Source organism: Corallococcus sp. BB11-1, assembly GCF_026626625.1.
Classification (GTDB): domain Bacteria; phylum Myxococcota; class Myxococcia; order Myxococcales; family Myxococcaceae; genus Corallococcus; species Corallococcus soli.
Window position 1 is genome coordinate 1 of record NZ_JAPNJY010000017.1, and the last position, 104,916, is coordinate 104,916.

Below are 104,916 nucleotides of genomic sequence, written 5' to 3' on the forward strand. Positions count from 1 at the left end.
CATGTGCAGCGCGCTCACGCCCACCACCAGGACGACGAGCGAGCCCAGGTGCGCCGTCAGCGGGCCGCCAATCACGAGCGACGCGAAGTGCAGACCCAGCGTGGAGCCCACCAGGTTCGCCAGCGGGACGGGCAGCGCCAGGTGCCGGCTGAAGGAGGCCCGCCGGGGGCCGATGCGCACGCCCATGGCCGCCCTACCCTTCCCCGGCTTCGACGTGGAAGCGCTCGACGACGTGTTGCAGGTCGTGCGCCAGCGTGGACAGATCCGCGTTGGCCGCCACCATCTGCTTGGTTGCCGCGGCGTTCTGTTCGGTGACGCGCAGGATGTCGCCCATGGCCGCGGCCAGCTGGTCGGTGCCCGTCTGCTGTTGCAAGGTGGCCAGCGAGATGCTGCGCACCGCGTGCGACGTCTGCCGCGCCAGCTCCAGGATGAGGCCCAGGCTGTCGTCCACCTGCGCCGCCAGCAGCGTGCCCAGCTCCGTCGTCTTCAGGCCCGCCTCCGTGGCCATCACCGCCGCGTTCGTCGCGTCGCGGATCTCCCCGATGAGGCCCTCGATCTCCTTGGTGGAGCGGATGACGTTCTCCGCGAGCCTGCGCATCTCCGCGGCCACCAGCGAGAAGCCCCGGCCCACCTCGCCCGCCTTCGTGCCCTCCAGCTCCGCGTTGAGCGCCAGCAGGTCCGACTTGTCGGCGATCTCGTTGATGAACTCCACCACCTTGCCAATCTGCTGCACGCGCTTGTTGAGGCGCACCACCGCGTCCGCGATGGCCTCGTTGTCGTGCTTCATGCGCTGCATGGCGCCCAGGAAGGCGGTGGCGCCGCGCTGGCCGGCCTGCGCCGCGCCGAACGTCGTCTCCGCGATGGCGGACACGGACTCCGCGTTGTCGGCGATCTGCTGCGCGGACCGGGCCAGTTGCTCCGTGGTGGCGCTGGTCGCGTTGAGCGCCCCGGCCTGCTCGTCCGCGCCCACCTCCTGCTCCGTGCTGGTGGCCACCAACTGCTCCGTGGTGGCGGAGATCTGGATGCCCGCCTTGCGAAGCTGGGAGAGCGCCTGCACCAGCTGCACCTGCATCTGGGTGAAGGCCGCGGAGGTGGCCCACACCTCGTCCTCCGCGAGGATGACGCGCGGAGGGCGCACTTCGCCGCGCGCGATGCGGGTCGCGTCCTCGGTGATGGCGCGCAGGGGTTCGGAGAGCGCCGTGCCCCCGAGCGCCGCGGTGCCCAGGATGAGCACCGTGACGAGCCCCGCCAGCAACCCCAGCGGCGCGCCCTCGCCCTCGCGGGCCCGCACGAGGATGGCCTCGCGCTCCTGGGGCGTGGTGGCCTGCGCCCACGCGTCCACCACCGCCACCGTGCGCGTGAAGGCCACGTCCAGGATGAAGAGCGACGGGCTCAACACCGCGACGGCGGTGAACACCACCAGGCGACGGCGGATGTGCATGCGCCGGGGCGGCAGCGCGGCCAGCACCTCCAGCGGCGACAGCCCCTCCGCCACCAGCCGCTCCAGCGTGACGCGCGAGCGGCGCACCAGCATGAGGTAGACGAGCATGGAGCTGAGCGGGCCCAGGGACAGGCCCATCAGCACCACGCGCAGCCCTTCGGTCCACGGCACGTGCGCCAGCAGCGGGAAGGACACCGCCACCAGCACCGTCCCGCCCAGCCACCCCTGCAGCGCGAACCAGAAGCCCACGCCCGGCATGGCCGCGACCTCCTGGAGCGCGCGGCGCAGGTGCTCGGGCGTGGAGGGAAGCCGGCCCTCGCCCAGCGCGATCAACGTGCGCAGGGCGCGGCCGTCGCGCAGCCCGCCCAGGCCCAGGAACAGCGCGAGCGCGCACACCCCCAGGATGGACAGCGGAAGCCGGCCCTCCTTCGGCAACGTGTGGGACAGGTGGATGTGCACGAGCGCGAGCACCACGCCCACGCAGCTGCCCAGCACGCGGGGGCGCGTCGTCCAGCGGGCCAGGCCGCGCAGCTCCCGGGGCGGCGTCATGCGGCCTCCGGGCCCAGGCCGCGCAGGTAGCGCTCGAAGCCGTCCAGGTGCACCAGCGGCCACAGCACCCCGCGCGTCAGCACGAAGCCGCGCAGGCTTCCCCCGGAGGCGCCCGCCACCACCGGCGAGGGCGGCAGCACCGACAGCGCCTCCGCGTCGATCTCCAGCCCGTCCACGCCCACGGCCTCACCCGTGAGGGTGACGAGCACGCGCTGGGCGCCCGCGGACTCCCGGAAGGCCCGGCGGGCGGACACCCAGTCGTCGCCCGGCGCGGCGATGGAGGCCACCTCGTTCGCCTCGAACGCGAGGCGGTGGAGGCCCACGTGGCACAGGAGCGTCCCCTCGACCCGGGCAGCGCGGGGCATGGCGCTAGCCGCCCTGGCTGAGGTGGTCGAAGAGGCCTTCGGGGTCGATGACGGCCACGTCGCGCGCGCCGCTCTTGCCGGGGCCGCGCAGGTGGACGTGCACGCCCGTGGGGCCCAGGGGCTCCAGCGCGCCCGTCACGGGGGACACCCCGGCGACGCTGCTGGCGGTGAGGGCGAGCGTTCCGCGCGGCAGCCGCACCAGCACCGCGCGGCGGGAGCCGGCGGTCACCCCTCCCACCAGCAGGCTCATGTCCACGACCGGGATGACTTCACCCCGGTGCGCGAACACGCCCAGCAGGTGGGGCGGGGAACCCGGTACCCGCGTCAGCTCGGGGAAGGTGACCACCTCCGCCGCGGCTTCCGCGGGCACCGCGTACCAACTGCTTCCACAGGCGAAGACCAGGTAGGACTGACGCGTTTCCGACTCGAGGGCGGCCATGTCGCGCCAGAGCCTACCCCAGAACTAGCGCTGGAACTCCACGCGGCGGTTCTCCGCCCACGCTTCCTCGCTGGCGCCGTTGGCGACAGGGCGCGTCTCGCCGTAGCCCACCGTCGTCAGACGGTTGGACGGCACGCCCAGGTCGGTCAGGTAGCGCTTGACCGCCGCGGCGCGGCGGTTGGACAGCTGGAGGTTGTACTCCTCCGTGCCGCGCTCGTCCGCGTGGCCGCCCAGGGTGATCTTCCCCGTGGCCGCCTTGATGCAGGCCGCCAGGTCGCCCAGGCGGGACTGCGCGCTGGAGTCCAGGGTGGACTCGTTGAAGCCGAAGCGCACGGGCGCGTAGTCGCAGCGCGAGTCGGCGGAGGCCGTCACGCAGCGGCCGGCCTGGCAGTCCTGGCCCTCACCGCAGTCGGTGGCGGCGGTGCAGGTGTCCTTGGGGGCCTGGCAGCGGCCGCCCTCGCACTTGCCACCGTTGCACGCGGAGTCGTCCTTGCACTGGGCCTCGGCGCACTTGCCGGCCTCGCAGATGCGGCCGGAGCCGCAGGCCGCGTCCGTGGTGCACTCGGGAGGCTTGGGGACGCACTTGTTCGCCTGGCAGGTGAAGCCCTCACGGCAGTTGTCGTCCGTGGCGCACTCCTGACACTGACCCTGGACGCAGACTTCGCCCTTCTCCTTGCAGGTCTCGTCGTCGTTGCACTTGGGGTAGGTGGGCGGGCACCCGGTCAGCACGGCCACGGCGAGGGCCAACCCCGCCCAAAGCGAAATCCGATGCATCATTCCTCCGTACATCATTCACGGGAAAGGTGGCCCGCGAGCGCGCGGACCAAGCCTGTCGCGTGTAGTCGGACACCCAGGGGAGAGTCAAAAGGTTTGTCCCCTCCTGCTCCTTCAGGGCCGTACGAGTCGCTTGATGCCCCGATTATTTCCGTGAGAGTGTGACCGGTTTGCCCATGCCCGCCGCCGTCCTCATCGTCGATGACGAAAAGAACATCCTCCTCACCCTGAGCCAGTCGTTGCAGCTGGCCGGCTACCGCACGGAGCTGGCCAGCAGCGGACAGGTGGCGCTGGACGTGGTGAGCGCGCGTCCGGTGGACGCGGTGCTGATGGACGTGAAGATGCCGGACATGGACGGCCTCACGGTCCTGGCCCGGCTCACGGAGCTCAAGCCGGAGCTGCCCGTCATCATGATGTCGGGCCACGGCACCATCGACACGGCGGTGAAGGCGACGCAGCTGGGCGCGAGGGACTTCCTGGAGAAGCCGCTGGCGCGCGACAAGCTGCTGGTGGCGCTGCGCAACGTGCTCAAGCACCAGGCGGCGATGGAGGAGTTGCAGGAGCTGCGCGCACAGCTGGGCCGCTTCGACATGGTGGGCGGCGGGCCGGCCATGCAGCGCATCTTCTCCCTCATCCAGCGCGCGGCGCCCAGCGAGGGCCGCGTCCTCATCACCGGCGAGAACGGCACCGGCAAGGAGCTCATCGCGCGTGCGCTGCATCAGCACTCCAAGCGCAAGGGCGGCCCGTTCGTGAAGCTCAACTGCGCGGCGGTGCCGCACGACCTCATCGAGAGCGAGCTGTTCGGCCACGAGAAGGGCGCCTTCACCGGCGCGGTGAGCGTGCGGCGCGGCAAGTTCGAGCTGGCGCACGAGGGCACCCTCTTCCTGGATGAGATTGGCGACATGCCGGCCGCGATGCAGTCGAAGCTGCTGCGCGTGCTCCAGGAGGGAGAGCTGGAGCGCGTGGGCGGCGCGGAGACGCTCAAGGTGGACGTGCGCGTGCTCGCGGCGACGAACAAGAACCTGGAGAAGGAGATCGCCGCCGGGCGGTTCCGCGAGGACCTCTACTACCGCATCAACGTGGTGCAGATTCATTCCCCCCCGCTCCGCGAGCGGGCGGAGGACCTGCCGGACCTCATCAACACCTTCCTGAGCGAGGCGTGCGCGAAGAACGGCCGCAGGCCCCTGATGCTGTCGCCGGACGCGCTCGCGGTGATGAGCGCGTACGACTACCCGGGCAACGTGCGCGAATTGCGCAACCTGGTGGAGCGGCTGGCCATCCTGTGTGAAGGCCCGGTCGTGTCGCGCACGGACGCGCTGGAATTGCTGCCCCGGGGCCGGCAGCTGCCCCCGATGCCCGCGGCCACCGTGGGCGGAGACGCCCCTTTGGCCCCGGTGACGGCCGTGGCCACCGCGCCCGTGGCGGCGGGCCCCGTGGGCTGGCGGCCCCGCGTGGATCAGACGTTCCGCGAGCAGGTGGAGGACGCGGAGCGGGAGATCATCCAGCACGTTCTTGCCCACACGCATGACAACGTGACGGAGGCGGCGCGGATCCTCGACCTGGAGCGGGGCCACTTCTATAAAAAAATGAAGGCCCTGGGCCTGCGCCGGGGGCAGTCCGAGTCCTGAACCCGGGTTCGCGAGCCGCCGCCAAGGAGAAAACACGATGCATCGCCACGCTGCTCCAAGGCCGTCCCTCCCGCTGACCCTGGCCACCGTGCTGATGGCGCTCGGTGTCCTGCTCATCGCGCCGCCCGCCTGGGCGGACAAGCCGGCCAAGCCCACGACCCGACCCGCCGACCGGCACTTCATCCGCAAGGTCGATCAGTCCTCCGTCGCCAAGGACAAGAACACCGTCATCGAGTCCCGGGTCGATGTCGGCCGGGATGTGCGGGAGATCAACGATGGCAAGGCCAAGAAGGGCAGCGAGTCCGGAACCGTGACCTGGGCCATCAACGGGCGGACCTACGGTGCCCATACGAATGGTACGCTCTTCCCCATCCGAGGCTCCGGGTTGCACGAGCTGAACCGCTCGGCCTTCAAGGCGCTGGGTGTGTACAACAAGTTCAGCGACACCCCGCGCGCCAAGGAGATCCTGGACAAGATGGGCACCTCGTCAGGTGACAGGAATGCCGCGCTCAAGGCCCACAAAGCAGGTTGAGAGGGAAACCATGCCGTCCGAAAGACAGGTCCTCGGATTTCTCGTCCGTGGTGCCGTGAGCGATGAGCGCCTCATCGACAGCATCACCCGGGCGCTCGGCCTTCCTCCCGGCGAGGCGGCACGCTTCGACGCTGACGGGCCCGCCGAGGCGACCGTGCTCGTCGAGACCACGCTCCGGCCGTCTGGCTTCCGCACGGATGTGACCCTCTACGCCGATGCCTCCCGCACCCGCGGAGTCTCCGTGCTCACCTCGTTGGAGGTGGCCACCCGGGTCGCGGCCCTGCTTCGCGAAGAGGTCCTCATCTCGCCTCCTGCGGACGACCCTGCTGTCGCCGCCACATGGCTCCTCGTCACACCCGACGGCCAGCGCTTCCGGGCCAGCGAAGCCTCGCCAGGCGCCGACGAGGACTCCGTCGACATCGACCGCGCATCCCTCCGCCCCCTCTAGCATTGACGTCTCCGCGCGGCGTCTGGTTTATTGGTCCATGGGCGCCGAGGGGCGCCTGTGCCCGAAAAGACGACGTCACCCTCGCTTCACCCGCAGCCGACATGCTCCCGATGAAGTCCTTCCACGGTCCACCAGCGGGTGAGGGCCGCCACCGAAGGAATCGTCATGGGAACAGGCAGCACCTCCACGCTCACGCTTCATGAATGCAAGGTCCGGGCGTCGCTCCTGCTCAAGGACCTGGACTCCTCCGACGCCCCCCGCGCCACGCGCGCCGCCGAGCGCATGCGCGCCCTGCCCTTCTTCGCCGGCCTGTCGCTGGGCGAGGTGCTCGCGCGCCGCGACACCGTGAAACACAAGCACGGGCTCACGGTCATCGCGCGCGAAGCGGGCCATGCCACCTGGACGCAGCTGAAGCAGGCGCTGCAGGCCGTGCCCGCGCCGGGCCTGGACACGGGCGTGTTCTTCCAGAAGCAGCGGGGCTCCTTCCTCAACCGCTGGTTCGCCACCTACGAGGAGGCGGCGACGTCGCTCGCGGCGCAGGGCGGGTTCCTCTTCCCCTTCCGCCACCAGTACTTCGTCTGCGAGGCCGACTTCCTGCGGACGCTGGGCATCGACGCGACGGAGGCGGACTGGGCGCGGCTGGGCCACGACTGGGTGCGCCCGCGCGACCCCGCCGCGAAGGAGCGCCTGGAAGGGAAGCTCGTGGCGCTCGGGTACGGAGGCCGCCATGTCGCCGGTTGAGGACTCGCGCGCGTCCCGCGCCGAGCGCAAGCGCGCCTACAAGGAGGCCACCGTCCCCATGGGCATCTACGCCATCCGCAACCGCGTCAACGGCAAGGTGTTCGTGGGCCACAGCCTCAACCTGCCCGCGATGTTCAATCGCATCCGCTTCGAGTTCGCCCAGCGCATGCACCGCGTCCCCGAGCTCCAGGCGGACTGGGAACAGCATGGAGAGGCGGCCTTCTCCTTCGAGGTGTTGGATCAGCTCGAGCCCCTGGACGAGCCCGGCCCCACGCCGCCCGTGGAGGAGCTGAAGGTGCTGGAGCAGATGTGGCTGGAGCGCCTGAAGCCCTACGGCGACGCCGGCTACAACACGCCCCCCGGGCCCTGAGCGCGCGGCCCGCGGCGTGCGCCATCCGTCCCCGGGAAGGGGCTCCCCGGGGCGTTGACATCCCCGGGGAGGACGGGTGCCGCGACGCGCCGAGACGTGCGAGGATGGGCCACCTCATGAGCACGAGCGCCGCCCCCATCCTCGGCATCGACTTCGGGACCACCAACACCGCGGCGGCCTTCTTCGACAAGGCAGGAAAGCTGCGGGTGGTGCCCATCGCGGAGAAGAGCCTCACCCTGCCCTCCATCGCGTGGTTCCACGCGGGCGACAAGGCCATCGTCGGCCCGGCGGCCCGCCGGCAGATCATCGACGACCCGCGCCACACCATCTTCGGCGCCAAGCGCTTCCTGGGCCGCCGCTTCCAGTCCGAATACGTGGCGCGCCACCGGGGCCGCTTCGCCTTCGAGCTGGTGGAGGGCCCGGACGGCTACACCGCCGTGGAGGTGTACGGCAAGGTGACGCCGCTCATCGACGTGGCGCACCACATCCTCAAGCACATCAACACCCTGGCCACGCACGCGGCCGGGGCGCGCTTCGAGGAGTGCGTGCTCACGGTGCCGGCGCACGCCAACATCCGCCAGCGCGAGGCCATCCGTCACGCGGCGGAGAAGGCGGGCCTGCGCGTGCGCGCCATCGTCAACGAGCCCACCGCCGCGGCGCTCTACTACGCCAACCTGCGCAACCCCGAGCAGACGGTGATGGTGTTCGACCTGGGCGGCGGCACCTTCGACGTCACCCTCATGGCGGTGCGCAACCGCGTGGTGAAGGTGCTGGCCACCGGCGGCGACGCGTTCCTGGGCGGCGCCAACTTCGACGAGCAGATCGTCGAGGCACTGGTGGAGGACTTCCGCAAGAAGCACGGCATCGACCTGCGCGGCAACAAGGTCGTCATGCAGCGGCTGGTCTTCGCCGCCGAGTCCGCGAAGATGGCGCTCAGCAACGCCACGTCCGTTCCCCTGCGCGTGCCGTGCATCACCCAGAAGGACGGCGCCTTCGTGGACTTCAACTACACGCTCACCCGGGAGCAGGTGGAGGCCATCGTCTTCCAGCTCATCGAGCGCACCGCCGCCGCGTGCGACGACGTGCTGGAGAAGGCGGGGATGAAGGCGGAGGCCATCGACGAGCTGGTGATGGTGGGCGGCCAGACGCGCATGCCCGCCATCCGCAAGCGCCTGTCCCACTTCCGCAAGCTGTCGTCGGACAAGGAGGTGCACCCGGAGCTGGGCGTGGCCGTGGGCGCGGCCATCCTGGGCCGCAACCTGGCGCGCGGCATCAGCGGCCTGTCGGACGTGGTGCCCATGCCCATTGGCGCCATGGTGCCCGGCGGAGGCCAGCACGAAGTGCTCCCCGCCAACACGCCCGTGCCCGGCACCCGCTCCGTGGTGCTGGAGCTGCCGCAGTGGGCCGGCCCCGTGCCGGTGGCCCTCTTCGAGGCGTTGGACCGCACCACCGTGGAGCGCGAGCTGCTGGGCACCGTGCGCATCGAACCGGACTGGCGCCTGGCCCACCCCGGGCCCACCACGCTGGAGCTGCGCATGGGGCCGGACTTCTCCCTCACCGCCCAGCTCGTCGCGCCGGACGGCCAGCGTCAGCCGCTGACCATCACCGACCCGAACGCGCCCCAGCGGCTCTGACGGGCGGCCCCCGGGGCTTCAGCCCGTGGCCCGGGACGTGATGGAGCCCTTGAGCTGCTCCAGGAGCTGGCGGCACTCCTCCAGCGCCTCCTGGCAGTGGGCCACCAGCGGCGCCAGGCCCTCCAGCACCCGGGCGTCCGCGCGCTGCTCGATGTCCCAGCACAGCGACTCCAGGGTGGCCGCGCCGAAGTAGGCCGCGTTGGACTTGAGCGTGTGGGCCGCGCGGGCCAGGTTCTCCAGCTCGCCCAGGGCCAGCGCCGTCCGCGCGTCGTCCATCAGCCGGGGCATGCTGTCCAGCGCGGTGTCGATGAGCTCCGGGAGCATCCGCTCCACCTGCCCGTCCAGCGACTGCCACAGCCGCTCCAGCGCGGAGGTCTCCAGCCCCCGGATGCGCGGGGTGCCCACGCGGGGCAATTCCGTGGGGCGCGCGTGCGCGACGGGCAGGGCCTCGGGCCCGCGCGGCAGCCGCTCCCAGGCGCGGCGCAGCGCGGAGATGAGCTCCTCCACGCGGATGGGCTTGCTGAGGAAGTCGTCCATGCCCGCGTCCAGGCACTCGCGCCGGTCCGCCGTCATCGCGTTGGCCGTCATGGCGATGACCCAGGGCTGCTCGCTGGGCGGCACCTCCGTGCGCAGGTGGCGCGTGGTCTCCAGGCCGTCCATCTCCGGCATCTGCACGTCCATCAGCACGACGTCGTACTTCGTGCGCGCCAGGGCGTGCAGGCCCTCGCGGCCGTTGGAGGCCGTGTCCGCCGGGTAGCCCAGGCGATCCAACACCAGCAGCGCCAGCTTCTGGTTGGTGGGGTTGTCCTCCACCAGCAGGATGCGCAGCGGCATCTGGTCACCGGGCCGCGCGTTGAACACCGAGCGCTCGCGGGTGGCGAGCGCGGGCACCGGGACGGGCGGCTTCGCGGAGATGAGGTCCTGCGCCAGACACGTCATCAGCGCGTCATGCAGCTGCGACGCCTTCACCGGCCGGGGCAGCACCGCGGTGAACAACCCCGGGGGCTGCGCGTCGCGCTGGTCGAACGACGTGAGCAGCAGCAGCGGCAGCTCGCGCGCGTCGCGCTGCTGGCGGATGTGCCCCGCGAGCGTGGGGCCGTCCATCAGCGGCATGCGGTGGTCCAGGATGGCCAGGTCGAACCGGGCCCCGGACTCCAGGCGGGCGAGCGCCTCCGTCCCGGAGCCCACCTCCACCAGGTCCATGCCCCAGGCGGACAGCTGCCGGCCCAGCAGCTTGCGGTTGATGGCGTTGTCGTCCACCACCAGCACGCGCCGGCCCTGGAGCTTCAGCGGATCCGGGCGCGGGGCGTTGCCGCTGCGCGGGGCCTCGCGCGCCTGGAAGGTGAAGTGGAACGTGGCGCCCCTGCCGGGCACGCCCTCGCTCTCCATCCACAGCCGCCCGCCCATCGCCTCCACCAGCCGCTTGCTGATGGCGAGCCCCAGGCCCGTGCCGCCGTAGCGCCGGGACACCGACTCGTTCAGCTGGTTGAAGGGCTCGAACAGGCCGCCGCGCGCGGACTCGGCGATGCCCAGGCCGGTGTCCTGCACCGCGAAGTGCAGCTCGAACGCCCCGCCCGGGGCCAGGGGCTGGCGGGGCGCGTCCACGGAGATGGACACGCCGCCGCGCTCGGTGAACTTCACCGCGTTGCCCACCAGGTTGAGCAGCACCTGTCGCAGCCGCGCGCCGTCGCCCACCACGTTGACCGGCGTCTCGTCCGTGACGTGGTAGCCCAGGTCCAGGGACTTCTCGCTGGCGCGCATGGCCAGCAGGTCCAACACGGACTCCACGCACTGGCGCAGGTTGAAGGGCTTCTCCTCCAGCTCCACCCGGCCGGCTTCAATCTTGGAGAAGTCCAGCATGTCGTTGAGCAGCCCCAGCAGCCCGTCACCGCTCTGGCGGATGGTGGACGCGAAGTCGCGCTGCTCGGGCGTCAGGGCCGTGTCCATCAGCAGCCCCGCCATGCCGATGATGGCGTTCATCGGCGTGCGGATCTCATGGCTCACGGTGGCCAGGAACAGGCTCTTGGCCTGGTTGGCGTCCTCGGCGGCCTGGCGCGCCCGCTGGAGGTCGGTGACGTCGTGGTAGATGGCGATGAAGCCCAGCGACTGGCCCGCCACCATCACCGGCAGGGCGCGCAGCTCCACGTCCACCACCGTGCCGTCCTTGCGCACCCGCCGGGTGACGACGTGCACCCGGTCCATGCGCAGCGCCTCGCGCGACGTCTCCTCCGCCTCCGGGCGGATGTCGTCCACGTTGGCCACGAGCTTGAGGATGTTGCGCCCCAGCGCCTCCTCGAGCGTGTAGCCGAAGAGCCGCTCCGCGGCCGGGTTCCAGGTGAGCACCTCGAAGGCGCGGCTGATGGTCACGATGGCCACCGGACTGTGGTCCACCACCGCCTCGAAGAACTCCTTCTGCTGCCGGAGGATGGACTCCGCCTCCAGCGTGCCGTCCAGGCCCCGCAGCATCAGCACCCAGCCACCGTCGCCCGGCTGCGGCAGGGCCAGCACCCGCACCGCGTGCGCCGGGCCCAGCTGCCATTCCGTCTCCGGAGGCGTGCCTCCTCCCGGCGGGAGCGCGGGAGGCGTCCAGCCCGGCAGCACGCGCTCCACGGGCAGGCCCACCAGCACGTCGCGGGGGCCCAGGAGCCCCTCCGCGGCGCGGTTCACGGCCACGACCCGCAGGGTCGGGTCGAGCACGAGCGCACCGTCGCGCATGTGCTCGAACAAGGCCGGATACGCGCTGGGTGGCAGTTCGGGCAACCTTCCCCCTCCGTTCAAGAACTGTAGGTCAGTCGAGGCGCCAGTTCCACGCCAACCATGAAAACCGTGGAGGTGGGCAGGCGCCGGGATGCTTCCGTTCGCCGGGAGACGTGGGGCATCAGGGGGTTAGCGCGCCGGCCCCTCCCGTTGGATGGAGACGGATGACCGGTGGGCGTCATCTGGCGGTGGGGGCCACCCCCACCCGCGGTGCGGAAGGGTCGCCACGCGGCTGTTCACGGGCAGACGGCCAGCCGGGCCCCCGCCCCACCACCCGCCCCCCTTGCGGACTGCCCGGAATGATCAGCCCACCCTGGGCAGTGCGGCGCTCGGGCGACCTAGCTTCCAACTAACCCCACGGAAGAGAGAGTCGTGCCCGACGCGAACGCGACCCCCCTCATTCTCCTCATCGATGACGAGCCGGAGCTGGAAGTGCTGGCCCGCTACCTTGAACTCGAGGGCTATTCCGTCCTGACGGCGAGCAACGGCGAGGAAGGCCTGCTGGCGCTCGCGTCCTGTCGCAAGCCCTGCATCGTCCTGCTCGACCTGATGATGCCGGTGATGGACGGCTATGGCTTCCTGAAACGGCTGCACGAGGATGCGACCCTCTGCGGACTGCCGGTCTTCGTGCTCACCGCCAGCTTCAACACGGAGCTGATGGCGGGCGCGGTGGGCCTGCTCCAGAAACCCCTGCACATGGAGGTACTGCTGGAGGCCGTAGCACCGTATTGTCCGCCTCCTGATGAAGACAAGAATTCCCCTCCAAACTAGAGCCCTGGCGCTCCTCTGTATCCTCCCCTTGATACATGCGTGTTTCACGCCCCTGGAGGCGGGAGGGGAGTCTTCGGACGAAGGCCTCACCACCGCGAGCCAGGGGCTGGTGGCCCATGTGTATTCACGGCCACCCGTTCCCACGGCCTTCTACGAGCCCCCTTCCGCCAACGCCGTCTTCGTGGCGCCGGGGGGCAATGACAGCACCGGCACGGGCACGGAGGCGCAGCCGTACCAGACGCTGGGACGCGCGCTCCAGGTCGTCAACGCGAAGCCCGCGGACGCGACGACGTGGACGGTGGTGCTCAAGGCGGGCACCTACCGCGAGGGCGAGCTCACCGTGAGCCGGGCCCGCGTGACGGTGCAGCGCTACAAGGGCGACGTCGTGTCGCTCCGGGGCAGCGTGGCGGTGACGGGGTTCAGCGGCAGCGGGCCCTATACGAAGACGCTGTCGGGGTTCGACCCCACGCCGGTGGAGGTGGACTGCGCGGACGCGGTGCTGCTGGGCCAGGCGGGCCGGGACTACGGGGCGGAGACGCCCTTCGCCGTCACGCGCGCGGGCATCCCGCTCCGGCGGGTGGCGCCGGGCGCGCCGCTGTCCAGCGGGCAGTACCGCTATGACGCCGCGACGAACGTGCTGACCCTGGCGGACAGCCCCACCGAGGTGGAGGTGGCGCTGAAGCGCTGGGCGCTGAGGACGAACGCGCCGCTCGTGAAGTTCGCCGGGCTGGACGTGCAGAACTACGCGACGTGCACGGTGAACTGGAGCCGGACCGTCAACGGGCTCACCTACTACAAGGGCGCGGTGCTGCTGTACCGGGACACCGAGTCGGACTCCGGCGCGGTGCTGGAGAACTCCACCGTCGCCAACAACGCCGCCAACGGCGTGGCCGTGGCGCACGGCCGGGACATCCGCCTGTCGGGCAACGTGCTCGTCAACAACGGGTGGACGGGCGCGCAGGCGAGCAACGCGCAGCGGCTCATCGTCGAGGACAACGTCATGTCCTACAACAACGTGCGGCGGTGGGCGAACACGGTGGAGGCCGGGATGAAGGTGACGTTCATCCGCGACGGCGTCGTGTTCAACAACCTGTTTGAACACAACGCCGCGAACGGCTTCTGGTGCGACCAGGGCTGCGGCGCCACGAACCCGGGCAACCGCTGGTTCATCCTGGCGCGCAACGTGGCCCGCTACAACGACGACAAGGGCCTCTTCTACGAGGTGTCCCACCACGGCGTCCTCGCCTCCAACGTCGTGCATGACAACGGCAGGACGGGCATCGCCGTGTTCGGCTCGCGCAACGTGCAGCTGTGGAACAACACCGCCGTGGACAACGACGCGTCCAGCGACGGGTACTCCGCCAACGTCAGCATCGTGGACGACAAGCGGTGCTTCACGAACGACGTGCTGCCGGGCGGCAAGGCCTGCACCACCGCCAACGGGTGCGACCCGCAGGTGGCGGGCAACTACGACCACTGCGAGCCCTCGTCGGTGGGGCCGCTGGCGAACACCTGCAACGCGGAGGCGGTGGTGCTGATGAACAACGTGCTGTCCGGTTCGCTGTCGGCCCGGCCCCTGTTGAACGTGGACGACCCGAACCCGGCGACGGCCTACGGCGCCCCGGCCATCCTCCAGGCCCACGACTTCCAGGCCTACTACCGCGCCAGCACCAGCGCGCCCGCCACGTTGATCCGCTTCCAGCGCGCGGCCAACACCTCCGCCGCGTCCTACGCGAGCCTCGCCGCGTTCCGCGCCGCGAACCCGGGCCGCGAACCCCAGTCCGTGGAGCGCTCCGGCGGCACCCGGCACCCCTTCTTCGTCAACGCCGCGGTGAAGGACTTCACCCAGGACCCCGCCAGCGCGGACGTCTGGGGTCGGGGCCAGGCCCTGCCGTCGGAGGTGCTCAAGGCGGTGTACTGGCCCCAGGCGTCCCCCGCGCAGCCCCCTGCCCGCATCGGCGCCATCGAGTGGCGGGACAAGGCCGTGGCCGCGCCTTGTGACGTGAGCGCGCCGGTCCACCACCGCCGCAACCCCACGTCGGGCGACCACCTCTTCACGACGATGCTGTCGGAGGCGGAGAGCGCGGGCCGGGACTGGGGCTACACGGACGACCTGGGCATCGCGTTCCGGGCGTCCACCACCGCCGCGACGGGGCTGTCGCCGGTGTACCGGCTCTACAACCCGACCGTGTTGGAGCACTTCTGGACCATCGACGCGGCGGAGAAGCAGGGCGCGCAGTCCACCTACGGCTACACCACGGATGAGGGCATCGGGTTCTACGCGGCCACCGCGCCCGGGCCCTGCCGGGTGCCGGTGTACCGGCTGGTGCACGCGGCCGCGTCCCGGCACACCTTCACGACGTCGCAGGCGGAGCGGGCCTCGCTCGTCGCCAGCGGCTGGACGGACGAGGGCCTCCGGTTCTACGCGGGGGCACCACAATAGGGCGCCCCCCGCCACCGCCCGTGCCAGGATGCGCCGCGACGACGCATCCCTGGAAGGGCACGGTTCATGACGGGACGAAGCGCGGTGGGCTGGACGCTGGTGCGGGTGGTGTTCGGGTTGACGCTGGCCTTCGGGCACGGCCTGGGCAAGGTGACGGGGGACATGTCCGGCTTCGCCGAAGGGGTGGGGAAGATGGGCTTCCCCGCCCCCATGTTCTTCGCCTGGTGCGCGGCGCTCGCGGAGTTCCTGGGCGGCATCGCCGTGGCGCTGGGGCTGCTGACGCGGCCCGCGGCGCTGTTCTCCGGGTTCACCATGCTGGTGGCCCTCTTCCGGCACCGCGCGGATCCATTCGGAAGAATGGAGCTGTCGCTGCTCTACCTGACCGTGATGGTCGCGGTGCTCCTCATCGGCGGGGGCCCGTTCAGCCTGGACGCGCTGCTGCGCCGCAAGAAGTCCTGAGTCAGGCCGCCAGCCGGGCCACGCACTCCGGCCCGTCGTTGGCGGGCGAGTTCACCACGCGCGCCACCTCGTAGGCCTCCAGGGGCGCGTCCTGCGCGGGGACGAGCAGGGGCAGCAGGTCCGCCGCCTCCTGCGGCTCCGGGCGCAGCCACACGGCCTGCGCCTGCGGCGACAGGATGACGGGCATCCGGTCGTGGATGGGCGCCATCAGCGCGTTGGGCCCGGTGGTGATGATGGTGCAGGTGCGCAGCACCTCGCCCGTGTCCGGCGCCGTCCACTCCTCCCAGAGGCCCGCCAGCGCCAGCGGCTTCCCGTCGCGGTGGTGGAACAGGTAGGGCGTCTTGGGCTTCGTGGACTGCTTCCATTCGTACCAGCCGTCCACCACCACCAGGCACCGCCGGCGCTTCAGCGCGGCGCGGAAGCTGGGCTTCTCCGCCACCGTCTCGCCGCGTGCGTTGATGAGCTTGTTGCCAATGGACGCGTCCTTCGCCCACGAGGGGATGAGCCCCCAGCGGAACACGTCCAGCAGCCGCGCGCCGTCGTTGGGCACCACGGGCAGGAGCTGCGTGGGACAGAGGTTGAAGCGCTCGCGCTCAAGCGTCGCGCGCGCGCCCGCGAGCTCCAGCTCGGCGACGAGCTGGGCGGGAGAGGTCCGGACGGTGACTCGGCCACACATGGTGGCAAGCGTAGCGCCCGGAGGCCGGGCTCGCACGTTCCCGGCGACCGCCCGGGGAGCGACCGGCGAAAGCAGCCCTGACTACGTGGGCAGCTTGATGCCGGACAGGCGCTGGAAGAGTTCCACCGCGCGGCTGTCCGACAGGCCGGAGATGTAGTCCGTCACGCACAGCAGGCGCTGGTACGGGGTGAGGCGCAGGATGGCCTCGTCGCGCTTCGGGGGCCTCTCCTCGTCGGCGGCCGCGTACTCCGGGCGCTGGAAGCACTCCAGGGGCAGCAGCTGGCGCAGCTTCTTCTCCTCGCGGTTGGGCGTGTCCGTCACCACCGTCGTGGCGAACATGTCCAGCAGGCCGCCCAGCGTCTTGAAGCCCGCGCTCTCAATCTGGAGCACGCGCTCGCTGCGGTAGCCGAACTCGCTGGTGAAGTCGGTGATGGCCTCCAGCGCGGACTCCACGTCGGGCCGCAGGGACGTGAGGGACCTCTCCGCCGTCCCCTCCTCCAGCGCGGGCACCTGGTCCATGAACGCCTGGACGCACTGCGGGATGAGCCTGCCGATGGCACCCGCGCGCGCCTGGGCCATGCGCGTCTCCAGGTGCCGGGGCGGCTTGCGGCGCCCGGGCTCCGGCAGCACGGCCTCCAGCAGCTCACAGGCTCGCAGCATGGGGACGAGCCCCAGCTTCGCGGAGTCCTCCAGGTCGATGACCGCGTAGCAGATGTCGTCCGCCGCCTCGACGAGGAAGGCCAGCGGGTGGCGGGAGAAGACGCCCGGTTCGCGCTCCCGCAGGCCCGTGGCGCGGTAGGCCTCCAGCGCCAGGTCGTGGTCGTCCTGGAAGTAACCGAACTTCTTCTCCGACACGCGGCCCTTCACCTTCGGGCGCGCGCCCGGCAGCACGGACGGACGCGGGTACTTGCTCATCGCGCCCAGCGTGGCGGCCGTGTAGCGCAGCCCGCCCCGGCGCTCGCGGGACTGGAGGCGGTTGAGGATGCGGAAGCCCTGCGCGTTGCCCTCGAAGTCGCGCAGGTCCCTCCACTCCGCCTCCGTCGCGAAGGGGCTGCGAGCCCCCTCACCGGGCGGCGACAGCCGCTGCTCCACCCAGTGCTGGATGGCGTCCTCCCCCGAGTGCCCGAAGGGCGGATTGCCGATGTCGTGCGCCAGGCACGCCGCCGCCACGACGGTGCCCAGGTCCGAGGGCACCAGCTTCACGCCCTGCGCATGCAGCTCCAGTCCGGCCTGGTGCCCCAGCGAGCGCCCCACGCACGACGCCTCGATGCTGTGCGTGAGCCGCGTGCGCGTGTAGTCGCTCGTCGACAGCGGGAACACCTGCGTCTTGTCGTGCAGGCAGCGGAACTCGCTGGAGAAGACGATGCGATCGTAGTCCCGGTTGTAGTCGGTGCGTTCGTCCAACTGCCGGTGCGCCGCGTCCGCCGTCGCCGCCTCGTCGTTGGACCCGGCGCGGGGCGCCGAGCCGATGCGGGTGTCCGACAGGAACCGCCGCCAACGGGCTGTCCGTTCCTGACTGTCGCTGCTGCTGCTCACGGGGGGGCCTCACGGTGCGGAGGAAGCACCGCCATCGTGCTCCCCCGCCCCGCCCGCGCAAGTTCCCGGGTCTCCTACTGGAACAGGCGCCAGGGCATCGCCGGGCCCGGGGGGCGCAGCGCGAGCGGCAGGTCCCAGGTGATGTGGTACTCGGTGTCCAGCAGGCCCAGCTTGCGGCCCTGGATGCGCGGGTTCCTGGCGCCCACCATGGTGAGCACCTCGCGCAGCACGCCCTCATGGTAGGGCGCCGGCATGAAGTCGCGCCGCATGACGAACAGCGCCTCGGACTCCCCCTTCCACTCCACCGAGCGATCCCCGTAGCTCACCGCCATCTGGTAGCCGGAGGGCAGGTTGGACACGAGCTTGCGCGTGTCGCCCGCGGCCAGCAGCAGGAAGGTGCGCCCCACCGCGGACTCCAGGAAGCTGCGCGTGGCCTGCATGCCCATCTGCCGCAGCGCTTCGTCCGCCCCGCCCCACCGGGGCGCCAGCACGCGCGACGCCACCTGCGCCATCTTCAGGAAGCTGGACACGGGATAGTTGAAGAAGCCCACGAACCGGCGCTCGTCCGTGGCGCCGCGGCACGTCACCACCGCCTCGTCCCCCAGGCCGGTGCGGACCGTCTCCAGCACCCCCAGGAAGAACATCCCCCGGGCGGTGTCCTGCTCCGTGGCAGCCATGCGTCGAACCGCCCAGTCCGCATCCACGTGACCGGCCTCCCTCGACGGCTTCACCTGTGCCTGCATGCCACCTCCCTGACCACGTACGTGGAGCTGCCCGCCACACTGATTGAAGGGACCTTCCCGCCCGCTAGGGATGCAGGGGCACCGCGACACCCGGCACGCGCGCGTCGGGAAACAGGACGGTGAAACGGGAGCCGTGACCGAAGTCACTCTCCGCCTGGATGCGGGCGCCATGGCCCTGCACCAGGCTTTTCACGATGGCGAGCCCCAGGCCCGTGCCGCGCAGCTTCGTGGTGAACATGGGCTCGAAGATGCGCTCCAGCAGCGGCGCGGGGATGCCCGGCCCGTCGTCCGTCACCCGCAGGCTCCAGCCGCCCTCCCCGCACGCGTCGGCGTGGACGCACACCTCTCCCCCACGCTCCGGAGGGATGGCCTCCACCGCGTTCTGGATGAGGTTGACCAGCACCTGCCGGAACTGCTCGCGGTCCAGGTGCGGCACCGGCAGCCCGTCCGGCACCAGGTTCTTCACGCGCACGCCGTCGCGCACCGGCACCACGCTGATGGCCTCCTCCACCAGCGGCCCCAGCGGGCACGGCGTGAAGCGCGGCGGACGGCCCTTCGCGTAGTCCAGCAGGTCGGAGATGATGACCGAGCACGCCTGGAGCTCCCGGTCGATGATGTCCAGGAAGCGCGGGATGCGGGGATCCGTGGTGCCGTCCTCCGTCTTGCGCATGCGGCGCAGGACGAACGCGTGCGCGGTGCGCGCGGCGGCCAGGGGGTTGCGCAGCTCGTGGCTGACGCTGGCGGTGAGCTGCCCCAGCGACGCCAGCCGCTCCAGCCGGCAGGCGTGGTCGCGGAAGGCGAGCACCTCCCGCACGGCGGCGTCCAGCTGGCCCGCGCGCGACGCCAGCTCCAGCTCGCTCGTCTGTTCCGCCTGCGCCTGATGCGTGGCCTTCTCACGCAGCTCGCGCAGCGCGTCCCGGCACGCGACGAGGAGCACCGCGTCGATGACCGCCACCCAGAAGGCGTGCTCCAGGAAGCGCCACCACTCCGGGTGGGGCTGCCCGTAGATGGACTCCGGCCACAGCGCGCCCCGCAGGAAGTGGTCCACCACGATGGCGCCGCTGGCGGTGAGGAGCACCTTCGGGTCCCGGTAGAAGGACAGCACCGCCAGCGACCCGAAGATGTGGAAGTGCGTTTCAATGCGCCCCCCCGTCAGGTGGATGAGCAGCGCGGACCAGAGCATCTGGCTCACCGCCACCACGTGCCGCGTCACCGCTTCGCCCGGACGCAGGAGCGTGAGCAACACCGGGAACAGGCTCAGGGCCGCCCCCAGCAGCACCGCCGTCTGCACGTGCACGTGCAGCCCGCGCACCCTGCCGTCCCACGCGTAGGGCGAGAAGAACACCGCCACCAGCACGGCGGCGAACCACTGCCCCAACATCAGCCAGGTGAACAGGGCGTCCACCCGCCCGCGGGAGTCGCGCAGATGCAATGACAACAGCGCCGCGGCACGCCCTTCCAGGCCCTGCGAGGCATGCATCGGGACATGCGCGGAAAAGGCTGACATGGACGAAGACATCCCTTCACCCCAGCCCGGAGGCGGTGGCTGGAGGTGGTGGAAGCGATTAAACAGGTATAATTAGAACTACAAGTAATTCAATGATGCGACCATCCTGCTTGAGGGCACCTGGAGTGATCGCGCATGAACACTGTTGCCCCCCTGCCAGAGGTGAAGGGGGGCCTCGACCGGAGACCAATCCCTTTCACCCGCATGCGACTTTGGCACCGCCATTGGTCGCACGTCCACGCGTGAGGCGGCACCCCAGACCGGAGTACGAGGCTCACGGCTGCGGCAGGCGGTGGGCGGACTTCCGGGTCCCGGGGGCGGCCGCGCACACGTCGCGACGGCGCCCACCTCTCCCTGCAAGCCCTTCAGGGCAGGGCGTGACGTGGCTTCAGGACGCCGCGGCGCGCAGCGTGGGCGCCGCGAGCGTGGCGTCGGTGTCTCCCCGGGGCAGCTCACGGGTGGCGGGGATGAAACCCATGGCGCGCTCGGCGAGGGCGGTGATGGTGAGCGAGGGATTGACGCCAGGGTTGGCGGAGATGGCCGCGCCATCCACCACATACAGCCCGTCATAGCCATACAAGCGGTGGCGTGAGTCAATGGCGCCCGTGGCCGGCGAGTCGCCCATGCACGCGCCGCCCAGGATGTGCGCGGTCGTGGGGATGCCCATGAGCGTTTCGCTGACCATGGTCATGGGGTAGCCGTCCAGCTTGTCGGACACGCGCCTGGCCAGGTCGAACGCCTCCGGCATGTTGACGGTGGGGGCGGGGCCCTCCTGCAGGCCGGTGGTGAGGCCGGTGCGGAAGCCGGTGCCGGGCGCGCGGCCTCGCCGCATGCGCAGGTGGCCTTCCATGGTGCGCATGTAGAGCAGGATCATCGTGCGGCGCGCGAAGTCCCGGACGAACATCGCCTGGAGGAAGCGCACGGGGTGCCGGGCGAGCATCCCCACGAGGCGCGCCAGGCGCTTCACCAGGGTGGCCCCGGGGACGTGGGGCGCCATCAGCAGGCGGAAGAAGCCGGACCCCGCCGGGTAGCGCACCGGCTCCAGGTGGGAGTGCGCGTCGGTGTGCAGGATGGACCCGATGGCGATGCCCCGGGACAGGTCGTGGTCCTTCCTCCGGCTCACGATGCCGATGAGGGCCTCGGAGTTGGTGCGAACGCCGTCCCCCACGCGTGGGGAGAGCAGGGGCAGGCCGTCCGGCCGCTCCTTGAGCTTGAGCAACAGGTCCAGGGTGCCCAGCACCCCGCCCGCGAAGATGACGTGCTTCGCGGTGAAGCGGCGCGTCTTGCGCAAGAAGCCCGTGCCTTCCTTCGCGGTGACTTCGTAGCCGTCACCGTCAGGCAGGGGGCGCACCCAGGTGACCTCCGTGTCCGCGTGGAGCGTGAGGCCGCGCTTCTCCGCCAGGTAGAGGTAGTTCTTGTCGAGCGTGTTCTTCGCGTTGTTGCGGCAGCCCAGCATGCAGCCGCCGCACGCGTTGCAGCCGGTGCGCTCCGGGCCCTCGCCGTCGAAGTACGGGTCCTTCACGGTGACGCCGGGCTCGCCGAAGTAGACGGCCACGGTGGTGGGCTGGAAGTCGGGGCGGCCCAGGTCCTGGCCCACCTCCTTGAGCACCTGATCCGGAAAGGTGCTCAGCGGGTTGACGGTGGCGCCCAGCATGCGCCGGGCCGTCACGTAGTGCGGCGCGAGCTCCTCCTTCCACGGCGCCAGGTGGCCCCAGGAAGGGGCCTGGAAGAAGTCGTCCTTCGGCACGGGCAGCGTGTTGGCGTAGACGAGCGAGCCGCCCCCCACGCCGACGCCGGACAGCACGGTGACGTGGCGGAAGAAGGTCATCTTGAACAGGCCGCGCCACCCGAGCTGGGGCATCCACAGCCAGCGCTTCAGGTTCCAGTTGGACCTGGGGAAGTCCTGCCCCTGGAGGCGCTGTCCCTTCTCCAGCATCACGACGCGGTAGCCCTTCTCGACGAGCCGCAACGCGCTGACGCTGCCGCCAAACCCCGAGCCGATGATGAGCCAGTCGCAGTCCATGGGTCCTCCACCCGGAAGCGTGTCACCCGCCCCGGGGCTCCGCACTGTATGCCAACGGCGCGGGAGGACCGGGGCGCACGGCCCCGGGGAGCGGCGCTAGCGCTTCGAGGCCTGCTTCCTCGCCCGGCGCGCGGCGGGGGTGTTGGCGACGAACTGCCGGCCCGCGCGGGAGCCCGTGCGCTTGCGGCGCTCGGTGGCCTTCTTCTGCGCCGGGCTCAGGTGGGCCCAGGCGTCCTTCGGCAGGTAGCGCGCGGTGGTGCGGCCATGGCGGGCGCGGGTGCCGCCCTCCTGGGTCTGCCACTGCTCCCGCGTCCAGGAGGACAGGTGGCGCTGGGTGCTCGCGCGCGCGCCCGTGTAGCCGCCTCCGGCCTTCTTGTATTCGCTGGCGAGCAGCTGGGCCTTGCGGGCGCTCCACTGCCCGGCCCGGCCGCCCTTGGCGCCCTTCATGATGCGCTTCTTGAGGCGCTCGCGAAGCGCGGGGTCGGTGTAGCGACCGCTGACGGACGCGTGGCCCTTCTTCGCGGTGCGCTTCGCGGGGGACGCGGTGGCGTGCTTGCGGCGGGCGCCCCGGGCCGGGGCGGCGTTGGCCTTGCGACGGGTGGGCATGGAGCCTCCTCCTGGGCTTGGACAGAAGGTACGGATGCCACCGTCGCGGTGAGGTCCCCGCCCCGCCGCCTGCCCTGCGGACGGGCGCGCTCCGGGCTACGTCGCGGGCGCGAGGGGCCGGAACAGCGAGCACGCCCGCACCGGCTGGGGCGCGTACTTCTGGGGCAGGAGCGGACAGAGGATGAAGGTGGAGGTCCGCGTCTGGACGTACTTGGGGGGCGCGGCGCAGCGGTGACAGAGGCTGTCCGGAAAGGGCAGGGGCTCGGGGGGATTCATGGCGGTGGACAGCATGGCACGCGGGGTTGCGGAAAAACGGGTGCGGGTCGCGGCGTGCTTCCTAGATTGGAAGCCATGCACGTCGCTGAAGCCCACGTCGAGCCCTACCGCCTGCGCTTGTCCGGGCGTCACGCCGTCCTGGAGGTGTCCAGTCCGCTGCCCGGGGTGCTGCGGGTGCGGCACGCACCGGTGTCCTCGGAGGTCGGCTTCCTTCATCCCGAGCTGCCCGACAAGCGCTCCTGGGCGGTGGTCGCGGCCGGCTCCCCCCAGCGGCTGGACCTCCAGCGCACCCCGGAGCGCACGCGGGTGACGGCGGGAGGCGTGTCGCTGGACATCGACGTCACGTCGGGGCTGTGGAGCTTCCGGGACGCGGCGGGGCGGGAGCTGGCGCGCAGCGTGAGCGTGTCCGGGGAGGTGCGGGCCGCGTATCCGATGGGCCACCACCGCTCCCGGCTGACGCTGCGGGCCCCACCGGAGGAGCGCTACCTGGGCTTCGGCGAGAAGGTGGGCCCGTTGGACAAGCGGGGGATGCACTTCACGTTCTGGAACACGGACGTGATGCCACACCACCCGGACACGGATCCGCTCTACCAATCCATCCCCTTCTTCGTGGGCCTGCGCGAGGGCGTGGCGTGGGGGTTCTTCCTGGACGAGTCGTGGCGCTCGGAGGTGGACGTGGCGCTGACGGACGCGTCGCGGGTGGAGTGGGAGTCCTGGGGCCCGGAGCTGGACTGCTACCTGTTCGCCGGGCCGGCCATCCGGGACGTGGTGAGCGGGTACGCGAAGCTGACGGGGTGCCCTCCCCTGCCCCCGCTGTGGAGCCTGGGCGCGCAGCAGAGCCGCTGGGGTTACGAGACCGCGAACGACATCCGGGGCGTCATCCAGGGATACCGGCGGCGGCGCCTGCCCCTGGACGTCGTGTATCTCGATATTGATTACATGGATGGGTACAAGGTCTGGACCTGGGATGGGGCGCGCTACCCGGACCCGGCGGGGCTGGTGCGGGAGGCGGCGGCGGACGGCGTGCGGCTGGTGCCCATCGTGGATCCCGCGCTGAAGCAGGAGCCGGGCTGGGCGCCCTACGAGGAGGCCCGGGAGCGCGACTACCTGGTGCGCTACGACCGGGGCGGCGTGCTGGTGGGCGAGGTGTGGCCCCGGCCCGCGGTGTTCCCGGACCTGACGCGGCCGGAGGTGCAGCGCTGGTGGGGCGGCCTGCACCGAGACTTCGTCGAGTTGGGCATCGCGGGGTTCTGGAACGACATGAATGAACCGTCGTGCTTCGCGGTGCAGCCGGACCTGGGGATCCTCACGGTGACGAGCCAGCGCGCGGAGGGCGTGGGCAAGGTGGAAGGACAGACGCTGCCCTACGACGCCCGGCACGGGGACAAGCGGCACCTGGAGGTGCACAACGTCTACGCGCTGGGCATGGCGAAGGGGGCCTTCGAAGCGCTGCGCGAGCTGCGTCCGAAGGCACGACCGTTCCTGCTGACGCGGGCGGGGAGCGCGGGCATCCAGCGCTATGCGGCGGTGTGGACCGGGGACAACTCCAGCCACTGGACGCAGTTGGAGACGTCCATCCCGATGCTGGTGGGGTTGGGCCTGGCGGCGGTGGCCTTCACGGGGACGGACATCCCCGGCTTCGTGGGCCGGGCGAACGGTGAGCTGCTGGTGCGCTGGATGCAGACCGGCACGTTCTATCCGCTGATGCGCAACCACGCGGGCAAGGGGACGCCGCCGCAGGAGCCGTGGCGCTACGGAGAGCCCTACCTGTCGCTGGCCCGCGCGACGCTGGAGCGGCGATACCGGCTGCTGCCCACGCTGTACACGCTGATGCACGAGGCGTCACAGACGGGGCTCGCGCCCTTGAGGCCGCTGTTGATGGAGGCGCCCTGGGATGCGGAAGCCGCGGGCGCGTTCGATCAATTCCTGTTCGGGCAGGACCTGATGGTGGCGCCGGTGGTGCGGCCAGGACAGACGAAGCGGTTGGCATGGCTGCCGGCGGGGACGTGGTTGGAGTGGCCCGGCCTGGAGCGGGTGGGACAGGTGAGCGAGGGAGGCCAGTACGTCATCGCGGACGGTCCCCTGGACACGGTGCCGGTGTGGCTGCGGGCCGGGGGCGCGGTGGCGCTGACCCAGCCGGCGATGCACACCACGGACGCGAACTGGAAGCACCTGGAGTGGCACATGCACGCGGCGCCGGAGGTTCGAGGGCGCCTCTACGAGGACGCGGGGGACGGGTACGGCCCGTCACGGCTCACGGAGCTGCGGGGCGGGCTGGTGGACGGGGTGCTGCGGCTGGAGCGGAGCGAGACGGGGGCACTGGAGCGGGCACGCACGGAGGAGACGGTGCGGGTGTATGGATTGGGGTCCGTGCGGCAGGTGACGGGGGCCCTGGCGCACCGGTTCGAGGACGGGGTGCTGGAGCTTCGGGTGGAGGCGGGCTGGACGCGGTTGGTCGTCGAGCCGTGAAGCAGCGTCAGGTCACGGGCACTTCCTTGAACACGACCCCTTCCAGCCCGAGGTGGTTGACGGCTTCGACGAAGCGCTCGGTGGCGATGATGACGGTCGTGTAGTCCTTCAGCCGGAACAAGTCCTGGCCTGCGAGCAGCGTGCTCGCATCCAGGAGTGGCGCATCCGGGAGGCTGCCTCCCTGGCGACCACAGCGTCCACATGGGCGCTCACGGCCTCCCGGGAAACAGCTGTCGTGCAGACGGCCGTGGGGATGGATTTCGATCTCCAGCAGGTCCGGGACATCAATCCCTTCAAAGTGGATGTCCATTTCACTGGCAAGGAGTTTGATGCCTGTGCCGCGCAACTGGGCCAATGCATCACGCTTCATGACCAGCGTCCAAGGCGCTGGCAGATGCAACGCGCCCCACCAACCGGAAGCTTTCCCACTGAGCGGACCGAACCCGGCTCCAGGGAGCAACAGGGCGCCGGGGGGCGCATGTGGCCTCAAGCGATCACGCAACCGCTCATACTCTTCGAGAGGAACCTGCCTCGCCTCCCTGATTTCCCGGCGGAGAGACCAGCCGGAGAGGTCCACGGATGGATAGGCCTCACCGAGACCACCAGGGCTGGCCTGGCACACCGGACAAAGCCCACCCGGAAGCCCCCAACGATGCACACCATCCAGGAAGCCGGTGAAGCGCGGACCTTCCGCAGGATGTAGCTCGAAATACTTCACATGCCCTCCAGGGCTTCAGCGCAGTCGGAGGAGACGGTGCCGTCGGATGGTCTGGGTTCGGGTGGAGGCGGATTGGACGCGGTTGGTTGTCGAGCCGTGAAGCAGCGTCAACTCACGGGCACTTCCTTGAACACGACCCCTTCCAGCCCGAGGCGGTTGACGGCTTCGACGAAGCGCTCGGTGGCGATGATGATGGTCGTGAAGTCCGCCAACCGGAACAGGTCTTGTCCCACTGGCAGCGTGCTTCCATCCAGGATGGGAATATCGGGGAGGATGTCTCCCTGACGGCCGCATCGTTCACACGGGCGCTCACGTCCATCCAGGAAACAACTGTCGTCAAGCCTGCCATGGGGATGGATTTCGATCTCCAGCAGGTCCGGAGTATCTATCTCCTGGAAGCGCAGATCCATTCTACAGGCCCTGAGCTGGATGCCCATTGCTTCGCGCAGGCGCTCCACGGCGCCACGCTTCATCACCAGGGTCCACGGCTCAGGTAGATGCAAATCTCCCCACCAACCGAAAGCTTTTCCGACGGTGGGACCGAACTCTGCCTCCGGCAATAACAGGGCACCAGGGGGGGCCTGGGGCCTCAGCAAGAGGCGCAGTCGTTCGTATTCTTCGAGCGGCGCCTGCCTGGGCTCCTCCAACTCCCGCCGATGAGACCATCCCGCGAGATCCACGGAGGGGTACGCCTCACCGAGGCCTCCGGGACCTGATTGGCATACAGGGCATAGCGCGCCCGGAAGCCCCCACCGATGGATGCCTTCCAGAGTGCCTGTGAACCGCGGACCTTCCGCGGGATGAAGCCTGAAATATTTCACCTGCCCTCCTGTGTCTCAGCGAAGGAAATAGTAGGGAACAATGGGGCCCATGATATTGAATTCGACGATCATCCGGTTCAACTGCTCCTGAATCTGCTTCGGCGTCGCAGTCCTGTTTTTCGAGGCGAAGTCGTGCCACGCCTGATTCCAGGGACCTCCTCGCCCTCCTGCGCCATGCAATCGCAGGTGTTCGGCTCGTGGAATCACCATCGTGAAGTCATGCACGTTGATATTCGCCCGGCGTTTGAAAAACGTCGCGAGTCGTGGGTCCTGGGGATAGAGATGATGCCGGACCCAACCTGAACCTGAGGGCTTCCTTCCATCTGGCGGAGCAGGAGGCGCGGGGTGGTTGTGCCAACGGATGACGAAGATGGCTTCGCGGTCACCCGGTAGCGGCTGAGCCGTCCCCCAATTCCGCCGGGGCCCGAAGCCCGGCGCCGAAGCCGCCACGGGAGGCCGGACACCGCCGCCCCGCGCCAGCAACGTCCCCGCGTCCTCGCAACGATAGAGCCCGCACAAGTCGTCGGCGCAGACGAGCGCCACGCACTTGTCGTGCTCTTTGCACGAATCCTCTCCAGCGGGTTCCGCTGCGTCCCAGTCCTCAAGGGCGGGATGTGGCGTCGACGCGCCCCCCCCCCAGGACCGTCGTCAACAGCAGGAGCAGCGCGAAGGGACGTCTCATCACGTCCCCCATACCAGCGCGCAAAATCCTCGCGTCAGAACGTGCCCGGAGGGAACGGCAACACCGGCGCGTAGCCACCCGGTTCCATCGGGCCCAGGTGTTCGCGCACCGACTCGTAGCGCGCATCCCCTGGCTTGATGATGAACAGGGCCTCTCCAACGATTCCCCCCCGAGCCGAAGCGCCCATCCGGAGTTCCAGCACCCCATCCAGCCGCAGGTGCGCCGACCCCACGGGTTCGGGTTCAGGCTCCTCCGGCATCCCCGGAGGACGCGACGGCTTTTCCGGTACACGGCTCATGATTGAGGCTCCCGCTCACGCAATCCCAGACACACATCCATCACCACAGCGGCGCCATGTTCTCCACGTACTTGAACCCCGTGCCCGTGTTGAAGACGACCACGGACTCCTCCGGCGTCACGTCCCCGGCGGCATGCAGCTTCTTGAGCGCCGCCACGCACGCGCCGCCCTCTGGCGCCACGAACAGGCCCTCCGCGGAGGCGATGTCCTTCGTGCCCTGAACGATCTCCTCCTCCGTCACCGACACCGCCGTGCCGTGGCTGTCCTTCACCGCGCGCAGGATGAGGAAGTCCCCCAGCGCCTTGGGCACCCGCAGGCCGTGCGCGTGCGTCGTCGCCCCCTGCCACATCGGCGCGTCCGCCCTGCCCTCCGCGTGGGCCTTCACGATGGGCGCGCACCCCTGCGCCTGCACCGCCACCATCCGGGGCCGCTTCGCGCCAATGAGCCCCATCGCCTCCATCTCCTCGAAGGCCTTCCACATCCCGATGAGCCCCGTCCCACCACCGGTCGGGTACAGGATGACGTCCGGCAGCGTCCACCCGAGCTGCTCCGCCAGTTCGTAGCCCATCGTCTTCTTGCCCTCGACCCGGTAGGGCTCCTTCAGCGTCGCGCACTCGTACCAGCCATGCTCCTTCGCGAGCCCCGCGCACACCCGGCCCGCGTCGGAGATGAGCCCGTCCACCGTCTCCACGTGCGCGCCGTAGGCCCGCGTCTCCATCAGGAACAGCGACGCGATGTCCTTCGGCACGAAGACGTGCGCCTCCATCCCGCCCCGCGCCGCGTAGGCCGCCAGCGCGCTGCCCGCGTTGCCCGCTGACGGCAGGCACACCGCCTGCGCCCCCAGCGCCTTCGCCATCGACACCGCCGCGGACAGGCCTCGCGCCTTGAAGGACCCCGTGGGGTTGCCGCTCTCGTCCTTCACCAGCACGCGCTTCAATCCCAGCCATCCGGCCAGCCGGGGCGCGGGGAGCAGCGGCGTGAAGCCCTCGCCCAGGCTCAGCCGGTGCGCCGGGTCTTCCACCGGCAGCACCTCGTGGTAGCGCCACATGGAGCGCTCGCGCCCGGACAGCGCTTCGGGCCGCAGCGTGCGGGCCGCGCGCTCCAGGTCGTAGCGAGCGAACAGCGGCGCCTGACACGCCGTGCACAGGTTCCACACCGTGCCCGGCGCAAACGTCTGGTCACACTTCGTGCAATCCAATCGGAGGACGGACATGCCCCCGACTCTACTCAGTCCTTCAACTCCAGCCACACCGGCGCGTGGTCCGACGGCTGCTGTCCCTTGCGCTCCTCGCGGTCCACGTCACAGGCCACCAGCCGGGGCACCAGCGGCGCCGTGAGGAACAGGTGGTCGATGCGCACGCCCTTGTTCTTCGGGAACGCCAGCATCCGGTAGTCCCACCAGGAGAACTTCTGCTCCGTCGGGTGCAGGTGCCGGAACGCGTCCGTCAGCCCGAACGTGCGCACCTGCTGGAGCACGCCCCGCTCGCGCAGCGTGAACAGCGTCTGGCCTTCCCACTGCGCCGGGTCGTACACGTCGATGGGGTCCGGCGCGATGTTCCAGTCCCCGCCCAGCACCATGGGCTCGTCCGGCTTGTGGCGCGTGTCCAGGTAGCGCTTGAGCCGGTGGAACCACTCCAGCTTGTACACGTACGCGTCCGAGTCCACCTGCTGCCCGTTGGGCGCGTACGCGCTCACCACCCGCACGCCCCCCACCGTCGCCGCGATGAAGCGCGCGTGCGTGTCGTCCACGCCGTCCGACAGGCCCTTCACCACGTCCGTGGGCTCCTGCTTCGCCAGGATGGCCACGCCGTTGTACGTCTTCTGCCCGTGCACGGCGGCGAAGTAACCCGCCTCCCTCACCGCCTCGAAGGGGAAGTCCGTATCGGTGCACTTGAGTTCCTGAAGGCAGAGCGCGTCTGGCTGGTGCTTCTTCAACCAGTCAACCAGCCGCTGCTGCCGGGCCCTCACCGAGTTCACGTTCCAGGTCGCGATTCGCATCGCCGCCGACCGTCGCACGCGGCCCACGCCCCCTGCCACGCTTTTCCCCGCCCCGTGGCCCCAGGGACACACCTCCTCTATCCCCCTGAGGGAGGAGCCGTTGGCACACCGGTCGCAATAGACCGTGTCGGGCCGCCCCACCGCGGCCCCGGGACGTCACTCCAGGCGCCCCGTCGCAGGCCCAGAGCAGCCCCGAGGGGATTGCCATGAACCCGAAGACGCGCACCCGGACCCGCCGCCCCACCTCCTCCTCCCGGCGCTTCACCGTTCCGCCCGCGCTTCGCAAGGTGCTCGTGCCCGCCGCCCTCGCCGCCCTGGGCCTCGCCGCGTGGGAGGACGTCCCCCTGCCCCGCCTGCTCAAGCCCTGGCTCGCCCACGCCGTGGAGGCCCGCGCGCCCCAGGCCGCCGCCGCGCCCGCCCTGACGCTGGAGCCGTCCGCCGGGGAGCCTTCGCTCGCGACCGCGCCGCGCCCCCTTGACGCGCACCCGGAGGCCGCCCCGTCGGAAGCGGCGGCCCGAGCGAAGGGGGACGCCCTCGCGCTGCCCCACGAGCACGCCCGCCGCGTGGACCACGGGGCCCGCGCCCACGGCCTGCGCGAGCTGGGCGACCTGTCCGGCGCCGTGACGGAGCTGCGCCGCGCGCTCCATGACGCCCCGGGCGACACGGACACCCTGGCGCAGCTCGCGCGCACCGCCCGGCTCGCCGGGGACACGGCCATGGCCCTGGACGCCTACGCCCGGCTGGCCCAGGCGGGGCCCTCCGACGCGGGGGCCCTGGTGCAGCAGGCCCGCCTGCTGGTGGCGCAGGGGCGCTTCGCCGACGCCGTGCCGGTGGGCGAGGAGGCCCTCCTGCGCAACCCGGAGGACGCGGAGGTGTACCAGGTGCTCGGCCGCGCCCACCTGGGCGCCAACGAGCTTGGCTCCGCCATCCTGCGCTTCCAGCAGGCCGTGCACCTGGCGCCGGAGCACGGCCACGCGCTCAACAACCTGGGCTTCGCCTACCTGCGCGCCAGCGACAACGCCCGCGCCGTGGAGGTCCTCACCCAGGCCGCGGCCCTGCTGCCCCACGTGGCCTACGTGCAGAACAACCTGGGCGTCGCTTGCGAGCGCCTGGGACGCCTGGAGGAGGCCCGCGCCGCCTACGCCGCCGCCACCCGGCTGTCGCCCCGCTACGTGCAGGCCCGTGTCAACGCCGAGCGCGTGGCCCGGGCCGACCCCGCTCTGGCCCTGCCCCAGGCCCCTCCGCCCGCCGCGCCGTAGGGCGGGCGACCAGGAAGCCGACCCAGGAAGCCCTCTTCGACGGGAGGGGCGCCCGCGTGGGTTCACCCCGCCCGCCCCCCGGTCTAACGTGCACCCTTCTTCCCTCTTCCGAGCGTCATGACTCCGGCCCGACCGATGCCCCTTCCTCCCGAGCCCCTCCCCCCGGCCCCCACCGGGGAAACGCCGCCCCGAAGGCGCGGAGTCGGCGCCACGCTGTGGCGCTGGACGAAGCGGCTGCTGGTGCTGGGCGTCGTGGGGCTGGTGCTCCTCCTTGGCGCGGGCGTGGCCACGTACACCTACTTCAGCCGCGACCTGCCCTCCGTGGAGTCCCTGCGCGTCTACCTGCCACCGCAGGTGACGAAGGTGACGTGCGCGGACGGCACGCTCTGCGCCGAGTTCGCGCTGGAGCGCCGCACGCTCATCCGCATCGAGGACCTGCCCGTCCACGTGCGCAACGCCTTCCTGGCCGCCGAGGACGCGGACTTCTACAAGCACGAGGGCCTGGACCCCTTCGGCATCCTGCGCGCGGGCGTGAAGAACCTCATCCCCGGCAGCCGCAAGTCCGGCGCGTCCACGCTCACGCAGCAGGTCGTGAAGAACATGCTGCTCACGCCCGAGCGCAGCCTGGGCCGCAAGATTCGCGAGTGGATCCTCACCCCGCGCCTGGAGCAGGCCCTCACCAAGGATCAGATCCTCAGCCTCTACATCAACGGCGTGTACTTCGGGCAGCGCCGCTACGGGCTGGAGGAGGCGGCGCTCTTCTACTTCGGCAAGCACGCGAAGGACCTGTCCGTGGGCGAGGCCTCGGTGCTCGCGGGCACCGTGCAGCAGCCCCACCGCATCAACCCGGTGACGAACATCACCCGCGCCAAGCAGCGCCAGCTCTACGTGCTGGAGCAGATGGCCCGCCAGGGCTTCGTCGCCCGCGCGGTGGTGGACGCGGAGAAGGAGAAGCCCATCGTGCTCGCGCCGCGCAAGGCGCCCAGCGCGGGGGCGTACTACGCGGAGGAGATCCGCCGCACGCTCGTGGAGCGCTACGGCGAGAAGAAGGTCATGGAGGGCGGCCTGCGCGTGGACATCGCGCAGGTGCCCCGGCTCCAGGCCGTGGCGGAGAAGGCCGTGCGCGAGGGCCTGGAGGCGGTGGACCGGCGCCAGGGCTACCGGGGCGCCCCGGGCAGGCTGGAAGCGGACGCCTGGGCCCGCTACCGCGCGCTCATCACCCAGCGCATCGAGGAGGCCGGCCGTCGGCAGAAGGACCAGGGCTATGTCGCGGACCTGGCGCCGCTCGTCCAGGCCCCCGCCGCCCCCACGCCACCGACCAAGGCGACCGCGCCCGAGGCCGACGGCGCGGAGGAAGCCCCCCCGCCGGAGCTGGTCGCCGAAGCCGAGGAGGAGGAAGCCCCCCAGTCCCCGGAGCGCGAGCGGGCGGGCCGCGTCCTGCTCAAGCCCATGGAGGAGGGCCTGCGCCTGACGGGCTACGTCACGGAGGTGGACCCCAAGCGCGACGTGGCGCGCGTGGACCTGGTGGGCCGCACCGCGGAGGTGTCCTTCGCGTCCGTGGGGTGGGCGCGGCAGAAGGGCAAGAAGGCCCCCAAGGGCATCGCGGACGTGCTCACGCCCGGGGAACTGGTGTTCGTGCGCGTGCTCAAGGCGCCGCCCGCGCCGGCCTTCGTGGAGGCCACGTTGGATCAGGTGCCGCTGGTGCAGGGCGGGCTCGTGGTCATCAACCCGGCCAACCGCAACGTGGTGGCGATGGTGGGCGGCTACGACGCGGAGCGCTCGTCGTTCAACCGCGCCACGCAGGCGAAGCGCCAGCCGGGGTCCTCCTTCAAGCCCTTCATCTACGCCGCCGCGCTGGCGTCCGGCCGCTTCACGCCCCTGTCCACGGTGAACGACGCGCCGGAGACCATCCGCGACCCGTACACGGGCAAGGCGTGGAGGCCGAAGAACTTCGACGGACAGTTCGAAGGCCCCATGTCCATGCGCACGGCGCTCACCAAGTCGAAGAACACCGTGTCCGTGCGGCTCATCGAGGCCATCACCCCGGCGACCGCCATCGACTTCGCGCGGAGGGCGGGCATCCGCTCGCCGCTGCCGGAGAACCTCACGCTGGCGCTGGGCACCGGCGAGGTGACGATGCTGGAAGCCGTCAACGCGTACGCCACGCTCCAGGCCAACGGCCGCTACGCGGAGCCGCTGGCGCTGCTGCGCGTGCGCGACGCGCAGGGCACCGTCCTGGAGGAGCACCAGCCGGCCTTCGAGGAGACGCTGCCCCCGGCGGTGGCGTACCTGGCCACCTCGCTCATGCGCAGCGTGGTGGAGGAGGGCACGGCGCGGGCGGTGCGCGAGCTGAACCGGCCGGCCGCAGGCAAGACGGGCACCACCAACGAATCCAAGGACACGTGGTTCTCCGGCTACACGATGGACTGGGTGGCCAGCGCGTGGGTGGGCTTCGATGACAACTCGCCCCTGGGCAGCAGCGAGACGGGTGGCCGGGCCGCGCTGCCCATCTGGCTCAGCTTCATGCGCGTGGCGGAGGAGGGCCTGCCCGCGCGCGACTTCGAGGTGCCGCCGGGCGTCACGCAGGTGCGCATCGACCCGGCCACGGGGCTGCTCGCCGGAAGCGCCGTCCCGGGCCGGCTGGAGCCCTTCCTGGAGGGCACCCAGCCCACCGCCGAGGCGCCGCCGCCCGGACAGGTGACGCCGGACAACTTCTTCATCGAGGAAGGTGGCAAGAAGGGCCTGTGAGTCGCTCGCTCCTGCCCCTGTTCCTGACGCTCGCCTTCGCCCTGCCCTCCGGGGCCGTCGCGGCGGAGGGCGCGTCCCCCGCCACGACCCGGCTGGCCCAGGCCGTGGCGGAGGCGATCCGCGCCGCGCACGCGGAGGCGCCCGTCGCGGTGTCGCTGTCCGGAAGCTCCGCCGAGCTGCGCCGCGCCTTCGGGACGCTGCTGGCCTCGCGGCTCGCGGCCTGGCAGCTGGGGCCCGTGGTGCTGGAGGTCCCGCCCGAGCGCGCCGAGACCACCGCCCGCGAACAGGGGGCCCGCTCGCTGGCGCGGCTCACGCTGGACGTGGAGGGCGGAGAGCTGGTGGCGCGAGGGGACGTGCTGGGCACCTGGGTGAACTTCTGGTCCGGCCGCACGCCCACCCGTCCACCCAGGCCCGCCGCCGCCGTGGCCGAGGGCGTGGAGGCGGATGCCGCCGTGCTGGCCCTGGCCGCGATGGGGACACCCTCTTCCGGGACACCCGGACCCCAGCCCCGGCGTCCGCCGCGGCTGCTGGGCGCGGTGTTCGCGCGGGTGGAGACGCCGCTGGCCGCGCTGGCGGCTGGCGACCTGGACGGGGATGGTCGCGACGAGGTGGCCGCGCTCACCGCGCGAGAGGTGTTCGTGTTCGCGGCGGATGGACGGCTGCTGGCGCGCAGGGAGCTGGAGGGCGCGCCCGCGACGGCGACGACGCGTGAGCCCTTCGGGGCGCTGGCGGTGCTCGCGGGGCCCCCACGACTGGCCGCGTGGAGCACCCGGTACGCGCGGGGTGAGCTGCTCGTGCTGGACAAGGCGAAGGGGACGCTGCGCGCGGCGGGGACGCTGGAGGCCGCGCCGCTGGGGACGTCGGAGCGAGGAGCGTTCGTGCCCGGCCAGACGGTGTTCGCCCCGGAGGTCCGGCTGGCGGATGGGCGGTCGCTCACCGTGCCCGCGCCGTTCGGGGCCGCGAGCTTCGCCTCCCCGCGCATGCTGTTCGTCCACGCGGATGGCACGGCGTCGCTCTATGCGAGGCCCGCGTCCGCGCCCTCGCGGCTGTCGGGGCTGGGGGCGGGCAGCGCGCTCGCGGACCTCGACGGCGACGGGGCACCGGAGCTGCTCACCACGTCGCCGCAGCTCCAGCCGTCACCGGACACGCTGCGCGTGCTGTCGCTGGCGCCCGAGGCGCCCATGGCCCATGAGCCGCTGTGGCAGGGGGCCCTGCCCGCGGGCCGCGCGCTGTTCGTGGTGACGGCGGACCTGGATGGCGACAAGCGCCGGGAAGTCATCGTGGGTTCGTGGAAGCCGGATGGCACGAGCGAGCTGTTCCTCCTGCGCCAGGGTGCACCGTGATGATCCGTCCTGTTGTCGCGGGCCTCGTCCTCCTCGCGTCCGCCCCGACGCTCGCGGCCAGCCGTCCCCGTTATGGCGGCGAGCTGCGCGTGGCCCACGCCGGTCCGCCCGAGATTGGTGAACCCTCCCTCGCCGACACGCCGATGGAGGCCGCGCTCCTGGGGCTGCTGACGCGGCCCGTGTGCCGCGTGGATGCGGATGGACGCGTCCACCCGACGCTGGCGCGAGAGCTGTCGCGCCCGGTGCCGCAGGCCCTCCGCATCGCGCTGCCCTCCTCCGCCAGCGCCACCGCCGTGGCCCGGGCCTGGACGCGCCTGTCCTCGGCCGACGCTTCGTCGCCGTACCGGGCGCTGCTGTACCCGCTGAGGGGCGAGGGCCGGCAGGTGACGTCCACCGGCGCCGGGCTGGAGCTGGCGCTGGCCTTCCCCTGGCCCGACCTGGAGCGAGCGCTCTGCCATCCGGCGCTCGCGCCGCCGCCGTCCCCTGCGTCGGGTCCCTTCAGCGCCGCGGGCAGGGGCGTGCTGGAGGCGCAGCCCGCGTGGCCGGAGGGCCGGCCGTACCTGGACCGCCTGGCGCTCACCGCCACGGATGAACGCGGCCTGACGCGGCTGTGGTCCGCGCGGCAGGTGCAGGTGGAGCTGGGCACGCCCCCGGACAACGACACCCTCCCGGGCCCGGCGCTGTATGCGACGTACCTGGCGTATTCGCCCCGGAAGGTGCCCACCGACTTCCGCCAGGCCGTCGAGAGCGCCATCGACCGCGAGGACCTCACGCGGCTGTTCGTGAAGGGCCCCGCCGTGCCCATGGCGAACCTGCTGCCTCCCGCGCTCCTGCCCCAGGGTCCCAGGGCCCGGCCCGCGGCGCCGCCCACGGGGACGGCGCGCAAGGTGACGCTCGCGTACGACGCGGCGCTGACGGATCAACGAGCGGTGGCCGAGCGCATCCAGGTGAAGCTGCACGAGCTGGGCTACACCGTCGCGCTGGAGCCGCAGTCGCGCGCGGCCCTGCGCGCCCGTCAGGCGAAGGGCGACTTCGAGTTGATGCTGAGCGCCTTGCTGCTGCCGCCCATCCCTGGCCCCGCGCTGGCCGTGGTGTTGGAGGCGGGCGGACGCCGCGACCTGCTCGGGGTGGAGCTGCCGCCCATCGGCGCGCTGGCGGAGGCCGGAGCCCGGGATGCGCGCAGCCGGGAGCGGGCCCTGGCGCTGGCTGCCTCCGTGCCGCTCATCCCGCTGTACGCGCAAGGGCTGGGACTGCGCGCGGCCCCGGAGGTGTCGGGGCTCGCGCTGGATGCGCAGGGCCTGCCCGTGCTGGAGGGCGCGTGGCTGTCGCCTGTCGAAGCATCGGGTGGTGGGGGCCGACCGTGAGCCGCGCTGAAACGAAGGAAGACGCCGCATGCGCCTGAGGACCCGGCTCGCGCTCGCCTTCGCCCTGCTCGCGCTGGTGCCGTTGGCGGTGGTGGTTCCCCTGACGCTGACGCGCCTGCGCGACACACTGTCGCGTGAGCTGGACGCGCGCATGACGGCCGCCACCGCCTCCGCGCAGGAGTCCCTGGAGCGCTCCGCCTCCAATGCGCGCCGCGCCGTGGAGGAGCTGGTGGAGAGCCCCGCCATGGAGGACCTGGTGCGCGAGGCGCGCGACCGCCCCCTGCGCGCCATCCAGGCCGGCACCGCCGAAGGGCTGATGAAGAGCCGCGGCCTCACGGTGCTCACCCTGTTTGATCGCAACGGCACGGTGCTCTCCTCCGGCCACCTGCCCGCCCGGCGCGGCGACCCGGACGCCGTGCTGTTCGCCGTGACGAAGGAGAAGTCCCCCAAACCCGTGCCGGTGCGTGTGGACGTGCGAGGCAACGCGGGCCTCAGGCAGGTGCCCGCGCTCGTCACCGCGCGGCCCGTGGACTACGGCGACGTGCGCCTCTGGGCCGTGGGCGGCGTGGTGCTGGATGACGGCCTCGCGCAGCACCTGGCGCGGCTCACCCAGGCGGACGTGACGCTGCTGTCCGGCGCGGTGACGGTGGCGCACGCGGGCAGCGCGGCCCCGCCCACGGTGGAGCGCGTGCTGCTCCTGGGCGACACGGCCTCCGTGCGGTTGACCTTCAGCCGCGCCGCCGCCCGGGAGGCGGAAGAAGGCGTCATGCGCGCGTTCCTCCTGCTGGCGGGGCTGGGCCTCGCCTTCGCGGCGCTGCTGGGCCTGCTGGTCTCCCGGTGGATGACGCGGCCGGTGGAGGCCCTCACCTCCGGCGCCCGCCGCGTGGCGGAGGGCGCGCTGGACGTCCAGGTGGCCGCGCGGGCCTCGGGCGAGGTGGGCGAGCTGGTCCGGACGTTCAACCACATGACGTCCGAGCTGAAGGCCACCACCGAGCGGCTGATGGCCACCGAGCGCATCGCCGCATGGCAGGAGGTCGCGCGGCGGCTGGCGCACGAAATCAAGAACCCCCTCACCCCCATCCGCATGTCGCTGGAGACGCTGCTGGCCGCGCACGAGGCCCGCCACCCCAGCTTCCCCGCCCTCTTCAAGGAGAGCGCGGGCGTCATCCTGGAGGAGGTGGAGCGGCTGCGGCGCATCGTGGACGAGTTCAGCCGCTTCGCGCGCCTGCCCAAGCCCCAGCTCGCCCCGGTGGACCTGGGAGAGCTGGCCCAGGGCGTGCTGTCGCTCTACGCCGCGCCGCCCGAGGGCATCCACCTGCTGCCCGCGCTCCAGACGGGCGTGGTGGCCCGGGCGGACCGCGACCAGCTCACCCAGGTGCTCGTGAACCTGGTGAAGAACGCCGAGGAGGCGATGACGGGCAAGGGAGGCTCGCTGCGCGTGCGCGTGAAGGGCACGGACGCGGACGCCGTCATCGAGGTGGAGGACGACGGGCCCGGCATCCCCGCCGAACACCGCGCCCGCATCTTCGAGCCCTACTTCACGACCAAGGACGGCGGCACCGGCCTGGGGCTCGCCATCGCCGCGCGCATCCTCCAGGAGCACGGCGGCCGGCTGGAGGTGGGCGGAGAGCCGGGCCAGGGCGCCCGCTTCAGCGTCGTGCTTCCCCGCGCGAGCTGAAACCGGACGCGCCCCCGCCACCCACCGCCACCGCCCCCACGCGACGAAGCCCGGCCTCCGGGCGGCTCGGGGGTGCGGCATCCCGACAGGCCCTGGAGCCCCGCAGTGAGAAGGCCCGGCACCTCGCGAAGAGGTCCCGGGCCTTCGGGCACGACGCGGTGTCCGCCGGACGTCAGTCCTTGACGGGCGTTGCCTTGAGGGCGGCCTTGCCCTCCTTCACGTAGACCTGGAAGCGCACCGTCTTGCACGCGTACTTCGTGACGAGCTGCTCCTTGTTCTTGCGCAGCTTCTGCACGAACTTGTCGTACGTCAGGCCGTCCGCCAGCTCACCGCAGCGCTCGCGCGTGGTGACGAACTCGCGGAAGACGTCCTGGAAGTGCTGCTCCTCCTGCAACGCCGCCGCGGCCGCCGTGTTGCCCGCGCCCGGCAGCGGAATCGCCTGAAGCCCGCTGTTGCGCGGGGGCGGCATCGGGATGGCTTCGGACGTGGGCCGGGTGCTCGCCTGGAGCAGCTCCCGGGGGATGGCCGCCACGCGCGTCGTCTCCGGATTGGAGTCCGGATCCGGCGACTGCGCCGCCGCCAGCGCGAACGGGTTGGCCGCCTGCTGGAGCGAGTACGCCGCCGTGGGCTGGTCCTCGAAGGCGAACGCGCCGCCGTGACGCGGGGCCGCCTGCGCGATGGGCTCGTTCGGCGCGGCCGAGTTTTCGAAGGGCATCGGCGCCCCGTGCGCATACGCCGGGGGCGGCGTGAACGGCTCCGCGGCGGGCGGGGGGTAGGCCGCGGGCGGCGACGGGAACGGGAACGACTCCACCCCCGCGAACGGATCCGCCAGCGGCGCGGCCGCCACCGGAGGCGGAGCGCTGTACGGGCTCGGCATCGGCGCGGCGGACGGAGGCGGCATGGAGAACGGATCCGCCTGCGAGCCGGAGGCCTGGGCCGGCGGCATGGAGAACGGATCCGCGGGCGCCGACGGGAACGGGAACGCGTCCGCGCTGCCGAACGGATCCGCGGCCGGGCCCGTGGACTGCGCGCCCGCCGCCGAAGCAAACGGATTCGACACCGGCTCGGACGGCATGGCCGCGCCGAACGGGTTCGACACCGGCTCCGCGGACATCGGAGCACCGAAGGGATCCGCCTGCGGCGCGGACACGGCCGACACCGGAGGCGCCACGGCGACCGGCGCCGCGGCGGGCGCGGTCTGCGCGGCCATCGCCGCGGACCACCCCAGCGTGTCCCCATTGCCCGTCGCGACGGCCTCGTCGGAGGACGCGCGGCGTCCCCCGCCCATCAGCGCCATCCACACCAGGCTCAGCAGCAGCAGCCCCGCGAGGGCCAGCAGCGCGGTGTGCTGGTACGCGGCCAGCGGGGCCAGCGTCGCCGCCGTGCCCGCGATGGCCACCACCTCGTACGGCGTGCCGTCCAGCGCCCGGCGGGCCCCCACGAACAACGGGGCCTGTCCGCCCATCGCGTCGCCCTGGGTGAACACGGGCAGTTGCACGGGGCCCAGCGCCTGGAGCGACCCGGTCTCCAGCACCGTGTCCTTCGCGCCCGCGCCCAGCTTGGGCAGCGAGCCCTCCAGCCGCGCCTTCTCCGCCCCCACACCGCCCACCACCTTGTCACCCTGCACGAGCCCCAGCGCGGCCACGCCCGACGCGTCCAGCGCGCCCTGCAGCGTGGTGTCCGCCACCAGCGGCGCGCCCACCACCAGCGTCAGCGCGGGCACCTGGGTCGCCTCACCGCTCCACAGCAGCGGCACGGCGGTGAAGACGTGCGGCGCCCCGAAGGCGTCCACCACGGACGTGCCCGCCCTGGCGAGCGCCGGGACGTCCAGGAGCGCGGCGTCGGAGGACGGCTCGGCCCCGGCGCGCGCATGGAAGCTCGCGTCACCGGACACCACCGCCACCACGGCGCCCTGCGCCTCCTTGGGCAGCACGCCCTCCGCGGCGGCGCGCAGGGTCGCGAAGCGCTCGACCGTCAGCGGCGGGAGCGCGCCGGAGTCCTCCGCGTCCCTCGCGGCGTTGCGATCGCGCGGGGAGCGGACCACGGGCGCCGGACGCAGGGCGTGCACGGCGGCGGCCACGTCGGCGCTGCCGGCCAGCTTCAGCGCCAGGGATTGGATTTCAGCACGGCGTGCATCCACGCGACGCGCCACTTCGCCCGCGCCCGATGCGGCCTGGAGCGCGGCGCCCTCCACCGCGCGTGCGCGTTGCGGCGCCGACAGCATCGGGAGGTGAGCCAGGCCCAGTCCGAAGACCAGGAGTGCGAACAGCAGGAACTTGAGGCGGACCATCGCCGTCCTTTAGCCCAAGGGTGAGGGGATCCGCTTATAGCGTCCACCTTCCGACCCCAGCAAGGAACTGGCCCGAAGGAACCCGGGGGCCGGATGCCTGGCTGGCATCCGGAATTCCCGGGCCCTTCCTCCACCGTGACCGCCGCCGCACTGGCGGGACGCGCCTAGTAGTTGTTCGACGCGTCCGCGTTGAGGTCGTACGGCAAGCCGTTCGTCGCGACGCTGCGACGGCGCTCCAAGGCACGCTTGAGGGTCTTCTCCAACCGGTCACGCGTTGCGTCGATGGCCTGGAACAGCGTCTCCGCGGTGACCGTCACGTGCACCGACTCCATCCCGGGCATGCGCACCGTCACCCGGCACTCCTTGTCCACGCCTCCCTTGGGCCCGTTGATGTCCACGAGCGAGATGTCGATCTCCGACGCTTCGTCCTCGGCGAACCGCTCGATGTGGGCGACCAGGTGCTCATCCACATACGCCTTGAGGTTGTCCGTCAGCCCCAGATGCACTCCACGCAACAACACCTTCATGGATTCACCTCCGGGAACAAACATGGGCAGTCCCAGGCCCTTCCGTGAGGGGCTTTCGCAAGCCCTCCCGCCTGCCCTCCCCCGAAGCAGCCGGCCGACCGTCGCCGCGTCCGGGACGGGCGGATCGAATGAATACGCCGGTCCACCGGGTTGCTGTAGTCGCATGGATGGCGAGCGAATCAAGGTCTTGCTGGTCGAGGACGACGGCGACAGCCGGGAGCTGCTGGCGGAGCTCCTGGAGGACGACTTCGACGTCACCACCGCCGCGGACGGCGTGGCGGGCCTCAAGGCATTCGAGGACACGCACCCCGACGTCGTGGTGACGGATGAGTCCCTGCCGGGCATGAACGGCACGGAGCTGGCGCAGCAGGTGAAGGAGCGCGAGCCCAACGCCCGGGTCGTCCTCGTGTCCGGCTATGCGCAGGTGGACGGCGCCGAGCACTGCGACGTCGTCATGCGCAAGCCCATCGACGTGGAGCGCCTGAGCAAGATGGTGGGCGAGCTGGGGGACGCCGCGCGGCACTGAAGGACGGAATTCGCACGGGGTGCCGCCTGCCATCCGCGCGAAGCGTTCCTAACATTCCAGCCATGCCCAGGAGGGCCTCATGAGGTACTGCTCACGGTGTGGCTCGGAGTATCAGGACAGTGTCGCAAACTGCACGGATTGCCCCACCCACCCGCCGCTCGTCTCGTCGGACGAGATGCATGACCGCGGGCTGCCGCTCCCCCACGAGCTGGATCAGCACCGGTTCGTGAAGGCGGGCATCGCGGAGGACCCCGTGACGGCGCAGGTCTTCGCGGACGTGCTGGAGGAGCAGGGCATCCCGCTCATCGTCCGCCCCGGCCGCTCTGGCATCGTGGACGAGCTGACCACCGGCAACCTGCTACCCTGGTGGGAGATCCTCGTCCCGGACACCTCCCAGGTGCGCGCCGCGTCCCTGCTGGAGCAGGTGAAGCTCCAGTCGCAGGCCACGGCGGAGGAGGCCGGTCGCGCCGCGGAGGAGGAGGAGCGCGAGGGAGAGCTGGCGCGCGGCGCACCGCTGGACAGCGCGCCCCCCGCCCTCTAGGTGCCCGTCAGGGCGTACCGACGTCCGCGCTGCCCGAAGCGGGCTCGGGCTTCACGACGAGCGTGGGGGGCGGGCGCCGGGCCTCGAAGAGGCTCACGCCCGTCACCTTCCACTTGTCGTAGCGCGCGTTGCGGGCGAGGAACGTCTCCAGGTCCTCGTCCACCACGCGGTTGTAGCCGCCCCGGGACGCGTGGCGCAGGTACGTGCGCTTCTTCTTCTGCACCACGAAGCCCAGGTGGGTGATGCGCGTGGCCTTCAGGGGCAGGTCCTCGCGCAGCACCACGAGGATGGTGCCGGACGCCACGTTGCGCGCGTGCGCGAGCACCTTGTCCAACGGAATCATCTCAAGGCCGAAGGTGCCCACGGGCTGGCGCTCGCGCGGCAGCTGCAGCGCCTGGGACGACTTCGACTGCCAGGTGAGCGCGGTGAGCGTCTTGGTGACGGCGACGGCGTCGTCCTTCGCGTAGCGCCGCGTCACGTCCACCAGCAGGCCCTTCTTGATGTTGTTGGGCAGCCACTGCGCTTCCATCAGGTGGTTGCGGTCCTCGTAGGCCGGCGTGCTCGCGTAGCGGATGCGCTCCAGCAGCGCCGGCACCTCCGGCTCGCCGTGGGCCATGCCCAGCGCCAGCGTCTCCTCCACGAAGGTGAGGCAGTCCACCGCGTCCAGGCGGAAGGTGGGGTCCGGATCCACGCCCTGCCCCTCGCCCAGGGGCGACAGGACATAGGGGGTGTTGAGGAAGCGCTCGCTCATGCCCAGGAGCCGCACGGAGAGCGGCGCCTCCGCCTGATCCGCGATGAGGGCCGCGCGCTGCTCGGGCGTCAGCGGCGTCCAGCCATTCTCACGCACGGGCGCGGGCGCTGGCGCCGTCCCCGGCTGCGAGGGCGCGGTGAGTGACGCGGGCACCGCGCGCGCCGCGGGCACCGGCGTCTCCGGGGCCTGGGACGGCGACGCGACCGGCGCCTGGGACAGGAGCGCGAGGGCGCACACGCCCGCGAGGCTCACGGCGCCACCCCGGCCTTGCGCAGGATGGCCTTGCGCTTGTCGTCCGCGAGCTGGAGCGTCTCCAGCTCCTTCTCGTAGGTGAGCTTCTCCTCGCCCTTCGCGTTCCAGGAGGCCAGCACCAGCCAGTCCAGCGCGCCCGCGTCCCCGCCCTGGTGCAGCATCCGCGCGGAGGCGGCGGCGATGGCGCGGTCAGCGTCCTTCAGCAGCGGCGACAGCACGGGGCTGGCCTTCTTCGCCGGCACGCCCTCGAAGAGCGCCAGGCCCTGGCGGCGCACGTACCGGTCGGGGCTGCCCAGGAGCTTCTGCGCGAAGGCGAAGCCCTCTGGGGCCCCCAGCCGGCACAGCCCCCGGGCCGCGGCGAAGCGCGTGCTCTCCGAATCACTGTCCAGGTAGGCCTTGAGCCCCGCCTTCTGCTTCGCGTCCCCGCACGCCCCCGCGGCCTCCAGCAGCGCCGCGCGCACCTCCAGGTCCCCCTCGCCCTTGGCGGCCGCCATCAGCGCCCGGCCCACCTTGGGGTTGCGCGACGCGCCCAGGGCCCGCGCGGCCTCGCGGCGCACGCCGCTGCTCTTGTCGTTCAGGAGCGGCAGCACTGCGTTCGTGTTGCGGCTGCCCAGCTTCGCCAGGCCCTGCGCCGCGTACATGCGCACGGTGCTGTCGCCATCCGCCGTGAGCTTCACGAGCGTGGCCTCCCCCGCGCGGGCCCCCAGCGACGCCAGGAGCGAGGCCAGGTTGCGGCGGGTGCGCTCCTCGAAGGTGGTGCGCAGCAGCGGGCCAATCTGCTCGGCCGCGTAGGACTCCTCGCGCAGGTAGCGCAGGCGCGCCGACGCGGACGGCACGGGCCCGCCCCGGGACACCTGGGTGAGCACGGCGTCCGCCTCCGCGCGGCTCTGGGCCCGCTTGGACGCGGACGCGGAGCCGGCGGCGAGGCCGGTCAGGGGCAACAGGACCACGAGGAGCAACAGGCGCGGGAACGGGGAAGGCACAGGGGGCAGAACGATGGCAAGCGCGGCGTCCGCCGTCAAAGTCCCCCCTTCCGCCCGGCTCCCTGCTTCACGCCAACCGCCCGATTCTTGACCCCCCCGAGGGCGATTGATACGACCGACCCCAGTCCCTTCGCTCTGGAAGACCGAGGCCCACGTGATGACGAAGCAGTCGCTCCTGATGGCGGTTGCGGGCGTGCTGACCGCATGTGGCCCCGCGAAATCGACCTCCAACATCCTCGACGCGGAGGTGCAGATCCAGGCCGCGCGTACGGCCGGCGCGGAGAAGGAAGCCCCGTACGAGTGGACGGCCGCGAACCTCTACCTCCAGAAGGCCCGCGAGGAGGTCGGCTATTCGGACTACCAGGCCGGCGTGGACTTCGCGGTGAAGGCGTCCCGCTTCGCCAACGAGGCGCGTGAGAAGTCCATGTCCGCCGCCAACGCCGACTCCCAGGGTCGCCCCCAGAACCCGTGACGCCCGAGCGCTCCCCGATGAAGCGTCTGTCCCAGTCCGCGCTGCTCACCCTGTTGTTGGCCACCACCGCCTGCGTCAGCGGCAACAAGATCCGCGCTGACACCGAGGTCCTCACCGCCGACGTGGAGCGCGCCCGCCGGGGCGGCGCCCTGCGTTGCGCCCCCGCCGAGCTGGCCGCCGCGGAGGCCAACCTGGACTTCGCCCGGGGAGAGCTGAGCCAGGGCAACAGCACCCGCGCCGCCCAGCACGTGCGCAGCGCCGACAGCGCCGTGAAGCGCGCCCTGGAGCTGTCCAAGAACTGCGCCCCCCGCCAGGTGCTGGTGCGCGACCGTCCGGAGGCGCCGCAGACGCCGGACCAGCCCCAGCAGCCGCAGCAGCCCCAGCAGCAGGTGGTGGTGAGCATCGAGGAGACGGACGGCGACGGCGACGGCGTCCTGGACAAGGACGACCCCTGCCCCGACCAGGCCGAGGACGTGGACGGCTTCCAGGACCAGGACGGCTGCCCGGACACGGACAACGACGGCGACGGCGTGCTGGACGTCCAGGACAAGTGCCCGCTCATCCCCGGCGTGGCGGAGAACAACGGCTGCCCGGCGGAGGCGCCCAAGGACAAGGACGGCGACGGCGTCCTGGACAACGTGGACAAGTGCCCGGAGCAGCCGGAGGACAAGGACGGCTTCGAGGATGAGGACGGCTGCCCGGAGCTGGACAACGACCTGGACGGCATCGTGGATGGCACGGACAAGTGCCCCAACGAGGCGGGCCCGCTGCAGAACCTGGGCTGCCCCATCGTCGACAAGGACGGGGACGGCATCAACGACGACAAGGACAAGTGCCCGGACGAGCCGGAGGACAAGGACGGCTTCCAGGACGAGGACGGCTGCCCGGACCTGGACAACGACAGCGACGGCGTGCCGGACGCGCAGGACCGGTGCCCGCTGGAATCCGGTGCCGTGGAGAACGGTGGCTGCCCGGATCCGGACAAGGACGGCGACGGCATCGTGGACCGGCTGGACGCGTGCCCCGACGACCCGGGCGTGAAGGAGGAGCGCGGCTGCGCCAAGCAGTACAAGATGGTCATCGTCAAGAAGGACCGGATCGAGATCAAGAAGCAGATCCTCTTCGGGTCCGGCTCGGCGAAGATCATCGGCAAGCAGAGCACGACCGTCCTGGACGACGTGGCCCAGGCCCTGAAGGACGCGGCGTGGATCCGCAAGGTGCGCATCGAGGGTCACACCGACTCGCTGGGCAACGACACCTCCAACCTGAAGCTGTCGCAGAAGCGCGCCGACGCGGTGCTGGCGCAGCTGCTGAAGCGGGGCATCGACCCGGGTCGGCTGGAGGCCGTGGGCTTCGGTGAGGCGCAGCCGGTGGCGCCCAACACCACCAAGGCCGGCCGCGCGCTCAACCGCCGCACGGAGTTCAACGTCGTCCGGCAGTAGTGCCCGCCCCACGCCGCTCCGCCTCGACGGAGCGGCGCTGAAGCACCCCGCGCCTCCCCGGGCCTCACGCCCTGGGAGGCGTGGTCGTTTCAGGCATTCGTGTGACAGGGCCCGGCGAGGAGCGGCGCGGAGGCCGGGACGTCAGCCGTCCTTCAGCAGCTCGTGCAGCACTTCGGTGGCGTAGGCGCCGCGAGGCAGCTCGAACGTGAGCATCGCGTCCTCCCCTTCCACGGTGAGGTCCGGCGCGCCCAGCCGCACGCGGTAGGGGCGGCGCGTGCCTTCCGTCTCGTCCCCTCCCCGCACGAAGTCGCTCGCCGTGACGCCCGCGTCCACGAGCAGCTTCGCCTCGGCCTCCGCCACCTCGCCCCGCGAGGCGGTCATCTTCGGGCCGAACATCGGACCCGCCGGGCTCACCTCGAACGCGGCGACGCGGGGGTTGTCCACCTCCGGCGCCTCGCACACGAAGAGGCCGCCCGTCTCCTCCTTGCGCAGCACGTCGCCCAGGAGCGCCGTGGCGAACGTCCCCGCCTCCAGCCGCTGCACCAGCGCCTGGTTGAAGAGCCGGGACTGGAAGGCGGACAGGTACAGCTTGCGCTGGAAGCGATCCGGCCGCTTCGGCAGGCGCTGCCCCAGGAGCAGCAGCCGGCCCAGGTCCGCGTTGTCCCCGGCCCGACCGAAGCGCTGCTCCCCGAAGTAGTTGGGCACGCCCTGCGCGGACAGCCGGGCGAAGGACTCGCGCGCCGCGCCCACGTCCTGGATGCCGCGCAGCCGCAGCCGGAAGCGGTTTCCCTTCAGGTGCCCGGTGCGCAGCTTGTTGCCGTGCCGCTTCGACTCCAGCACGCGCACCCCGTCGAGCGCGAACTCGGGCAGGCGCGGCTCGGCGATCGCGGGCACGGACAGCCACTGCCGCGTCACCGCCTGCCGGTCCTTCATCCCCGCCACGCCGATGTCGTCCTCGCGCACGCCCATGGCGGCGGCCAGCGCGCGCACCACCTCGCGCGTGTCCCGGCCGCGCTTCTCCACCCAGAGGTACAGGTGCGTGCCCTCGCCGGACGGCAGGTACGCGGGCAGCTCCTCCACCTCGAAGTCGTCGGGCGTGAGCTTGAAGGCGCCCCCGCACCCGGGGACGTCCGCCGTCAGCCGGGGAAATCCAAAGCCAGCGTCCGTCACGGCGCCTCGAGCGTGGCCAGGAGTTCTTTCACGCGCCGGGCCAGGTCCTCGTCCGCGCGCGACTCCAGCAGCTCTCCCGCCTGGAACAGCAGGAAGAACATCACGTCGCTCAGCGCCTGCCGGAAGGAAGCCAGGGGCTCGCTGCCCAGTTGGGCGCGGTGCTTGTCGAAGGCATCCATCAGCCGGCCCTCGGGGAGGCTGCCGTCCGCCGCGAACGCGAGCCCCTCCAGCACCGGCGACGACGACAGCGCCTGCCCGGACAGCGCCGCGTTCGCCGCGGCGATGAACTCGTGGTCCATGCCCTGGCGCGACACCTCGTCGCGGATCTCCCGGAAGATGAAGTTGAAGACGCGCGCCACCGGACGGGCATCCACCGGCGGCACGGTGCGCACCGCGGGGCGCGCCCGCTGCGTGGCCGCCTTCTCCGGCGCCGCGACGGCCGGCGCGCCCACGGGCTTGTCCGTCAGCCCGGCGAAGCCCCCTTCGAGCAGCCGGAAGACGACCTTGGTGATGTCGAACTCGGACAGCCGCGCCGCGTGCCCCAGCTCCAGCACCGTGCGCCGCCCGTCCAGCATCGCCAGCACGCGGTCCTCGTCCTCCTCCAGCTTGCCGTCGGACGGACGCTTGCGCGCCACGTACATGCGGCCGTGGGGGATGCGCTTGCGGAAGTGCGCCAGCTCGTCGATCTTCCGAATGCTGTCCATCAGCAGGCTCTGCGTGGACAGCTGGATGGAGTGCCCCGTCTTCTCGTCCAGGGGCTGGTCGATGAGGAAGAAGGCCCCCTCGCGGCACAGCACGATGGCGTGGAAGATCTCGCTCACCTGGTGGGTGACGCACTTGAACAAGTCATGCGCCTGCAGCAGGCCCTTCTCCACCAGGGCCCGGCCCACCTTCGAAGCGGACTGCTCGCGCAGCACGGCCTCCACCTGGGCCCGGTCCACGTAGCCCAGCCGCACCAGCACCTCGCCCAGCCGGTCCGCGGGCTCCTCGGACGTGGCGCCGCGCACCTCGCCTTCGCGGATCATCAGCGAGCGCTCGCCGCCCGGCGTGTGCACCCGCACGACGCCGCTCCAGCGCGACTGGCTCAGGAACGCGATGAGGTCCGACAGCGGGAAGCCCCCCGCGTCACCGGCCAGCACCACGCGGGGCGTGGGGATGGAGCCCCCTTCCGGCGGCTGGCGGGAGAAGACGAGCAGGTCGGGCGCCGTGGGCATCAGCGCGTACGTGCCCGAGCGTCCCGCGAGCGCGGGGATGCCGGTGCGGTCCTCGGGGACCAGCTGCGCGGCGCCATCGATGCGGAAGCGTTGGCTCATCCCGGTGTCAGTCGGCGGCCCACGCGTTGTTGTTCGCGCGCCACTCCACTTCGTCCTCCATGCTGTGCTCGAGCAGCCCTTCCTGGTAGCCCAGGTCGTACGCCCGCCCGTTGAAGAACACCGCCGGGGTGCCAGTGATGGCCGCCATGCGCCCCTGGGAGCGGAAGCCTTCGATCTCGTCCTTGTACTTCTCCGTCTTCAGCACCGCCGCCAGCTTGTCCCCGTCCAGACCCACCGACTTCGCCAGCGCGGGCAGCGCCTCCGGCTTGAGGTTCTCCTGCTGGCCGAAGAGCGCGTCGTGCATCTGCCAGAACTTCCCCTGGTCGCGCGCCCACAGCACCGCCTGCGCGGCGGGGACGGCGTTGGGGTGGATGGAGAGCGGGAACGGCAGGAAGCAGAAGCGCACCTGGGTGGGGTGCTTCCTGGCGAAGCCCTCCAGGATGGGGCGGGCCTTGCCGCAGAAGGGGCACTCGAAGTCGGAGAACTCCGTCACCGTCACGGGGGCGTTCGCGTCGCCCTGGCACATGCGCGGGTCCACCTTGAGCGCCGTGCGGGGCTCACGGAAGGACGTGTAGTACTTGGAGAGCGTGACGATGACCTCGCTCGCGGGGCCGCCCTCGGACACCAGGCGCGCGGACAGCCGGGCCATGCGCTTGGCGTGCTTGCAGCCCGTGTGCTGCTTGAGGCACGCGCCCAGCGCATGGGGGCAGCCGCAGTAGCAGAACTCGTCGGTGAACACCGTGGCCAGCTCGCGCCTGGCGGCCGGCGGCAGCGCGGAGAAGTCCATGCCGGGGATGCCGGTGAGCACCTGGGACGGATCCGCGGAGGGCGCCGCCGCGACGGGGCTCGCGGCCGGAGTGGGCGCCGGGGTTGGGGCCGGGGCCGCCTTGGGGGCGGGGGCGGCCGGAATCTCAGCGCTCTTGGTACAGCCGGAGCCCAGCAGGGTCACCGCGGCCAGCACGGGAGCGACACGCTTCCAACAAGGGAGGAGCACGGCCGCGGGTCTTAGCCACGCGCGCCGGGCTTGTAAAGCAAGGCGGCCTTTGGCAGGGAGGCCCTTCGACCATGCCCAGAGTCCTGCTGCTGCACACCGGAGGCACGCTCGGAATGGCCGGCGGCCGCCCCTCCGCCCTCCGTCCGGCGGCCTTCTTCCAGACCCTCCGCAAGCGCGCCCCGGAGCTGTTCCAGCTCGCGGACATCGAGCTGGAGCTGTTCTGCAACCTCGACAGCTCCGAGATGCAGCCCGAGCTCTGGAGCCGGATGGCCACCCACCTCCACCGTCGCCTTCCCGACTTCGACGGGGCGGTCGTGACCCATGGCACGGACACGCTCGCCTACACGGCGAGTGCGCTGTCCTTCATGTTGCGCAACCCGCCCTGCCCCGTGGTGCTGACCGGTTCGCAGCGGCCGCTGGGGGAGATCCGCTCGGACGCCCGGCTCAACCTCATCGACGCGGTGCTCTCCGCGCTCCAGGGGCCGCGCGAGGTCACCATCTGCTTCGATTCGCACCTGTACCGCGGCAACCGCACGCGCAAGGTGAAGGTGGCCGAATACGACGCCTTCGAGAGCCCCAACTTCCCCGTGCTGGGCACCCTGGGCGTGGACGCCACCTTCGAGGAGGGGCTGAAGGCCCGGGGCCCCTTCCGCCTCCACGCCGGCCTGGATCCGCGCGTCTTCCTCCTGAAGGTGTACCCGGGGCTGGATCCCACCCTGCCCCTGCAACTGCTCCCCCATGTGAAGGGGCTGGTGCTGGAGGCGTACGGCGCGGGCAACGTGCCCATCGCGCCGGAGCTGGGCCGGTCGCTCCAGCCGCTCTTCGTGCAGGCCCGGGAGCGGGGCATCCCGGTGCTGGTGGTGAGCCAGTCGTCCCGCAATGGCGTGGACCTCACGCTCTATGAGTCCGGGGCCATGGCCCTGGAGCAGGGCGCGGTGGGCGGTGCGGACATGACCCCGTCGGCGGCGCTGGTGAAGCTGATGCAGGGGCTGTCCGAGCACCCCCGGGGGGGCGAGGCGCTGGCGCGCTTCCTCCGGACGCCGGTGGCCGGAGAGCTGTCCGTCGAGCGCCCGACAGTCCCCCGGCCCGTCAAGAAACGGCGCCGACCGGCCCGGGTGGGGCGGGTCGGCTGACACCGGGTGTGTGAAAGGCGCGTGGGTGTGCTTGCCGCCGTGAAAAGGCGGCCCGTAAGATGGGAGGCGCGATGTCCGAGGAGAAAACTTCCGTCCATTCCATTTCGGACCTGCTGGGCAGTGCCCAGCAGCAGAGCGCGTACCTGATCGTCATCAGCGCGAAGTCCGCCGCCGGCATCGGGCGGATGTTCAAGCTGGACCGCTCGGAGGTGGTGCTGGGCCGCAGCTCCGAGGCCCAGTTCCAGGTGGAGGACGACGGCATCTCCCGGAAGCACGCCAAGGTGGTGGCCATCGGTGACGGCCGCTTCCAGTTGGTGGACCTGGGCAGCACCAACGGCACGTACCTGAACGGCCTGAAGGTGAGCGCGGCGCCGCTGTACGACGGCGACAAGATTCAAATCGGCTCCAACACGGTGCTGAAGTTCAGCATCCAGGACGCGCTGGAGGAGCAGTACCAGCGCAGCATCTACGAGTCCGCCACGCGCGACGGCCTCACCCGCGTCTACAACAAGAAGTACTTCATGGAGACGGTGCGCAAGGAGTTCGCGTACTGCCTGCGCCACCGCGTGCCCCTGTCGCTGGTGCTCTTCGACGTGGACCACTTCAAGCGCATCAACGACGTGTACGGCCACCCGGCCGGAGACTTCGTGCTGACGCGCATCGCGCAGCGGGTGGCGGACACGGTGCGCACCGAGGACCTGCTCGCGCGCTACGGCGGCGAGGAGTTCGCGCTGATGCTGCGTGAGTCCGCCGAGGACGCGGCCCTGGCGTGCGCGGAGCGCTGCCGCGTGGCGGTGGACCGCGCCGACTTCATCTTCAGCGGCACGCCCATCAAGGTGACCATCAGCCTGGGCGTGGCGACGCTGCTGGACTCGGACTTCTCCCAGCCGGAGGACCTCATCTCCGCCGCGGACAAGTACCTGTACCGCGCCAAGCACGCGGGCCGGAACCGCGTGGACGCCAAGGCCGTCAGCGGTCCGTGAGCAGCTCCACGCCGGGGCCCGGAACAGCGGGCCTCACGGCGCCGGGGTTCGCGGCCGTGCGCGTCGCGCCGCGCCCCTGATTCCAGACACGCGGGCCTCGCCCTGGATGCGAGGCGCGAGGCGCGAGGCGCGAGGCGCGAGGCGCGAGGCGCGAGGCGCGAGGCCGGCGCTCGGGACATCGCGTCGGAGCCTTGCCCGGAGGCGTCAGCGGCCGAAGCCCAGCCGCCGAAGCCCTTCCCGCGACACGTGCTTCACGTGCGCGTCCGCGTCGCGGGCCACCGCTTCACTCAGCGCCGCCACCGCTTGCGGCCCTCCCAGCACCGTCAGCGTCCGCGCCGCGGCGACACGCACGTCCGCCACCGGATCCGTGAGCAGGCGCTCGGCCAGCACCCGCACGTGCGGAGCACGGCCCAGGAACTCCAGCGCCCGGGCCGCCGCTGCGCGCACCACCGGATGATCCGACCCCAGCAGCCCCGCGACGGCATCCCCGCGCGACGGCTGCCGGTAGGTGGCCAGCACGTCCAGCGCGGCGGCCACCACCTCCGGCTCCCCGTCCTCCAGCGCCTGCGCCGCCAGCTCCAGCGCCTCCGGGTTGCGGGGCAGCGACCCCAGCGCGCGAACCGCCCCCGCGCGCACCGCCGGCACCTTCGCGGACACATAGGGCGCGAGCCGGCGCATGGGACTTCCCCCTTCCGAGCAGTCCCCCATCACCGCCACCGCCTCGCCCTGGATCTCCGGAGTCCGCGCGTTGCGCCCGTCCGCCACGTCCCGGAGGAAGGCCGCGCACCCCTTCTCTCGGGCCATCGCCTCCAGCCACGGCCGGGCGGCCTCCACCGTCTCCGCCCCCTTCACCCCCTGGAGCGCGGCCTCGCGCAGGGGCCGTCCACCCGCTTCCGCCAGGCCCCGCGCGGCATGCTCGCGCACGCGGGCGTCCCCATCCCCCAGCGCCCCCTCCAGCTCGCGGCTCGCCAGCGGTCCGTAGCGGCGCAGGGCCGCCGCCACCGTGCGCCGGCGCTGCACGTCCCCCGACGCCAGCTCCGGCCGGAGCGCGTCGATCTCCCGCGAGTACACGGCGAAGAGGCGGTTGACGGCCGCCTCGTCCGCGGGCTTCGCCTCCGCGAGCAGCAGCCGCCCCGTGGAGGCACGCTGACGCTCGGCGACGGCGGCCAGCAGCGCCGCCATGACCTCATCCCCCGCGACGGGCCGCGACGCCACCGCGTCCAGCACCACCCGCGTCGCCGTCCGCCCCTGGAAGGTGGCCAGGTGCAGGAGCGCGGGCATCCGCACCAGGGGCTCCTGCGCGAACATCTCCAGGAAGAGCGACTGCCGGATGGCGTCCCGCCGTGCCCACACCCGCGCGGCGGCGGAGGGCCCCCGGGCCCCGGCGTCCCGCAGGAAGTCCGCCGTGGACTTCCCGGTGTCCGCCGCGGCGCGAACGGCGGTGAGGCACGCCCCCAGGTCCGCGTCCGGTGGCGTCTCCATGATCCAGTCCGCCAGGGCCCGCCGGTCCGTGAGCCCCCGGCTCCGGGCGCCCGCGCGCACCGCCGCCCAGCGCACCCGCCAGCTGGGGTCCTGGAGCGCGGACGCCAGCGCGACCTGGGCCTCCGCGCCCCCCGCCCCCAGGGCCGCCACCCAGCTGTCCACCCGGCCCCCCGTGACGCAGACGGGGCAGGTCCGGGCCCGCAGGGAGGGGTCGGTGACGTGACGGCGACAGGAGGACCAGCACTCGGAGGCCACCGTCCCGGCCCGGGAGGGACTGGCCGCCAGCAGGAGCACCAGGAGGAGGAGGCAACGCACGCGGAGGACATTGTAGCGCACCCACCCCCCATCCTTTCCGTACGGGTCTCCTTGCCTTTTGCGTCCTGCTGGGCCATACCCCCGGCCCTTTGAGACTTTTCAGATCGCAATCAGCTAGGCGGAAGGAGGTGACTGCATGCCCGGTATTCGAGTGAAGGAAGGTGAGTCCATCGAGAGCGCCCTCAAGCGCTTCAAGAAGGCCACCGAGAAGGCCGGAATCCTTTCCGAGATCCGCAAGCGCGAGCACTACGAGAAGCCTTCCGTGAAGCGGAAGAAGAAGGCCCTCGCCGCCAAGAAGCGCGCTGTGAAGAAGGCCCGCAAGTCGTACTAGCAGGCCCGCAGTGAGGAGCCGGGGCGCCCCTGAAAAGTCAGGTGCCCTGGCTCCCGCCGTCCCATCCCCTTGGCTTGGCGAACCCCTTCGCCGCCTGTGAGGAATCCCGACATGGCCACCCTGAAAGAGCGCATCGACGCGGACCTGAAGGACGCGATGCGGTCCAAGAACGAGCTGTCCCTGAGCGTGCTGCGGATGCTCAAGAGCGCCGTGAAGTACAAGGAAGTCGAGCCGGGCGCCTCCGCCCTGGACGACGAGGCCGTGCAGAAGGTCATCAACACGCTCATCAAGCAGCGCCGCGAATCCGTCGACCAGTTCAAGTCCGGAGGCCGCCCCGAGCTCGCGGAGAAGGAAGAGCAGGAGATCGCCGTCCTGCAGAAGTACCTGCCCCAGCAGCTCTCCGCCGAGGAGCTCTCCGCCCTCGTGACGGCCGCCATCTCCGAGTCCGGAGCCCAGGGCCCCAAGGACATGGGCGCGGTCATGAAGAACGTGAACCCCAAGATCCAGGGGCGCGCGGAAGGCCGGGCCGTCTCCGACGAAGTGAAGTCCCAGCTTTCCAAGATGTCCTGAAGCATGGTCGCACCCCGGGAGCGGGCGCCGGAGGATTTCCTCCAGGCGCCCTCCCAATCCACCGGGCTCTGGAGCGGATTTTTTGATCCCTCGCCCGCTCGCCGCTAACTGCTGATCCGTGAAGGTCGTCCGCTTCCGGTGCCGCTTCCCTGCCCCACGCCCTCTCCCCAGGAGGGCAACCCGGCAGGGAGGCCACCGGTCCGGACGTGTCAGGCCCTGCCGTCAGGATGGCAGGCGGATGGCCGCGCTCATGCGGATGCAGGGAGGGGCGTCGTGATTCCGGAACACAAGATCCAGGAGGTCCTCGACCGCGTGGACATCGTGACGCTGGTGTCCCGCCACGTGGAGCTGAAGAAGGCCGGCCGGGAGTTCAAGGGCCGCTGCCCCTTCCACCAGGAGAAGACCCCCTCGTTCTACGTGGTGCCGGAGAAGCGCTTCTATTTCTGCCACGGCTGCCGTGCGAGCGGCGACGCCGTGTCCTTCATCCAGCGCTACCTGGGCAAGACGTTCCAGGACGCGGTGCGGGACCTGGCGCAGGAGGTGGGCATCGACCTGGAGGCCGCGCAGGACCCGGGCCTCAAGGAGCGCCAGCAGGTCAAGGAGGCCACGGACTTCGCCGCCGAGCACTTCCGCTCCCTCCTCTGGGAGGACGGGGGCCGCGCCGCGCGCGCCTACCTCGCCACCCGCGGCGTCACCGACGAGGTGGCCCAGGGCTTCGGGCTGGGCTGGGCGCCCGCGGAGTGGAGCCTGCTCGCCGACCGCCTCCAGAAGAACGGGATGCTGGAGTGGGGCCTCAAGGCGGGCCTCGTCACGAAGCGGAACAGCGGCGACGGCTGCATCGACTTCTTCCGCAGCCGGCTGATGGTGCCCATCCGCGCGCCGGAGGGGCGGCCCATCGCCTTCGGCGGGCGGATGGTGGCGGCGGAGGACGGGCCCAAGTACCTCAACTCGCGCGAGTCCCGGCTCTACAACAAGAGCGAGACGCTCTTCGGCATGGACCAGGCGCGCGACGAAATCCACAAGCGCAAGACGGCGGTGCTCGTCGAGGGCTACTTCGACTGCATCGGCCTGCATCAGGTGGGCGTGCGCCACGCGGTGGCCCTGTGCTCCACCAACCTCACCGCCGGGCACCTCCAGGGCCTCAAGCGCGCGGAGGCCCGCGACCTGGTGCTGCTCCTGGACGGCGACTCCGCGGGGCTCGCCGCCGTGGAGCGACTGGCCGGCCCCCTGCTCGCCGCGGGCGCCCCCACCCGGGTGGCCCTCCTGCCCCAGGGTGACGACCCGGACGTCTTCGCCCGCCGGGAAGGCACCGACGGCGTGGAGCGCCTGCTGGAGGGGGCCCAGCCCCTCACCGCGTACCTCTTCGCCACCCTGCTGCCCACGGGCAAGCAGGCGAGCTTCGAGGAGAAGATGGCCGCCCTGGAGCGGCTCAAGCCCGTCACCGCCCAGGTGCCCCCGGGCCTGACGCGCTCCACCCTCATCAGCGCGCTGGCGGGGCACTTCGGCTGGATGCCGGCGCAGATTGAGACGTCGCTCCAGTACAAGGCGCCCCCCACGCCCAAGCCCGCGCCGGGGCCCGGGGGCTACGCCATGGCGTCCCAGGACGTCCCCCGCCCCGTCCCCAAGCCCCAGGCGGAGCGCCCCCCTCCAGAGTCCGAGTGCCTCTACGTGGCCGCCGTGCTCCGGGAGCCCCGGCTGCTCACCCGGGATGTGTTCCGTGTGTGTGATGAGTTGTCACACATGGGGCTGCGGATGGTGCTGGCGCAGACGACATCCGGGCAGGGGGTGGAGGAGGCGCTCTTCGAGGCGACGGAGGTCGTCAAGCGAGCGCTCCTGGAGGCTGGCCGCCGCCTCTCCGCTGGGGGTTCGGAGCTGGAGGGGGAGTTCGTCCAGGTGTGCCGGGACATCATGGTGCGGCGCATCGACGAGCGGCTCGTTTATATAAAGCGGGCGACGGAACAGACGCCGGGGGCTTTTGATTTGACAGAGGAGACGCGGCAGCTGCTGTCGGAGCGCAAGGAGCTGCTGGCGCTCCGCAAGCGCGTCCTGGACGAGCTCAGGCCCGCCTCCTCGGGAACGGGAACAAAGGCACCAATGCAACCGGTTTGAGTTCGCGTTTGTAAGAAAGCTCGACTTTGCGGTAGATCGGCCGGCTCGCCCAGGCCAAAGCACCTGATTTTCTTAAGGAGAAGTACCCGAATGCCGACGCAGAAGCCCTCCAAGGCATCCGTGAAGCCCACCAAGAAGAAGGTGGATCCGGTGATCCGCAAGAAGAAGGCACCGGACAGCCCTGTGGCGAAGGTGACGAAGGCTGCGGATGCCGAGGAGAAGGAGCTGGTGGCGAAGGACGCCGCCGCCGAGGCACCCGAGAAGATCAAGAAGAAGAAGGGCGTGGCCGCGCTCGCCGACGACGTGGACCCCGAGGAGGCCGCCGAAGAGGCCGCCGCCGCCGTCCAGGTCGACCCCGACGCCGTCGAGGACGACGTGGAGGAGGACCCGGTCGCCGAGCGCAAGGAAGTGAAGGACCTGCTCGCCGCCGGCCGCGAGAAGGGCTTCCTCACCTACGACGAGGTGAATGACGCCCTGCCCGCCGACATCGTGTCGTCCGATCAGATCGACGACGTGATGAGCATGTTCGGCGACAACGACATCGAGATCGTCGACGCGCAGAAGGCCGCGCAGTCCAACGAGATCAAGCCCACCGTCGCGGTCGAGGAAGAGAAGGAAGACCAGGACGAGGACGAGAAGGACGAGGACGACGAGCCGGGTGGCAAGTCCAACGACCCCGTCCGCCTCTACCTGCGCAAGATGGGCAGCGTCAGCCTCCTCACCCGCGAGGGCGAGGTGGAGATCGCCAAGCGCATCGAAGAGGGTGAGAAGGAGGTCCTCCGCGCCCTGCTCGCCTGTCGCGTCGCCGTGGCGGACATCCTGGACATCAGCAACCGCCTGAAGACGGGCAAGCTGCGCGTGCGCGACGTCATCAAGGACGCGCCCGAAGAGGCCCAGTCGGAGAACGCGGAGGAGGCCGTCGAAGAGGTCTCCGAGGCCGAGGCTCCCGCGCAGCTCGCCCAGAGCGAGCTGAACAAGATCGAGCAGATCTCCAAGCAGATCGAGCGCTTCCGCAAGTTCGCCAAGGACTGCGAGGTCCTGGAGGAGGAGCTCTCCGGGAAGAAGAAGCTCACGGAGGTGCGCAAGAAGGAGCTGAAGCAGGAGGTGAAGGACCTTCGGACCAAGATGATGGAGGTCCTGGAGGAGATGCGGCTGAACAAGAAGCAGGTGGACCGCATCGTCGTGAACCTCAAGGGCCTCATCGAGCGCGTGGAGAAGGCCGAGGAGGAGCTGGGCGACCTGGAGCGTCGCTACAGCGTCTCCATGAAGGACCTGCGCCCGCAGCTGAAGGAGTCCCGCGAGAACCCGAACATCGCGAAGAAGCTCCAGAAGCAGCTCAACTTCACCGCCGAGCAGCTGGAGGTCCTGGACCGCGACGTGCGCACCGCGGTGCGGAAGATCAAGCGCGTGGAGGAGGAGGCCAACCTCCCCGTGGACGCCCTGCGCCGCAACTACGACGCCATCCGGCTGGGTGAGAAGCGGGCGGAGCGCGCGAAGAGCGAGCTGGTGGAGGCGAACCTGCGCCTCGTGGTCTCCATCGCGAAGAAGTACACGAACCGCGGCCTGCAGTTCCTGGACCTCATCCAGGAGGGCAACATCGGCCTGATGAAGGCGGTGGACAAGTTCGAGTACAAGCGCGGCTACAAGTTCTCGACGTACGCCACCTGGTGGATCCGTCAGGCCATCACCCGCGCCATCGCGGATCAGGCCCGCACCATCCGCATCCCGGTGCACATGATCGAGACCATCAACAAGCTCATCCGCACGAGCCGCTACCTCGTGCAGGAGATTGGCCGCGAGCCGACGCCCGAAGAGATCGCGGAGAAGATGGAGCTGCCGCTCGACAAGGTGCGCAAGGTCCTGAAGATCGCCAAGGAGCCCATCTCCCTGGAGACGCCCATCGGCGAGGAAGAGGACAGCCACCTGGGCGACTTCATCGAGGACAAGAGCCTCGTGTCGCCCGCGGACGCGGTCATCAACATGAACCTGGCCGAGCAGACGCGGAAGGTGCTCGCCACGCTCACCCCGCGCGAGGAGAAGGTCCTGCGCATGCGCTTCGGCATCGGCGAGAAGAGCGACCACACGCTGGAAGAGGTGGGCCAGGACTTCGAGGTGACGCGCGAGCGCATCCGCCAGATTGAAGCCAAGGCGCTGCGCAAGCTGCGCCACCCCAGCCGCTCCAAGCGCCTGCGCTCGTTCGTCGAGAGCTAGACCGCTGACCTGAAGTTGCCTGAAGGCCCCCGCTCCCGCTTCGTGGACCGGGGGCCTTCTCGTTTCCACCCCGAGGTCCCCGCGTGCCTCCGAAGAAGCCCGCTGCTCCCCTGCCCTTCCACGAGAACGTGATGCGCCAGGTGCGCTCCATTCCCCGGGGCGAGGTGCGCTCGTACGCGCAGGTCGCGCTCTACGCGGGGCGGCCCGGCGCGGCGCGCGGCGTGGGCCGGGAGTTGAAGCACCTCCCGGGACAGGCCACGCAGGTGCCCTGGTGGCGGGTCATCCGCTCGGACGGGACGCTGGCGCCCCCGGTGGCGCACGAGCAGGCGAAGCGGCTGCGCGCGGAGGGCGTCACCGTGGCGCAGCGCGGACAGGTGTTCCGCGTGGTGCTAGACACGGGCCCTGACTCCTGACGGCGGGCCTTGCCACGCGCGCGGGCACGGGGAGATAGTCGGCCCGCGCCGCGTGAGGCCGTCCGCTCACGATTGGCAGGAGAGGCACGAGGGCCCTTAGCTCAGCGGTTAGAGCTGTCGGCTCATAACCGATTGGTCCCTGGTTCGAATCCAGGAGGGCCCATTCCCCTCACCTCCGACTGATGCCTCGCGACTCCGCGGTGGCTGTCCAGGCAGCCAGCGTGGATGTGCTGCGACCCGCCCGTGGGGACATTTCGGATGGAGGGAGCCGCGAGGAGGGATGCGCCTTGGCTCCTGCCCGGAGATGGGCGCGGGAACGACCCGATCCCAGGGCCGCGGGCGTATGCTCCCCGAGGGCATCCGGGACCGGAAGACGGCGTGTGCCCAAACTGGGGGGGAATGCGAATGCGTAGGCTGATCGGGGTGCTGGGGATTCTCCTGATGGTGGGGTGTTCGCCCTCGGAGGGGCCTTTCCCCGAAGATGGCGGTGGGGCCCCCCGGGACGCAGGGAGCACGGCGGACGCGAGCGTTGGTGAGCCGCCTCGTGACGCGGGTGCGCTGTTCGACGCGGGCACCGATCCTGACGCGGGCATTGAGCCGGACGCCGGAGGTGAACCCGATGCGGGCAACGCGCCTGACGCGGGCCAGGAGCCGGACGCCGGAGGCGAACCCGATGCGGGCAACGCCCCCGATGCGGGCCTGGAGCATGACGCGGGCACCGACCTTGATGCGGGCACCGAGCCCGACGCGGGAGAGCCTGTCGTCCTGTCCGTCCGGCTCATCATGCCCGGGGACTCGCATCAGCAGGACCCGGTCGAAGTGACCTACGTGAAGGCCCAGCTGCGCGCCTATCTTGAGATTGGCGGTCCACAGCTGCCGGACCGCGTGGACGTGCTCGTGGATGGCTTGCTCGTCACCTCGCGGACTGGAGGCATCAATGCCTTCGACTGGGATACCGGGCCCTTCGAGGAAGGCGAGCACGCCCTGTCCGCGCGGGCGCATCTGGGGACCCGGTCCTTCCTGAGCAGCTCCCGGCGGGTGGTGGTGGACCGGACGCCACCCCATCTCGCGCTGCGCACCCCCGAGGCCGGCGCGAGCGATGTCTCGGAGGACGCCCCCATCCAGGCCGTCTTCTCCGAGCCCATCGTTCCCGAGACGCTGGAGTCGAGCGTGTGGATGACCCGCAACTTCAAGCGCATCACGCCGGATCGCACGCTGTCCCCGGACGGGACGGTGCTCACCCTGAAGCCGCTCCCTCAGCCATCTCCCAGCTACGTCCGCACGCTGCACTACGCGGTCGACTTCCTCTACTTCGCCCCCGTCACGGACCGGGCGGGCAACTTGCTCTCGTGGCGGAGCGGAGAGTGGAGCTGGGTGACCACCCGGCTGATTCCGTTCGAGGCCCCGCTCGACGCGAGCGGCGGGTCCTCCAACTTTGATCCGTCGCTCCAGCTCGACGCGAAGGGCCTGCCGACGGTGGCCTGGAGCGAAGGCTCCCAGTCCGGCAACTCGTCTGTCTACGTCTGGCGCTTCACGGGGCAGTCGTGGGTCCCCGTCGGCCTCCCGCTGTGGGCCTCCGAGGGCTGGACGCCCGCGAGGGATCCGTCGCTCCAGCTCGACGCCACGGATCATCCCGTTGTTGCGTGGAGCGAGAGGAGCGAGGACGGGCCGGTTTGCATCCACGTGCAGCGGTGGACCGGCGAGACGTGGGCGAAGGTGCTGACCCCGCTGTGCCCGACGAACGGAGACGCCTACGGACCGTCGTTGCGACTGGATGCGGAGGACCAGCCGGTGGTGGCCTGGGAAGAAGGCGGCGGCTCGCTCCCGCAGGGGATCCGGGTCGCGCGGTGGACGGAAGCCGGCTGGGCCTCCCTGGGCGAGCCTCTCAGCGCCGAAGCTGGGGATACCGACGCCATCTGGGCCTCGCTCCAACTCGCGGCGGATGGCACCCCCTTCGTGGCCTGGACCGAGTACACCGACGACACGGCGGCCCCTCCCGGGCCGCGTCGGGTCCACGTGCGGCGCTGGTCCGGCGACAGCTGGGAGCCCGTGGGAGGCCCCCTCGACGCGCTCGATGGGGAGACGTCCGCGGGCAAGGCCTCGCTGGCGCTTGATGCGCAAGCAAACCCGGTGGTGGCCTGGGCGGAGTACCAGCCAGAGGGTGGGCTCGTGTCACGGCTCTACGTACGACGCTGGACCGGGACCACCTGGGAGCCATTGGGAGGCGCGCTGGGTACGCAGGAGCCCGCGACCCACCTGCGCAACACGACGCTGCGGCTCGACGCCTCCGGCAATCCGGTGGTGGCCTGGGACGAGGATGGGCCCGGCATGGTGTCCGACGTCTACCTCCAACGCTGGACAGGCAGCAGCTGGAGCGCGCCCGTCCGCGTGTCCTCCGCGACGCGGGGGGCCTTGCATCCCTCCTTCCAGTTGGACGCCCAGGGGCAGGTCACCATCGCCTGGGGCGAGTTCGCCGACCTCCCGACAGGCACCCCGCAGATCGTCAACTTCGTCCGCCGCCTTCCATAGGGCCGGAGCCCGACCCGCAGGCGAATACGTCCACCGCCAAGGCCCTGTGCAGCAGCACCGCGCAAGTCCACCCGCGGCGTCCCCTCCCCTCACCGTGGCTCAAGATGAGCTGACGCCCCCCGCGGGCTCGGCCACGCGGCGGGGGCTGATGCCCGGCCGGGAGCCGCGGGTCGGCGCGCTCGGACGCTGGCGACGTCAGAGGTGGTCGCGGATGGCCTGGTACCAGCGCTCCGCCATCTTCTCCTCACCCCTGAGATTCGGATGGACCCCGTCATACGTGTCCGTCGAAGGGGTGAAGCCGGTCCACTGGTCCACCACGTAGACAGGCGAGTCCTCCGTGCTCTTGGCCGCGGCCAGCCAGGGCAGGCGCTGGTTGAGGGACTGGAGTTTCAGCGACGCCAGGACGCTCGAGGTGGGGATGATCTGGGCCAGGAACACCTTCACCCGTGGGTTCACCACGCGCAGCCGGTCGATGATCTGCTCCAGCTCCGACACGGTGCTGTCCTCAGTCTGGTGATGGTACGTGTCGTTGGTGCCCAGGTGGATGAGCACCAGGTCGGGACGCGTGCTCGCGGCCCAGGCGGAGATGTTCGCGAGCACCTGATCCGTCCGCCAGCTCCAGTGGCCCTCATGGTCGCGATCAAACCAGACCGAGGTGCAGGTGTTCTCCCCCAGGTAGCCCGTCGTCAGGGTGCCCACGAAGTCCGCCCTGTAGCCCCTGGAGGTCAGCTTCCGCCAGAGCTGGCACCGGTAGCTGGCGCGCCCTGCCGCCCCCTGGGTGATGGAGTCGCCCAGCGGCATCACCTTCTTCGGCGCCAGCGCGGCGACACCCGCCTCCTCCGTGCCCCACGCCTCCAGCGACTCCCCTTCCAGCTTGCTGCCGCAGCCGAGCAGCCCCAGCAGCGCCACGCCCAGCCAGCCCCACACCTGATTCGTCATCCGATGCATCAGAAGCCCCCTTCCAGGAGATCCTGGTTTTGAATCCCATCAAAGCTAGAATCGCAGTCAATCCTGCTTCAATGGAAGTGCGTCGTCCCACCATCCGGACCGGCTGTGGAATTGAAGCCATTTCGCCAGCCGCTGCTTCACGTGGCGTTGGTCCTGGGCATTGTTCCCGCATCGCGGGGCATACGCCTTCACGCGAGGGGCGGACCTCCATCCACCGTACGTCACAGCACGCAGGCGACTGAGCAGGAGGCGTCAGCCCCGGGTTCCGGACGCGACACGGGGCTGGCTCATCAAGCCGGGGCCGGGCGCGGGCCACGACAATGGATGCATCGTGTTTGAAGGAACACCGGCAGGCAGGAAGCTCTTGGCATCGTCCCAGTTGCCCCCCGTCTCGACGAATCGAAGGAGCCGTTTGCGCAGCTTTTCAGGGGCGCCGATCATGCCCGTCAGTTCCTGCTCGTTACGGTGCGTGACTCCCCTGGTCGAACGGGGTCAGAGCGGCGCGATGAATCGCGAGGAGCGGCTGGACTGCTGAGGGCCAGCTTGAGGTGCGGCCCGTCTTCAGACGCTCGCGTGAGCTGGGAGCCCCGGGTGTAGCATGCGTCCTTCACGGGACATGACCCGACACCCTGGGAGCACGCATCTTGGACGCTCAGCACCGTTGGATCTCCCCCGCGCTCCTGACGCAGGCCTGCGCTCGGGGCTGGGCACTCCCGAACCGGCTGCGCGTCCGGTTCGAGCGCGCCTTCGGGGCCGAGCTGGGCGGGGTGCGCCTGCACGAGCACCCCCTGGTCGCGAGGCTGGGGGCCCAGGCGCTGTGCTGGGGGGAGCAGATCCTCTTTGCTCCGGGAGCACTGGAGCTCGACTCGGCTCGCGGGGCCCGGATCCTCGCGCATGAGCTGGTGCATGTGCTGCAACAGCGCGCGGGGCGCGCACCCCATGGGAACGGCGGGACCGGACTGCTCGTGGATGAGGCCCTGGAGGCAGAGGCCGAGGCCCTGGCGGTACGGGCCCTCGCAGGGGAGCGCGCGCACCTCGCGGCTCCGGGGGCGAGCGGGGGCCGGTGGGCGTCACCCACTCCCGCGCTTCAGGCGTACCACGTCATCCCGAACGCCCAGTTCGTCGCCCAGGACGTCAACCTCCACAACGCCACCTTCGAGACGCAGCGGGACGGCGTGCAGCCCCACCCCCACCTGAAGACGCGCCCGGACACCTTCCTCCTCGACGCTGGGTCGACGAACGTCATGGTGCGGGCGAACAACCAGGTCGCGCTCCGGGTCTCGGATGACAACGAACTCGCCATCGAAGACACCGATCCCCACCACGAGCAGGCCAAGCACTTCTTCGCCACGGACAAAGCCATCAGCCGGTGCAACCGCGCGTTGAAGTCCGCGGGCTCCAGGTATCGGATCGCCAAGATCCCCGGGCCGTGCTACCTCGAAATCGGCCCCCCAGCGCAGCCGGGCTGTCTGCCCTTCCTGAGCGGCCCGGGCCCCAAGCGACTGTTCCAGGTGATGATGTCCGAGAACGGGCAGCTCGTGCCCTCCGTCGCGCAGAACTGCAACGAGATCTCCGGCAAGGTCATGGGAGAGCAACAGGACCCGCAGCGCACCGCGAAGTTCAAGCAGTCCGGCAATCAGCTCTTCCACAATCTGCCGCGCTGGCAGCTTGGAGGGTGGTCCCCCGCCTACGCGGCCCATGGCGACATTCCCTTCCGGTTGGCGGTCCTCATCACCACGTTCCTCTTCCATGGACAGGGAGAGGGCCCCAACGCCGCCGCGGCCCGGCAACTCGCGGTCAACGACTATCAGGTGGGGCTGCAGCATGCGCTGGCGGGGGCCACTACACCCAATGCCCAGATGGCGGCGCTCGCGGGCTACTACGGCCCCATCGGCCTCAACTATGGCCGGCTGGTGAACCGGGTCCGCGCCCATGCGCCCATGACGCTCAACGGCGTCAACCTCAACGGCCCCACGCTCCGCGCGCGTTTCGAGCAGATCCTCTTCCGTCTGGGCCTCAATGCCTATGCGGACACACGGGTGGGTGACGCGTTCCAGACGTACTCGGTGGGCGCCATGGAGCGCTATCAGGATGCCCAGCTCCGCAACTGGATGCGGATGCGGGACGAGGTGGCTCCCCGACCGGCGGTGCTCATTCCTCCGCCTGTCTACAGTGCACCGGTGTGGGAGTACCACTGGGGCGGGGTGGTCGCGGAGAGCGGAGCGGACCGCATCACCTTCGAGAACTACGCCCGCAACTACGAGGATCGCGATGGTCCCCAGCTCAATGGCGGCGAGACCCGCTGGTTCTTCCAGATGACCCGCGTTCCCACCCAGGTCAATGATCCGCTGATCGCCCAGTCCTGGCATGAGAGCTGTTACGCCCACGGCTTCGCCAATGCCCTGACGATGACCGTCTCCAAGATCAGCCGCTGTGAGCGGTAGCCGGAATCCCTCGGCACCCCGGCGGCTGCCCCCTGGAAACTCAACGGGCCGCGAAGCCCAGGTGCTCCGTTGTCCTGGAACACCTGGGCGGGTCCACGACGGTGCTCAGCGGTGACTCAGTACCGGTACATCTCCGCCGCCACCTGGGCGTCGCAGGACGTGACGGCGGACCCGCAGACGGTGGGGCTTGAATACATGATGGAATTGCAATCCCAGTGGTGCGCGATGCCGAGCGTGTGTCCGATCTCGTGAACCGCGACGCTCTTCGCGTGGTACGCGCCCGCGTGATACGTGTTGTTCATGTTCACGATGCTGCCGGTCATGCAGCCGCCCGAGGCGTAGTTCCAGGTGTATGCGTACCAGCCGTTGGTGCCGTACCAGTTCTCGTAGACCATGACGTCGGACGAGCCGCTGCCACGCCAGTGCAGATACAGGCCATTCGAGATGCTCGTATACATCCACGCGTTCATCGCGTCGCCCACCGGCCAGCGCGTGGTCGTGAAGTCCGTGTAGCTGACGTTCGTGGGGTACCGGCACCACTTGTAGCCAAACAGCGGGACCCCGCACCAGCTCTGGGCGGTCGGCCCGCGGGGGGCCTCTTCCACGCTGGGGGCCGCGCGCGCTTCGGGACGCACGTACTCGACGGCCCGGGCGCGGGCGCCCACCCGTTCGAGCAGCGCGGTGACCGGCCCGCCGACGTGCTCCTGGAGCGCGGCGGCCTGATGCGTCGAGCCTGAGCCCTGGACGAAGCCGCCCTGCACGAGGACGCGCCCCACCGGTCCACCCGTCACGGCATAGACGCCCTTCAGTGATTGCGCGGCCAGGGGCCTGGCCCCCTCTTGCGGCGTGAGGAAGAAGACCGCCTGCTCCCCCGTCCTCGGCAGCGGGTTGTCCTCCGGCGCGAGCAGGCATCCGTCAGCGAGCAGGCCGCCGGGGAACATGACGTCCACGGTGGCCCCCTGCGCGAGCACGCCGCCCGAGGACGCCTGGAGCTCCCGCGACGAGCGCGCGAGGTCATCAATCCGCACCGTCGCGATGGTCACCGGAAGGTCGGTGTAGAGGTCGCCCGCCTCGCCGGAGGGCGCGCCCTCCGTCTTGGATTGCGCGTGGGTGCGGATGACGTCGTAGCGCGTGGACTCCACCCGCCCGTTGATGATCAACGCCGAATGGTCGGTCAGGGCCTCCACGGACTTCTCCTGGAGGATCCAGTCGATGGAGAGCGTGTGCTCCGTCCCCTGCGCGTGCGCCGGGGTGGGCACCGGCGTCTCGGGGACCCACGCCTTCACATGCGCGTCCTGCGAAGCGGCGGGGAGGACCTCATCGACCCCGGCGTCCTGGGCACACCCCATCAGGCCCAGGAGCGCCAGTGGCACGGCCCAGGCCCGCGGCGCACACCGACGGGTGACCACTTCAGGAATGGCAAGGTTCCAACGGCTCCACTTCATCATGGGCGTCTTCCTTTTCGTGACACGCACCGCTGGACACACGACGACCCGTGTTTCCCTTGGTTGCGGTTCTTCCCATGTGACGAGTGCTTGAGAATTCCGTCCCACCGGGGCCGTGATTTCGCGGCGGTGACGCGTCCGGACGTTTCAGTCCGCCAGGAGTTGACGCAGGCTGACGTCGAGCTGGCTGCGCACGAGGCGCAGCAGGCTGTCCAGCTCGCCCGGCGTCAATCCCAGTCGCGCCGTCAGCTCCTCGCGGGTGAGCACCAGCAGCCGCTCGCGGGCGCGGGCAATCCAGCGCGCCACGGTGGAGCGCGGCGCCCGGGTGGTGGCCGCCATCGCGTCCATGGACAGGCCATGCACGTGGTGCAGCCGCAGCAGGTTGCGCTCCTGGATGTCCAGCCGGCCCAGCGCGGCGCGGAAGGCCACGCGGAAGTCCTCCTGGTGTCGCTCGCGGATGAAGGCCAGTTCGGGGTCCGCCCCCAGCCGCTCCACCAGGGCCGGCAGGGCCTCCCCCATCGGCTGCTCGCGCGGCGCGGCGCGCCGCTGGTCGATGAGGAGCCGCAGCGCCACGGCCCGCACCCAGTGCGCCAGCGGCGCGCGCCCGGAATAGAAGGCCAGCTTCGGCGGAGCCCCGCCCGTCGGGAGGAGCAACCGCTGTCGCAGCAACTGCCGCAGCTCGTCCACCTGGGAGGGCGCCTCGCCCGGCAGCCACTTCTCCAGTTGGGACAGCACGCGCGCTTCGAGCGCCTCGATGGCCCGCGCGCTTCCCCGCACGCAGGTGAAGGCGAGCGCGAGGTCCTCCGCGTGCAGGCTCGCGAGCCCGCCGTCGGCCTCGCCCGTGGAGGGCAGTCGCTCCGCCACGTGCCCGAGGAAGGCCTCCGCCTCCAGGCCCACCTCCGGCCACGCCTCGCGCGCGGTGCGCATCAGGCCCGCGAGCACGGACTCCAGTCCGGGGTGCTCCCGCAGCGTCGGGACGAGCGCGCGGGGTGCCCGCGAGAGGAAGAACGCGGTCTGCTCGGACGGCACGGCCCACCTCCAGGGATGGACCCGCCCTTCCGGGCGGGGCTGCGGCAGCGCCCTCGGCTCACGACGGGCCGTGGGTGGACAACCAGGCCCGCACCTCGCGCGCGCGCGGCGCGTGGATGGGCAGGCCGCGCGAATAGGCATCAAGGGCATCATGCGCCAGGGAGCGCGCCCGGGACCGCGCATCTCGCGTCCGCCAGAGGACACGGGCGAGCGCGAAGCGCGCCCGGGCATGGTCCGCGGGGGCCACCTCCAGCCGCATGGACAGCGCCACCGCGTGCTCCAGCCGCTCCCGGGCCTCGCGGCGCTGGCCGCCCTCCAGCAGCGCCTCGCCCAGAAGGCCGAGCGTCGGCACCATCCGGGGGTGCTCCGCGCCGAGCGCCTTCTCGCGCACCGCCAGCGCTCCCCGCAGGTGGGTGATTGCCTGGCGCACGTGGCCCAGGCGCAGCCGCGCGTGCCCCAGGTTGTACAGGGCGCTGGCCACCTTCGGGTGCGCGGGGCCGAGCGCGGCCTCCCACAGCTCGCGCGCCGCCTCGAAGTGCGCGAGCGCGTCCCGGGGGCGGCCCGCATCCAGCGCCACCGAGCCCAGGTTGTTGCGCGACAGGGCCACGTCCGGGTGGCGGGGGCCCAGCTGCGCCTGCTGGAGCGCGAGCGCCTCGCGGTAGGCGGCCTCCGCCTCCGGAAGCTGGCCCAGGTCCAGGCGCGCGTTGCCCAGGCTCAGCAGCACGGTCGCCAGCCGCAGCCGCGCGGCGTCCCCACCGCCCCCCAGGCTCGTCCGGGCGCGCTCGTAGTGGACCAGCGCCTCCTCCAGCCGGCCCTGCTGCACGAGCGCGTCGCCCAGGTTGGTCCGCATGACGCTGGTGGTGGGGTGCTCCGCCCCGAAGGAGCGCTCCGCCACGGCGAGCGCCGCGCCGTACCGCGCCGCCGCCTCGGCCACCCGCCCCTGCAGCCGCAGCGAGGTGGCCACGTTGTTGAGGTACACCGCGCGCACGGGGTGGTCCTGCCCGTACAGCGCGTCCACCAACGCCAGGGCGCGGGTGTAGTGCCGCTCCGCCTCCGCGTAGCGCCCCAGGCCGTTGAGCGCCCGCCCCATGCCGGTGAGGGACTCGGCGACGGCTTCGTCATGCGCTCCCGGGGCGCCCCCCTCCAGCAGCGCCAGGGCCTGCTCCGCGTCGGTGAGCGCGCGCGCGAACTCCCCCTGCCGGTAGCCGAGGGCGCTGCGGAAGCGGTACAGCTCCGACGCCACCTCCGACGAGCCCTCGGGCCCCAGCCGGGCGAGGGCCGCCTCCGCCATGCGCGCGGTGCGCTGGGCCTCCTTCACCAGCCCCAGCCCCTCGCCTTCCGTGTAGAGGAGCCGGTTCCAGGCGTGCGCGGCCGTCTCGTCGTCGTGGCCGGCCGCCGCCACGCGCACCGCCTCCTCCAGCACCTCGCGCGCCGCCGTGAAGTCGCCGGCGGTGCCCCGCGTCTCGCCCAACAGGAGCAGGGCGCGCGCCAGCAGGGGCCGGTGCCCCACCTCCCGCAGGGCGGCCACCACCTCCTCCAGCCGGGGCAGCGCGCTCGCGTGGAAGCCGGCCGCGCTGCGTGCGCGCAGTCCGTCCAGCTCCCGCCCCAGCGCCGCGAGCCGGGCCCGGGCGTCCGGGGACTCCGGCAGCGGCTCCACCCGGACGAGCACCGCCCGGTTCGCGCAAGCGGCCAGGGAGGGAAGCCGCCGCGCCGCCTCGGGGGCCCGGAGGAGGACCTCGCGCTCACCGCTTTCGAGCAGGTCCACGAGGACGTGGAGGGCCTGGCGCCGGCCATCCAGGCACGCCGCGCGCAGGTCCATCAGCCGCTCGGACTGCGTCTGCCGCACGCGCGTGTCCTCGCAGGATTGCCGCTCCTGGGCCACCAGCGCCTGGGCGTAGGCGTCCAGCGCCCGCGCGGTGGACGGGAAGGCGTTCCCGGTCGCGCCCGCGGGGAGGAAGCGCTGCTCCAGCCGTGCCCGTCGCGCCGCGTCCCAGGTGCCCGCCATCCGGGACTCCAGGCCGGAGCACACCCGCGTGGCGCCACCGCCCATCACGCCGAAGCCCAAAGCCACGCTGGCCCCGACGCCGAGGACGAGCGCCGCCGAGGCCAGCCGCCAGGAGGACGTGCGCGGGCGGGGCTCCAGCCGGGCGAGCAGCGCGTCCAGCGAGGGGTGGCGCGCGGTGGGCTCCGTCGACAGTCCCCGCAGCACCGCCTGCCTCACGGCGAAGGGCACGCGCGAGCCGCGGGGTGGGGGCAGCACGCGGCCTTCGCGCACGGCCTGCTCGCGCTCGCGGGTCGTGACGCCCGCGAAGGGCCGCTGGCCGAAGAGGGCCTCGTACAGCGCGACGCAGAAGCTGAACTGGTCGCTGCGCGCGTCCGCATGCTGGCCCCGCCACTGCTCCGGGGACATGTACGCGGGCGTGCCCTGCGGGGTGCCGGTGGGGGTGTTGCCCCCTGACGGCGGGGACTCGCGGGCGAGGCCCTCCCCCGCCCCGGACTCCGGTGGTGCCAGCGGGACGGGCCCCGCGCGAGCGAGGCCGAAGTCGGCGACGCGCACCTGGCCGTCCTCCGCGAGCAGCACGTTGTCCGGCTTGAAGTCGCGGTGCACGAGCCCCACCGCGTGCGCGGCGGCCAGCCCCCTGCCCGCCTGGAGGAAGCGCGCCAGCACCTCACGCCAGGGTCGCGGCGCCCCCGAAGACCAGCGGCGCAGCGTCCCTCCGCGCACCAGCTCCATGGCGAGGAAGACCGTGTCGCCATCGAGCCCCACGTCGTGCACCGTCACGACGTTCGGATGGGACAGCCGGGCCTGCGCCTGGGCCTCGCGCATCAGCCGTCCGCGCGCCTCCGCGTCCGACACCACCCCGGGCTTGAGCAGCTTGAGCGCCACCTGACGGTCCAGGTCCGGGTCGTACGCGGCGAAGACCACGCCCATGCCGCCCTCGCCCACGCGCCGCAGCAGCACATAGCGGCCCACGCGCGCTCCGGGTTGAGGCGTCTCCTCCGGTCCATGGCGCGCGGCCTGCGGGGGCCCCCGCCTGGACAACGACAGCCCACCGTCCAGACCGGCCAGCACCGCGCAGCACGCGGCACACCCATCCAGGTGCGCCTCCAGCCGGGCCTGCGCCGCCGCCGACAGCCGCGCCCGAGCCCCCTCCACCAGCTCGTTCTCGTCAGGACACTGAGACATGAAAGAACCGTGAATCAGTGGAGCATACTCCAGGCAGACGCTCTCGAAGCGGGCACATGGCAGAGGTCCTCCTTCGAGGACTGCCACGCCCTGTCCAGAGCGTCGTGCGTCATCGAGCCCCCGTGTCGCCAGGGCCTCGGACGCAGGGGGCCGCTGGTGACGGGGGTCATCTCCCCTGATGACCGCAGTCACCGCCTGGGCGCCCGACGCGAGCCCCCGGAGCCATCCCATCCCAGGGAAATCAACGGGTTGCGAAGCCCCACCGGGATGGCATCCGCGCTGCAATGAGACAGGGCGTCGCTGTCCAGAACCAGGTGAGACCCATGATCAACGCCAAGACCACCGCCCTCTCCCACTCCATGCTGCGTCCGAGCACGGCGCTGTCCTCTCCCGTCAACCCGAGGCAGCTGCTCTCCGCGGGGCCCGTTCAGGACACGGGGGCCCAGCTCCTCCAGGGCCCCCGGAGCCTGCCCGCGCGGGGCTTCAGCCCGGTGGACTCGTTCGAGTCGGGTGTCATCAACAGGAGGCAGCCCCTCCCCCAGGAGTTCCAGACGGCGGCTCCGGCGCCGCAGGCCTCCGGTTCGGGAGTCCCGAGCGCCAATGACAAGCGGCCTGCCGGGGACACCCGGTCGGCGGCGGACATCGTCAACGACACCCCCGTGCTGAAGAGCCTGGGCCGGCAGAAGGACATCAAGTTCGAGCAGCTGTGCAAGCAGACCGGCATCGACCCCAAGCTCGACCTGAAGGACGCGAAGCAGAACCCCGACGCCGTCTACCGGCTGGCTAAGGTGCTGGAGTTCATCGACAGCGCGAAGGCCGCCACCGGCGGGGAGCGGTCCAACAAGGTCCAGGGCGGCCAGGGAGACGGCAACATCGAGGGCATCACCAAGAGTGGCGATGCGCGGCACGGCACCGAGGCCGGCATGGTCAAGGACTTCGCGGAGAAGGGGTACTCCTTCCTGGGCGAGCACCAGCTGCCGACCACGAAGGACACCCACGTCAAGGCGGACGGGAGCAACAAGGACAACTTCCAGTGGTTCGCGGGCGAGGCGGGCAAGGCCCTGTGGTTCCTGCCGGGAGTCAGCAACGTCCTGACGGGCGTGGGCAACTCGGAAGGGGGCTTCAAGGGGGTCCTCGAGGGCGCCGCGACCGGCTACCTCAACACCCTGAAGGGCGTCGCGGAGGGCGTCGTCGGGTCCATCACCAAGGGCCGCGCCAACCCGGCCTCCATTCTCTTCGGAGGCGCCATGGGCGCGCTGGGGAGCACCGAGGCCGCGCCGCAGCCGGTGAAGGACATCGCCAACCTGTTCTGAGCCAGGGGGAGGCGCCTCGCGGGAGGTACGAGCGTCCGGTCCGGGCGCTCCTACTTTCCGGTCTTCGAATGAGGCGCGTTCACCGGCTTCGACTCAGGGCTTCCCTTTTCACGCAGCCACACCGACAGCAACACCAGGACACCGACCGAGAGGAATTCGCTCTGCCAGTTCTGCAGGGACTCGAACCAGAACGTGGACGAGGCCGCATGCCGCAGCACCGTCACCTCGGGTTGTCCGTGGAGCCGGGCCTCCTCGTTGCTCGCGGCGGCGCTTGAGAACGCGTGGAGGACGAAGCAGATGAGGAACAGCCCGAAGAGGGCGAGCGACAGCGAGTGGCTGTAGACCTTGAGCACCCAGCCTCCCCGCAGCACGGCCCAGGGGGCGCCCGGTATCGGCTTCAGGTCACCGTCCTCCTCGTGCTTGTCCTTGTCGGGATCCTGCGATTCGCCTGAGCCGCGCTGCCGGAGGAAGGCAGCCAGGATGACCAGGGCTCCCATCTGGAAGAATTCACTCTCCCAGTTTTCGAAGGTGGCTTCGAGGAAGTCACTGGACGTGACGTACTGGGCATAGGTCACGGGCGGCTGACCATGGGCCTTGCGCTCGTCGTTGTCGTGGTGGTGGCCCACGAAGCTCTGCCCGGCCCAGAAGAGGAAGAACGCCCCCAGGAACACGATGGACAGGCTGTGGTCTCGCAAGAAGCTCTTGTTGCGCTTTGGCACTCCGGCGTTCACCTCCGCACCCCGCCCTCAAGCTGGACATCCTCCGGCTGAAAAAGGATGCCGGCCGGGAACCTCTCTCCGCGCCAGGTAGACAGGCGAGCCTGCGGGCGCATGGCGTGCTCAGGGCGGGCGTGTGCCCCAAGGCGGCAGCACGGGCTCCGAGGAGACAAAGGAAGACAGCGGGAAGGAAAGTGGCTCTCCGTTTCCCGCAGGTCGGAAGGGTCCCCGGGTCCTCGGTGTCCCATGAGCGAAGCAGGCGCGGCCTCCCCACATCCCACGGTACGGATTGCCAGGACGGCACCCCCATTGCGTAGTGTCCCGGGAGGGCATCATGCCCACGCATCACACCCGGGGGACCATGAGGAACATCGGCATCATTGGAGCGGGCCAGGCGGGCCTGCAGCTTGCCTTCGGCCTGCTCGCGAAGGGCTACGGCGTCACCGTCTACTCGGACCGCACGCCGGAGCAGCTCTTCAACGCCCGGCTCGCCGCCACCACCTTCCTCTTCGGCCGCGCCTGCCAGTATGAGCAGGAGCTGGGGCTCGACTTCTGGACGGATCCGGGGGCGTCCGCCCATGGCGGCGACCTCGACATCTGCATGGCCCCCGGGCAGCGCGCTCTCAACGTGCGGGGGCGCCTCCTCAACGCGGGCAGGGCCCTGGACCTGCGGGCGAAGTACTCGCGCTGGCTCGCGGAGTTCGAGCGGCGCGGCGGCACCGTGGTGGTGCGCGACGTGGACGTGGAGGCCCTGGACGCGCTCGCCCCCCGGCATGACCTGGTGCTCGTGACCGCGGGCCGCAACAGCTTCACGCCGCTGTTCGAGCGGGATGCCGGACGCAGCCCCCATGCGCAGCCACAGCGCAACCTCATGGCGATGATCGTCACCGGCATGAAGCCGCTGCACGACACACCCTCCCCCGCGCTCAAGTTCTTCCTGACCGCGGGCCACGGCGAGTACTTCTCCATGCCGTACTTCGACCGCATCCGCGGCCCCCTGCACTGCATCCTGCTGGAGGCCATCCCCGGCCAGGGGTTGGATCGCTTCCGCGGCCTCGCCACCGCCCGGGACGTGATGGCGCGGATGAAGGACGTCATGCACGACTTCTCACCGTGGGTGGAGGACCGGCTGAAGGACGCCGCCATCGTGGACGAGTCGTCCTGGCTCACCGGCGCGCTCACGCCCACGGTGCGCAAGCCGGTGGGAAGGCTCCCCTCGGGCCGGGTCGTGATGGGGCTGGGGGACGTCGTGATGCTCAACGACCCCATCGCGGGCCAGGGCCTGAACAGCGCGTCGAAGCAGGCCTACAGCGTGACCCAGGCCATCCTCGCGCATGGTGACCAGCCCTTCACCCCGGACTGGATGGAGCAGACCTTCGAGCACTTCTGGCGGACCGAGGGCCAGTACATCACCGGATTCTCGAACATGCTGCTCCAGCCGCCTCCGGCGCACCTGATTCAGTACCTGGGGGCCGCCTCGAAGGTGCCGGCGCTGGGCGACACCTTCTTCGACAACTTCGGAGAGCCGCAGCGCTTCTGGCCCTGGATTGCCAGCGCGGCGGAGACCGAGGCCCGCATCCGGCAGGCGGCCGCCGCCTAGTACTACTTGATCAGATGCGTGACGGCCCGAGAGGAGGAGCGCGGGCGTGGATGGGACGGAGGCAAAGCGGGCAGTGGCCGAGTCGCCGCAGCAGGATCGAGGCCGCGGTCCGCGGGGGAGGCTGATGCGCAGGGCCGCCGAGCCTCGTGTGCGGCTCGACGGCGTGGAGCGCCAGTGGCATCTGGGCTGCCAGTGACTCCGGGCCTCAGGCTCCGCCCGAGGCGTCGTGGAGCTTCAGCACGTAGAGGAAGTCCGGGACGGTGAGTCCGCGCGCCACGACGAGCCCGTCACGCAGGATGATCGTCTCCTCCAGCGAGTCGTGGAAGCGCGCCAGGGGCGTGGTGTCCATCCGGCGATGGAACGCGACGGGCTCGTCGCTGAGCACCTCCCAGTACGCGCGGCGCGTCACCTCATCGGGCTCCGCGTTACCATCGAGCACCTCTCTCGGCGCCCCCGTGGCGAGGTCGAAGAAGCGCGTCTTCTGGTCATCCGAGCGGGTGACGAGCACATCCCCTTCCATGGCCACCAGGAACGGCAGCGCGGGGTGCTGTACCTCGTACATGAGCCGCCCCGTGTCCGCTTCATACAGGCGCACCCGGTCGTCCAGTGTGCACACGGCCACCCGCAGGCCATCCTCGGAGAGCCTCGCGGCGATGACCGGCTCTTCGGAGACCTGGAGCACGCGCCGGAAACCCGCGGTCAGGTCGAAGAGCTCGAGCTCACCCGAGGCCCGTCCCACCGCGATGCGCGGCACGCGCGCGGCCGCCGTGTACGCCACCGCGGGCTTCATCAAGGCCTGCGTGTCGAGCACAAGCCGGCCCGTCTTCACGTCGTGTACCTGGAGCCGGGAAGGCTCTTCATGGCCCGACACGACGTAGGCGCCGTCCGGGGTGAACTCCACCATCGTGACAGGGGCCTCGGGGCCCTTGAGTGTGTGGAGCAACTGGCCGTCGGCCACGCGCCACACTCGCACCACGCCCAGCTCGAACGTCCCCGCGAGCAGCGTCGTGTCCGGGGAGAAGGTCATGACCTGCTTCATCGTCATCTTCCTGGACGCATCCCGCCCCTCCAGCGGCTTCCCGGTCAGCTCCATCGTCGGTGCGAGGCGTGTCAGGTCGAACAACTGGATGCCCCGTCGCCACCCGTCCTCCAGGTAGCTCGTGACGGGATAGGCGGCCAGCGCGTCGTTCCCGCTGAAGCGCCAGGCATGCAGGTTGGATGCATTGGCCTCGGGCGGTGGCTCGCGTACGTGGCCCTGGGCATCGATAACGAGCATGCCATCCATCCGCATCGCGACGGCCAGGGCTCCCTCGGCCCGTCCCCACAGGTGCTTCACGCGGTGCTGCTCGCAGAGGAGCCTGGGGGGAGTGGGCGCATCGAGCTGGCTCAGCAGCACACCGCCATCGACGGCCGTCAGCGCGAAGTGCTTCAGGTCTGGCGAGAAGGCCGCGCCGCGCTCGTGCCCGTCCGAGGAATAGGGACGCGACCACACCGAGGCGCCGTCCTTCACGTCCAGCACCTCCAGCCGGTCGTACCCCAAGAGGCCCAGCCGCGAGGTCCCCAGCCACTGCACGTGGGAGTAGCGCGAGCCCCCCTGGATGCCGCGCACCCGCTGCCAGGTCTTCGTCTCCGCCACGCCGACGTCGTCGAGGTCCGCCCACGCGAGCCACTCGCCGTCCGGACTGAAGGCCACGGTGCTCACGGAGCGCTGCGCATCCAACCGCGCCACCTGCTCGCCCGTGGCCACCTCCCACACGCGCACCGTGTCGTCCGACGCGCCCGACGCGAGCCAGCGCCCCGAGGGATGGAACGCCACGCTCAGCACGGACTGCTGGTGCCCCTTGAGCGTGCGGACCTTCTCACCCGTGTCCAGGTCATACAGGTGGATGAGCCAGCCGAGGTTGGCCACCGCCAGCAACGTGCCATCCGGGCTGAAGGCCACCGACGTCACCTGTCCCTCCTGACGGCGGAACAAGTGCAGGTGCTCTCCCGTCTCCACGTCCCAGACGCGCGCTTCATGCGCCCTGGAGCCCGAGGCCAGTTGCTTGCCATCCGGGCTCCACGAAATCCCGCGCACCTCCATCTCGTGGCCCTCCATCACCCGGAGTTGCTTGCCCGTCGCCACGTCCCAGACGTGGACGTTGTTACCGTCGGCGCGCGAGCCGTCGGAGTACGAGCCGGTGGCGAGCCGCGTCCCCGTCGCATCGAAGGCCGCGCACAACACCTGGGACTCGTGCCAGAGGTACACGTCGGCACCCTCCAGCGCGCCACGCAGCGGCAGGAGGGACTCCACCCAGGGCGCACCGCCGGAGGACTCGCGCTGTCGTCGCCACCAGGCCGCGAGCTGGTGGAGGTGCGCCTCCGGGTCGTCCCAGGGGCCCTGGCCCGTGACGGAGAAGTGCCGCGCGGCGTCTGGCGCGTCGTACCAGCGCAGCCGGTTGTAGAGGCACTGGAAGATTGCCTCGGGGTGCTCGCGCAGGAAGTCCGCGTCGAGGGTGACGGCCTTGCGCAGCACGCCGAGCGTCCGAGGCCCCACGGTGAGGCCGTCCTCGTGCAGCACGCGCGTGTCCGCCGGCGTCCGGGCGAGCGCGTCGTCGAGCGCGGCGAGCAGCCCGTCCACCCCTTCGGCGTCGATGAGGGCTTCGAGGGTGGAGAGCTCGGTGAGGGATGCGAGGTTTTGGGGCATGGGGGCCTTCGCCGCGAGGTGCGGGGGGGACGCATTCTCGCGGCGACCCTCCGCCGGTTTCAATGGGCGAGTGCCCGGCGCGTCGCAGCGCTGGTGAAGGATTTGGCCCGGGCCCAGGTGCGCCTCAAGCGAGCCGAGGCCCTGCTGGACCTGCAAAAAAAGTATCGGACATGTGTCTCCAATGCGTGACGCTCGGAGCCCCGTCAACCGGGCTCCGAGCGCTCACTGCCTCGGGACTACAGTCGCGGCAGACACGACAGGCAGGGACAGGCCCTAGTACTACCGGATCAGATGCGTGACGGCCCGAGAGGAGGAGCGCGGGCGTGGATGAGACGGAGGCAAAGCGGGCAGCGGCCGAGTCGCCGCAGCAGGAGGTGCTGAAGGCGGCGCCGCACGGGGAAAAAGCGCTCGACGCAGCGAGAGGAAGCCGTGGGCCACCATGCAGAGGGGGGCGTGGTGGTGAAAGCCGCGCCAGCCGCGTCCCTCGTAATGGTCCAGTCCCACCTCGCCTTTCATCATGACGCGCAAGATGGCCATTGACGAAGCCCAGGCGCGGGCGTTCCTGACTCCCGCCTTCGACACACATTGAAGCCCAGCCCTCCGAAAGAGACGGCCGGGCTCCCTCTCAAAGCCCCAGGAGCACATCCACTTGCGCCGTCAGCACGCGGGCCTCTTCGGACTTGCCGAGCTGGACGTAGAGCGCCACCGCGTCGCGACGCTCCTGGATTTCGCGCTGGATGAGCGAATCCACCGCCTCCGGGGACAAGAGCAGTCGAGACACTTCGCCACTCCCAAGCCCCCCCGCGCTGCCGGCGATGCCGCCACCGACCGATTCAGGCGCGACGCTCATGTCGGGCGCCTCGGCATTGTCGATGGCGGCGAGCGTTTCCCGCAGTACCGCCGTGGCGGGTGCATTCCGAGTGCGCAGTGCGTCCTTCAGCGCGGCACGCAGCGTTGCCTTCCATTCATCCACGGTTCTCATACGCCTACAGTAATCGAGGAGGCCCATGGGGCCACGCAAGGAACGCCAGCCTGGTGAAGGCCGGGGTCAAATCGAACAAGCCGCACGCGGAGCACGCCGTTTCTGGACGAAGGTGCTCACCGCGGCCTTGAAGCAATCTGGCGCCGTGAAGACACGGATGGGGCACATGGGGTCCCTGTTCAGGGGCTGGGCCGGTGCAGAGACGGATCAAGGCACGCGGCTACCAGCTTCCGCTGGAGCCTCCCCCCGAGGAGCGCCCGCCTCCGGACGAGGAGCGTGAGGAGCTTGAGGAACTCGACGACGAGGGACGGGTGCGGCGCGGCGTGGAGCGGCGCGAGACGGACACGAAGGCGCAGTGGCCACACCGCACGGTCACCTCCTCCTCGCCGCCGTGATCGTACGTCGCGCTTCGCAGCGTCCGCGTGCTCTGCTTCCCCGTCACGTAATTGCACTTCGTGCAGCGCGCGACGAAGGTGAAGAGCGCGCCATAGCGTTCAATGAGCACGTCCGCGCACGGCTCGCACCACCAGACGTCGTAGTCCACCGAGCCCAGCGACTCCTCGGCCCGCTGACCGGCTTCGAGATGGGCATCGTCCTCCACCTCGCCGAGCCGCAGCCGCTGGGTGCCACACGCCTTGCACTTGCGCGGACGGCGGCGGAGCCAGGCACGGCCTGCCAGCCCCGCGGCGCCGAGCATGCCCGCGCCTCCAGCGAAGACGCCCAGGCCGGGCTCCGTGGACGTCTCTTCCGGAGGAATCCAGGTCACCTGCGGCGGGGGGGCCTGGACCTCCTCGGCGGAGAGGCTGTCGACGAAGGCATTGCTGGCGACGGACTCCGGGGCAGCGTCATTGGGATGGTTGAGCCGCGAGTTCTCGATGAGCTCCCTCAGGCCCCGCGCGCCCAGCTGGACCGCGGCGTTGGGATCGTTGCGCTTGAAGCCCGGCACGATGGCCTGCGCCATCACCGCGTCGCTGGCCTCCTGGTCGGCGGGTTCATCCACCCCATCGCCCAGGATGATCTCCACCTTGCGGTCGGCGTACGCGACGAAGAGCAGCACGCCATCGTCGCGCCCGGGATGACCGATGCCCCAGCGGTTGAAGAGTGCCAGCGCGAACTCACGCGAGGGCCTGCTCGACGTGGTGTCCAGCATCACCACCATGAGCTGGCCAAGCCCACGGTCGTCCAACTCCGTGCCCATCTGTTCGAGCTCCGCCTGGACCGACGGCTGAAGGACGCGGGTGCTGGTGAGGTCCACCGTCCAGGAGCCCTTGGGAGGACGGGGCACCTCCTCCACCGTGAGGCCCAGGGCCGGAGCGCCGAGGGCGCAGAACAAGACCACGAAACCCAGCCATGCGCGCATGGGTTCCATCGTAGCAGAGCCTCCGTTCGCCCTGCGGCGACGGAGGTCCCAGGCCTCTCAGCGGCACGGGGACGGCTGGCGCTCACGTCACCAGGGGCGCACGGTGGTGCCCCACCCATGGAGCGAGGCCTCCAGGGGACGCTTCCCGGGGTGATCCACGATATCGCGGATGCCCATCTCCCTTGCGGCATTGAGCAGGTGGAGGTGCCATTGCCCGTGCTCGCCGGACAGCCGGGTGGCGGCGATGGCCAGCGCGCTCGCGCCCAGCGAATAGCCGCCGAAGACGAGCGGGCCGCTGGCGGAGTCCTCCGGGCCCTTCACTCCGCGCGGCCACTCGCGGCAGGCGGCGAGGGGCAGCGCGCTGCCGGCGGGGTGGCCGCAGTAGCCATCCACCAGCGTGGCCGTGAAGCGCCGTGCCGCCGGGTGCGCGGCCATGCCCAGGAAGGCACCCGTCCACGCCAGCGTGGTGCCGCGTTGCGTGGGCTCCACGAGGCGCCCCTTCGCGTCCACCTTCGCCGGGAAGCCGGTGGGCAGGTCCGCCAATTCGAGGAGGCGCGCGACGAGTCGCTCACCCGCGGCCCGCGAGTCCGCGTTGCCCCGGAGCCGCCCGTGCAGCAGCAGCCCCGCCGCGGCCGGAGCGCTGTCGCAGGGCCAGATGGTGCGCCCGAAGCTGGGCAAGAGGAGCTGCCGCGAGAGCGCCTCCACGAGCTGCGCGGCCAGTGCGTCGAAGAGGGCGGTGGACTCCGCGTCCGCCAGCCCGGCCCGCTCCATCCCCGCGACCATCAGCAGCACGTAGCCCCGGTAGAGGACGCTGTGCGGGAGCGTGTGCCCCGCGACGCGCGTCCCCTTCTGTGCGTTGAAGGGGCGTCGGGCCCGCCCGAGCGCATCCGCGAGAAGGGCCTTGAGCCGGCGTTGGGTGTCCGGGACCGGCTGCCCGTCCAGCGTGGCCTGGATGAGGATGAACGACAGGTGCGCATCGCAGAGGAGCTGCGCCTCGATGAAGCTGCGGGCCGCGTCGCCCAGCAGCTTCGGTTCGCAGCCCGGGCCGAGGATTCGCTGCTCCAGCGCCGCCAACGCGTCCCTGGAGAGGGCGGCGGTCGTGGGCTCCGGCGAGGCAAGGGGCGCGGGGGTGCCTCCGTCGGTCGGCGTGCCCTCCGCACGGGCCGCGACCGGGAGGCAGAAGGACAGCACCAGGAGCGGGAGCAGCGCCCGCGGGCCACGGAAGGAAGAGGAGGCTTCGGACATGCGCGCGGACGTCACCACGGCCCTGGGTTGCCCGGGCCAACCCGGTGGTCGGCGGTCACGATCTGGGGCGGAACGGTCGCTCCGGCCGGGTGGCCGGCGGCCCGGGAGGCGCCCCAATTGCTGGCACCGGGGTATTGAGCAACGATGAGCACGAGCACCGGTGCGCGTCGCCACGGGCTCGTTCTCCAGCCCGTGGCGAGCGGTGACCCTGCCCTGCTGAAGCCTGCCGTCAGTAATTGCCGGAGATGACCTTGGGCAGCATCTTGCGCAGGTCCGGCAGGGGTCCAATCTGGCGGGTGTCCACGGCCTGGGCGGTGCCGTTGTTGCGCAGCAGGCCGCGCATCTGCACGGAGGTCAGGAGGCGGCCATTGGCGCGCGCCACACCCTGCGCGCTGGCGGCCGCGCCCGTGACGATGGGCGAGGCGCTGGAGGTGCCGCTGAAGGTGGCCGTGTAGTACTGGTTGACGCCATGGGCGGAGCCGAACAGGGTGCCGTAGCCCAGCGAGGCCACGCGCTCACCCCAACCGTGGACGTCCACGCGGCCGCCGAAGTTGGTCCAGCACATGGGCGCGCGCGTGGTGGCCGTGCTCGCGCCGACGATGATGGCCCCCGAGTCGCGCGTGGCGCGGTTGAAGCGCCCCGCGTAGGCGGCGGCATCCAGGTTGGCGCTGCCGTTGCCGGCCGCCTCCACGACGATGACGCCGTTGGCGGTGGCGTTGCGGATGATGTCGTAGGGGGCTTGCCAGTACTCCACGGCGATGTAGTGGCACTGGCTGGTGTTGCACGTGCACGCCGTGCCGTCATTGGGGCCCAGGCTGTGGACCTCGACGAGCACGATGCCACCCGGGCCCGCCGCGGTGACGGCCTTGGAGAGGGCGCTCGACAGGCCCTGCGGGGTATGGGATTCGACGCCCACCTGGGCCCCGTAGGCGATGCCCTTCATTCCGTAGGCGTTGTTCACCGCCACCAGCTCTCCGAGCACGGCGGTGCCGTGGTCGCTGACGGTCCCCGCGGCGCCCACGTAGAAGAGGGCGGGCATGTCCTCGTGCGACCGGTTCCAGCCCGTCTCCACGTCCACGATGCGCACGCCCGTTCCGGTGCCGCCGGCCACCGTCCACGCGTAGTTCGCATCAATGCCACCCGGGGCCACGTTGAGGTAGCCCTGATTGGCCGTGTACAGCGGCGTGGTGGGCGGGAGGTCGACGGCGGCCAGCACGCCCCGCAGCGCCGCGTCCAGGCCCGTGTTCACCGTGGCGTCCTCGACAGGAGGTTCGGCGTAGGCCACCTCCACCGTGTCCAGCGCGTTGAGCGCGGCGACGACGTCCGCCACGCGCTCGGAGGTGGTGCCCGGCAGCAGCGGCACCTGGAAGTAGAGGTTGAGGTCCGCCAGCTGCTCGCCGCTCAGCGCCTCACCGGAGGCCTTGCGCGCCTCCAGCGTGGCCTCGTCTTCCTGGAGCAACCGCTGCGGGCGCCGGGTCCGCGGCGCGCGGTCCAGCAGGGCCTCCACGGAGCGCAGGTCCTCCGTGAGCCGGGCTTCGGACATCCCACGGCCGAAGAACAGACTGCGCTCGGAGGAGGAGCGCTCGGAGACGAGCGCCACCAGGGCATTGTCACGCAGGCGAACGCGGCTGCCCTCGTGGAACTTCACCACCAGGCGCTCCACGGGCGTGCCCGCGGCCAGCTCGTGCCCGGTGTGCTTCACCACGGCGGCGCGCGGCGCCAGGGCCCGCGGGGTCGCTCCGGCGGCCGGGGCCAGGGCCACCAGGGCCAGGCCCGCCAGCGCGCCACGCAGCGGGCGCAAGGAGGGGGAAGAGGTCTTCGGCATGGGATGGCTCCAGTTTGGATGACGAGGGACGTGAGCAGGGCCCGCGGGGACACTCCGTTCCCATGGAACCGATTCACTTTGATATCATACAATTCAGTTCTGACATGGAGTCCTGCTGCTGAGAGGGCTCCGAGAACCTCATGCCACCGAGCGCCGATGTGAGCTGGGCCGAAATCGTGCGTTTCCCCGCCATCCATCCTCATTTCAAGGAGTACGAGCGCCGCTGCCGTGAAGCGAGGCTGCAACCCGCCTTCATCCAGGATTCGTGGGAGCTCATCATCCGGGGGCTTCAGCGTCGGGCCGAGTTCATCGCCGTCAATGCCTGGAACCTGCCCGTTCCCGAGTTCGTCGCCCTGGACAAGCTGGTCGCGGTCAGGGCCCGGGAGCTGATGATGCCAGCGGTCTCCGGCACGCCACTGGCCCTCTGGTCCGGAGGGTTGCAGGTCAGCCAGTACGTGCGCGCCAGAGGCTACGACACGCTGGAGAGCACCGTGTACGGCGGCATCCTGGACAAGATGACCAACCCCCAGTTCAAGCTCTGGCTGGGCAGCGACGACTGGGGGCCGCAAGGCGCGCTCTGGGACACCATTTCCGCCCGGTATGTCGAAGTCGCCGCGAGCTGCCGCGACACGATGCACGTCTTCCTCCGCACGCACGACCTCGAGTCCACGTTCTACGGTGAGGAGCTCGTCAACTGGCGCAAGGCGAAGCGCAATCAGGCGCAGGCGCTGGATGGCCTCACGTACCACGTCCTCGTGGGCATGGATTCCTTCGGCCTGGAGCGGGTCTTCCTCCGGGAGCAGGAGGCGAAGGCGTTTCTGCTGACGTTCCTGGGGCAGCTCCAACGGCGGTTCAACCAGGGCATGCTCGAGCGAGGCGTGAACCACCGCTACCGGAGCGAGGTCTGGAAGGACAACGAGCGGGCCTACCAGGACACCCTGCGCAAGAAGACGTACGAGTCCTATCGGCAGTACATGGAGCACCCGCTCCGGCAGCTCGTGGAGCAGTTCTCCCAGGCGGAGCAGGCCCACTCTCCGGACAAGGCCTTCGACCCACGGAAGTTCTCGTCCGTGATGGACGAGCTCCTGCTCAAGACCCGGGTCAGGCGCGGGGAGTAGCGCCGGAGAACCGTTGGGCGCGCGCCCCTGACCTGACATCCATGTCGCGGGTGGCAGGGCATTTCAGCCATGCCCAGGACGGATTCCCCTCTGGGATGCGGCTGGGGCGGGCTGGCGGCGGCTTTGCAATGCGCGGCGCCGTCGCAGACACCCACCGGCTGGCGATTCGCGTGAACGACATGACTGCTCGTCCCTTCCTCTCTTCGTTGATGGTGTCCTCCTTCCTGCTGTGGGCCGCGCCAGTGGAGGCGCAGCCGCTCGAGCCCAAGGGCGCGGGGTTCGCGCTGGGCTTTCGCGTGGCCTATGGCATCCCGTTGGGCAATGCGGTCGGGGACGTGAAGATGACGGACGTCATCGGTGAGACGGTGTCACCGCAGGTGGAGCTCGCGTACTTCTTCAACTCGCGGCTCTCGCTGGGCATCTACTTCCAGTTTGGCTTTGGAAGGTCACCCGAGGCGTGCTTCGAGGCCCTGTGCGGCTCCAATGTGAGACGGTACGGCATTGACCTGGACTACCACTTCCGGCCGGGCGCGTTCGTGTCGCCCTGGGTGGGCGTGGGCCTGGGCTTGGAGAACGCCACGGTGGAGTTCGAGGACGAAGCGGGGGAGACCGGCTCCCTGCCGTATGGGGGCTTCGACCTGGGGCACGCGCACGTCGGCGTGGACCTGCGGATCAATCGCACGATGGCGGTGGGCCCCTACCTCTCCGCGTCGCTGGGCCAGTACAGACGGTCCGGCTCCCGCGACTTCTCCAACGACGGCCGGAGGGTGCACGCCTGGCTCCAGCCCGGCGTGCGCATGCAGCTCCACTTCTAGTCCCGGTCCGGGCGACACGACGGACGCGACCGGGTGGGGGTCAGGGCTGCGCGCCGAGCTTCTTGAGCATCTCCACGGCGCGGCTGTTCTTCGGGTCCAGCGCGAGCGACTTCTTGTAGTGGGTGATGGCCTCCGCCTTCTGTCCCGCCTCCATGTAGCCCTCACCCAGGCTGTCATGGGCATTCGCGTCCGTGGGATAGAGCTCCACGTTCGCCTTGAGGACCTTCAGGGCGTCGCCCTGCTGTCCCTCCCGGAGCAGCCGGTAGCCCAGGTTGTTCAGGTCGTTGGGGGAGAGCTTCCCCGCCGCGTCGTCCCGCTTCATCGACCGGTACCAGGCAAGGGTGGCATCCGTCCCCTTGAGCCGCGCGAGCAGGTCCATCTGGACGAACGTCACCTCCGGACGGGGGACATACGACTTCCAGCCGTACTCGGCGGCCACGCTGTCCGCGATGCGGTCCATCAGCAGGAAGCCGCTGTCCGAGTTGGTCATGATGACGACCCCGCTGCCCGAGTCGGCGAACGCCGTCAGTGAGCACTGGAAGCCCCGATTCGAGCCGCCGTGCCCGAAGCGGTCCTTGCCTTCCAACTGGAACCCGAGCCCGAAGCTCTCTGACTGCTTCGTGAGCATCTGCTTCGCCATGGCCTGGGACACCACGCGCGAGGACTTGCCCGCCCGCGCCTTCGACACCTCGATGGCGATGCGCGCGAGGTCGGACGGCGTCGTCCACAGGCCCGCGGCCGCCATCTCCGGGTAGACGTGCCACTTCCCTTCGACGCCCTTGCCCCCGAAGTACGTGCCGGCGGTTGCCCTGGACGCGAGGGAGGCGGGCAGGGGCTGTTCGTACGTGCTGTCTTTCAGGCCGAGCGGCGCCAGCACCGCCTCCTGCATGATCCGCGGAAACGGCTTCTTGAGCTGATCCACCATCATCGCCTGGACGATGGTGGTGCCGCCGCCGCTGTAGCGCGTCTGCGTCCCGGGGACGAGGTCCACCCGCACCGGCGCGGTGTTCGTGGGCTTCGCCCCATCGAGGATCTGCGCCACCGTGGGAAGGGGCTCGGTGACGGCATAGCCGGGGAAGCCGTGCACGGTGGTGCCCGCGCTGTGGCTGAGCAGGCGGCGCAGCGTCACCTTCTCCTTCGTCGTGAAGTCATTCTCGGGCAGCTTCCACGAGACGAGCTTGTCGTTGATGTTCGCGTCCAGCGACCACTTGCCGGCTTCGACGTAGTGCAACGCCGCGAGGGCCGACACCGGCTTGCTGATGGACGCGGCCTGGAACAGCGTGTCCGGCATGACGGGATCCGTGCCGCCGACCTGCTTCACGCCATAGCCCTTGGCCCAGACGAGCGCGTTCTTCTCGAACACGGCGATGCTGACGCCGGGAATCTTGTACAGCTCCATCCAGCGCTGGAGCGACATGCGCTGGGGCTCCTCACCAGGAAGCGCGACGGGAGCAAGGCCCGCCTCCACCCGCGCGATTCGGGCTGCTTCGGAGGGACGGGCCACCCACTCGGTCGTGGGCTTGCGCGTGTCCGCCGCGGTGAGCAGGGCGACGGCGCTACAGCCCGCGAGGGCAACGGGGGTGACGCGGCGAAGCGGTGGACGCAAGGCGTTCTCCAAGGGAAGGGCTGTGGGGGCTGGTACGCACGCGGCCCGCGCGGATTGCATCCTCCGCCATCGCCCATCCAGGGACCAGGATTGGAGGGCATGCGGACGCCCATCGTCGGCCCCCTGCCCGGAAGAGGCTCACGGGGCCTGGGGGGCCCAGTGGAACCCGGTGCCGTCGACAGTGGCGCTCCACAGCTCGTCCGACGACAGCCCCTCCAGGGTCGTGAAGCCCTGGGTGCCGAAGCGGAAGTCCCTCCACGTCTCTCCGTCGAAGCGAACGAGGTCGTCCGTGCCCAGGACCGCGATGACAGCGCCCCGCCCGAAGGCCACCACGTCAAGGATGTCGGGCGAGACGCCACCATCCACGAAGATGGGATAGGGAGGTTTCGTGCTCCAGGTGCCCGCCGCACGCTCCAGGAGCAGTCCCCGGTCTCCCGTCGCGTAGGCAAGGCCCGGCGCCACGACGTGCACGGCGTGCAGGGCGACCTGCCCTTCGGAGGGGGGCGGCAGCGTCTCCCGCAGCCATGGGCCACCGTCCGCGTTGACGTGGTACGCGACCGGCACCTCGCCCGCGCGGCCCACGGTGATGAGCGTTCGCGGGTCGAGCCCGTGGATGGAGCGGAGGTCCGCGTCCACCTGCGCCACCCGCACCGGCTGTGCCGGAGGGTCCCAGCGCAGGATGTCCCCGGCCTTGCTCACCGCAAAGAGCGTCGTGCCTCCGTCGGCCTCGAAGCCCACGAGGTCCTGGATGGCCGCGCCACGTCCGTCGAAGGCTGTCAGCGTGCAGGGCTCCCCGGCGACCAGCGTCCGCGTGGCGAGCTGCCCCTCCCTGGAGCCCATGAACAAACGCCCATCGCTCGGTCGCGCCCACGCCGTGGACCACGCCCCGTGGCAATCGGTGAACAGCTCGACGTCGAAGCCGCCGTCGGTCTCCCGCCGGACGTGGGCGAGCAAGTCGTTGCTGTCACTCACGAGCCAGGCCTGGTTGCGCGCATGGGGCGCCACGTCCCGGAAGCTCGCACCCGGGATGGGTTCGGTGCTCCTCCAATCGACGCCGTCACAGATGGGCGCCGGGTCCTCCCGGCCGTCACAGTCGTTGTCCAGGAAGTCGCAGCGCTCCTCCACGCCCGGCGAGCTGGAGACGGAGCGGTCATCACAGTCCGTGCCCCGGGTGGTGGTGCTCACGAAGCCATCACCGTCTTCATCCCGCGCGCTTAACTCCAGCTCGACCGTGGCGGTCCCCTTCTCGGGAACGACCCCCTGCGCCGACGCGGTGGCCACCTCCTGGCCCGCGCAAGAGCGCTCGCGGGCGGAGGCCGTCACCCTCACGGTGTCACTCCCCCCTGCCGGGCGAATGAAGCCCACCTCCCCCGTTCCCGACCCCGCGAGCCCGGGCGGCTCCACCGGCAGCTCGAAAGTCCTGGAGCCGTCCTCAGCGTCCACCAGTCGCAGCGTGACGCAGCCCGGACGGAAGCCGTCGTAGGTCAGCAGCACCCGGACCTGGCAGGGGTGACTCGCGTCGCACGTGCTGGGGCGCTCCTCCTCCAGCTCCTCGATGTCCGGCACCGTGCAGGTGATGCAGAGCAGCCCGAGTCCCACGGCCACGGCACGCTTCATGGCGAAACCTCCGTCCGGGGCGACGGCGGGTCGTCCATGAGGAGCCAGGTGACGGCGGCTCCGGCGGCGGCGGTGACGGCCGCGCCCAGCAGGACGTTGGCCGCGATCGCCTGGCCCCGCGCGCTGTCCAGGTGCGCGGTCCGGTTGCTGTAGAAGACCTCGTCGCGCGCGGCATTCACGTTGCTCCGTGACTGGAGGCCGAAGTAGCCGCCGAAGCCACCCAGCAACACGCCTCCTCCCAGCAGGGCCAGCGGAAGCACGGGCATGGAGCGCGTGCGGCCCACCTCCGCCCGCGCCCCGGACGGGACGAGCCCGGGCGGTGGAGTCCGCGCGAGCCGCGCGTCTGGCATTGCATGCGGTGCGTCCGAGGGCGGGCGGGAACCGGGTGCCAGCTCACGCTGCACGGTCCGGCGCACCTCCTCGAAGTCGCGGGACACCTTGGGCGACACCGAAGTACGTTACATGCCAGTCCTTCGCCCTCCAGGGCCCCAGAGGCGGCACAGGTGCCCGTCGCGCTTCCGGCAGGCGGCCTGCGTTTCCGCAGGACGCGTCCAAGCTGCCGGGCGACGCGCCCTGCGTCAATCCTTCGCGGAGGCTACCGCTTGACGATGTTCAACTGGATGTTGCCGCAGTCGCCCTCGTAGCCCTCGACGATGATCAGCAGCTGCACGCCCTTGATGAGGCCACTGAGCGTGATGCCAGACGTGAGGAGGTCGCCGCTGTCGTCATTGCACTTCAGGATCTCCGAAGTGTTCTTGTAGTTGCGGATCTCCATGATGGTGTCGAAGTTTGAATTCCTCGTGGAGAACGAATAGGTCCCGGTCGCGGGGACCCGCCACACGAAGGAGACATCCCGCGACGAACCCGAACGGCAGGAGGTGGCCCACTGGTTGGTCGCGGTACAGCTGGTGGGATAGGTGGCGACCGGAGACCCCAGCGCACTGCCCAGATCGCCCGCCAGGGTCTGCTGCTCCACCCTTCCAATCTCCGAATCCTCCAGGACCTCGCCCTCCCCGGGCTCGGCGCCGTCGAACTCCTCCCCTTCGGGAAGCGGCCCGCAAGCACCGAGGAACAGCGCACACCAGGCCACACCAACAAGGGATTTGCCGAGGTTCGTCATGGTTCACCTTGGAATGTCGCTGCCAATTGCAAGGAAGTCCGCCCCACTCACAGGTGGACCCGGAAGGGCAGCCATGGCGAAGCACCATGTCTGCCTTGCACAGCATCTTGTGCTCGCTTGCCCTTGACAGCCATTGCCCCAGCGACCCGCGCATCCAACAATTCCGGATATTTAGATCTTCTTGCAATCCGAGATTCCCCGGGAGGCGAGCGTCTTGAAACAGACGCGGATGGTCAGGACGGGGCTGCCCTGCGCACCACCCTGCCCACCTTTGAATGCCCTACCACCATCTCCAGCGCGGTGACGCAGCGGAACACGAAGGCGATGGCGCCATGGCTTTCGGAGCGGGCGCGGATGCGTTGCACGCCGCGCGAAGTCCTGGAGGGCGCGGTTGGGGAGCTGCCGGATCTCCTCCTCGGAGATCCTTTTGACGGCGTTCGGGTTGCCGGGCGGGGGCTGCGGCGCGGTGCCATTGATGGCGGGCCTGTTGTTGCTGGCCAGCAGCATCTTCACCTGGCCCTCGTCCTTGCGGTAGCGCCCGCGCCGGGGCGCCCCTGGCTCAATGCCGCGAGAGGATCTTGATCGAGAGCGAGTCCATCTCCCGGTACAGGTAGGTGAGCACGTAGAAGAACTTCCTGAACCGGATGCAGCGCTCATCCCGGGAGCTGCTCTCGAAGCGCCAGATGCCGTAGTTGGGATCGAAGAAGGAGAGGACGCCGTTGCCCGTCCAGGGCGAGCGGGAGAAGAAGACCCCCACGACGTGCCGGCTGAAGGAGATCAGGACGAACGCGTCCTGGTTCTTGAGCTCCTTCTGATACTTGAGCATGGCATCGACGATGAGCTGGGACGCCTCCAGCCGCTTCTTGCCTCCATCCTCATCCGCGTCGGGCACGTAGCTCGCCTGGAGCGTGGCGGAGACAATCCGGTCCTTGGAGGAGAGCCGGTTGGCCGTCGTGGCCGACTTGGTGATCTTGCTCGCCGCCAGTTGGAGTGCGTAGACGTCTGCCCGGCTGATCTCCGCCTCGTGCCAGATCTCCAGGCGCTCCATCCGGGCGTTCAACTGCGTGAGCTTGTAGCTGCGGCTCTCCGTGTCGAGCCGATACCGCGCCCGCTGCTGCTTCGCCGCGTACTTCGCCGGATCGTACGAAGGGTCCAGCGGGGCGCCATGCGCGCCCCGCTCCGAGAGGAAGTTCACGAACGCGGGGAGGTCCGCCTTGGGGTACTTCGTCGTGAACGCTTCATGAATGGGCCCCTTGTCCGGGAGCGCCATGAACAGGGAGTGGGTCCGAGCCTGCTCCGGGTTGCCCAGACCGATGGCGAAGAGCTGCTTCTGCATCCACATGGACATCTTGGCATTGCGGGCCCGCACGTCCTCGGCGAAGAGCCAGGCGTGGAAGTCACTGTCGGGCTTCTTTTCGAACTTCATCCGCAGCCACATGGCCACCAGCGCGTAGCAGATGCCGTCCCGGGTGAAGTCCTCGGGATGCGAGGCGCCCGTGACGAGGTCCTCCCTCCCCTGGGAGAAGCCGCACTCCAGCGTTCCGCCGAACCCGGTCGCGGTCTTCGTGAACTGATCGATGATGCCAATGAGCTCTGGAGAGGCCCTGTAGCGGGTTTGATACAGCTTTGCGTACATGGGCCCTCTCCACGGAGGTCTACGGCGGAAGCCCTCAGGCTAACATGGGCTTCGAGCCAGACCGGCGACCGGCATCCATGCCGGGCTCAGCGAAGCCAGCGGAGCCCGGCCACGGCATCGCCCCCGTGCTCGTAGTACTCCATGACCACCGTGTGCTCACCGGCGCGCATCCAGCGGCCCACGACGAAGCTCGTGGTCGACTGGTCCCTCCACCCGTTGATGATGCGGGCGCCGTCCACGAACACGCGGACGCCGTCATCCGCCTGGGCGAGGAAGAAGTACAGGCCTGACGCGAAGGAGAACCGTCCCGTCCAGCGCACGGAGAAGTCGTCGGGCCCGACCTCCGGCACGGGGCTGCCCCTGCCCCAGAGACGCGCGAGCGGCGCCCCCTCGCAGCGCACCCGCACGGGGGAGCCCGTCAGGTCCCGGTTGGCGAAGTACTCCGCCCGGTACTGCCCGAGCGGGCACTGCGCGGGGGCGACGGCTTCGAAGAAGGCCGTGTAGCTGGCGTCGCTCGGACCGACCTGGATGACGTGCTCCGCGGCCCCGCCATCCGACCACTCGCGGAACTCGAAGACGCCTTGCGGCGACGGCGCGATGAGGGTGTGCGAGGAGCCGACGATGACCTGGCGGACCCGGGGCTCCGTCGCGCGCGTGCCGTCGAACACCAGCTCCAGCCCCGGCGGTGACGTCCGGAGCGTCACCTGCACGAGCTGCGGCAGCACCGTGATAGTCCGGGTGTCCGTCAGCCCCGCCGAGTCGGTCGCGGTCAGCGTGACTTCGAAGTGAACCTCGTCTCCGTGGTCCGGGACGGTGAACGAACCGGACGCTCCCGTGCTCGTGGAGTACGGGTGGGAATGACAGGTCCCCGCCGTGCAGTGGCGCAGGGTGACGGTCCAGGCCAGCCGGTCATCGGGAAGGGGGCCGTCCTCGGCGTCGCTCGCCGAGCCTGAGTAGGCCACCACGTCGCCGACCTTGAAACGGAACGTCTCCGACGGCGAGTGGATGGTCGCGACGGGCGCCAGGTTGCCCACGGAGATGCTCACGGTGGCGGAGTGGCTGCCCCCGCGCCCATCGCTGACGGTCAGCCGGGCCACGTAGGTGCCGGCCGCGACATACGTGTGCTCCGGGGCGGGCAGCGTCGACACGGGGGAGCCGTCCCCGAAGTCCCAGTGGAACTGGAGCACGTCACCATCCGGGTCGCTGGAGCCCGCGCTGGAGAAGCGCACGAGCAGGGCAGGCGTCCCCTCGCGCGGCATCGCCGAGGCCACCGCGACGGGCGGCGTGTTGGCCACCGAGTAGCGGATGCGACGCAGCTCGCCCGCGAGGATGTCCACGAAGAAGAGGTTGGAGTCCGGCCCGATGCCAAGCTCGACCAGCCCGCCCACCCCGGTCGCGAACAGCGTCACGCTGTCGGGCACGAGCTCGTCATTCGCATCCACCCGCAGGGAGCGGATCCACTGCTGGCTGTAGTCGCCGAAGAAGTAGGCGCCCTGCCACGTCTCCGGGTACGCGGAGCCCGTGTAGAAGGCGCCGCCCGTCGCCGTCTGGCCGACGCCGCGATCCCAGACGTGCAGCGGAGGTCGCACCGCGCCGGGTCCCCGCGCATAGAGTTCCTGGCAGAGGGGCTTGGGTTCGTACCCGCTCTGGCGAAAGTTCCCCTCGTAGCAGGGCCAGCCCAGGTTCGCCCCCGGGAGCGCGACGTTGATCTCCTCGAAGGAGCTCCAGCCGACGTCGCCCAGGTAGGGCGTGGCGGTGCCCGGGCGCAGGCTGAAGCGATAGGGATTGCGCAGCCCCAGCGCCCACACCTTGGAGCGGTTGGCCCGGGCGTCCCCGTTCCAGAACGGGTTCGAGGCCACGCCCTCGCCGGTGCGGGTGATGCGCAGGACCTTGCCCGCGAGTGAGTCCAGGCGCTGCGCCCGCAGTGCGTCGTCATCGACCGCGTCGAAGCGGGCGCCATCTCCTGACGTCACGAAGAGGGTGCCGTCCGGCGCGAACCGGAGGCTGCCCACGGAGTGCGAAGGGCTGTCCGAGGGGATGCAGTCGGCCCCCTCGGGGAGGGCATTGCAGGAGGTGGCCACCGCTGTGCCGAGCAGCACGGCCTCACTCGACGGCAATGCCATGTCCCCGACGGCGGTGTAGCGCGCCAGCCGCGACGTCTTCGGCCCGGAGTCGTCCGCGTCGTCGTCGTCGTAGGTGTAGAGCAGGTAGATGAAGCCATTGGTGGCGAAGGCCGGATCCACCGCGAGCCCCAGCAGCCCGCGATCATGGTGCGAGTTCACCCGCCCACGGATGTCGATGAAGGGCACGGGCTGGAGGAGGCCGTCCTTGAAGAGCCGGACCACCCCATCCTTCTCGGCGATGAGGAGGCGCCCATCGGGGAGGGGCGCGAACGTCGTCGGGTAGTGCAGGCCGGCGACCACGAGCTCGGAGGAGAAGCCCTCCGGGAGTGCGAGGGGCGCCCTGGGCCGGGCCCCGGCAGGGGGCCCCCATCCCAGACAGAGCAGGAGAAGGGCCGTGAGGTGAGGCAACCCGCGTCGCAATGACAGCATGGAATCATCCATTGTGTGGGAGAGTGTCGGAAGGCGGGAAGCTGGCACTTCGCCCTTCCACGGCCATCCGCCCCCCAGGCCCCGGGGTGCTGTCAGCCATCACGCGTCGGAAGCGCCGCGTCCACGGCATACGGGATGCAGCCATGTTCAAGGGCCTGAGCGACGTCCCACTGTCAGCGCCCTCGCCTCCTCGCGGTGGCGCCGGTTGCCGGTAGTGCTCCAGACGCGCCTTGGCCCCCCACGCCTGAATGCGCGTTGCGTTTGCCTGGGGACATCGCGCTGGCGGTCCCCGGAGACGCTCTTGGGGCATCCCAGGGGATGTGATGAAGCTGCAGGCGAGCCCACCGCCGAAACGCAGCACCCTCCTCCAACCGGGGTCATCCATGCGCAGCTCACGTCTCCTGGGTGTCGTTCTCTTCTCTTGCATTGCCTTTGCTCAGCTCGCGGAGGCGAAGAGCGTCTCCTTCTCTGGCTATCAATGGGAGGTGCGCAGCGGTCAGGGCGGCCCGGGCCCCAACAGCTGGGATGATCGCAACGTCTGGGTCGACGCGAACGGCCACCTCCACCTGAAGATTGCCTGGCGCGACGGACGCTGGACGACCGCGGAGGTCTACATGCCGCAGCAGCGGCTGGGGTTCGGCACGTACCAGTTCAAGGTGATTGGCCGGCCCGACCTCTTCGACGACAACGTGGTGCTGGGCCTGTTCAACTACACGCGCCCCGACGTGGGGCCGGACGCCACGAATGAAATCGACATCGAGTTCGCGAAGTGGGGCGGCAGCCAGTCGCAGATGGGCAACTGGGCCGTGTACCCCGCCGTGACGGGCGTCACCTACTCCCATCAGGCCTACCCCATCAGCCTCGGGGGCACCTACTCCACCCACCGCTTCCAGTGGTCATCGCAGCAGGTCTTCTTCCAGGCGCTGCATGGTCACCAGGATGGCAACGTCAACCAGATGGCCAGCTGGCTCTTCAATCCGCCGGACTACGTGCAGCGCATTCCCCAGTCCCCCCTGCCCGTCCACATGAACTTCTGGCTCTTCCAGGGACGCGCGCCCAAGAACGGGCAGGAGGCGGAGATCGTGATCGCGGAGTTCAAGTTCATCCCCGCCCCGTGAACCGCGGGCGGCTCGTGGGCGGTGCTCCACTCCACCCGGAAGTTCCGCCCGCAGGGGCCCTCCCCCCAGCGCAGAGAAGCTCCAGGCGCCCACGCCCGGCCGGGGAGGGGGTTCCTCCGTCATGAACGCCTGCGTCGCGTCCCTGCATGCAGCGGCAACATCGGCGCGACCCGGGTGGCGAGCGTCTCCACGAAGCGCCGGACCCTGGTCGGAAGATTCAGCCGGCTTGGGTAGACGACGTGAGCGGCCCGCAGCATCGCGGGCTTGGGGCCGAAGAGGACCTTGAGCCGACCGTCGCGGACCGCGTCCCGGCAGAGGAGCGCCGGGACGCAGGCGATGCCAACCCCGGCGAGCGCCGCGTCGCACGCCACCTCCAGGTCGTTCACGGTCAACACCGGCTCGATTCGCACCTTCACGCCCTCGACCCGCCACGCCTCGAAAGCACTGAAGCCGATGCATCGTGCGGCTTGGAGCTCCCTGGCGCTCGGCGTCCCGTGCTTCGCCAGGAACCCTGGGCTCGCGACGAAGTACACGGGCCCTTCTCCCAGCTTGCGCGCCACGAGGGACGAGTCGTCGAGCGCTCCCATCTGGATCGCGAGATCCAGCCCCTCCTCGATGAGGTTGATGCGGCGATCCGCCAGCACCAGTTCGACCGTCGCCTTGGGGTAGCGGCCCAGATATTCTGAGACCACGGGAGCCAGGTAGCGGCGTCCGTAGAGCATCGGCGAGGACACCCGCAGCAGGCCGACCGGCTCCGCCTCCTGCTGCTGCACCTCGCTGTTGGCCTCGTCGATCTGCGCGGCGATGGCGGCGCAGCGGTCGTAGTAGGTCGCCCCCGCGCCCGTGACCCGCAACCGCCGCGTCGTTCGCTCTAGGAGCCGCACCCCCAGCTGCTCCTCCAGCTTGCTGATCCGCTCGCTGGTGGTCTGCTTGGTGATGCCCAGCTGTCGCGCCGCGCGGGTGAAGCTGCCTTCTCGAACGACCCTCGCGAAGAGGACCATGTCGGCGGGGGAGATCATGACCGTCAAGGCTACCCTGACAATGAGTTCGTGCGTGGCCCCATTGTCTGGCGGCCCCGCGGGCCGCAGGGTTGCGACGGTTCGACCCACATCCAGGAGTGCTCACATGAAGCTCTACTTCGCGCCCAGGACCCGGGCGACCCGTCATCGCTGGCTGCTCGAGGAGCTCGACGTGCCCTATGAGTTGCTCAAGGTGGATTTGTCGACGCAGGAGAACAGGACTGCCTACCTGGCACTGCACCCCTTCGGCGAAGTCCCTGTCCTGGTGGACGGGGACGTGACGCTCTTCGAGTCGTCGGCGATCTTCCTCCACCTGGCCGACCGCTTTCCGGAGAAGCACCTGGCGCCGCCTCCGGGCTCGCCTGAGCGCGGCCCCTATCTCCAGTGGGTGCTCTTCGCCGAGGTGACGCTCGATCCCTTGGTGATGGAGCACCACCGAAACGAACAGCTGCCGGCGGAGCAGAGGACGAACCTTGCGCAGCAGCGCGCCCGGCTCGACGAAGTGCTCACGGTCATCGACCTCCAGCTTGGGGGCAGGGAGTTCGCCGTGGGCAAGGCCTTCACCGCCGCCGACCTGCTCCTGGCGTCGATCCTCCACCTGGCGAACACGCTGAAGCTGCTGGAGAAACACCCTCGGCTCACCGACTACGTCATGCGCCACACCCTGCGCCCCGCCACGCGGCGAGCCGTCGCGGGGTGAGCGCGCACGGAGGCCTCTTCAACGCCCACGTCACCCAGGCGTGTCTGGGGTTGCGCCATGAATTGGAGGTGATCAGCCCTCCAGCGGCACCTTCTCCAATGAAAGGCATCTGTTCACGTGCTGACGCCGGGGCAGTCTGGGCGTCGCGCCTGCGCTGCCGGCGACCACGGGCAGGAAGAGGCCGCCGTACACTGCCGCGCCTCACGACTGGAGGACGTCATGGGATTCCTGAGACCCCACGCTGAGCGGATCTACGCGCTGCTCCGAATCATGGCGGGACTGATGTTCATGCAGCATGGGCTGCAGAAGCTCTTCGGCCTGTTCGGAGGCGTGCCCGCTGGGGCGCCGGCGTTCATCGTCTATGGCGCGGGAATCATCGAGCTCGTGTGCGGCGTGCTCGTCGCAATCGGGCTGTTCACCGGTCCCGCGGCGTTCCTCGCGAGCGGTACGATGGCGGTCGCCTTCTTCCTCGGGCACGTGGTTCCCGCCAAGGGCAACCTCCTCCCCATCGTGAACCAGGGGGAGCTCGCGGCGCTCTATTGCTTCGTGTTCTTCTACATCGCCGCGCACGGCGCGGGCATCTGGAGTGTCGACGCCACGCGCCAGGGCTCGAAGCGCGCGTAAGCCTTCGGGCGCGCCTCCTACCGGGATGCGTCCGCAAGGTGCGCGAGGACCTGCTTCGCGCGCGCTCGCGGAGAACCTTCGACCTCGAGCACCTCCACTTCGAAGGCGTGAGGGTCCTCGAGGAGGAGCTCCTTCAGCGTCTCATCGACAGCCAGGCGCGGCTCCTCGTCATCCGAGGCGGACAGCGAGATCCGGTCCGGCCGCTCAACCCCGACCAGGACGATCAGGTCGAGCTTCCGCAGGGCGCCGCGCACGCGTGGGAGCCACGCTTCGATATCGAACGCGTCGCGGTCCTCGTGGGCCAACAGGTATCCGATGAAGTCCACCGGGCATCGGTCGAACACCACGTCGGCAGGCGCCTCGTCCAGGTTCGCGATGGACCGTGCGAGCTGCGCTTCAAAGTCCTCGACCGAGGGGGTCTCCGCGAACGCGTGCCCCTCTTCTTCCAGCTGATGGTACGGCTCATCCACCGTCACATAGGCAGGGAGGAGGTCGGACAGCTCGTCGACGAGCGTGGACTTCCCCGTGCGATGGGTCCCGGAGATGGCGATTCGCATGAGTGGGCGATCTAGCAGTTGGCCCCCTCGGTGGCCCACCCCGGCTCCCGCCCCTACCGTACCCGCGCGCTACTTCGCGCGAGGGCAGGTGCGTCCGCGGGCGGGGCCTGGCGTCGCGCCACTTTCCGCCAGCCTCCTCTCTGTCCCTCACCACCCCGCCGCTGCCCAGGCTGGCGAAGGCAAGGAGGAAGCGAACCTCGCCCTCCTCGCCCCTGCGTGGCGGCTTCCGCTCAGGCCTTGGCGGACTTCTTCGTGGCCTCCGAGTGCTCATCCCGGCCATGCACGGCGGACGAGGGGCTGGTCGCCTCCACGGCGGAGAAGGTCTCCAGGATCTTGTACGTGTGGCTGGAGCCGCGCGGCACGAGCCACGAGTCCCCGGGGTTGAGCAGGATGACCTGTCCCTCCAGGTGCAGCTCCGCGCGGCCCTTGAGCACGTAGCCCACGGTCTCGTAGTCGCGGACGCTGGCGGGCTTGGCCTCGCTGGGCGGTTCGTCCTCCCACAGCCGCATGGCCACGCGGACGCCGGACGCGAGGTACTTCTGGCCCATCTCCCCCTTGGGGGAATGGCGGCTTTCGACCTTCTTCACGCTGGTGTCGCCCATGTTCGCCTCTCCTTGGGGCGGCGTGCGGCGCCGCGCTCCTGAAGGGAAGGTAGGGAAGACCCCGAGCATTGGCGGACGGCGTCACCCAGGCCGCCTGCCTGCCCTGCGTCCGAAAAGACGAAAGCCCAGCCTCCCTCGGGGGAGACTGGGCTTCGGTGACTCACCGGTCCCGGAGAGTCGGGGTTTCGCTCAGCTCGCGGCGCGGACGTTCTGCGCCTGGAGGCCCTTGGGGCCCTTGGTGACTTCGAACTCCACCTTCTGGCCCTCGGCCAGAGTGCGGAAGCCATCCATGTTGATGGCGGTGTGATGGCAGAAAACGTCTTCGCCATTGTCCTGCGCGATGAAGCCGAAACCCTTCGCGTCGTTGAACCACTTCACAGTACCGAATGCCATTGTGAGTCTCTTCTCTTTCTCTGCTTTTGAGCTGTGACCGGCTCGCGCCAGCCACCCGCACCGAAACGCACATCGCTTCGGCACGCCGGGTACTCTACCTGCTTCCCGCGCGAACACCACTCCAGAGGAAGGAATCGTGCGAGCAGGCGTCCTTCATCCGACAAACCGGATGCAGTCGAGGCCCGGCATTTCAACACCCCGGTGGCTCCGCGACATTCCCATGCCCTCGCGGGCACCCGCCGCGCCTTCATACTTCTTCACCGCTCCCGGGCGTGGGCTTCACACCCGTTCTCTACCTTGTGCTCCGTCAGACAGGGCGCGGGACCGCTTGAGCGGTGCCCGGCCTGCTTCCAGGAGCCACACCATGTTTGGATTCGTTTTCGGGACTGCCTGCCTCGCGGGCCTCTTCGTCACCCTGCGTCGGGGCCACCACGGCCACCACGCCCATGGCCACGCAGGCCGCTGGAGCGCGCGGCCCCGGCTGCGCTGGCTGTTCGAGAGGCTGGAGACGTCGCCCGGACAGGAGAAGGTCATCGTGAAGGCGGTGGAGGAGGCGCGCGAGGCCTTCGCCAAGGTGAAGGACCAGTGGGGCCCCAGCCGCACGTCGCTCGCGGGTTCGCTCCGGGGCGAGCACTTCGACGGCGCCATGCTGCGCGAGCTGTTCAGCCGTCATGACCTGGCGCTGGAGACGCTGCGCAACGCCGTGAAGGACGGGCTGTCGCAGGTGCACGAGGCGCTCGACCCGAGGCAGCGCCGGGAGCTCGCGGACATCATCGAGCACGGGTGGAGCTACGGCTGGCGCGGCGAAGGCTGGTACGGGCGGCGCGGCTGCGGACGCGGTCGTGGTCGCTGGGGCGGCGGTCCCCACAACGACGACGCGCCCCCTTCGATGATCTGAGCCTTCCTTCCCCACCCCTTCCTGGAGATCCACCATGAGACACCGCTTGCTCGTCGTCCTGCTCGCCGCGGGTGCCCTCGGAGGCTACGCCTCCGGCTTCGCGAGCCTCTCCCGCCACCACCGCGCGTCCTGTCATGAGGGTCGCTGGGGAGGCCCCGGCTACAGCAACGGGACGCCGCCGTACTGGGACTGGCGCGCGCAGCAGGCTCCGGCCGCGTCGGGGCCCGCCGACGCACCGGGAGCGCGTTAGGATTCACGCCACCCATGCCCACCCGCGTCCTGCTCATCGATGACGACACCCGGATGTTCGAGCTGCTCGCGGAGTACCTCGGGCAGAACGGCATCAGCGTCAGCCACGCGCCCGACGGCGGGCGCGGGCTGGCGGCGCTGGAGGCGAACGCCTTCGACGCCGTGCTCCTGGACGTGATGATGCCGGGCATGGATGGGCTGGAGGTGTGCAAGCGCATCCGGGCCAAGAGCCGCATCCCCGTGCTGATGCTCACCGCCAAGGGCGACGAAACGGACCGGGTGGTGGGCCTGGAGCTGGGCGCGGACGACTACCTGCCCAAGCCCTTCGGCCCCCGGGAGCTGCTCGCCCGCCTGCGCGCGGTGCTGCGGCGTGCGCAGCCGTCGTCGGTGGCGGACCGGCTGGAGTCCAGCGGGGTGTCCATCGACGTGTCCGGGCGCGAGGTGCGGGTGGAGGGGCGCGCGGTGGATTTGACGGGCCTGGAGTTCGACCTGCTGCTCGCGCTGGTGCGCCGCGCGGGCCGGGTGATTCCCCGTGACGCGCTCCTGGGCGAGGCGGGGCGCGGCGACACGGTGGTGAGCGAGCGCACGGTGGACGTGCACATCTCCCACCTGCGCCAGAAGCTGGGGGACGTGGGCACGCGCCTCATCAAGACGGTGCGCGGCGTGGGCTACGTGTTCGCGAAAGAGGGCACCTGATGGGCTGGCGCCGTCGGCAGTCCTCCGGGGACGAGCCCTGCATCCCGCCCCATGTCCACGGCTTCGGCAGGCACCGGCACCACCGCGCGTCGCCCTGGCACCTGGGGCGGCTGGGGTCCTTCGTGCGGGCGCGGCTGCGCCGACGGCTGTTCGTCATGTTCGGGCTCACCATCCTGGTGACGGTGCTGGTGGTGTCCGGGGTGATGAACCTGATGGGCGGCTCCGCGTGGAAGCAGGAGACGGAGCGCGTGCGCTCCTTCGTGGGCCACCGCTTCGCGGCGGTGTGGGACGCGCCCGCCGAGCGCGCGGCCCTGGTGCGGGACATCTCCCGGGACCTGGCGGTGGACGTGCAGTTGCTGGACGTGTCCGGCGCGGTGGTCGCGAGCGGAGGCGCCCCGTGCGCGAAGCCGGACGCGACCCTCCCGGTGATGCGCGACGGGGTGCAACTGGGCACGGCCCAGGCGTGCTACGTGCGCATGCGCGGCCACAGCCCCCTTCGTGGTGTGTTGCCCCTGGGCATCGCGGTGCTGGTGCTCTGGACGGCGGCGGGAGGCATCTCCTACCGGCTGGCGCGGCCGGTGGACACGCTGGTGAAGGCCACCCAGGAGCTGGGCGCGGGGAAGATGGGCACGCGGGCGAGCGTCCACCGCCACGCCACGGGCGAATTCGCGGTGCTGGCCGAGTCCTTCAACGACATGGCGGCGCGCATCGAGAAGCAGATGGCGGATCAACGCGAGCTGCTGGCCGCGGTGTCCCACGAGCTGCGCACCCCGCTGGCGCGGCTGCGGGTGCTGACGGAGCTGCTGCGCGACGGCGGTGGCAACCCGCGCACGCTGGACCAGGTGGACCGCGAGGTGGTGGAGCTGGACGCGCTGGTGGGCGAGCTGCTCGCCAGCTCGCGCCTGGACTTCGGCCAGCTCACGCCCAAGGCGCTGGAGGCGGGCGTGCTGGCGGCCCAGGCGCTGGAGCGAACGGGGCTGTCCGCCACGCTGCTTCAGCCGGAGACGGACGACGTGACGGTGCTGGCGGACGCGACGCTGCTGGGGCGGGCGCTGGTGAACCTGCTCGACAACGCGCGCCGGCACGGGGCGGGGGTGGAGGCGCTCCGGCTGCAGGACCACGGCACCGAACACCTGTGCTTCTGGGTGGAGGACCGGGGCCCGGGCCTGCTGCCCGGAGAGGAGACGCGCATCTTCCAGCCGTTCTACCGCAAGGACCGGGGCGGCGAGGCGCGCGAGGCCGGCTCGCTGGGGTTGGGGCTCGCGCTGGTGCAGCGGATTGCCCGGGCGCACGGGGGTGAAGCGTTCGCGGAGAACCGGCCCGGAGGCGGCGCGCGCGTGGGCTTCACCCTCCGCAAGGCAGGGCCTCCCGCCCAGGCCACGGAGCGCGCGCAGGCGTAGCGAAGGTCCATGGCCGCCGCGCCCCACGGGTGCGGCGCCGTGCTCTGGCGTAGCGAAGGTCCATGGCCGCCACGCCCCACGGGTGCCGTGCGTCGGCGTCGCCAGGTGCCTTCAAGGCCCGCGTTGCTCGCGCAGCGGGCGCTCGGCCACCCTTGCGGCTCGCGAGGAGGAAGGGGCCCGCGCGAGCAGTCACCTCCCCTGCACCGGCACTCGCTACGGCTTGGCGGGCGCGTCCGTCGCGGCGAACGTGAACGCGGCGTCCGCCGGGGCGTCGTCCTTCACGGTGACCTCCGCCGTCTTCGTGCCCAGCGTCTCGTGCCACGCTTCCACCGTGTACGTGCCCGCCGGCAGGCCCGTCAGGGTGAACGTGCCGTCATCCCCGGTGGTGGCGAAGTACGGGTTGGCGTTGCTCACCACGTAGGCCGCCATCCACGGGTGCACGTCGCACTTGAGGCGCAGCACCTCCGCGTCCGACGGGAGGGTCTTCTGTATCGGCGCGCCCAGGGGGGGCTGCGCCACGTTGAACAGGGGCTTGGCGCCCACCACGCCGCGCACGTTGTGCAGCGTGCCGTCGCTGTTCTTGAACACCACCTGCTGGCCCGCCATCGCGCCCTGCACGCGCGGCACGTAGGTGCACTTGCTCTGGTCCACCACCACGGGCGTCGACGGCGCCGGGGGCGCTCCCGCCACCGCTCCGCGCACGCGCACCAGCACGTTCTTGAGCTTGCCGTCCTTCACCAGCACGGACTGCTCCTTCTCCGGCCGGCCGTCACACGCGGGGTCCACGCTGGGCGCCAGGTCCGCCATCACCGGCACCGTGCCCGTGAAGGACACGGAGCCCTTCACCACCCCGTTGCCCGCGGGAGCCGGAGCCACCGCCGCGCCCTCACCCGCGCCCGCCGCCGCCGCGGGGGGCAGCGGCTGCTGCGTGGGGGACGGCGCGCGAACAGGGGCTTCCGCCGCGGGCGCGGGGGCCTCCTCCTTCTTGCACGCGGGAAGGGCCAGGAGCCCCACGACGGCGACCATCGACAAGCCAGGCGTACGCAGCTTCATGAGGCAGTCTCCTCGAAGTGGATCCGTTTTGCGGTCCCCGCCGTCGTAGTGGAAGGCACGGGGCAAGTCCAACACGGCTACTCGCGGCGGCTCACGCTGAACGCGGCCAGGCCCAGGAACACCGCCGCGAACGCCAGCAGCGCCGGCACCTCCCACCCCACCCCGCCGCCGCCGGCCGAACCCACCGCCAGCGACGCCTGCGCCCCGTACAGCGCGCGGCGCACGCCCTCCACGGAGAAGCGCATCGGGTTGAGCAGCATCACCCACGACAGCACCGGCCCCGCGCCCTTCACCGGGAACATGGCGCCGGACAGCACCCACATGGGCAGCATCACCAGGCTCATCACCGCGTGGTAGCCCGCGCTGGAGCGCACCCACCACGCCAGCGCCATCCCCATGCCGGTGAGCGCCAGCGCCGACAGCACCATCACCGCCGCCAGCAGCGGGTAGTCCACCGCCCGCACGTCCACGCCCGCCAGCGGCGCGAACAGCAGGAACAACGACGCCTGCATCAGCGCGATGGTGGACGACCCCAGCGCCTTGCCCAGCACCACCGCCAGCCTTGAGCCCGGCCCCGCCAGCACCGCCTGGAGGAAGCCCTCCTTGCGGTCCTCGATGACGGTGATGGTCGCGAAGATGGCGCTGAAGAGCACCACCATCGTGACGACGCCCGGGAAGAAGAACTGCTGGTAGCCCAGCCCCTGCGCGCCCTCAACGCGGAACGAGCCCGCGAACCCCGAGCCGATGACGAACCAGAACAGGATGGGCTGCGCCAGAGCGCCAATCACCCGGCTGGGCTGCCGGAAGAAGCGCACCACGTCGCGCGCCAGCAGCACCCGCACCGTGGCCCACTGCAACGCGAGCGTGCCCGGCTCACGGCGCGAGGCCGGGGCCACGGGCGCCGCTTGAGGGGCCTGCTCCGGGGCCTCCAGCGACGTGGGGACAGGCACGGGGATGTCGGCGCTCATCGGCGTTTCCTTGGAGCGGGCACGGGCGCGGGCGCATCCGCACCCAACGCCTTCCCGGTGAGCTGGAGGAACACGTCCGCCAGCGTGGGCCGGCGCAGCGACACGGAGGCGAACCGTCCCGGGGGGAAGGCCTCCACCAGTCGCGGCACCAGCGCATGTCCCTGCGTGGCCTCCACCTGCACGCGCCCCTCCACCACCTTCGCCTGGAGGCCCAGCTTCTGGGCCACCTGCGCGGCGAGGGCCTCCGGCTCCGGCCCCTCCAGCGTGAGGATGTCGCCGCCCATGCGCGAGGCCAGCGCCTGGGGCGTGTCACACGCCACCAGCCGGCCGCCATCCAGCACCGCCAGCCGGTCGCAGCCCTCCGCCTCATCCGCGCGGTGCGTGGTGAGCAGCACCGTGACGCCCTGCGCGTCGCGCAGCCGCTTGAGGTGCGTCCAGAACGTGCGGAAGGCCGCTTCGTCCAGGCCCTGCGTGGGTTCGTCCATCAGCACCACGCGCGGCTGGTGCACCAGCGCCCGCGCCAGCTCCAGCCTCCGGCGCATGCCACCCGACCAGGTGCCCACCCGCTCGTCGCCCCGGTCCAGCAGGCCGATGAGCGCCAGCATCGTCTCCACGCGCGTCTTCGCGTCCGCGCCGGTGAGACCGTACAGCCGGGCCCCCAGGAGCAGGTTCTCCCGGGCCGTCAGCAGGTCGTCCAGGCTGCCCTTCTGGAAGATGACGCCCATCTGCCGGCGCAGCGCGGGGTCGCTCAGCTCCAGCACGCGCCCGGCGAAGTGCACCTGCCCCGCGTCCGGCGCGAGCAGGCCCGCGAGCAGTTGGAAGGTGGTCGACTTGCCGGCGCCGTTGGGCCCCAGCAGACCCAGGATCTCCCCTGGCTGCACGGACAGCGACAGGCCGTCCACGGCGGTGCGGTCACCGAAGCGACGCGTGAGCCCCTCGACGCGCAGCAGCGGCGGGGGCGGAGTGGCAACCGGGATATCGGGCAGCATGGAGGGCGTCCTCGCGCGACCGGACGCCGCGCGGGCCCGCTAGCCGCGAGGGACGCGGTCCAGCGTCATCGCGGCGAACAGACCGGTGAGATACACGAGCGAGAACAAGAACGTCTGGCGCGCCCAGGGCTTCCCCAGGTGCTTGAAGAAGCCCCACGCTCCCATCCCAAGGAAGCTCAGGCCCAGCACCACCGCCGCCGCCAGGTACCACGTGCCCGCGATGTGCAGTTGGAAGGGGAGCAGCGTCATGGGCACCAGCGCCACCAGGTACAGCACCACCTGCGCGCGGCTGGACTCGTCGCCCCGCTCGATGGGCACCGACTTGAGGCCCGCGGCCGCGTACTCCTCCTTGCGGTACAGCGCGATGGCGATGAAGTGGGGCATCTGCCAGAGGAACATGATGGCGAACAGCGCGAAACCGCCCGCGTCCACCGTGCCCGTCACCGCCGTCCAGCCCATCAGCGGAGGCAGCGCGCCCGGCACGGCGCCCACCAGCATCGCCGCGGACGTGCGGGCCTTCAGCGGCGTGTAGGCCAGCACGTAGCTCAGCAGCGCGATGAGCCCCAGCACGCCAGTGAGCAGGTTCGCGCCCAGCACCAGCGCCGGCAGCGACACCGCCGCCAGCGACAGGCCGAACCACAGCGCCGTGGACGGGTCCATGCGCCCGGCGGGCAGCGGCCGGTTGCGCGTGCGCGCCATGAACTGGTCGCTGTGGCGCTCCATGTAGCAGTTGAACGCGTTCGCCGCCCCCACCGTGCCCGCCGTCGCCAGCAGCGTCACCAGCGAGCGCACCGGCCCCAGGGGCCCCGGCGCCAGGAACATGCCGCCCGCCGCGGTGATGAGCACCAGGGAGGACAGGCTCGGCTTGGTGAGGGAGATCAGGTCGGACGCGGTGGTCGACTGAGACAGGGCACGCGCGCTCACGCAGACTCCAACAGGTGGCCCCGGACCGCTGCTCATCTCCGGCCGAGGG

Annotated in this window: 90 protein-coding genes, 1 tRNA gene and 2 pseudogenes; 40 read left to right on the top strand and 53 right to left on the bottom strand. The window is 70.8% G+C overall.

Annotated elements, in window-relative coordinates:
* The 5 genes from OV207_RS14415 to OV207_RS14435 all read right to left on the bottom strand — a co-directional run.
* Positions 1–186, bottom strand: a 186-nt coding sequence (locus tag OV207_RS14415; RefSeq protein ID WP_267555835.1) for a hypothetical protein, incomplete at its 3' end; no start/stop codon positions are given.
* 7 nt (positions 187–193) lie between these two features.
* Positions 194–1,990, bottom strand: a complete 1,797-nt coding sequence (locus OV207_RS14420) for a methyl-accepting chemotaxis protein (RefSeq protein ID WP_193347966.1) — start codon at positions 1,988–1,990, stop codon at positions 194–196.
* On the bottom strand, positions 1,987–2,355 hold the full coding sequence (locus OV207_RS14425) for a protein CrdC (protein WP_193347965.1): 369 nt from the start codon (positions 2,353–2,355) through the stop codon (positions 1,987–1,989). Before OV207_RS14425 ends, OV207_RS14420 begins: the two co-directional genes overlap by 4 nt.
* 4 nt (positions 2,356–2,359) lie before the next feature.
* Positions 2,360–2,794 (bottom strand): chemotaxis protein CheW, encoded by a 435-nt coding sequence (locus tag OV207_RS14430; RefSeq protein WP_120545466.1) that lies wholly within the window; start codon positions 2,792–2,794, stop codon positions 2,360–2,362.
* A 24-nt stretch (positions 2,795–2,818) separates the two neighbouring features.
* Positions 2,819–3,568 (bottom strand): OmpA family protein, encoded by a 750-nt coding sequence (locus tag OV207_RS14435; RefSeq protein WP_193348227.1) that lies wholly within the window; start codon positions 3,566–3,568, stop codon positions 2,819–2,821.
* 176 nt (positions 3,569–3,744) lie between these two features.
* On the opposite strand from OV207_RS14435, the gene OV207_RS14440 reads away from it, so the two are divergent.
* The 6 genes from OV207_RS14440 to OV207_RS14465 all read left to right on the top strand — a co-directional run bounded on the left by OV207_RS14440 (position 3,745) and on the right by OV207_RS14465 (position 8,921).
* Positions 3,745–5,196: a sigma-54-dependent transcriptional regulator gene (locus OV207_RS14440; RefSeq protein WP_267555836.1), complete on the top strand. Its 1,452-nt coding sequence runs from the start codon at positions 3,745–3,747 to the stop codon at positions 5,194–5,196.
* A 37-nt stretch (positions 5,197–5,233) separates the two neighbouring features.
* Complete coding sequence (locus OV207_RS14445; protein WP_193347963.1) at positions 5,234–5,728, top strand: hypothetical protein; 495 nt, start codon at positions 5,234–5,236, stop codon at positions 5,726–5,728.
* 55 nt (positions 5,729–5,783) lie between these two features.
* Positions 5,784–6,176, top strand: a complete 393-nt coding sequence (locus tag OV207_RS14450; RefSeq protein WP_267555837.1) for a hypothetical protein — start codon at positions 5,784–5,786, stop codon at positions 6,174–6,176.
* Between the two features lie 165 nt (positions 6,177–6,341).
* Positions 6,342–6,917, top strand: a complete 576-nt coding sequence (locus OV207_RS14455) for a hypothetical protein (RefSeq protein ID WP_227027029.1) — start codon at positions 6,342–6,344, stop codon at positions 6,915–6,917.
* A complete protein-coding gene (locus OV207_RS14460) occupies positions 6,904–7,287 on the top strand; it encodes a GIY-YIG nuclease family protein (protein WP_267555838.1) in 384 nt (127 codons plus the stop codon). The genes OV207_RS14455 and OV207_RS14460 overlap by 14 nt, the downstream gene beginning before the upstream one ends.
* 116 nt (positions 7,288–7,403) lie before the next feature.
* Entirely contained in the window at positions 7,404–8,921 is a 1,518-nt protein-coding gene (locus OV207_RS14465) for an Hsp70 family protein (RefSeq protein WP_267555839.1), read from the top strand.
* An 18-nt stretch (positions 8,922–8,939) separates the two neighbouring features.
* Here OV207_RS14465 and OV207_RS14470 read toward each other — a convergent pair whose 3' ends face one another.
* Complete coding sequence (locus OV207_RS14470) at positions 8,940–11,681, bottom strand: PAS domain-containing hybrid sensor histidine kinase/response regulator (RefSeq protein ID WP_267555840.1); 2,742 nt, start codon at positions 11,679–11,681, stop codon at positions 8,940–8,942.
* Positions 11,682–12,050: 369 nt separating this feature from the next.
* Here OV207_RS14470 and OV207_RS14475 point away from each other — a divergent pair, with 369 nt between their 5' ends.
* The 3 genes from OV207_RS14475 to OV207_RS14485 all read left to right on the top strand — a co-directional run bounded on the left by OV207_RS14475 (position 12,051) and on the right by OV207_RS14485 (position 15,351).
* On the top strand, positions 12,051–12,449 hold the full coding sequence (locus OV207_RS14475) for a response regulator (protein WP_267555841.1): 399 nt from the start codon (positions 12,051–12,053) through the stop codon (positions 12,447–12,449).
* A gap of 28 nt (positions 12,450–12,477) precedes the next feature.
* The gene (locus OV207_RS14480; RefSeq protein ID WP_267555843.1) at positions 12,478–14,892 is read left to right on the top strand and encodes a right-handed parallel beta-helix repeat-containing protein; all 2,415 of its coding nucleotides are present in this window, start codon (positions 12,478–12,480) and stop codon (positions 14,890–14,892) included.
* A 66-nt stretch (positions 14,893–14,958) separates the two neighbouring features.
* The gene (locus OV207_RS14485; RefSeq protein WP_193347958.1) at positions 14,959–15,351 is read left to right on the top strand and encodes a DoxX family protein; all 393 of its coding nucleotides are present in this window, start codon (positions 14,959–14,961) and stop codon (positions 15,349–15,351) included.
* A 1-nt stretch (position 15,352) separates the two neighbouring features.
* On the opposite strand, the gene OV207_RS14490 is transcribed toward OV207_RS14485, so the two are convergent.
* The 7 genes from OV207_RS14490 to OV207_RS14520 form a co-directional block, all read right to left on the bottom strand.
* The gene (locus tag OV207_RS14490) at positions 15,353–16,027 is read right to left on the bottom strand and encodes an SOS response-associated peptidase (protein ID WP_193347957.1); all 675 of its coding nucleotides are present in this window, start codon (positions 16,025–16,027) and stop codon (positions 15,353–15,355) included.
* A gap of 81 nt (positions 16,028–16,108) precedes the next feature.
* Positions 16,109–17,563 carry a dGTP triphosphohydrolase gene (gene dgt / locus OV207_RS14495; protein WP_267555844.1) on the bottom strand — a complete coding sequence of 485 codons (1,455 nt, stop codon included), beginning with the start codon at positions 17,561–17,563 and terminating at the stop codon, positions 16,109–16,111.
* Positions 17,564–17,637: 74 nt separating this feature from the next.
* Positions 17,638–18,240, bottom strand: coding sequence for a DUF2378 family protein (locus OV207_RS14500; RefSeq protein ID WP_267555845.1), 603 nt, complete (start codon positions 18,238–18,240; stop codon positions 17,638–17,640).
* Positions 18,241–18,370: 130 nt separating this feature from the next.
* A complete protein-coding gene (locus OV207_RS14505; RefSeq protein ID WP_267555846.1) occupies positions 18,371–19,813 on the bottom strand; it encodes a sensor histidine kinase in 1,443 nt (480 codons plus the stop codon).
* Positions 19,814–20,201: 388 nt separating this feature from the next.
* Entirely contained in the window at positions 20,202–21,836 is a 1,635-nt protein-coding gene (locus tag OV207_RS14510; RefSeq protein WP_267555847.1) for a GMC oxidoreductase, read from the bottom strand.
* A gap of 96 nt (positions 21,837–21,932) precedes the next feature.
* The gene (locus OV207_RS14515) at positions 21,933–22,442 is read right to left on the bottom strand and encodes a hypothetical protein (RefSeq protein ID WP_267555848.1); all 510 of its coding nucleotides are present in this window, start codon (positions 22,440–22,442) and stop codon (positions 21,933–21,935) included.
* A 96-nt stretch (positions 22,443–22,538) separates the two neighbouring features.
* Positions 22,539–22,718, bottom strand: coding sequence for a hypothetical protein (locus OV207_RS14520; RefSeq protein WP_227027025.1), 180 nt, complete (start codon positions 22,716–22,718; stop codon positions 22,539–22,541).
* Between the two features lie 75 nt (positions 22,719–22,793).
* Between OV207_RS14520 and OV207_RS14525 the strand changes: the two genes are divergently transcribed.
* On the top strand, positions 22,794–25,187 hold the full coding sequence (locus OV207_RS14525; RefSeq protein ID WP_267555849.1) for a glycoside hydrolase family 31 protein: 2,394 nt from the start codon (positions 22,794–22,796) through the stop codon (positions 25,185–25,187).
* Between the two features lie 7 nt (positions 25,188–25,194).
* Here OV207_RS14525 and OV207_RS14530 read toward each other — a convergent pair whose 3' ends face one another.
* From OV207_RS14530 to xth, 6 genes and pseudogenes are all read right to left on the bottom strand, one after another.
* Entirely contained in the window at positions 25,195–25,905 is a 711-nt protein-coding gene (locus OV207_RS14530) for a double-CXXCG motif protein (RefSeq protein WP_267555850.1), read from the bottom strand.
* Positions 25,906–26,012: 107 nt separating this feature from the next.
* Complete coding sequence (locus OV207_RS14535; RefSeq protein WP_267555851.1) at positions 26,013–26,726, bottom strand: double-CXXCG motif protein; 714 nt, start codon at positions 26,724–26,726, stop codon at positions 26,013–26,015.
* 15 nt (positions 26,727–26,741) lie between these two features.
* Positions 26,742–27,299, bottom strand: a pseudogene (locus OV207_RS14540) (TIGR02269 family lipoprotein); the annotation flags it as partial.
* Positions 27,300–27,442: 143 nt separating this feature from the next.
* Positions 27,443–27,706 (bottom strand): hypothetical protein, encoded by a 264-nt coding sequence (locus tag OV207_RS14545; RefSeq protein ID WP_267555853.1) that lies wholly within the window; start codon positions 27,704–27,706, stop codon positions 27,443–27,445.
* 40 nt (positions 27,707–27,746) lie between these two features.
* The gene (locus OV207_RS14550) at positions 27,747–28,919 is read right to left on the bottom strand and encodes a threonine synthase (protein WP_267555854.1); all 1,173 of its coding nucleotides are present in this window, start codon (positions 28,917–28,919) and stop codon (positions 27,747–27,749) included.
* A 14-nt stretch (positions 28,920–28,933) separates the two neighbouring features.
* Positions 28,934–29,704 (bottom strand): exodeoxyribonuclease III, encoded by a 771-nt coding sequence (gene xth / locus OV207_RS14555; RefSeq protein WP_267555855.1) that lies wholly within the window; start codon positions 29,702–29,704, stop codon positions 28,934–28,936.
* 206 nt (positions 29,705–29,910) lie between these two features.
* Here xth and OV207_RS14560 point away from each other — a divergent pair, with 206 nt between their 5' ends.
* From OV207_RS14560 to OV207_RS14580, 5 genes are all read left to right on the top strand, one after another.
* The gene (locus OV207_RS14560; protein WP_267555856.1) at positions 29,911–30,963 is read left to right on the top strand and encodes a tetratricopeptide repeat protein; all 1,053 of its coding nucleotides are present in this window, start codon (positions 29,911–29,913) and stop codon (positions 30,961–30,963) included.
* 135 nt (positions 30,964–31,098) lie between these two features.
* Complete coding sequence (locus OV207_RS14565; protein ID WP_267555857.1) at positions 31,099–33,711, top strand: penicillin-binding protein 1A; 2,613 nt, start codon at positions 31,099–31,101, stop codon at positions 33,709–33,711.
* Positions 33,708–35,054, top strand: a complete 1,347-nt coding sequence (locus tag OV207_RS14570) for an FG-GAP repeat domain-containing protein (RefSeq protein WP_420715215.1) — start codon at positions 33,708–33,710, stop codon at positions 35,052–35,054. The genes OV207_RS14565 and OV207_RS14570 overlap by 4 nt, the downstream gene beginning before the upstream one ends.
* A complete protein-coding gene (locus OV207_RS14575) occupies positions 35,051–36,418 on the top strand; it encodes an ABC transporter substrate-binding protein (RefSeq protein WP_420715216.1) in 1,368 nt (455 codons plus the stop codon). The genes OV207_RS14570 and OV207_RS14575 overlap by 4 nt, the downstream gene beginning before the upstream one ends.
* 28 nt (positions 36,419–36,446) lie before the next feature.
* Positions 36,447–38,096, top strand: coding sequence for an ATP-binding protein (locus OV207_RS14580; protein WP_267555859.1), 1,650 nt, complete (start codon positions 36,447–36,449; stop codon positions 38,094–38,096).
* A 172-nt stretch (positions 38,097–38,268) separates the two neighbouring features.
* On the opposite strand, the gene OV207_RS14585 is transcribed toward OV207_RS14580, so the two are convergent.
* Both OV207_RS14585 and hpf read right to left on the bottom strand, forming a co-directional pair.
* Positions 38,269–40,386, bottom strand: coding sequence for an MXAN_5187 family protein (locus tag OV207_RS14585; RefSeq protein WP_267555860.1), 2,118 nt, complete (start codon positions 40,384–40,386; stop codon positions 38,269–38,271).
* A 164-nt stretch (positions 40,387–40,550) separates the two neighbouring features.
* Positions 40,551–40,913 carry a ribosome hibernation-promoting factor, HPF/YfiA family gene (hpf, locus tag OV207_RS14590; RefSeq protein WP_193347939.1) on the bottom strand — a complete coding sequence of 121 codons (363 nt, stop codon included), beginning with the start codon at positions 40,911–40,913 and terminating at the stop codon, positions 40,551–40,553.
* Positions 40,914–41,076: 163 nt separating this feature from the next.
* On the opposite strand from hpf, the gene OV207_RS14595 reads away from it, so the two are divergent.
* Together OV207_RS14595 and OV207_RS14600 are read left to right on the top strand one after the other, a co-directional pair.
* Positions 41,077–41,439: a response regulator gene (locus OV207_RS14595; RefSeq protein WP_193347938.1), complete on the top strand. Its 363-nt coding sequence runs from the start codon at positions 41,077–41,079 to the stop codon at positions 41,437–41,439.
* Between the two features lie 79 nt (positions 41,440–41,518).
* Positions 41,519–41,980: a DUF2007 domain-containing protein gene (locus OV207_RS14600; RefSeq protein ID WP_267555861.1), complete on the top strand. Its 462-nt coding sequence runs from the start codon at positions 41,519–41,521 to the stop codon at positions 41,978–41,980.
* Positions 41,981–41,987: 7 nt separating this feature from the next.
* Here OV207_RS14600 and OV207_RS14605 read toward each other — a convergent pair whose 3' ends face one another.
* Both OV207_RS14605 and OV207_RS14610 read right to left on the bottom strand, forming a co-directional pair.
* The gene (locus tag OV207_RS14605; protein ID WP_267555862.1) at positions 41,988–42,983 is read right to left on the bottom strand and encodes an N-acetylmuramoyl-L-alanine amidase-like domain-containing protein; all 996 of its coding nucleotides are present in this window, start codon (positions 42,981–42,983) and stop codon (positions 41,988–41,990) included.
* Complete coding sequence (locus tag OV207_RS14610; RefSeq protein ID WP_267555863.1) at positions 42,980–43,933, bottom strand: HEAT repeat domain-containing protein; 954 nt, start codon at positions 43,931–43,933, stop codon at positions 42,980–42,982. The genes OV207_RS14605 and OV207_RS14610 overlap by 4 nt, the downstream gene beginning before the upstream one ends.
* 190 nt (positions 43,934–44,123) lie before the next feature.
* Here OV207_RS14610 and OV207_RS14615 point away from each other — a divergent pair, with 190 nt between their 5' ends.
* Both OV207_RS14615 and OV207_RS14620 read left to right on the top strand, forming a co-directional pair.
* Positions 44,124–44,438: a DUF4398 domain-containing protein gene (locus tag OV207_RS14615; RefSeq protein ID WP_267555906.1), complete on the top strand. Its 315-nt coding sequence runs from the start codon at positions 44,124–44,126 to the stop codon at positions 44,436–44,438.
* A 17-nt stretch (positions 44,439–44,455) separates the two neighbouring features.
* Entirely contained in the window at positions 44,456–45,880 is a 1,425-nt protein-coding gene (locus OV207_RS14620; protein ID WP_193347934.1) for an OmpA family protein, read from the top strand.
* A 141-nt stretch (positions 45,881–46,021) separates the two neighbouring features.
* Here the strand turns inward: OV207_RS14620 and truD are convergent, their stop codons facing one another.
* From truD to OV207_RS14635, 3 genes are read right to left on the bottom strand one after another with little or no spacing between them, the layout of a single operon-like run.
* Positions 46,022–47,050 (bottom strand): tRNA pseudouridine(13) synthase TruD, encoded by a 1,029-nt coding sequence (gene truD / locus OV207_RS14625; RefSeq protein ID WP_193347933.1) that lies wholly within the window; start codon positions 47,048–47,050, stop codon positions 46,022–46,024.
* Positions 47,047–48,363, bottom strand: coding sequence for a DUF4388 domain-containing protein (locus OV207_RS14630; protein ID WP_267555864.1), 1,317 nt, complete (start codon positions 48,361–48,363; stop codon positions 47,047–47,049). Before OV207_RS14630 ends, truD begins: the two co-directional genes overlap by 4 nt.
* Before the next feature lie 7 nt (positions 48,364–48,370).
* Positions 48,371–49,324 (bottom strand): DsbA family protein, encoded by a 954-nt coding sequence (locus OV207_RS14635; protein WP_267555865.1) that lies wholly within the window; start codon positions 49,322–49,324, stop codon positions 48,371–48,373.
* A 104-nt stretch (positions 49,325–49,428) separates the two neighbouring features.
* Between OV207_RS14635 and OV207_RS14640 the strand changes: the two genes are divergently transcribed.
* Together OV207_RS14640 and OV207_RS14645 are read left to right on the top strand one after the other, a co-directional pair.
* The gene (locus tag OV207_RS14640; RefSeq protein ID WP_267555866.1) at positions 49,429–50,490 is read left to right on the top strand and encodes an asparaginase; all 1,062 of its coding nucleotides are present in this window, start codon (positions 49,429–49,431) and stop codon (positions 50,488–50,490) included.
* A gap of 71 nt (positions 50,491–50,561) precedes the next feature.
* Positions 50,562–51,473, top strand: coding sequence for a GGDEF domain-containing protein (locus OV207_RS14645; RefSeq protein WP_120529987.1), 912 nt, complete (start codon positions 50,562–50,564; stop codon positions 51,471–51,473).
* Between the two features lie 204 nt (positions 51,474–51,677).
* Here OV207_RS14645 and OV207_RS14650 read toward each other — a convergent pair whose 3' ends face one another.
* Positions 51,678–53,270: a HEAT repeat domain-containing protein gene (locus OV207_RS14650; RefSeq protein WP_267555868.1), complete on the bottom strand. Its 1,593-nt coding sequence runs from the start codon at positions 53,268–53,270 to the stop codon at positions 51,678–51,680.
* Between the two features lie 136 nt (positions 53,271–53,406).
* Between OV207_RS14650 and rpsU the strand changes: the two genes are divergently transcribed.
* From rpsU to OV207_RS14685, 7 genes are all read left to right on the top strand, one after another.
* Positions 53,407–53,601, top strand: coding sequence for a 30S ribosomal protein S21 (gene rpsU / locus OV207_RS14655; RefSeq protein ID WP_014395136.1), 195 nt, complete (start codon positions 53,407–53,409; stop codon positions 53,599–53,601).
* Between the two features lie 111 nt (positions 53,602–53,712).
* Positions 53,713–54,171 carry a GatB/YqeY domain-containing protein gene (locus OV207_RS14660; protein WP_193347928.1) on the top strand — a complete coding sequence of 153 codons (459 nt, stop codon included), beginning with the start codon at positions 53,713–53,715 and terminating at the stop codon, positions 54,169–54,171.
* Positions 54,172–54,444: 273 nt separating this feature from the next.
* Complete coding sequence (gene dnaG, locus OV207_RS14665; protein WP_267555871.1) at positions 54,445–56,280, top strand: DNA primase; 1,836 nt, start codon at positions 54,445–54,447, stop codon at positions 56,278–56,280.
* 90 nt (positions 56,281–56,370) lie between these two features.
* On the top strand, positions 56,371–58,491 hold the full coding sequence (rpoD, locus tag OV207_RS14670) for an RNA polymerase sigma factor RpoD (protein ID WP_193347926.1): 2,121 nt from the start codon (positions 56,371–56,373) through the stop codon (positions 58,489–58,491).
* An 83-nt stretch (positions 58,492–58,574) separates the two neighbouring features.
* Positions 58,575–58,904, top strand: coding sequence for an MGMT family protein (locus tag OV207_RS14675; RefSeq protein WP_267555872.1), 330 nt, complete (start codon positions 58,575–58,577; stop codon positions 58,902–58,904).
* Positions 58,905–58,994: 90 nt separating this feature from the next.
* A tRNA-Ile gene (locus tag OV207_RS14680) sits at positions 58,995–59,067 on the top strand.
* A 242-nt stretch (positions 59,068–59,309) separates the two neighbouring features.
* The gene (locus OV207_RS14685) at positions 59,310–61,433 is read left to right on the top strand and encodes an Ig-like domain-containing protein (RefSeq protein WP_267555873.1); all 2,124 of its coding nucleotides are present in this window, start codon (positions 59,310–59,312) and stop codon (positions 61,431–61,433) included.
* Positions 61,434–61,628: 195 nt separating this feature from the next.
* On the opposite strand, the gene OV207_RS14690 is transcribed toward OV207_RS14685, so the two are convergent.
* Positions 61,629–62,372 carry an SGNH/GDSL hydrolase family protein gene (locus OV207_RS14690; protein ID WP_267555874.1) on the bottom strand — a complete coding sequence of 248 codons (744 nt, stop codon included), beginning with the start codon at positions 62,370–62,372 and terminating at the stop codon, positions 61,629–61,631.
* Positions 62,373–63,025: 653 nt separating this feature from the next.
* Here OV207_RS14690 and OV207_RS14695 point away from each other — a divergent pair.
* Entirely contained in the window at positions 63,026–64,825 is a 1,800-nt protein-coding gene (locus OV207_RS14695; RefSeq protein WP_267555875.1) for a DUF4157 domain-containing protein, read from the top strand.
* A 116-nt stretch (positions 64,826–64,941) separates the two neighbouring features.
* Here OV207_RS14695 and OV207_RS14700 read toward each other — a convergent pair whose 3' ends face one another.
* The 3 genes from OV207_RS14700 to OV207_RS14710 form a co-directional block, all read right to left on the bottom strand.
* Positions 64,942–66,198 (bottom strand): matrixin family metalloprotease, encoded by a 1,257-nt coding sequence (locus OV207_RS14700; RefSeq protein ID WP_267555876.1) that lies wholly within the window; start codon positions 66,196–66,198, stop codon positions 64,942–64,944.
* A gap of 219 nt (positions 66,199–66,417) precedes the next feature.
* On the bottom strand, positions 66,418–67,299 hold the full coding sequence (locus OV207_RS14705) for a sigma factor-like helix-turn-helix DNA-binding protein (protein ID WP_267555877.1): 882 nt from the start codon (positions 67,297–67,299) through the stop codon (positions 66,418–66,420).
* A gap of 58 nt (positions 67,300–67,357) precedes the next feature.
* Positions 67,358–70,486 (bottom strand): serine/threonine-protein kinase, encoded by a 3,129-nt coding sequence (locus OV207_RS14710; RefSeq protein WP_267555878.1) that lies wholly within the window; start codon positions 70,484–70,486, stop codon positions 67,358–67,360.
* Between the two features lie 323 nt (positions 70,487–70,809).
* Between OV207_RS14710 and OV207_RS14715 the strand changes: the two genes are divergently transcribed.
* Complete coding sequence (locus OV207_RS14715) at positions 70,810–71,799, top strand: hypothetical protein (protein ID WP_267555879.1); 990 nt, start codon at positions 70,810–70,812, stop codon at positions 71,797–71,799.
* 50 nt (positions 71,800–71,849) lie between these two features.
* On the opposite strand, the gene OV207_RS14720 is transcribed toward OV207_RS14715, so the two are convergent.
* Positions 71,850–72,518, bottom strand: coding sequence for a DUF6766 family protein (locus tag OV207_RS14720; RefSeq protein ID WP_267555880.1), 669 nt, complete (start codon positions 72,516–72,518; stop codon positions 71,850–71,852).
* 331 nt (positions 72,519–72,849) lie between these two features.
* On the opposite strand from OV207_RS14720, the gene OV207_RS14725 reads away from it, so the two are divergent.
* Complete coding sequence (locus OV207_RS14725) at positions 72,850–74,115, top strand: styrene monooxygenase/indole monooxygenase family protein (protein ID WP_267555881.1); 1,266 nt, start codon at positions 72,850–72,852, stop codon at positions 74,113–74,115.
* A 205-nt stretch (positions 74,116–74,320) separates the two neighbouring features.
* On the opposite strand, the gene OV207_RS14730 is transcribed toward OV207_RS14725, so the two are convergent.
* The 6 genes and pseudogenes from OV207_RS14730 to OV207_RS14755 form a co-directional block, all read right to left on the bottom strand.
* On the bottom strand, positions 74,321–76,801 hold the full coding sequence (locus tag OV207_RS14730; protein ID WP_267555882.1) for a WD40 repeat domain-containing protein: 2,481 nt from the start codon (positions 76,799–76,801) through the stop codon (positions 74,321–74,323).
* Positions 76,802–77,080: 279 nt separating this feature from the next.
* Positions 77,081–77,317: pseudogene (locus OV207_RS14735) on the bottom strand (IS701 family transposase); the annotation flags it as partial.
* 109 nt (positions 77,318–77,426) lie between these two features.
* Entirely contained in the window at positions 77,427–77,783 is a 357-nt protein-coding gene (locus OV207_RS14740; RefSeq protein ID WP_267555883.1) for a hypothetical protein, read from the bottom strand.
* A 220-nt stretch (positions 77,784–78,003) separates the two neighbouring features.
* The gene (locus tag OV207_RS14745) at positions 78,004–79,143 is read right to left on the bottom strand and encodes a TPM domain-containing protein (RefSeq protein ID WP_267555884.1); all 1,140 of its coding nucleotides are present in this window, start codon (positions 79,141–79,143) and stop codon (positions 78,004–78,006) included.
* Between the two features lie 87 nt (positions 79,144–79,230).
* Complete coding sequence (locus tag OV207_RS14750) at positions 79,231–80,388, bottom strand: hypothetical protein (RefSeq protein ID WP_267555885.1); 1,158 nt, start codon at positions 80,386–80,388, stop codon at positions 79,231–79,233.
* Positions 80,389–80,617: 229 nt separating this feature from the next.
* Entirely contained in the window at positions 80,618–82,213 is a 1,596-nt protein-coding gene (locus tag OV207_RS14755; protein WP_267555886.1) for a S8 family peptidase, read from the bottom strand.
* A gap of 176 nt (positions 82,214–82,389) precedes the next feature.
* On the opposite strand from OV207_RS14755, the gene OV207_RS14760 reads away from it, so the two are divergent.
* The gene (locus tag OV207_RS14760) at positions 82,390–83,331 is read left to right on the top strand and encodes a hypothetical protein (RefSeq protein WP_193347907.1); all 942 of its coding nucleotides are present in this window, start codon (positions 82,390–82,392) and stop codon (positions 83,329–83,331) included.
* Positions 83,332–83,510: 179 nt separating this feature from the next.
* Positions 83,511–84,146: a hypothetical protein gene (locus tag OV207_RS14765; protein ID WP_267555887.1), complete on the top strand. Its 636-nt coding sequence runs from the start codon at positions 83,511–83,513 to the stop codon at positions 84,144–84,146.
* Between the two features lie 40 nt (positions 84,147–84,186).
* Here OV207_RS14765 and OV207_RS14770 read toward each other — a convergent pair whose 3' ends face one another.
* The 7 genes from OV207_RS14770 to OV207_RS14800 all read right to left on the bottom strand — a co-directional run bounded on the left by OV207_RS14770 (position 84,187) and on the right by OV207_RS14800 (position 92,677).
* The gene (locus OV207_RS14770) at positions 84,187–85,752 is read right to left on the bottom strand and encodes a serine hydrolase (RefSeq protein ID WP_267555888.1); all 1,566 of its coding nucleotides are present in this window, start codon (positions 85,750–85,752) and stop codon (positions 84,187–84,189) included.
* A 138-nt stretch (positions 85,753–85,890) separates the two neighbouring features.
* Complete coding sequence (locus tag OV207_RS14775) at positions 85,891–87,369, bottom strand: putative metal-binding motif-containing protein (protein ID WP_267555889.1); 1,479 nt, start codon at positions 87,367–87,369, stop codon at positions 85,891–85,893.
* Positions 87,366–87,818, bottom strand: a complete 453-nt coding sequence (locus tag OV207_RS14780; RefSeq protein WP_267555890.1) for a hypothetical protein — start codon at positions 87,816–87,818, stop codon at positions 87,366–87,368. The genes OV207_RS14775 and OV207_RS14780 overlap by 4 nt, the downstream gene beginning before the upstream one ends.
* Positions 87,819–87,964: 146 nt before the next feature.
* Positions 87,965–88,489: a hypothetical protein gene (locus tag OV207_RS14785; RefSeq protein ID WP_267555891.1), complete on the bottom strand. Its 525-nt coding sequence runs from the start codon at positions 88,487–88,489 to the stop codon at positions 87,965–87,967.
* 171 nt (positions 88,490–88,660) lie between these two features.
* Positions 88,661–89,002 (bottom strand): hypothetical protein, encoded by a 342-nt coding sequence (locus OV207_RS14790; RefSeq protein WP_267555892.1) that lies wholly within the window; start codon positions 89,000–89,002, stop codon positions 88,661–88,663.
* Positions 89,003–89,048: 46 nt separating this feature from the next.
* Positions 89,049–90,125 (bottom strand): hypothetical protein, encoded by a 1,077-nt coding sequence (locus tag OV207_RS14795; protein WP_267555893.1) that lies wholly within the window; start codon positions 90,123–90,125, stop codon positions 89,049–89,051.
* An 86-nt stretch (positions 90,126–90,211) separates the two neighbouring features.
* Entirely contained in the window at positions 90,212–92,677 is a 2,466-nt protein-coding gene (locus OV207_RS14800) for a PQQ-dependent sugar dehydrogenase (protein WP_267555894.1), read from the bottom strand.
* Between the two features lie 383 nt (positions 92,678–93,060).
* Between OV207_RS14800 and OV207_RS14805 the strand changes: the two genes are divergently transcribed.
* Positions 93,061–93,795 carry a glycoside hydrolase family 16 protein gene (locus OV207_RS14805; protein ID WP_267555895.1) on the top strand — a complete coding sequence of 245 codons (735 nt, stop codon included), beginning with the start codon at positions 93,061–93,063 and terminating at the stop codon, positions 93,793–93,795.
* 119 nt (positions 93,796–93,914) lie between these two features.
* On the opposite strand, the gene OV207_RS14810 is transcribed toward OV207_RS14805, so the two are convergent.
* Positions 93,915–94,814 carry a LysR family transcriptional regulator gene (locus OV207_RS14810; protein WP_267555896.1) on the bottom strand — a complete coding sequence of 300 codons (900 nt, stop codon included), beginning with the start codon at positions 94,812–94,814 and terminating at the stop codon, positions 93,915–93,917.
* A 106-nt stretch (positions 94,815–94,920) separates the two neighbouring features.
* Between OV207_RS14810 and OV207_RS14815 the strand changes: the two genes are divergently transcribed.
* Together OV207_RS14815 and OV207_RS14820 are read left to right on the top strand one after the other, a co-directional pair.
* Entirely contained in the window at positions 94,921–95,514 is a 594-nt protein-coding gene (locus OV207_RS14815; protein WP_267555897.1) for a glutathione S-transferase family protein, read from the top strand.
* 219 nt (positions 95,515–95,733) lie between these two features.
* Complete coding sequence (locus OV207_RS14820) at positions 95,734–96,138, top strand: DoxX family protein (protein ID WP_267555898.1); 405 nt, start codon at positions 95,734–95,736, stop codon at positions 96,136–96,138.
* A gap of 17 nt (positions 96,139–96,155) precedes the next feature.
* Here OV207_RS14820 and OV207_RS14825 read toward each other — a convergent pair whose 3' ends face one another.
* From OV207_RS14825 to OV207_RS14835, 3 genes are all read right to left on the bottom strand, one after another.
* Positions 96,156–96,695 carry an AAA family ATPase gene (locus OV207_RS14825; protein ID WP_267555899.1) on the bottom strand — a complete coding sequence of 180 codons (540 nt, stop codon included), beginning with the start codon at positions 96,693–96,695 and terminating at the stop codon, positions 96,156–96,158.
* Between the two features lie 230 nt (positions 96,696–96,925).
* Positions 96,926–97,297, bottom strand: a complete 372-nt coding sequence (locus OV207_RS14830; protein ID WP_193347894.1) for a cupin domain-containing protein — start codon at positions 97,295–97,297, stop codon at positions 96,926–96,928.
* 189 nt (positions 97,298–97,486) lie between these two features.
* On the bottom strand, positions 97,487–97,690 hold the full coding sequence (locus OV207_RS14835) for a cold-shock protein (RefSeq protein WP_120531653.1): 204 nt from the start codon (positions 97,688–97,690) through the stop codon (positions 97,487–97,489).
* Positions 97,691–98,054: 364 nt separating this feature from the next.
* Between OV207_RS14835 and OV207_RS14840 the strand changes: the two genes are divergently transcribed.
* The 4 genes from OV207_RS14840 to OV207_RS14855 are packed head-to-tail and all read left to right on the top strand — an operon-like array spanning position 98,055 to position 100,933.
* A complete protein-coding gene (locus OV207_RS14840; RefSeq protein WP_267555900.1) occupies positions 98,055–98,588 on the top strand; it encodes a periplasmic heavy metal sensor in 534 nt (177 codons plus the stop codon).
* Positions 98,589–98,622: 34 nt separating this feature from the next.
* On the top strand, positions 98,623–98,838 hold the full coding sequence (locus OV207_RS14845) for a hypothetical protein (protein WP_267555901.1): 216 nt from the start codon (positions 98,623–98,625) through the stop codon (positions 98,836–98,838).
* Between the two features lie 14 nt (positions 98,839–98,852).
* Positions 98,853–99,533 carry a response regulator transcription factor gene (locus OV207_RS14850; protein ID WP_193347892.1) on the top strand — a complete coding sequence of 227 codons (681 nt, stop codon included), beginning with the start codon at positions 98,853–98,855 and terminating at the stop codon, positions 99,531–99,533.
* Positions 99,533–100,933: a sensor histidine kinase gene (locus OV207_RS14855; RefSeq protein WP_267555902.1), complete on the top strand. Its 1,401-nt coding sequence runs from the start codon at positions 99,533–99,535 to the stop codon at positions 100,931–100,933. Before OV207_RS14850 ends, OV207_RS14855 begins: the two co-directional genes overlap by 1 nt.
* A gap of 213 nt (positions 100,934–101,146) precedes the next feature.
* Here the strand turns inward: OV207_RS14855 and OV207_RS14860 are convergent, their stop codons facing one another.
* The 4 genes from OV207_RS14860 to cyoE form a co-directional block, all read right to left on the bottom strand.
* Positions 101,147–101,986 carry a carboxypeptidase regulatory-like domain-containing protein gene (locus OV207_RS14860; protein ID WP_267555903.1) on the bottom strand — a complete coding sequence of 280 codons (840 nt, stop codon included), beginning with the start codon at positions 101,984–101,986 and terminating at the stop codon, positions 101,147–101,149.
* Positions 101,987–102,063: 77 nt separating this feature from the next.
* Positions 102,064–102,954, bottom strand: a complete 891-nt coding sequence (locus OV207_RS14865; RefSeq protein WP_193347889.1) for an ABC transporter permease — start codon at positions 102,952–102,954, stop codon at positions 102,064–102,066.
* Positions 102,951–103,943, bottom strand: coding sequence for an ABC transporter ATP-binding protein (locus tag OV207_RS14870; protein ID WP_267555904.1), 993 nt, complete (start codon positions 103,941–103,943; stop codon positions 102,951–102,953). Before OV207_RS14870 ends, OV207_RS14865 begins: the two co-directional genes overlap by 4 nt.
* Positions 103,944–103,982: 39 nt before the next feature.
* Positions 103,983–104,867, bottom strand: coding sequence for a heme o synthase (cyoE, locus tag OV207_RS14875; RefSeq protein ID WP_193347888.1), 885 nt, complete (start codon positions 104,865–104,867; stop codon positions 103,983–103,985).
* Between the last annotated feature and the right edge of the window lie 49 nt (positions 104,868–104,916).

Bases quoted from the DNA above. Each gene is read 5' to 3' on its own strand.
- OV207_RS14420 (WP_193347966.1), bottom strand. From the start codon at position 1,990: ATGACGCCGCCCCGGGAGCTGCGCGGCCTGGCCCGCTGGACGACGCGC.
- OV207_RS14425 (WP_193347965.1), bottom strand. From the start codon at position 2,355: ATGCCCCGCGCTGCCCGGGTCGAGGGGACGCTCCTGTGCCACGTGGGC.
- OV207_RS14430 (WP_120545466.1), bottom strand. From the start codon at position 2,794: ATGGCCGCCCTCGAGTCGGAAACGCGTCAGTCCTACCTGGTCTTCGCC.
- OV207_RS14435 (WP_193348227.1), bottom strand. From the start codon at position 3,568: ATGCATCGGATTTCGCTTTGGGCGGGGTTGGCCCTCGCCGTGGCCGTG.
- OV207_RS14440 (WP_267555836.1), top strand. From the start codon at position 3,745: ATGCCCGCCGCCGTCCTCATCGTCGATGACGAAAAGAACATCCTCCTC.
- OV207_RS14445 (WP_193347963.1), top strand. From the start codon at position 5,234: ATGCATCGCCACGCTGCTCCAAGGCCGTCCCTCCCGCTGACCCTGGCC.
- OV207_RS14455 (WP_227027029.1), top strand. From the start codon at position 6,342: ATGGGAACAGGCAGCACCTCCACGCTCACGCTTCATGAATGCAAGGTC.
- OV207_RS14460 (WP_267555838.1), top strand. From the start codon at position 6,904: ATGTCGCCGGTTGAGGACTCGCGCGCGTCCCGCGCCGAGCGCAAGCGC.
- OV207_RS14465 (WP_267555839.1), top strand. From the start codon at position 7,404: ATGAGCACGAGCGCCGCCCCCATCCTCGGCATCGACTTCGGGACCACC.
- OV207_RS14485 (WP_193347958.1), top strand. From the start codon at position 14,959: ATGACGGGACGAAGCGCGGTGGGCTGGACGCTGGTGCGGGTGGTGTTC.
- OV207_RS14490 (WP_193347957.1), bottom strand. From the start codon at position 16,027: ATGTGTGGCCGAGTCACCGTCCGGACCTCTCCCGCCCAGCTCGTCGCC.
- OV207_RS14500 (WP_267555845.1), bottom strand. From the start codon at position 18,240: ATGGCTGCCACGGAGCAGGACACCGCCCGGGGGATGTTCTTCCTGGGG.
- OV207_RS14505 (WP_267555846.1), bottom strand. From the start codon at position 19,813: ATGTCAGCCTTTTCCGCGCATGTCCCGATGCATGCCTCGCAGGGCCTG.
- OV207_RS14510 (WP_267555847.1), bottom strand. From the start codon at position 21,836: ATGGACTGCGACTGGCTCATCATCGGCTCGGGGTTTGGCGGCAGCGTC.
- OV207_RS14515 (WP_267555848.1), bottom strand. From the start codon at position 22,442: ATGCCCACCCGTCGCAAGGCCAACGCCGCCCCGGCCCGGGGCGCCCGC.
- OV207_RS14520 (WP_227027025.1), bottom strand. From the start codon at position 22,718: ATGAATCCCCCCGAGCCCCTGCCCTTTCCGGACAGCCTCTGTCACCGC.
- OV207_RS14525 (WP_267555849.1), top strand. From the start codon at position 22,794: ATGCACGTCGCTGAAGCCCACGTCGAGCCCTACCGCCTGCGCTTGTCC.
- OV207_RS14545 (WP_267555853.1), bottom strand. From the start codon at position 27,706: ATGAGCCGTGTACCGGAAAAGCCGTCGCGTCCTCCGGGGATGCCGGAG.
- OV207_RS14550 (WP_267555854.1), bottom strand. From the start codon at position 28,919: ATGTCCGTCCTCCGATTGGATTGCACGAAGTGTGACCAGACGTTTGCG.
- xth (WP_267555855.1), bottom strand. From the start codon at position 29,704: ATGCGAATCGCGACCTGGAACGTGAACTCGGTGAGGGCCCGGCAGCAG.
- OV207_RS14560 (WP_267555856.1), top strand. From the start codon at position 29,911: ATGAACCCGAAGACGCGCACCCGGACCCGCCGCCCCACCTCCTCCTCC.
- OV207_RS14565 (WP_267555857.1), top strand. From the start codon at position 31,099: ATGCCCCTTCCTCCCGAGCCCCTCCCCCCGGCCCCCACCGGGGAAACG.
- OV207_RS14580 (WP_267555859.1), top strand. From the start codon at position 36,447: ATGCGCCTGAGGACCCGGCTCGCGCTCGCCTTCGCCCTGCTCGCGCTG.
- OV207_RS14585 (WP_267555860.1), bottom strand. From the start codon at position 40,386: ATGGTCCGCCTCAAGTTCCTGCTGTTCGCACTCCTGGTCTTCGGACTG.
- hpf (WP_193347939.1), bottom strand. From the start codon at position 40,913: ATGAAGGTGTTGTTGCGTGGAGTGCATCTGGGGCTGACGGACAACCTC.
- OV207_RS14595 (WP_193347938.1), top strand. From the start codon at position 41,077: ATGGATGGCGAGCGAATCAAGGTCTTGCTGGTCGAGGACGACGGCGAC.
- OV207_RS14600 (WP_267555861.1), top strand. From the start codon at position 41,519: ATGAGGTACTGCTCACGGTGTGGCTCGGAGTATCAGGACAGTGTCGCA.
- OV207_RS14615 (WP_267555906.1), top strand. From the start codon at position 44,124: ATGACGAAGCAGTCGCTCCTGATGGCGGTTGCGGGCGTGCTGACCGCA.
- OV207_RS14620 (WP_193347934.1), top strand. From the start codon at position 44,456: ATGAAGCGTCTGTCCCAGTCCGCGCTGCTCACCCTGTTGTTGGCCACC.
- OV207_RS14630 (WP_267555864.1), bottom strand. From the start codon at position 48,363: ATGAGCCAACGCTTCCGCATCGATGGCGCCGCGCAGCTGGTCCCCGAG.
- OV207_RS14640 (WP_267555866.1), top strand. From the start codon at position 49,429: ATGCCCAGAGTCCTGCTGCTGCACACCGGAGGCACGCTCGGAATGGCC.
- OV207_RS14645 (WP_120529987.1), top strand. From the start codon at position 50,562: ATGTCCGAGGAGAAAACTTCCGTCCATTCCATTTCGGACCTGCTGGGC.
- rpsU (WP_014395136.1), top strand. From the start codon at position 53,407: ATGCCCGGTATTCGAGTGAAGGAAGGTGAGTCCATCGAGAGCGCCCTC.
- OV207_RS14660 (WP_193347928.1), top strand. From the start codon at position 53,713: ATGGCCACCCTGAAAGAGCGCATCGACGCGGACCTGAAGGACGCGATG.
- rpoD (WP_193347926.1), top strand. From the start codon at position 56,371: ATGCCGACGCAGAAGCCCTCCAAGGCATCCGTGAAGCCCACCAAGAAG.
- OV207_RS14685 (WP_267555873.1), top strand. From the start codon at position 59,310: ATGCGTAGGCTGATCGGGGTGCTGGGGATTCTCCTGATGGTGGGGTGT.
- OV207_RS14690 (WP_267555874.1), bottom strand. From the start codon at position 62,372: ATGACGAATCAGGTGTGGGGCTGGCTGGGCGTGGCGCTGCTGGGGCTG.
- OV207_RS14710 (WP_267555878.1), bottom strand. From the start codon at position 70,486: ATGTCTCAGTGTCCTGACGAGAACGAGCTGGTGGAGGGGGCTCGGGCG.
- OV207_RS14715 (WP_267555879.1), top strand. From the start codon at position 70,810: ATGATCAACGCCAAGACCACCGCCCTCTCCCACTCCATGCTGCGTCCG.
- OV207_RS14725 (WP_267555881.1), top strand. From the start codon at position 72,850: ATGCCCACGCATCACACCCGGGGGACCATGAGGAACATCGGCATCATT.
- OV207_RS14730 (WP_267555882.1), bottom strand. From the start codon at position 76,801: ATGCCCCAAAACCTCGCATCCCTCACCGAGCTCTCCACCCTCGAAGCC.
- OV207_RS14740 (WP_267555883.1), bottom strand. From the start codon at position 77,783: ATGAGAACCGTGGATGAATGGAAGGCAACGCTGCGTGCCGCGCTGAAG.
- OV207_RS14745 (WP_267555884.1), bottom strand. From the start codon at position 79,143: ATGCGCGCATGGCTGGGTTTCGTGGTCTTGTTCTGCGCCCTCGGCGCT.
- OV207_RS14750 (WP_267555885.1), bottom strand. From the start codon at position 80,388: ATGTCCGAAGCCTCCTCTTCCTTCCGTGGCCCGCGGGCGCTGCTCCCG.
- OV207_RS14755 (WP_267555886.1), bottom strand. From the start codon at position 82,213: ATGCCGAAGACCTCTTCCCCCTCCTTGCGCCCGCTGCGTGGCGCGCTG.
- OV207_RS14765 (WP_267555887.1), top strand. From the start codon at position 83,511: ATGACTGCTCGTCCCTTCCTCTCTTCGTTGATGGTGTCCTCCTTCCTG.
- OV207_RS14775 (WP_267555889.1), bottom strand. From the start codon at position 87,369: ATGAAGCGTGCCGTGGCCGTGGGACTCGGGCTGCTCTGCATCACCTGC.
- OV207_RS14785 (WP_267555891.1), bottom strand. From the start codon at position 88,489: ATGACGAACCTCGGCAAATCCCTTGTTGGTGTGGCCTGGTGTGCGCTG.
- OV207_RS14795 (WP_267555893.1), bottom strand. From the start codon at position 90,125: ATGTACGCAAAGCTGTATCAAACCCGCTACAGGGCCTCTCCAGAGCTC.
- OV207_RS14800 (WP_267555894.1), bottom strand. From the start codon at position 92,677: ATGCTGTCATTGCGACGCGGGTTGCCTCACCTCACGGCCCTTCTCCTG.
- OV207_RS14805 (WP_267555895.1), top strand. From the start codon at position 93,061: ATGCGCAGCTCACGTCTCCTGGGTGTCGTTCTCTTCTCTTGCATTGCC.
- OV207_RS14810 (WP_267555896.1), bottom strand. From the start codon at position 94,814: ATGATCTCCCCCGCCGACATGGTCCTCTTCGCGAGGGTCGTTCGAGAA.
- OV207_RS14815 (WP_267555897.1), top strand. From the start codon at position 94,921: ATGAAGCTCTACTTCGCGCCCAGGACCCGGGCGACCCGTCATCGCTGG.
- OV207_RS14820 (WP_267555898.1), top strand. From the start codon at position 95,734: ATGGGATTCCTGAGACCCCACGCTGAGCGGATCTACGCGCTGCTCCGA.
- OV207_RS14825 (WP_267555899.1), bottom strand. From the start codon at position 96,695: ATGCGAATCGCCATCTCCGGGACCCATCGCACGGGGAAGTCCACGCTC.
- OV207_RS14830 (WP_193347894.1), bottom strand. From the start codon at position 97,297: ATGGGCGACACCAGCGTGAAGAAGGTCGAAAGCCGCCATTCCCCCAAG.
- OV207_RS14835 (WP_120531653.1), bottom strand. From the start codon at position 97,690: ATGGCATTCGGTACTGTGAAGTGGTTCAACGACGCGAAGGGTTTCGGC.
- OV207_RS14840 (WP_267555900.1), top strand. From the start codon at position 98,055: ATGTTTGGATTCGTTTTCGGGACTGCCTGCCTCGCGGGCCTCTTCGTC.
- OV207_RS14845 (WP_267555901.1), top strand. From the start codon at position 98,623: ATGAGACACCGCTTGCTCGTCGTCCTGCTCGCCGCGGGTGCCCTCGGA.
- OV207_RS14850 (WP_193347892.1), top strand. From the start codon at position 98,853: ATGCCCACCCGCGTCCTGCTCATCGATGACGACACCCGGATGTTCGAG.
- OV207_RS14855 (WP_267555902.1), top strand. From the start codon at position 99,533: ATGGGCTGGCGCCGTCGGCAGTCCTCCGGGGACGAGCCCTGCATCCCG.
- OV207_RS14860 (WP_267555903.1), bottom strand. From the start codon at position 101,986: ATGAAGCTGCGTACGCCTGGCTTGTCGATGGTCGCCGTCGTGGGGCTC.
- OV207_RS14865 (WP_193347889.1), bottom strand. From the start codon at position 102,954: ATGAGCGCCGACATCCCCGTGCCTGTCCCCACGTCGCTGGAGGCCCCG.
- OV207_RS14870 (WP_267555904.1), bottom strand. From the start codon at position 103,943: ATGCTGCCCGATATCCCGGTTGCCACTCCGCCCCCGCCGCTGCTGCGC.